111 protein-coding genes and 1 pseudogene (1 of these 112 running past the window's edge) are annotated in these 112,349 nt (G+C 61.4%); 47 read left to right on the top strand and 65 right to left on the bottom strand.

Annotation, left to right across the window (positions count from 1 at the left end; translation table 11 throughout):
- From ACM6IP_RS03650 to ACM6IP_RS03620, 7 genes are all read right to left on the bottom strand, one after another.
- Positions 1-300 carry the 5' end (the start) of a TonB-dependent siderophore receptor gene (locus tag ACM6IP_RS03650; RefSeq protein ID WP_414860956.1) on the bottom strand. Its footprint begins 2,130 nt before the window's first position, so the window shows 300 of its 2,430 coding nt (coding positions 1-300); its start codon is at positions 298-300; its stop codon lies off the left edge, out of view.
- Positions 301-449: 149 nt separating this feature from the next.
- On the bottom strand, positions 450-1,436 hold the full coding sequence (locus ACM6IP_RS03645; RefSeq protein ID WP_414860955.1) for a FecR family protein: 987 nt from the start codon (positions 1,434-1,436) through the stop codon (positions 450-452).
- Positions 1,433-2,005, bottom strand: coding sequence for an RNA polymerase sigma factor (locus tag ACM6IP_RS03640; protein ID WP_095169415.1), 573 nt, complete (start codon positions 2,003-2,005; stop codon positions 1,433-1,435). The genes ACM6IP_RS03645 and ACM6IP_RS03640 overlap by 4 nt, the downstream gene beginning before the upstream one ends.
- Positions 2,006-2,019: 14 nt before the next feature.
- Complete coding sequence (locus ACM6IP_RS03635) at positions 2,020-2,346, bottom strand: DUF3325 domain-containing protein (protein WP_095169414.1); 327 nt, start codon at positions 2,344-2,346, stop codon at positions 2,020-2,022.
- Positions 2,347-3,933 (bottom strand): PepSY domain-containing protein, encoded by a 1,587-nt coding sequence (locus ACM6IP_RS03630; protein WP_414860954.1) that lies wholly within the window; start codon positions 3,931-3,933, stop codon positions 2,347-2,349.
- Positions 3,930-4,223, bottom strand: coding sequence for a DUF3649 domain-containing protein (locus tag ACM6IP_RS03625; RefSeq protein ID WP_095169412.1), 294 nt, complete (start codon positions 4,221-4,223; stop codon positions 3,930-3,932). Before ACM6IP_RS03625 ends, ACM6IP_RS03630 begins: the two co-directional genes overlap by 4 nt.
- Positions 4,224-4,367: 144 nt before the next feature.
- Entirely contained in the window at positions 4,368-5,240 is an 873-nt protein-coding gene (locus ACM6IP_RS03620; RefSeq protein ID WP_414860953.1) for a LysR family transcriptional regulator, read from the bottom strand.
- 106 nt (positions 5,241-5,346) lie between these two features.
- Between ACM6IP_RS03620 and ACM6IP_RS03615 the strand changes: the two genes are divergently transcribed.
- Positions 5,347-6,843, top strand: a complete 1,497-nt coding sequence (locus ACM6IP_RS03615) for an MFS transporter (RefSeq protein ID WP_414860952.1) — start codon at positions 5,347-5,349, stop codon at positions 6,841-6,843.
- 51 nt (positions 6,844-6,894) lie between these two features.
- Here the strand turns inward: ACM6IP_RS03615 and ACM6IP_RS03610 are convergent, their stop codons facing one another.
- Together ACM6IP_RS03610 and ACM6IP_RS03605 are read right to left on the bottom strand one after the other, a co-directional pair.
- Complete coding sequence (locus tag ACM6IP_RS03610) at positions 6,895-7,305, bottom strand: HPF/RaiA family ribosome-associated protein (protein ID WP_027618585.1); 411 nt, start codon at positions 7,303-7,305, stop codon at positions 6,895-6,897.
- A 211-nt stretch (positions 7,306-7,516) separates the two neighbouring features.
- Positions 7,517-8,464: a LysR substrate-binding domain-containing protein gene (locus tag ACM6IP_RS03605; RefSeq protein WP_095169407.1), complete on the bottom strand. Its 948-nt coding sequence runs from the start codon at positions 8,462-8,464 to the stop codon at positions 7,517-7,519.
- Between the two features lie 135 nt (positions 8,465-8,599).
- On the opposite strand from ACM6IP_RS03605, the gene ACM6IP_RS03600 reads away from it, so the two are divergent.
- From ACM6IP_RS03600 to ACM6IP_RS03590, 3 genes are all read left to right on the top strand, one after another.
- A complete protein-coding gene (locus tag ACM6IP_RS03600; protein WP_414860951.1) occupies positions 8,600-9,976 on the top strand; it encodes an L-serine ammonia-lyase in 1,377 nt (458 codons plus the stop codon).
- A 62-nt stretch (positions 9,977-10,038) separates the two neighbouring features.
- Complete coding sequence (locus tag ACM6IP_RS03595) at positions 10,039-11,340, top strand: serine/threonine transporter (protein WP_414860950.1); 1,302 nt, start codon at positions 10,039-10,041, stop codon at positions 11,338-11,340.
- A gap of 313 nt (positions 11,341-11,653) precedes the next feature.
- Entirely contained in the window at positions 11,654-11,971 is a 318-nt protein-coding gene (locus ACM6IP_RS03590) for a DUF3509 domain-containing protein (protein ID WP_401130554.1), read from the top strand.
- Here the strand turns inward: ACM6IP_RS03590 and ACM6IP_RS03585 are convergent.
- Complete coding sequence (locus ACM6IP_RS03585; protein ID WP_095169403.1) at positions 11,968-12,468, bottom strand: phosphate-starvation-inducible protein PsiE; 501 nt, start codon at positions 12,466-12,468, stop codon at positions 11,968-11,970. The two genes, ACM6IP_RS03590 and ACM6IP_RS03585, sit on opposite strands and share 4 nt — an antisense overlap.
- A 292-nt stretch (positions 12,469-12,760) precedes the next feature.
- Here ACM6IP_RS03585 and ACM6IP_RS03580 point away from each other — a divergent pair.
- Positions 12,761-13,024 (top strand): annotated as a pseudogene (locus tag ACM6IP_RS03580) (YebG family protein); the annotation flags it as partial.
- 159 nt (positions 13,025-13,183) lie between these two features.
- Here the strand turns inward: ACM6IP_RS03580 and ACM6IP_RS03575 are convergent.
- Both ACM6IP_RS03575 and ACM6IP_RS03570 read right to left on the bottom strand, forming a co-directional pair.
- The gene (locus ACM6IP_RS03575; protein ID WP_414860949.1) at positions 13,184-14,974 is read right to left on the bottom strand and encodes an acyl-CoA dehydrogenase C-terminal domain-containing protein; all 1,791 of its coding nucleotides are present in this window, start codon (positions 14,972-14,974) and stop codon (positions 13,184-13,186) included.
- Positions 14,975-15,146: 172 nt separating this feature from the next.
- The gene (locus tag ACM6IP_RS03570; protein ID WP_095169400.1) at positions 15,147-16,166 is read right to left on the bottom strand and encodes a Leu/Phe/Val dehydrogenase; all 1,020 of its coding nucleotides are present in this window, start codon (positions 16,164-16,166) and stop codon (positions 15,147-15,149) included.
- A 184-nt stretch (positions 16,167-16,350) separates the two neighbouring features.
- On the opposite strand from ACM6IP_RS03570, the gene ACM6IP_RS03565 reads away from it, so the two are divergent.
- Both ACM6IP_RS03565 and ACM6IP_RS03560 read left to right on the top strand, forming a co-directional pair.
- Positions 16,351-17,154: a SirB1 family protein gene (locus ACM6IP_RS03565; RefSeq protein ID WP_095169399.1), complete on the top strand. Its 804-nt coding sequence runs from the start codon at positions 16,351-16,353 to the stop codon at positions 17,152-17,154.
- A 58-nt stretch (positions 17,155-17,212) separates the two neighbouring features.
- On the top strand, positions 17,213-18,043 hold the full coding sequence (locus ACM6IP_RS03560; RefSeq protein WP_320333677.1) for a class I SAM-dependent methyltransferase: 831 nt from the start codon (positions 17,213-17,215) through the stop codon (positions 18,041-18,043).
- 16 nt (positions 18,044-18,059) lie between these two features.
- Here ACM6IP_RS03560 and maiA read toward each other — a convergent pair whose 3' ends face one another.
- From maiA to hmgA, 3 genes are read right to left on the bottom strand one after another with little or no spacing between them, the layout of a single operon-like run.
- The gene (gene maiA, locus ACM6IP_RS03555) at positions 18,060-18,695 is read right to left on the bottom strand and encodes a maleylacetoacetate isomerase (RefSeq protein WP_414860948.1); all 636 of its coding nucleotides are present in this window, start codon (positions 18,693-18,695) and stop codon (positions 18,060-18,062) included.
- A 12-nt stretch (positions 18,696-18,707) separates the two neighbouring features.
- Positions 18,708-20,012: a fumarylacetoacetase gene (fahA, locus tag ACM6IP_RS03550; RefSeq protein ID WP_095169397.1), complete on the bottom strand. Its 1,305-nt coding sequence runs from the start codon at positions 20,010-20,012 to the stop codon at positions 18,708-18,710.
- A 3-nt stretch (positions 20,013-20,015) separates the two neighbouring features.
- Entirely contained in the window at positions 20,016-21,320 is a 1,305-nt protein-coding gene (gene hmgA, locus ACM6IP_RS03545; RefSeq protein WP_414860947.1) for a homogentisate 1,2-dioxygenase, read from the bottom strand.
- Positions 21,321-21,482: 162 nt separating this feature from the next.
- Between hmgA and ACM6IP_RS03540 the strand changes: the two genes are divergently transcribed.
- Positions 21,483-22,289 carry an IclR family transcriptional regulator gene (locus ACM6IP_RS03540; protein ID WP_095169395.1) on the top strand — a complete coding sequence of 269 codons (807 nt, stop codon included), beginning with the start codon at positions 21,483-21,485 and terminating at the stop codon, positions 22,287-22,289.
- Between the two features lie 2 nt (positions 22,290-22,291).
- On the opposite strand, the gene ACM6IP_RS03535 is transcribed toward ACM6IP_RS03540, so the two are convergent.
- The 3 genes from ACM6IP_RS03535 to ACM6IP_RS03525 all read right to left on the bottom strand — a co-directional run bounded on the left by ACM6IP_RS03535 (position 22,292) and on the right by ACM6IP_RS03525 (position 28,233).
- Entirely contained in the window at positions 22,292-24,847 is a 2,556-nt protein-coding gene (locus ACM6IP_RS03535; RefSeq protein ID WP_414860946.1) for a LuxR C-terminal-related transcriptional regulator, read from the bottom strand.
- A 202-nt stretch (positions 24,848-25,049) separates the two neighbouring features.
- The gene (locus ACM6IP_RS03530) at positions 25,050-26,417 is read right to left on the bottom strand and encodes a DUF1329 domain-containing protein (RefSeq protein WP_095169393.1); all 1,368 of its coding nucleotides are present in this window, start codon (positions 26,415-26,417) and stop codon (positions 25,050-25,052) included.
- Positions 26,418-26,439: 22 nt separating this feature from the next.
- On the bottom strand, positions 26,440-28,233 hold the full coding sequence (locus ACM6IP_RS03525) for a DUF1302 domain-containing protein (protein ID WP_401130567.1): 1,794 nt from the start codon (positions 28,231-28,233) through the stop codon (positions 26,440-26,442).
- An 80-nt stretch (positions 28,234-28,313) separates the two neighbouring features.
- Here ACM6IP_RS03525 and ACM6IP_RS03520 point away from each other — a divergent pair, with 80 nt between their 5' ends.
- On the top strand, positions 28,314-28,487 hold the full coding sequence (locus tag ACM6IP_RS03520; RefSeq protein WP_159993816.1) for a hypothetical protein: 174 nt from the start codon (positions 28,314-28,316) through the stop codon (positions 28,485-28,487).
- A 324-nt stretch (positions 28,488-28,811) separates the two neighbouring features.
- Positions 28,812-29,573 (top strand): N-acetylmuramoyl-L-alanine amidase, encoded by a 762-nt coding sequence (locus tag ACM6IP_RS03515; RefSeq protein WP_414860945.1) that lies wholly within the window; start codon positions 28,812-28,814, stop codon positions 29,571-29,573.
- A gap of 55 nt (positions 29,574-29,628) precedes the next feature.
- Here the strand turns inward: ACM6IP_RS03515 and ACM6IP_RS03510 are convergent, their stop codons facing one another.
- The 5 genes from ACM6IP_RS03510 to ACM6IP_RS03490 form a co-directional block, all read right to left on the bottom strand.
- Positions 29,629-30,540, bottom strand: coding sequence for an SDR family oxidoreductase (locus ACM6IP_RS03510; protein WP_095169390.1), 912 nt, complete (start codon positions 30,538-30,540; stop codon positions 29,629-29,631).
- Positions 30,541-30,702: 162 nt separating this feature from the next.
- On the bottom strand, positions 30,703-31,605 hold the full coding sequence (locus tag ACM6IP_RS03505; protein WP_159993812.1) for an alpha/beta fold hydrolase: 903 nt from the start codon (positions 31,603-31,605) through the stop codon (positions 30,703-30,705).
- On the bottom strand, positions 31,605-32,387 hold the full coding sequence (locus ACM6IP_RS03500; protein WP_095169388.1) for a class II aldolase/adducin family protein: 783 nt from the start codon (positions 32,385-32,387) through the stop codon (positions 31,605-31,607). Before ACM6IP_RS03500 ends, ACM6IP_RS03505 begins: the two co-directional genes overlap by 1 nt.
- Before the next feature lie 141 nt (positions 32,388-32,528).
- A complete protein-coding gene (locus ACM6IP_RS03495; RefSeq protein ID WP_095169387.1) occupies positions 32,529-33,215 on the bottom strand; it encodes an LrgB family protein in 687 nt (228 codons plus the stop codon).
- The gene (locus tag ACM6IP_RS03490) at positions 33,205-33,591 is read right to left on the bottom strand and encodes a CidA/LrgA family protein (protein WP_095169386.1); all 387 of its coding nucleotides are present in this window, start codon (positions 33,589-33,591) and stop codon (positions 33,205-33,207) included. Before ACM6IP_RS03490 ends, ACM6IP_RS03495 begins: the two co-directional genes overlap by 11 nt.
- A 95-nt stretch (positions 33,592-33,686) precedes the next feature.
- Between ACM6IP_RS03490 and ACM6IP_RS03485 the strand changes: the two genes are divergently transcribed.
- A complete protein-coding gene (locus ACM6IP_RS03485; RefSeq protein ID WP_095169385.1) occupies positions 33,687-34,583 on the top strand; it encodes a LysR family transcriptional regulator in 897 nt (298 codons plus the stop codon).
- On the opposite strand, the gene ACM6IP_RS03480 is transcribed toward ACM6IP_RS03485, so the two are convergent.
- Positions 34,564-35,019 (bottom strand): flavodoxin, encoded by a 456-nt coding sequence (locus ACM6IP_RS03480; RefSeq protein ID WP_095169384.1) that lies wholly within the window; start codon positions 35,017-35,019, stop codon positions 34,564-34,566. The two genes, ACM6IP_RS03485 and ACM6IP_RS03480, sit on opposite strands and share 20 nt — an antisense overlap.
- 153 nt (positions 35,020-35,172) lie before the next feature.
- Here ACM6IP_RS03480 and ACM6IP_RS03475 point away from each other — a divergent pair, with 153 nt between their 5' ends.
- Together ACM6IP_RS03475 and ACM6IP_RS03470 are read left to right on the top strand one after the other, a co-directional pair.
- The gene (locus ACM6IP_RS03475) at positions 35,173-35,637 is read left to right on the top strand and encodes a PAS domain-containing protein (RefSeq protein WP_320333669.1); all 465 of its coding nucleotides are present in this window, start codon (positions 35,173-35,175) and stop codon (positions 35,635-35,637) included.
- Positions 35,638-35,700: 63 nt separating this feature from the next.
- Positions 35,701-36,306, top strand: coding sequence for a hypothetical protein (locus ACM6IP_RS03470; protein ID WP_095169382.1), 606 nt, complete (start codon positions 35,701-35,703; stop codon positions 36,304-36,306).
- Between the two features lie 3 nt (positions 36,307-36,309).
- Here the strand turns inward: ACM6IP_RS03470 and ACM6IP_RS03465 are convergent, their stop codons facing one another.
- A complete protein-coding gene (locus ACM6IP_RS03465) occupies positions 36,310-37,269 on the bottom strand; it encodes a MerR family transcriptional regulator (protein ID WP_095169427.1) in 960 nt (319 codons plus the stop codon).
- Between the two features lie 206 nt (positions 37,270-37,475).
- Between ACM6IP_RS03465 and ACM6IP_RS03460 the strand changes: the two genes are divergently transcribed.
- From ACM6IP_RS03460 to ACM6IP_RS03435, 6 genes are all read left to right on the top strand, one after another.
- Positions 37,476-38,045, top strand: coding sequence for an antibiotic biosynthesis monooxygenase (locus ACM6IP_RS03460; RefSeq protein WP_159993804.1), 570 nt, complete (start codon positions 37,476-37,478; stop codon positions 38,043-38,045).
- A 61-nt stretch (positions 38,046-38,106) separates the two neighbouring features.
- Positions 38,107-38,817: a dihydromonapterin reductase gene (folM, locus tag ACM6IP_RS03455; RefSeq protein WP_414860944.1), complete on the top strand. Its 711-nt coding sequence runs from the start codon at positions 38,107-38,109 to the stop codon at positions 38,815-38,817.
- A 22-nt stretch (positions 38,818-38,839) separates the two neighbouring features.
- Positions 38,840-39,400: a GTP cyclohydrolase I FolE gene (folE, locus tag ACM6IP_RS03450; RefSeq protein WP_159993800.1), complete on the top strand. Its 561-nt coding sequence runs from the start codon at positions 38,840-38,842 to the stop codon at positions 39,398-39,400.
- A gap of 2 nt (positions 39,401-39,402) precedes the next feature.
- Positions 39,403-39,774: a dihydroneopterin triphosphate 2'-epimerase gene (folX, locus tag ACM6IP_RS03445; RefSeq protein ID WP_027618555.1), complete on the top strand. Its 372-nt coding sequence runs from the start codon at positions 39,403-39,405 to the stop codon at positions 39,772-39,774.
- Between the two features lie 96 nt (positions 39,775-39,870).
- On the top strand, positions 39,871-40,167 hold the full coding sequence (locus ACM6IP_RS03440) for a DUF1244 domain-containing protein (RefSeq protein WP_095169378.1): 297 nt from the start codon (positions 39,871-39,873) through the stop codon (positions 40,165-40,167).
- A complete protein-coding gene (locus ACM6IP_RS03435) occupies positions 40,160-40,498 on the top strand; it encodes a HopJ type III effector protein (RefSeq protein WP_095169377.1) in 339 nt (112 codons plus the stop codon). Before ACM6IP_RS03440 ends, ACM6IP_RS03435 begins: the two co-directional genes overlap by 8 nt.
- Positions 40,499-40,567: 69 nt before the next feature.
- On the opposite strand, the gene trxB is transcribed toward ACM6IP_RS03435, so the two are convergent.
- Complete coding sequence (gene trxB, locus ACM6IP_RS03430; RefSeq protein ID WP_095169376.1) at positions 40,568-41,524, bottom strand: thioredoxin-disulfide reductase; 957 nt, start codon at positions 41,522-41,524, stop codon at positions 40,568-40,570.
- Between the two features lie 312 nt (positions 41,525-41,836).
- Here trxB and cysZ point away from each other — a divergent pair, with 312 nt between their 5' ends.
- Together cysZ and ACM6IP_RS03420 are read left to right on the top strand one after the other, a co-directional pair.
- Entirely contained in the window at positions 41,837-42,592 is a 756-nt protein-coding gene (gene cysZ / locus ACM6IP_RS03425) for a sulfate transporter CysZ (RefSeq protein ID WP_095169375.1), read from the top strand.
- Between the two features lie 40 nt (positions 42,593-42,632).
- Entirely contained in the window at positions 42,633-43,856 is a 1,224-nt protein-coding gene (locus ACM6IP_RS03420) for a glycosyltransferase family 4 protein (RefSeq protein WP_414860943.1), read from the top strand.
- On the opposite strand, the gene ACM6IP_RS03415 is transcribed toward ACM6IP_RS03420, so the two are convergent.
- The 3 genes from ACM6IP_RS03415 to ACM6IP_RS03405 form a co-directional block, all read right to left on the bottom strand.
- Positions 43,825-44,928 (bottom strand): NADH:flavin oxidoreductase, encoded by a 1,104-nt coding sequence (locus tag ACM6IP_RS03415; protein WP_159993796.1) that lies wholly within the window; start codon positions 44,926-44,928, stop codon positions 43,825-43,827. The two genes, ACM6IP_RS03420 and ACM6IP_RS03415, sit on opposite strands and share 32 nt — an antisense overlap.
- A gap of 157 nt (positions 44,929-45,085) precedes the next feature.
- Entirely contained in the window at positions 45,086-45,568 is a 483-nt protein-coding gene (locus tag ACM6IP_RS03410; RefSeq protein ID WP_095169372.1) for a glutathione peroxidase, read from the bottom strand.
- 132 nt (positions 45,569-45,700) lie between these two features.
- Positions 45,701-46,186, bottom strand: coding sequence for an FKBP-type peptidyl-prolyl cis-trans isomerase (locus ACM6IP_RS03405; protein ID WP_095169371.1), 486 nt, complete (start codon positions 46,184-46,186; stop codon positions 45,701-45,703).
- On the opposite strand from ACM6IP_RS03405, the gene ACM6IP_RS03400 reads away from it, so the two are divergent.
- Genes ACM6IP_RS03400 through ACM6IP_RS03390 form a run of 3 tightly spaced genes read left to right on the top strand, consistent with a single transcriptional unit; the run spans position 46,155 to position 49,559 of the window.
- On the top strand, positions 46,155-46,493 hold the full coding sequence (locus tag ACM6IP_RS03400; protein ID WP_095169370.1) for a DUF3565 domain-containing protein: 339 nt from the start codon (positions 46,155-46,157) through the stop codon (positions 46,491-46,493). The genes ACM6IP_RS03405 and ACM6IP_RS03400 overlap by 32 nt on opposite strands.
- Positions 46,494-46,553: 60 nt before the next feature.
- A complete protein-coding gene (pta, locus tag ACM6IP_RS03395) occupies positions 46,554-48,653 on the top strand; it encodes a phosphate acetyltransferase (RefSeq protein WP_159993794.1) in 2,100 nt (699 codons plus the stop codon).
- Positions 48,654-49,559: an acyltransferase gene (locus tag ACM6IP_RS03390; protein WP_414860942.1), complete on the top strand. Its 906-nt coding sequence runs from the start codon at positions 48,654-48,656 to the stop codon at positions 49,557-49,559.
- 202 nt (positions 49,560-49,761) lie between these two features.
- Here the strand turns inward: ACM6IP_RS03390 and cysN are convergent, their stop codons facing one another.
- From cysN to ACM6IP_RS03375, 3 genes are all read right to left on the bottom strand, one after another.
- Positions 49,762-51,660 carry a sulfate adenylyltransferase subunit CysN gene (gene cysN, locus ACM6IP_RS03385; RefSeq protein ID WP_414860941.1) on the bottom strand — a complete coding sequence of 633 codons (1,899 nt, stop codon included), beginning with the start codon at positions 51,658-51,660 and terminating at the stop codon, positions 49,762-49,764.
- 9 nt (positions 51,661-51,669) lie between these two features.
- Positions 51,670-52,587, bottom strand: a complete 918-nt coding sequence (gene cysD, locus ACM6IP_RS03380) for a sulfate adenylyltransferase subunit CysD (RefSeq protein WP_060542996.1) — start codon at positions 52,585-52,587, stop codon at positions 51,670-51,672.
- Between the two features lie 161 nt (positions 52,588-52,748).
- Complete coding sequence (locus ACM6IP_RS03375) at positions 52,749-53,507, bottom strand: Nif3-like dinuclear metal center hexameric protein (protein ID WP_095169366.1); 759 nt, start codon at positions 53,505-53,507, stop codon at positions 52,749-52,751.
- 102 nt (positions 53,508-53,609) lie between these two features.
- On the opposite strand from ACM6IP_RS03375, the gene algW reads away from it, so the two are divergent.
- Positions 53,610-54,767, top strand: coding sequence for a Do family serine endopeptidase AlgW (gene algW, locus ACM6IP_RS03370; RefSeq protein ID WP_095169365.1), 1,158 nt, complete (start codon positions 53,610-53,612; stop codon positions 54,765-54,767).
- Positions 54,768-54,836: 69 nt separating this feature from the next.
- Here the strand turns inward: algW and hisC are convergent, their stop codons facing one another.
- From hisC to ACM6IP_RS03320, 10 genes are all read right to left on the bottom strand, one after another.
- Positions 54,837-55,889, bottom strand: coding sequence for a histidinol-phosphate transaminase (gene hisC / locus ACM6IP_RS03365; RefSeq protein ID WP_095169364.1), 1,053 nt, complete (start codon positions 55,887-55,889; stop codon positions 54,837-54,839).
- 2 nt (positions 55,890-55,891) lie between these two features.
- Positions 55,892-57,217 (bottom strand): histidinol dehydrogenase, encoded by a 1,326-nt coding sequence (hisD, locus tag ACM6IP_RS03360; protein ID WP_159993786.1) that lies wholly within the window; start codon positions 57,215-57,217, stop codon positions 55,892-55,894.
- A gap of 125 nt (positions 57,218-57,342) precedes the next feature.
- Positions 57,343-57,978 carry an ATP phosphoribosyltransferase gene (gene hisG / locus ACM6IP_RS03355; RefSeq protein ID WP_095169362.1) on the bottom strand — a complete coding sequence of 212 codons (636 nt, stop codon included), beginning with the start codon at positions 57,976-57,978 and terminating at the stop codon, positions 57,343-57,345.
- Positions 57,979-58,103: 125 nt separating this feature from the next.
- Positions 58,104-59,369: a UDP-N-acetylglucosamine 1-carboxyvinyltransferase gene (gene murA, locus ACM6IP_RS03350; protein ID WP_095169361.1), complete on the bottom strand. Its 1,266-nt coding sequence runs from the start codon at positions 59,367-59,369 to the stop codon at positions 58,104-58,106.
- A gap of 22 nt (positions 59,370-59,391) precedes the next feature.
- Positions 59,392-59,631, bottom strand: coding sequence for a BolA family protein (locus ACM6IP_RS03345; RefSeq protein ID WP_003439919.1), 240 nt, complete (start codon positions 59,629-59,631; stop codon positions 59,392-59,394).
- Between the two features lie 114 nt (positions 59,632-59,745).
- The gene (locus ACM6IP_RS03340) at positions 59,746-60,051 is read right to left on the bottom strand and encodes a lipid asymmetry maintenance protein MlaB (RefSeq protein ID WP_095169360.1); all 306 of its coding nucleotides are present in this window, start codon (positions 60,049-60,051) and stop codon (positions 59,746-59,748) included.
- Complete coding sequence (locus ACM6IP_RS03335) at positions 60,048-60,689, bottom strand: phospholipid-binding protein MlaC (protein ID WP_095169359.1); 642 nt, start codon at positions 60,687-60,689, stop codon at positions 60,048-60,050. The genes ACM6IP_RS03340 and ACM6IP_RS03335 overlap by 4 nt, the downstream gene beginning before the upstream one ends.
- Positions 60,690-60,700: 11 nt before the next feature.
- Positions 60,701-61,168, bottom strand: a complete 468-nt coding sequence (gene mlaD, locus ACM6IP_RS03330; protein ID WP_027618532.1) for an outer membrane lipid asymmetry maintenance protein MlaD — start codon at positions 61,166-61,168, stop codon at positions 60,701-60,703.
- Positions 61,168-61,965 carry a lipid asymmetry maintenance ABC transporter permease subunit MlaE gene (mlaE, locus tag ACM6IP_RS03325; RefSeq protein ID WP_095169358.1) on the bottom strand — a complete coding sequence of 266 codons (798 nt, stop codon included), beginning with the start codon at positions 61,963-61,965 and terminating at the stop codon, positions 61,168-61,170. Before mlaE ends, mlaD begins: the two co-directional genes overlap by 1 nt.
- Positions 61,965-62,774, bottom strand: a complete 810-nt coding sequence (locus ACM6IP_RS03320) for an ATP-binding cassette domain-containing protein (RefSeq protein ID WP_095169357.1) — start codon at positions 62,772-62,774, stop codon at positions 61,965-61,967. Before ACM6IP_RS03320 ends, mlaE begins: the two co-directional genes overlap by 1 nt.
- Positions 62,775-63,051: 277 nt before the next feature.
- Between ACM6IP_RS03320 and ACM6IP_RS03315 the strand changes: the two genes are divergently transcribed.
- The 10 genes from ACM6IP_RS03315 to ACM6IP_RS03270 all read left to right on the top strand — a co-directional run bounded on the left by ACM6IP_RS03315 (position 63,052) and on the right by ACM6IP_RS03270 (position 70,108).
- On the top strand, positions 63,052-64,026 hold the full coding sequence (locus ACM6IP_RS03315; protein WP_159993780.1) for a KpsF/GutQ family sugar-phosphate isomerase: 975 nt from the start codon (positions 63,052-63,054) through the stop codon (positions 64,024-64,026).
- On the top strand, positions 64,026-64,550 hold the full coding sequence (locus ACM6IP_RS03310) for a KdsC family phosphatase (RefSeq protein ID WP_401129287.1): 525 nt from the start codon (positions 64,026-64,028) through the stop codon (positions 64,548-64,550). Before ACM6IP_RS03315 ends, ACM6IP_RS03310 begins: the two co-directional genes overlap by 1 nt.
- A 7-nt stretch (positions 64,551-64,557) precedes the next feature.
- Positions 64,558-65,130, top strand: coding sequence for an LPS export ABC transporter periplasmic protein LptC (gene lptC / locus ACM6IP_RS03305; RefSeq protein ID WP_095169354.1), 573 nt, complete (start codon positions 64,558-64,560; stop codon positions 65,128-65,130).
- On the top strand, positions 65,117-65,665 hold the full coding sequence (gene lptA, locus ACM6IP_RS03300; protein WP_095169353.1) for a lipopolysaccharide transport periplasmic protein LptA: 549 nt from the start codon (positions 65,117-65,119) through the stop codon (positions 65,663-65,665). The genes lptC and lptA overlap by 14 nt, the downstream gene beginning before the upstream one ends.
- Positions 65,665-66,390 (top strand): LPS export ABC transporter ATP-binding protein, encoded by a 726-nt coding sequence (gene lptB, locus ACM6IP_RS03295; protein WP_095169352.1) that lies wholly within the window; start codon positions 65,665-65,667, stop codon positions 66,388-66,390. Before lptA ends, lptB begins: the two co-directional genes overlap by 1 nt.
- A gap of 182 nt (positions 66,391-66,572) precedes the next feature.
- Positions 66,573-68,066 carry an RNA polymerase factor sigma-54 gene (locus ACM6IP_RS03290; protein ID WP_095169351.1) on the top strand — a complete coding sequence of 498 codons (1,494 nt, stop codon included), beginning with the start codon at positions 66,573-66,575 and terminating at the stop codon, positions 68,064-68,066.
- A gap of 108 nt (positions 68,067-68,174) precedes the next feature.
- On the top strand, positions 68,175-68,483 hold the full coding sequence (gene hpf, locus ACM6IP_RS03285) for a ribosome hibernation-promoting factor, HPF/YfiA family (protein WP_003178005.1): 309 nt from the start codon (positions 68,175-68,177) through the stop codon (positions 68,481-68,483).
- A gap of 12 nt (positions 68,484-68,495) precedes the next feature.
- Positions 68,496-68,960 (top strand): PTS IIA-like nitrogen regulatory protein PtsN, encoded by a 465-nt coding sequence (ptsN, locus tag ACM6IP_RS03280; RefSeq protein ID WP_095169350.1) that lies wholly within the window; start codon positions 68,496-68,498, stop codon positions 68,958-68,960.
- Between the two features lie 2 nt (positions 68,961-68,962).
- Positions 68,963-69,820 carry an RNase adapter RapZ gene (rapZ, locus tag ACM6IP_RS03275; RefSeq protein WP_320333656.1) on the top strand — a complete coding sequence of 286 codons (858 nt, stop codon included), beginning with the start codon at positions 68,963-68,965 and terminating at the stop codon, positions 69,818-69,820.
- Positions 69,821-69,835: 15 nt separating this feature from the next.
- A complete protein-coding gene (locus ACM6IP_RS03270; RefSeq protein ID WP_095169348.1) occupies positions 69,836-70,108 on the top strand; it encodes an HPr family phosphocarrier protein in 273 nt (90 codons plus the stop codon).
- 58 nt (positions 70,109-70,166) lie between these two features.
- Here the strand turns inward: ACM6IP_RS03270 and ACM6IP_RS03265 are convergent, their stop codons facing one another.
- The 6 genes from ACM6IP_RS03265 to pmbA form a co-directional block, all read right to left on the bottom strand.
- The gene (locus ACM6IP_RS03265) at positions 70,167-71,060 is read right to left on the bottom strand and encodes a ZIP family metal transporter (RefSeq protein WP_095169347.1); all 894 of its coding nucleotides are present in this window, start codon (positions 71,058-71,060) and stop codon (positions 70,167-70,169) included.
- A 31-nt stretch (positions 71,061-71,091) separates the two neighbouring features.
- Positions 71,092-71,703 carry a superoxide dismutase gene (locus ACM6IP_RS03260; protein WP_159993772.1) on the bottom strand — a complete coding sequence of 204 codons (612 nt, stop codon included), beginning with the start codon at positions 71,701-71,703 and terminating at the stop codon, positions 71,092-71,094.
- Position 71,704: 1 nt separating this feature from the next.
- Positions 71,705-72,142, bottom strand: coding sequence for a hypothetical protein (locus tag ACM6IP_RS03255; protein ID WP_095169345.1), 438 nt, complete (start codon positions 72,140-72,142; stop codon positions 71,705-71,707).
- Positions 72,143-72,169: 27 nt separating this feature from the next.
- Positions 72,170-73,546: a class II fumarate hydratase gene (locus ACM6IP_RS03250; RefSeq protein ID WP_095169344.1), complete on the bottom strand. Its 1,377-nt coding sequence runs from the start codon at positions 73,544-73,546 to the stop codon at positions 72,170-72,172.
- Entirely contained in the window at positions 73,539-73,934 is a 396-nt protein-coding gene (locus tag ACM6IP_RS03245; RefSeq protein ID WP_095169343.1) for a FagA protein, read from the bottom strand. Before ACM6IP_RS03245 ends, ACM6IP_RS03250 begins: the two co-directional genes overlap by 8 nt.
- 160 nt (positions 73,935-74,094) lie before the next feature.
- A complete protein-coding gene (gene pmbA, locus ACM6IP_RS03240; protein ID WP_095169342.1) occupies positions 74,095-75,441 on the bottom strand; it encodes a metalloprotease PmbA in 1,347 nt (448 codons plus the stop codon).
- A gap of 108 nt (positions 75,442-75,549) precedes the next feature.
- Between pmbA and yjgA the strand changes: the two genes are divergently transcribed.
- Complete coding sequence (gene yjgA, locus ACM6IP_RS03235; protein WP_095169341.1) at positions 75,550-76,074, top strand: ribosome biogenesis factor YjgA; 525 nt, start codon at positions 75,550-75,552, stop codon at positions 76,072-76,074.
- Between the two features lie 48 nt (positions 76,075-76,122).
- Here yjgA and tldD read toward each other — a convergent pair whose 3' ends face one another.
- The 8 genes from tldD to mreB all read right to left on the bottom strand — a co-directional run bounded on the left by tldD (position 76,123) and on the right by mreB (position 87,288).
- Positions 76,123-77,565 carry a metalloprotease TldD gene (gene tldD, locus ACM6IP_RS03230; RefSeq protein ID WP_095169340.1) on the bottom strand — a complete coding sequence of 481 codons (1,443 nt, stop codon included), beginning with the start codon at positions 77,563-77,565 and terminating at the stop codon, positions 76,123-76,125.
- A 16-nt stretch (positions 77,566-77,581) separates the two neighbouring features.
- The gene (locus ACM6IP_RS03225) at positions 77,582-78,430 is read right to left on the bottom strand and encodes a carbon-nitrogen hydrolase family protein (RefSeq protein WP_414860940.1); all 849 of its coding nucleotides are present in this window, start codon (positions 78,428-78,430) and stop codon (positions 77,582-77,584) included.
- A gap of 70 nt (positions 78,431-78,500) precedes the next feature.
- Positions 78,501-82,304 carry a YhdP family protein gene (locus ACM6IP_RS03220; RefSeq protein ID WP_414860939.1) on the bottom strand — a complete coding sequence of 1,268 codons (3,804 nt, stop codon included), beginning with the start codon at positions 82,302-82,304 and terminating at the stop codon, positions 78,501-78,503.
- Between the two features lie 69 nt (positions 82,305-82,373).
- Positions 82,374-83,831 carry a ribonuclease G gene (gene rng, locus ACM6IP_RS03215; protein ID WP_095169337.1) on the bottom strand — a complete coding sequence of 486 codons (1,458 nt, stop codon included), beginning with the start codon at positions 83,829-83,831 and terminating at the stop codon, positions 82,374-82,376.
- Positions 83,832-83,876: 45 nt separating this feature from the next.
- A complete protein-coding gene (locus ACM6IP_RS03210) occupies positions 83,877-84,494 on the bottom strand; it encodes a Maf family protein (RefSeq protein WP_414860938.1) in 618 nt (205 codons plus the stop codon).
- 43 nt (positions 84,495-84,537) lie between these two features.
- Positions 84,538-85,020, bottom strand: a complete 483-nt coding sequence (gene mreD / locus ACM6IP_RS03205; RefSeq protein ID WP_095169335.1) for a rod shape-determining protein MreD — start codon at positions 85,018-85,020, stop codon at positions 84,538-84,540.
- A complete protein-coding gene (mreC, locus tag ACM6IP_RS03200; RefSeq protein WP_095169334.1) occupies positions 85,020-86,108 on the bottom strand; it encodes a rod shape-determining protein MreC in 1,089 nt (362 codons plus the stop codon). The genes mreD and mreC overlap by 1 nt, the downstream gene beginning before the upstream one ends.
- 142 nt (positions 86,109-86,250) lie before the next feature.
- A complete protein-coding gene (gene mreB / locus ACM6IP_RS03195) occupies positions 86,251-87,288 on the bottom strand; it encodes a rod shape-determining protein MreB (RefSeq protein ID WP_002555108.1) in 1,038 nt (345 codons plus the stop codon).
- A gap of 210 nt (positions 87,289-87,498) precedes the next feature.
- On the opposite strand from mreB, the gene gatC reads away from it, so the two are divergent.
- From gatC to ACM6IP_RS03165, 6 genes are all read left to right on the top strand, one after another.
- Positions 87,499-87,786: an Asp-tRNA(Asn)/Glu-tRNA(Gln) amidotransferase subunit GatC gene (gene gatC, locus ACM6IP_RS03190; RefSeq protein ID WP_020297123.1), complete on the top strand. Its 288-nt coding sequence runs from the start codon at positions 87,499-87,501 to the stop codon at positions 87,784-87,786.
- Between the two features lie 16 nt (positions 87,787-87,802).
- Complete coding sequence (gene gatA / locus ACM6IP_RS03185; protein WP_414860937.1) at positions 87,803-89,254, top strand: Asp-tRNA(Asn)/Glu-tRNA(Gln) amidotransferase subunit GatA; 1,452 nt, start codon at positions 87,803-87,805, stop codon at positions 89,252-89,254.
- Between the two features lie 10 nt (positions 89,255-89,264).
- Entirely contained in the window at positions 89,265-90,710 is a 1,446-nt protein-coding gene (gatB, locus tag ACM6IP_RS03180) for an Asp-tRNA(Asn)/Glu-tRNA(Gln) amidotransferase subunit GatB (protein WP_414860936.1), read from the top strand.
- Between the two features lie 149 nt (positions 90,711-90,859).
- Positions 90,860-91,231: a septal ring lytic transglycosylase RlpA family protein gene (locus ACM6IP_RS03175; protein WP_095169330.1), complete on the top strand. Its 372-nt coding sequence runs from the start codon at positions 90,860-90,862 to the stop codon at positions 91,229-91,231.
- A gap of 48 nt (positions 91,232-91,279) precedes the next feature.
- Positions 91,280-92,341, top strand: a complete 1,062-nt coding sequence (locus ACM6IP_RS03170; protein ID WP_414860935.1) for a calcium/sodium antiporter — start codon at positions 91,280-91,282, stop codon at positions 92,339-92,341.
- Positions 92,338-92,730 (top strand): carboxymuconolactone decarboxylase family protein, encoded by a 393-nt coding sequence (locus tag ACM6IP_RS03165; protein ID WP_414860934.1) that lies wholly within the window; start codon positions 92,338-92,340, stop codon positions 92,728-92,730. Before ACM6IP_RS03170 ends, ACM6IP_RS03165 begins: the two co-directional genes overlap by 4 nt.
- A gap of 28 nt (positions 92,731-92,758) precedes the next feature.
- On the opposite strand, the gene ACM6IP_RS03160 is transcribed toward ACM6IP_RS03165, so the two are convergent.
- The 9 genes from ACM6IP_RS03160 to ACM6IP_RS03120 form a co-directional block, all read right to left on the bottom strand.
- A complete protein-coding gene (locus tag ACM6IP_RS03160; RefSeq protein WP_095169327.1) occupies positions 92,759-93,700 on the bottom strand; it encodes an AEC family transporter in 942 nt (313 codons plus the stop codon).
- A gap of 195 nt (positions 93,701-93,895) precedes the next feature.
- A complete protein-coding gene (gene garD, locus ACM6IP_RS03155; protein ID WP_095169326.1) occupies positions 93,896-95,449 on the bottom strand; it encodes a galactarate dehydratase in 1,554 nt (517 codons plus the stop codon).
- Positions 95,450-95,460: 11 nt separating this feature from the next.
- Positions 95,461-96,828, bottom strand: a complete 1,368-nt coding sequence (locus ACM6IP_RS03150) for an MFS transporter (RefSeq protein ID WP_095169325.1) — start codon at positions 96,826-96,828, stop codon at positions 95,461-95,463.
- An 87-nt stretch (positions 96,829-96,915) separates the two neighbouring features.
- Complete coding sequence (locus tag ACM6IP_RS03145) at positions 96,916-98,361, bottom strand: aldehyde dehydrogenase family protein (protein ID WP_414860933.1); 1,446 nt, start codon at positions 98,359-98,361, stop codon at positions 96,916-96,918.
- Between the two features lie 58 nt (positions 98,362-98,419).
- A complete protein-coding gene (gene kdgD, locus ACM6IP_RS03140; protein ID WP_095169323.1) occupies positions 98,420-99,331 on the bottom strand; it encodes a 5-dehydro-4-deoxyglucarate dehydratase in 912 nt (303 codons plus the stop codon).
- A gap of 321 nt (positions 99,332-99,652) precedes the next feature.
- On the bottom strand, positions 99,653-100,402 hold the full coding sequence (locus ACM6IP_RS03135) for a FadR/GntR family transcriptional regulator (protein WP_095169322.1): 750 nt from the start codon (positions 100,400-100,402) through the stop codon (positions 99,653-99,655).
- 89 nt (positions 100,403-100,491) lie between these two features.
- Positions 100,492-102,219: an ABC transporter ATP-binding protein/permease gene (locus tag ACM6IP_RS03130; protein WP_159993750.1), complete on the bottom strand. Its 1,728-nt coding sequence runs from the start codon at positions 102,217-102,219 to the stop codon at positions 100,492-100,494.
- Between the two features lie 96 nt (positions 102,220-102,315).
- A complete protein-coding gene (locus ACM6IP_RS03125; RefSeq protein ID WP_095169320.1) occupies positions 102,316-102,876 on the bottom strand; it encodes a response regulator transcription factor in 561 nt (186 codons plus the stop codon).
- Positions 102,869-104,131, bottom strand: coding sequence for an ATP-binding protein (locus tag ACM6IP_RS03120; protein WP_095169319.1), 1,263 nt, complete (start codon positions 104,129-104,131; stop codon positions 102,869-102,871). Before ACM6IP_RS03120 ends, ACM6IP_RS03125 begins: the two co-directional genes overlap by 8 nt.
- Before the next feature lie 227 nt (positions 104,132-104,358).
- On the opposite strand from ACM6IP_RS03120, the gene ACM6IP_RS03115 reads away from it, so the two are divergent.
- From ACM6IP_RS03115 to ACM6IP_RS03095, 5 genes are all read left to right on the top strand, one after another.
- Positions 104,359-105,075: an SIMPL domain-containing protein gene (locus ACM6IP_RS03115; RefSeq protein ID WP_401129318.1), complete on the top strand. Its 717-nt coding sequence runs from the start codon at positions 104,359-104,361 to the stop codon at positions 105,073-105,075.
- 412 nt (positions 105,076-105,487) lie between these two features.
- The gene (locus ACM6IP_RS03110; protein WP_414860932.1) at positions 105,488-107,119 is read left to right on the top strand and encodes an ABC transporter substrate-binding protein; all 1,632 of its coding nucleotides are present in this window, start codon (positions 105,488-105,490) and stop codon (positions 107,117-107,119) included.
- Positions 107,120-107,412: 293 nt separating this feature from the next.
- Positions 107,413-109,014 (top strand): ABC transporter substrate-binding protein, encoded by a 1,602-nt coding sequence (locus ACM6IP_RS03105; RefSeq protein WP_159993748.1) that lies wholly within the window; start codon positions 107,413-107,415, stop codon positions 109,012-109,014.
- A 170-nt stretch (positions 109,015-109,184) separates the two neighbouring features.
- Positions 109,185-110,600: an OprD family porin gene (locus tag ACM6IP_RS03100; RefSeq protein WP_414860931.1), complete on the top strand. Its 1,416-nt coding sequence runs from the start codon at positions 109,185-109,187 to the stop codon at positions 110,598-110,600.
- A gap of 76 nt (positions 110,601-110,676) precedes the next feature.
- Positions 110,677-112,272, top strand: a complete 1,596-nt coding sequence (locus ACM6IP_RS03095) for an ABC transporter substrate-binding protein (RefSeq protein ID WP_095169314.1) — start codon at positions 110,677-110,679, stop codon at positions 112,270-112,272.
- The last annotated feature ends 77 nt before the right edge of the window (positions 112,273-112,349 follow it).

Genomic DNA, 112,349 nt, shown 5'->3' with positions numbered 1-112,349 from the left:
CCCGCTCAACAGCCGCTGCATGGCTTGCTCGGCGCTCATCTGCCCACTGATAGCTGGCGCTGTCACGCCATACGGGGCTTCATCGGTGTAGACCACGCTGATCCCGGTCACCCGACTGAAATCGCTCAGGGCCTGGGGCAAGGGTTTGGCGGCGATATCGAAGCGAAATTGGGCGCTGTGCTGCTCACTGGGCTGCGCGGCCTGGGCCATGTTCAGCGCTGACAACGCCACCACCAGGACCGAGCCCCCGAACCATTGTTTGACCGAACCGCCTGCCACCGAACTTGCCCTGGACTTCATTGCTTGGACCCATGTGTAGTAACGCAACCGATGCGAACAATTCGCACTTTCACCACTACACGGATGGCGCTCGGTTTTACCTCATCTGATCCGCAAAAATAATTGCACACCCGCGATCTGTAGCTGCTACGCGGGTATTGCTGGGGCCTTTAGCGCAGGATGATCAGGCTGCCCAGGTGGTTCTGCTCGAAGCCCAGCAGCCCTTGCAACGATGCCAGGACTGCTTGCGGGTCGTGGCTGGGGAAGCTGCCGCTGATACGGCGCGTGCCCAGTTCATCGTTGAGCAGGACAATTCGCCCCGGGTAATAACGCTGCAGGTCCTGCACCACGTCGGCCAGGGGTGCCTTGTAGTAATTCAGCCAGCCCTGGCGCCAGGCCAGTTGCGCCTGCGCATCGATAGCTTGCAGGGCACGGGCCTGGCCGGCGCTGTAGGCCACTTGCTGGTCAGCGCCCAGCACCTGCTGCTCGGCACCTTTGCCCGGGGTGACGCCGACCCGTCCCGAGAGCACGCTGACCTGCGCGCCCATGGGTTGCAGGCGCACCTCGAACTGGGTGCCGAGGACTCGCGCCTCGCCTTGGTTGGCATCGACCACAAAGGGTTCACCCGTGTGGCTGACGCTGAAAAACGCAGCCCCCCGTCGCACCTCGACGTGCCGTTCACCGCGGCTGAAATCCACGGCGATGGCGCTGTCGGCATCCAGGGTGATCACTGACCGATCGGCCAGGGTCACGCTGCGCACCTGCCCCGGCGCCGAGACATAGTCGGCGCCCAGGTCATCGAACCAGCGCGACGGCTGCCAGCCCGCCCCCATCGACACCATCAGCAGCAGGCTGGCGGCCAACGCCAGCCCGCCCGACCAGCGCCGCACACTGGAACGCCCCGAGCGGTTCATCGCATTCAAGTAGCCCTGCAAGGCCAAGGCATCTTCATCGGCCAGGGTCCGGGCGGGCACTTCGCTGAGCTCCCAGATCACCTGGGCCTGGGCATAGGCCTCGGCGTGGGCAGGATCGGCCTGCAGCCAATGACTGAAGGTCGCTTGATCGCCACTGCTCGGCTGATCGTGCAACAGGCTCAGCCAGGCCAGTGCGGCCTGTTCCTGCGCGGGCGTCGGCAGGACGCGAGTGTCGTGGTTCACGGGGCTTTCCCTGGCGTACGTGATTCGGGGTCCCGCAGACTGGCCTTGCAGGCTTCGAGCGCGCGCATCATATGTTTTTCCACGGCACTCTGGGACACGCCCATGACCTTGGCAATCTGCGCGTACTTGCGGCCGTGGATGCGGTTGAGCAAAAAAATCTGTCGGGTGCGCTCGGGCAAACTGCGCAGCGCAGCTTCAACATGGCGCAAGTCATTGCCGGCTTCGAGGGCCGCTTGCGGCTCCACCCCAAGATTGTCCTGCTGCTCCGGCAGCCAGCCTTCGCTCAGCCGGCCCCGGGCGCCTTCGCTGCGCAGGTGATCGATGGCGATGTTGCCGGCGCAACGCAGCAAATACGTGCTGAGTTCCTCGACTTGCACCAACGGCCGCCGCCAGAACCGCAGGAACAGGTCTTGCACCAGGTCGGCCGCCGTCGCCCGACACCCCACCCGCCGACTGACCAAGGCTTCCATCTGCGAGCGCTGGGACAAAAACACCTGGAGAAAATGCGCACGGCCGCTCGGGCTGTCGCTGCCGTCGGCCTTCTGCGGTTCAGGGGGCATACTGATCATTCGACTCGCCTCGCCTACCCCAGCGCCAGCGCGACCAGTGGGCTGAATAGCAGCCCGAGGGCCGCCATGAGCATCACCAGGCGCGGCCGATATGGCAGCAACCACACCAGCAGCATGGCGCTGGCCATCAGGGCCGCGCACCACTCGACCAGGCCCAGGCTCCAGCCGGTGGCCAGAACGGCCGCCGCCAAAGACAGGCCCAGCAGCGACCAACCACACAACTGCAGCAGCCGCCGCACACGCGTCGTCGGCGTACGGGCGAGCAGGTCGCGATGATGGCGGTCCATCGACAGGCACAGCGCGGTAAATCCGCTGTAGCTCAGCAACACGGGCAGCAGCATTCAGTTCACCTCGACTTTGGATCTGACACTCGGCGCACGCACCGCACGCGCCGGGGCTTTGCCGCCGAGCTGCGCGGCACGCCTCATCTTCCATGCCGCCCAGGCGAGAAACACACCACTGCCCAGGCACGTCAGGTCAAAGCCCAGACGGGCCCAGTCGCCTTGCGCCAGCAACATGCGTAACGACTGCTCGCTGCTCAAGGCGTCCAACAGCGGCACCGCACAGAACAACCCGGCGGCCAGTGCCAGTTGCTCAACCCAGGCCACGCGACCACGACGCACCAAGGCATGCAGCAGGCTCAAGCCCCAGGCGATGAAAAAGCTGTTGACCTCCCACTCGCCACGCTCGGCCAGGTTCACCGGCAACAGGCGGTTGGCGCAGAAGAACACCGCCACTGCGATCAGCAGCCCCGACATGCTGGCGATATTGAGCACCTCCACCAGCCGCAACTCGAACGGCATCACCGCGCTCTTGGCATGTTTCAACTGGCGCTTGCCGAGCCAGATCACCAGCCCGGTGCCGATCATCGCGGTGCCGGCCAAGCCACAGATAAAGTACAGCCAGCGCAGGGTCGGACCGGCAAAATGCCCCAGGTGCAAACCGTAGAAACTGCCCGCAATGGCCATGGGCGCCGGACGTGCCGGATCAGCCGTGAGAAACGCGCCGCTGACCCCGTCGAACGCCACGGCACTGCCGAACTCATACATCACCCGGTCGGCGCTGCTGCGCATGACATTCACCGTGGCCTTGACGTCGCCTGGATGGCTCACCGTCACCAGGCGCACCTGGCCGCCGCCCCACTGTTCACGCGCCCGCTCGACAAAGGGTGCCAGCGCCAGCAACTGCCCGGGCTGACCCTCGGCCTTGGGTGACTCGGACGCCGGGAACAGCTCACTGAAGAAGCTGTCGGTATCGCCCTGGTAAGCCACCAGGATGCTCGCCGGCATCACCATGTACATGAAGATCACCAGGCTGCTGTAGGTGATCATCAGGTGAAACGGCAGCACCAGCACCCCCACCGCGTTGTGCCCGTCGAGCCAGGAGCGCTGGCCCTTGCGCGGGCGGAAGGTGAAGAAGTCCTTGAAGATTTTCTTGTGGGTGATGATCCCGGTGATCAACGCCACCAGCATCAGCATTGCCGCGCTGGTGGATAACCAGCGGCCCCACGGGTGGGGCATCTGCAACTGGTAGTGGAAGCGATAGAAGAAGTCGCCGCCGCGGGTATCGCGCACCTGCAGCACCTCACCACTGAGTGGGTCGAGTTGGCGTTGCTCACGAGGGCCGCGTCGCCCCTCATTGCCCGGCATCTGCCAGGACACCGACAGGCCCGGGTCGCGCGCACTCGGCAGGCTGATCACCCAACGCCCGGCACCGCCGGCGTGCTGCTGCAGGTAGTGCTGCGCCAGCGTCAGGCTGGCTTCGCTGCTGACCTGGCGCACCGGGATTTCCGGCTGCATCCAGTGGCTGATCTCGTCGTTGAAGTACGACAAGGTACCGGTGAGGAAGATCGCGAACAGAATCCAGCCGAAGATCAATCCGGTCCAGGTGTGCAACCAGGCCATGGCCTGACGGAAGCCCTCTTTCATGATTGCCCCAACCAGTAACCCAGGCCACCGAACGCTGCCAGCACCACGCCGGGCAGCAACAGACCGAACCACGCCTGCCAGGCGCTGCGACTGGCAAAACACCAGAGCACGGCCACCAGGTACACCAGGAAGGACGTCATCATGCCGCTGACCACGGCTTCAGCGCGGGCCATGGGCAGCCACAGGCTCATGCAGATACTGGCCAGTGCCGCGAGGAGGTAACCGCCAAACAGCGCGGCCAGCACCCGCGAGGTGACGGCCAGGCGATAGGAAACGGGGAGGCTTTTCATGTTTCGACCTTGAAACGAAAGGAAATCTGCGCGCGGTCCATGCCAGCGCAGGGTCAACGGAGGCCAATAGTAATGATAAATATTCTCATGTGCAAAAGACTCCGATGAAAAAGCCTGGCTCCGCTGGTCAGCGCTGCGTTCTGATCAACTGCCCGCCAGGCACGACGGCGTGCCGGCCACCAACGCGTCGATGGCACAGCGCGTCTTGGCCGGCATATGAACCGCCGTGGGCCAGATCACATGGATCGGTGAAGGCTGCTCACGGTAGCTGGGCAACACGGCTTCCAGTTGTCCACGCAGCACATAGTGCGCCACCAGCCAACTCGGCAACCAGGCCAGGCCCACACCCGCGATAGCGGCGTCGGCCACGGCCTGGAGGTCGTCCATCAGCAGCGGCGAAACCACCCGGGAACGGTGTGGGGTATTGCAGCGATAGGCGATGCCGCGGTGGCCGGCGAGGTCGTCGATCGATTCAATTGGCCCCACACGCTGCAAATACGCCGGTGCCGCCGCCAGGCACACGGACTGTTCACCCAGGCGGCGCGCGCTGAGGCGGTCGGTGTCGGGCAGCGGGCCGATTCGCACGGCCACGTCGAAGCCTTCCTGGGCCAGATCCACCAACCGGTCGGCGAAGCAAATCTCGATTTCCAGCTCTGGATAACGCGCCATCAAGCCCCACAGTGCGGGCGCCGCGTAGTGATGTCCGAACGCCAGCGGCAAACTCACCCTCAAGCGTCCGCGAGGCTGTTGGCGGCCACTTTCCAACACCGATTCGGCGGCCTCCAGTTCCGCCAGTGCGCGCAGGCAATGTTCGTAGTAGGCCTGGCCGTCTTCGGTGAGCCGTTGGCGACGGGTCGAACGCTGCAACAGGCACGTGCCAAGCCGCGCCTCCAGCCGCGCCAAACCCTTGCCCACCGCCGAGCGCGTGAGATTGAGCCGTTCGGCGGCCTCGGTCAGGTTGCCGCTTTCGACGATCTGCAGAAAGAGTTCAACGCCATCAAAACGTGGTGTGGCCATGGTGCAATTGTCGCCCTTGAGTCCCCTATCAAAAGAAAATTTATCACGAATAAAGAACCAGGTTCCCGCGAGAATGACTCCAATCGTTTATCCACAGGAGAATCCCATGCCACCCGCCGCCAGCTTATCGGCCGCCAATACAACCAGCACCGCCAGAAACAACCTGGCCCTCACCGCCGTGTGCCTGGTGGCACTGATGTTCGGCCTGGAAATTTCCAGCGTGCCGATCATCCTGCCCACCTTGGAACAGCAACTGGGCACCGGTTTCCAGGACGCCCAATGGATCATGAACGCCTACACCCTGGCCTGCACCAGCGTGCTGATGGCGGCAGGCACATTGGCTGACCGCTTTGGCCGTCGACGCATGCTGGTGCTGTGCCTGTGGGTATTTGCCGTGGCTTCGCTGGTGTGTGGGCTGGCCGGCAGCGCCTCCACACTGATTGTCGCGCGGTTTGTCCAGGGCATTGGCGGTGGGGCGATGATGATTTGTCAGTTCGCCATCCTCTCGCACCTGTTCCGCGACCCGGCAGCGCGGGCGCGGGCATTTGCCATATGGGGCGTGATTGCCGGCGTGGGCCTCGGCTTCGGGCCGATGGTCGGCGCATTGATCCTGGCCGTGGCGGATTGGCGCTGGGTGTTCCTGGTGCATGTGCCACTGACATTGTTCACCTTGGTACTGCTGCGCGTCAGCGTGGAAGAATCCCGCGACCCGAGCGCTCATCGCCTCGATATCGCCGGCATGCTGACGTTGACGCTGTCGGTGTTTGCCCTGGTCTACTTCATCACCCAAGGCAGCGAAAATGGCTTTGTACCGGGCTGGGCGGGCCTGGCGCTGGCTGCGTTGCTGTTGTTTATCGTGATTGAGCGCCGCAGCGCGCACCCGATGTTCGACTTCGCGGTATTTCGCATCCACCGTTTCAACGGTGCGCTGATGGGCTCAATCGGCATGAACTTCAGCTTCTGGCCTTTCATGATCTACCTGCCGTTGTACTTCCAGGCCGGCCTGGGTTACGACACCCTGACCACTGGTGCGGCCCTGCTCGCCTACACCTTGCCGACCCTGCTGGTTCCGCCGCTGGCCGAGCGCCTCGCCCTGCGCTACGGCGCCGAAGGCGTCATCCCCTTGGGCCTGGGACTGATGGCTATAGGGTTTCTGGCCATGGCCGCCATCAACATGGCCGAACACCCGGATATCGGGCTGATACTGGCTAGCTGCGTGCTGACGGGCGTGGGCCTGGCGCTGACCAACTCGCCCACTACCAACACCACCACGGGCTCGGTGTCCGCCGACCGCGCGGGCATGGCGTCGGGCATCGACCTGAGCGCACGATTAATTACCTTGGCAATCAACATCGCGCTGATGGGCCTGGTGCTGTTGCTGGGCATCAGCCATCAACTGGCTGAGGTGTTGCCTGCGAGCACTGCACTGGACTGGCCGGCCATCAGCCAAAACATTGCAGCGGGTAAGTTGGATTCGCCGGGGCTGGCACTCAACGATGCCCAGACAGCACTGCGCCATGGCGCCGGTTGGGCCATGTTGTTTGCAGGGTTGGGGGCGTGTGGGCTGGCGCTGCTGAGTCGGTATTTTTTCCGACGCAGCTAAATGAAATCGGGCCTGCAAATGCAGGCCCGCTTGTAGAGGATGAAGAACCGGTCAGCCGTTGATCACAGCATTTTCGTTTTCCAGGAATTCCTGTTCCAGTGCGTCTTCATTCACTTTGTTGATTGGCTGGTTTTTCCCGGCAGCGCGTGGCTTGCCTTGCAGTCGACCAAACAGATGTTCCAGCGCGTGTTCCAGTTTGGTGGCTGCGCTGTCGATCGCCTGTTCCAGGGTATCGCCCTTGGCGGACACCGACAGTGGTTGATGGCCTTTTGGCCGTGCTTCCAGGCGGCAACTTAAATCGTGGGGACCGGGCTTGTCGCCGTTCTCATCCCGCAGGTAGACCTCAACACGGGTCAGGTCTTCTTCATAACGTTCGAGCGTGCTCTCAATGGTAGTACGTACCCACTCCTCCAGTCGGATGCTGCTTTCAATATGGTTATCGCTGTTGACTTGGATTTGCATAGTTCATCCCTTATTTCAGCTAGCTCGCGAGAGGTCCGGTGTAGCGTTGAATCTTCAGTGACCGTGACCTCTTACTTACAGAGTTGGGCAGACGGTGAAACAATTCAACCCCTAAAAAAAGATAAATTTTCATTGCTGAAAAAGTCGGACAACGGACAAAAGCGCTGTTAAGGTCGGGAGTTGGGTCGCCTGGTAACACTGCAACAATTACTCACATCTGCCCCTCACCCAAAGGGTGCATTCCGCGAAAGATCTGCGCCTCTTCCACCAGCCAGTCGTGCACCGCGCGTACGCCCGGATGGCTCAGCGCACCCGGTGCATACAGCAGCACGTAACGTTTGTAGTTGGGCACCGCAACACCAAAGGGCACGATCAGGGTGCCGCGCTCCAGTTCATCATTGAGCAGCGTGCGCCGGGCAATGGCCACGCCCATGCCAGCAATCGCCGCCTCGATGGTCAGGTGGTTGCGATTGAACGTATGCCCACGCCGTACATCTGCACCGTCGAAGCCGATGGCGTTGAGATAGAACTCCCATTCCGCGTATTCGTAGCTGCCCCGCCAGGCGGTGATGTCGTGCAACAACGGAAAATGCACCAGGTCCGCCGGGCCGTGCAGCGGGGGGCGCCCGCGCAGCAGGCTGGGGGCGCAGACCGGAAAAATCTGTTCATCGAGCAAGGCTGTGGATAACAGCCCCGGGTAGCTGCCATCGTTCAGGTCGATCGCCAGGTCGAAGTCGCCCTCGTGCAGGGCCACGCTGCTGTCCTCGGCCACCAGGCGCAACTGGATGTCCGGGTAGCGCTGTTGCAAGCGCGGCAGGCGCGGGGTCAGCCATTTGCCGAGGAAGGATGGGATCGAACGCAGGCGCAGGATGCCGCTGATCATGCCGGCGTCCAGTCGGCGCAACTCTGCGTCGATACTGCCATAGGCTTCGCCGACGGTGATCGCCAGGCGCTGGCCTTCGGCACTCAATTCGACGCCACGGGCGCGCCGATGGAACAGGCGGAAACCCAGGCGCTCTTCCAGCTGGCGGATCTGCTGGCTGACCGCCCCGGGGGTGATGTGCAGCTCTTCGGCACAACGGGTGAACGACAGGTGCCGCGCCGCACAGGAAAACACATGCAGCCAGACGTAGGTCTGGGCGTGAAATTGACGACTCATCGTTTAGTCCTGCTAAAGCCTGTCTTAGGAAGTTTCGTTGGTCACCGTGGACCGAGGTAGGCAGTATCGCCGACATTGCGCTCGTCCTACAAAAAATGGCAGCGATTCCTACTCCATTGCTTGTAAGGCTTTAGCATGGCTATCAGTGTTTTTGATCTCTTCAAGGTCGGCATCGGCCCGTCCAGTTCCCACACCGTCGGCCCGATGCGCGCCGCCGCCACCTTCGCCCAGGCGCTGTTCGACCAAGGCCTGCTGGCCCAGGTCTGGCGCGTCGAAGTCCGCCTGTATGGCTCGCTGTCTGCCACCGGCGTCGGCCACGCCACCGACCGCGCCTGCGTCATGGGCCTGATGGGCGAATGGCCGGACAGCATCGACCCCAACAGCATCGGCCCACGTATCCAACAGCTACGCGACAGTGGCGAATTGCTGCTTGGCGGCCGCCTGAACATTGCCTTCGACTGGCAACGCGACCTGCTGCTGCTCGATGAGAGCCTGCCCTACCATCCCAACGCCATGGCGCTGAGCGCCTTTAGCGAAAATGGCCTGCTGTTCGAGCAGACCTACTACTCGGTGGGCGGTGGTTTTATCGTCGAGGCGGCCGAGGTCGAGTCCGGCACAGCAGCAGGCGATGACGTGCAGTTGCCGTACGACTTTTCCAGTGCCGCCGAACTGCTGTCGCTGTGCAACCAGCATGGCCTGCGGGTTTCCGAATTGATGATGGCCAATGAACGGGCCTGGCGCAGCGACGCGGAAATCCGCCAGGGCCTGCTGCATATCTGGTCGGTGATGCGTGAGTGTGTCGAGCAGGGTTTGCGCCACGAAGGCATCTTGCCCGGTGGCCTGGATGTGCCACGACGCGCGGCGAAATTGCACCGCAGCCTGTTGGAAATCGGCAAGCCGAACGTCATCAGTTCGACCCTTTCGGCGATGGAATGGGTGAACCTGTTTGCCCTCGCCGTCAACGAAGAGAACGCCGCCGGCGGGCGCATGGTCACGGCACCGACCAACGGCGCGGCCGGGATCATTCCGGCGGTGCTGCATTACTACATGAAGTTCAACCCCGAGGCGTCGGATGACGATGTGGTGGCGTTTTTCCTCGCCGCCGCGTCCGTAGGCATCCTGTGCAAGAAGAACGCCTCGATCTCCGGCGCCGAAGTCGGCTGCCAGGGTGAAGTTGGCTCTGCCTGCGCCATGGCCGCTGCCGGCCTGGCCGATGTGCTGGGCGCCACGCCCGAGCAACTGGAAAACGCCGCCGAGATCGGCCTGGAACACAACCTGGGCCTGACCTGCGACCCAGTCGGCGGCCTGGTCCAGGTACCGTGCATCGAGCGCAACGCCATTGCTGCGGTGAAGGCGATCAACGCCACCCAGATGGCCCTGCGCGGCGACGGCAAGCATTTCATCTCCCTCGACCGGGTGATCCGCACCATGCGCGATACCGGCGCCGACATGCATGACAAATACAAAGAGACTTCACGGGGCGGCCTGGCTGTCAGCTGGGTGGAATGCTGAGGAGCATTCCCTGCCGCCCGTAACACGTGAGCCCGAGCAAAAATAATAACGAGGCCAAAACGATGACCGATGTACGTACACCTGCTGCCGAAAACCCCGCTGTAGATCTGACCCACGCTACGCAAACAGCCCACAAGGGCTGGAGCAAACACGACAGCACCTGGATGCTCGGCCTTTACGGCACGGCCATCGGTGCGGGCACCCTGTTCCTGCCGATCAATGCCGGCGTCGGCGGCTTCTGGCCGTTGCTGGTACTGGCAGTGCTGGCCTTCCCGATGACCTTCTTCGCCCACCGCGGCCTGACCCGTTTTGTCTTGTCGGGGCGCTCCGGCGATATCACCGAGGTGGTGGAAGAACACTTCGGCGTCGGTGCCGGCAAGCTGATCACCTTGCTGTACTTCTTCGCTATCTTCCCGATCCTGCTGGTCTACAGCGTGGCGTTGACCAACACCCTGGGCAGCTTCATGGAACACCAGCTGCACATCACACCGCCGCCGCGGGCGGTGCTGTCGCTGGTGCTGATCCTCGGCCTGATGGCGATCGTACGTTGCGGCCAGGGCGTGATCGTCAAGGCCATGAGCGTGCTGGTGTACCCATTTGTCGCGGCCTTGCTGTTGCTGGCCCTGAGCCTGATCCCGAACTGGAACGGCGCGTTCTTCGCTTCCGCCAGTGAGGGCATGCCGCTGCCGGTGTTCTTCAAGACCCTGTGGCTGGCGATCCCGGTGATGGTGTTCTCGTTCAACCACTCGCCAATCATCTCGGCTTTCGCCGTCGACCAGAAGCACCGCTACGGTGCCCAGGCCGAAGCGAAAAGCAGCGGCATCCTCGCCGTCGCCCACAGCATGATGGTGCTGACGGTGATGTTCTTCTGCTTCAGTTGCGTGCTGGCCCTGTCCCCCGCTGACCTGGCGGCTGCCAAGGCGCAGAACATCTCGATCCTGTCGTACCTGGCCAACCACTTCCAGACCCCGGTCATCGCCTACGCCGCACCGTTGATTGCGCTGGTGGCGATCACCAAATCCTTCCTGGGCCACTACATCGGCGCCAGTGAAGGTTTCCAGGGCCTGATCGTCAAGAGCCTGCGCGGCCGTGGCCGGGTGATGTCGGCCAACTGGCTGAACCGTGCCACCGCACTGTTCATGATTCTCAGCTGCTGGGCCGTGGCGACTTTCAACCCAAGCATCCTGGGCATGATCGAAACCCTCGGTGGGCCGGTCATCGCGTGCTTGCTGTTTCTGATGCCGATGTATGCGATTCGTCGCGTGCCATCTCTGCGCCAGTATTCGGGCCAGGTGTCGAACGTGTTCGTGGTTGTGATCGGCCTGATTGCACTGTCTGCGATCATCTACTCCGTTCTGCCCTGAAACGGACCGTTGGAGGCTGAGCGGCTGATGCCGCTCATCTGCTCCATGTGGGAGCTGGTGCCCGCTTGCGGCGCCCGCTTGCGGCTTGCCAGCGATAGCGCAGTGTCAGGCGCCGCCGATGCTGGTGGTGCCGGCCCTATCGCGGGCGAGCCCGCTCCCACAGGATGGGGTCAGGCTCGCTGATCTTCAGGTGATCACCCCCGCGGGCATGCCCCTTGCTACGTCACTGCTATCTGCCGACGGTCCGGAACTGCGAACAATTGCGGGCGCAGTCGGTCAATGACTGCACGATCCAATCAAGCGGTGACGCATTATGGACAACCCCTTCCAACTGATTACCGACACCTTTGCCGCCGATTATCAGATCAACCTGAGCATTCAGGGGCTGGACGGCGGCATCATGCTGACCCTGTCCAACGCCGGGCGCATCGTCGCCAAGCGGATGATCAGCGTCGCCCAGCGCAACGATCCGCAGCGTTTGAAACGGCTGGTGCAAAGCATTCAGTTCGGCATCGCCATCGAGCAAGGGCATAGCGCCATGGCTATTCTCGAAGCCATGACCGACAGCGACAACCTCAAGTTGCCGCCGCCGATGGCCAAGGCCGCCCTGCCCCTGTCAGCCCGCCCTTAAAGCTCGCCCTTCTCGACTTCCGGGTGCTCACTGGAGCCGGCACCCACCTTGCGTTGCGGGTGCTCGATCTTCACCGAGGGGAACTGCGAAGAGGCATAACGCACCACCAGGATGGCAAACGCCAACAGCAGAATCCCGCCGCACAGGTAGATGATGCCCACGTCCGGCGGGTTGTGGTGCGACACGTTGGAGATCAGCAGGCGGGTCAAGGCGGTGATCGCCACGTAGATCAGAAACCGCACGGGCATGTGGTTGGTCTTGAAATAAATCCCGACCATCGCCCCCAGTTCCAGGTAGATGAACAACAGCAAGATGTCGTCGATCTTGATGTGTCCCTCTTCGATCATGCCAAGAAATTCCATGACCGCCGCCCAGGCCGTGACCGCGCCAATGGCGAACAGGGCCAGGTAATGGAAGGTTTCGACGAACAGGTTGCCCAGGGTTTCCGCCAGCTCATGCACGTTCTGGCGAATTCGCTCCGCCCAATGGATTTTCACGGTAATTGTTCCTTAGGTCGGTTCGACCGGATGATGCGGGTTCGATATGACTGTTGTTCTGCATGCAGAAAAAAGGCCAGCGGCTGTGATGTGAGATGACGGTGGACCGGGATTGGACACTTTGTGTGTCTGAGCACTGCGCGGAGCATGGCATAGCGCCACCTGACAAACCGTGAAACCGGTCTAGATTAAAAAGCGACTACCCAAAGGACCGGGATTGGCTTATCCTTTCACTGTATATAAATACAGTAGTCGCAATAGACAACTAATGTGAAGGCATGTGAGGTGGTAAATGGCCGTCGAAGTGGTATACCGCAGCAGCCGAGATCTGGAGCGCTTGTTCATGGATAAAGCCGAAGCTGACCGTCATGACAAAATGCTCGAACTCGCCGAGTTTCTGGCACAAGTGCTGCAAAAAGCCGTTCCGTCCCTGACCGAACAGCAAGTGGAAGAAGCCGGTATCTACATGGCGAAGAATCGCGATGTGTTCGCCAAGGCATTCAAGAGCCAGCCGGACGCCCTGACCGAACTGCTCAGCAGCCCTGCCCCGGCTGAAGCAGCGGTCGAGCCTGCTGAACCCGCCGCAGACGTCGAGCCAGGCGAACCCGCCAAGGCTGCCAAACCGGCCAAGGCGGTCAAAGCCGCGAAGTAATTACCGGCAGAATTGAACAGGCCCTGAATCACTGATCCAGGGCCTTTTTCATGCCTGTAGCGATTAGAAGGCGAAACTGGTTTCGGGCATCGCCATCAGCGACTCCGCTCCCGCCAGGACTGCCTCGCGATGGGCACTGGCCCGAGGCAAAATCCGGTCGCTGTAGAACCGCGCACTGTTCAACTTGGCCCGGTAGAACTCGACTTCCTCGGTGCCGGCGGCCATGGCCGCTTCGGCACAGGCTGCCGCCTGCAACCAGAAGCCGGCCAACAGCACATAGGCCGAGTACTGCAGGAAGTCCACGGAGCAGGCACCAATCTCCTGCACATTGACCGCACTGATGGCGATCACGTGAGTCGTCAGCGTTCGCCATTCCAGCACCCGCGTCTCAAGCGCCAGGACCAGCGTGCTCAACTCGCTCGACAAGGCGTGACGGGCGCACCATTGATCCAGTTCGTCCTGCAGCGCAGTGAGCTGTTGGCCGCCATCGGCGAGCAGTTTTCGACGGATGAAATCCAGCGCCTGGATGCCGTTGGTACCTTCGTAGATCTGGGTGATGCGACTGTCGCGCATCAACTGCTCCATGCCCCACTCGCGGATAAAACCGTGGCCACCGTAAATCTGCACTCCGAGGCTGGCGACTTCCTGGCCCATGTCGGTGAAAAACGCTTTGACGATCGGGATTAGCAACGCCGCGCGCTGGCTCGCTTGCTTGCGCGCCTGGGCATCCGGGTGGGCATGTTCCAGGTCCAGTTGCTGCGCGGTGTAGGCCGCCACCATGCGGCAGCCTTCGAGCAGGGTTTTCTGGGTCAGCAACATCCGCCGCACATCGGGGTGGACGATGATCGGGTCGGCGGCTTTGTCCGGCGCGGCAGAGCCTTCCAGCGCTCGCGACTGCAAGCGTTCGCGGGCGTAGCTCAAGGATCCCTGGAACGCCCGCTCGGCAATGCCCAGGCCTTGCAGGCCAACCTGGAAACGCGCGTCGTTCATCATGGTGAACATGCAGGCCAGTCCCTGGTTGGCCGCGCCGATAATCCAGCCGCTGGCACCGTCAAAGTTCATCACGCAGGTCGAGGTGCCCTTGATCCCCATCTTGTGCTCGATGGCCCCACAACTCAGGTTGTTGCGCCGCCCCAGGCCGCCGTCGGCACCGGCGATGAACTTGGGCACCAGCAGCAGGCTGATACCCTTGACCCCCGCCGGGGCGTCCGGCAATCGGGCCAGCACCAGGTGCACGATGTTCTCGGAAAGATCCTGCTCGCCACCACTGATGAAGATCTTGCTGCCGCTCACCGCATAACTGCCGTCCGCCTGGGGTACGGCGCGGGTGCGTAGCAGTGACAGGTCGGTCCCGGCCTGGGGTTCGGTCAGGCACATGGTGCCGGTCCAGGTGCCGCTGACCATTTTTTCCAGGTAGAGGTTTTTCAGCGCCTGGTCACCGTGTTTGTACAGGGCCAGCACCGCGCCTTCGGTCAACCCGGAATACACCCGAAACGACAGGCTGGCGGCCATCAGCATTTCATGAAAACTCGCCGCCACCATCTGTGGAAAACCCTGTCCGCCGTATTCGCTCGGCCCGGTCATGCTGGCCCAGCCGTTGTCGACGTACTGTCGATAGGCCTGGGGGAAACCGTCGGGGGTGCTGACCTCACCGTTGGTCAGGATGGCGCCTTGTTCGTCGCTGTTGCGGTTGAGCGGCGCCACCACCTGCGCGGTGTAACGCGCTGCTTCGTCCAACACGCCATCGATCAGTTGCCGATCAAGGCCGTTACCCAGCAACTCACAATGGGCACTGACATCGAATAGTTCATGCAGGACAAAGCGCATGTCCCGCAAAGGTGCTTGAAAGCTCATCTACGACCCTCCCGTCCATCGGCAAAATTTAGCCAGCCTCTACCTTGCCGAAAAAACCGCGGACGGTCGCAAGCTCGGCGTGACAAAAAATGCTCACCGAGCGGCTCTTGCTGAAAATAGCGCGAACAATACTGGCCCGCCTTGAACACGGGCAGGCATGGGGAATGGGAGCTCAGCGATAAAGCAGGCGTTCCGCCAGTTCGTCCGCCACCCGCGCTGGCGAGCGTTTTTCCGCCTGGGCATGGGCGAAGACTTCAGTCAGGCGCGATCTGATTTGCGACAGATGCCCGGTGATGCTCGACAACTCATCGCCGCGGTGCTTGAGCACCACGTAGATCAGCCCACCGGAGTTGATCACATAGTCCGGCGCATAGAGGATGCCACGCCCCTCCAGTTGGTCGGCGACGCTGAGGTTGGTCAACTGGTTGTTGGCCGAACCGGCCACCGCCGCACAGCGTAACTGCGCCACGCTGTGGCTGTTGAGTACCCCGCCCAGGCCGCAGGGCGCAAGGATGTCGCAGGGGGTGCTGAGCAGTGCCTCGTTGGCAATCGGATGGGCGCCCAACTGCTCCATCGCCAGCTGCACCTTGCCCGGGTCGATATCGCTGACCAGCAACTCGGCCCCCGCGGCATGCAGTTGCTCAGCCAGGGCAAAACCGACATTGCCCAGGCCCTGGATCGCAACGCGCAAGCCTTCCAGGTTATCGCTGCCCAGGCGCGCCATGGCGGTCGCTCGAATACCGGTGAACACGCCCATCGCTGCATGTGGCGATGGGTCGCCTGAGGCGGTGGTGCTGGTGACATGCTGGGTTTGCTGGGCGATGCAGTCCATGTCAGCCACCGAGGTGCCGCTGTCGATGGCGGTGATGTAGCGGCCATCGAGTTGCTCGACACAGCGCCCGAAAGCCTCGAACAGCGCCGCGCGGTTTTCCACATGCGGCGGGCGGATGATCACCGCCACTCCGCCACCCTGAGGCAAGCCCGCCAGGGCCGCTTTATAGCTCATGCCCTGGGCCAGGCGCACAGCATCCGTCACGGCGCTTTCATCGTCGGGGTAGGCAAGGTAACGGCACCCACCCAGGGCAGGTCCCAGGCGGCTGCAATGAATGGCAATCACGGCCTTCAACCCGGTGGCTGGGTCGACGCTCAGGTGTAGAGATTCAAGGCGAGTGCTTTGCATGAGAGCGAACATCGTGGGGCTCCCGAATCACTTCCAGTAGTCGCCAGTATAGGCGCGCGGGCAAAAATTGCTGGAGCGCACCGGAATAAGCAAAGCCCCGCGCCAAGGCTTTCCGGCATAACTTGCACGCCCTCGCGCGCGGCACTGGACGAATGCTTGCGACGGGGCTAAAACGGGGCATTCGCCGGAGATTTCAATGAACCCGCGCCACGCTTTTTTCGCCTGCCTGCAACGCTCGCCCCCGGCGCTTTTTGAAGCAGCGCTGTGGATCGCGGCCGAGCACGATGCGCAGGTGCAACCGCCGGTATTGCTGGAACAGTTCAAGGATCTGGTGCAGCGGGTCAGCAGTGGCCTGCCGATGTTGCCGGTCAGCGAATTGGCGCAACCGCTGCTGCGCCTGCTCAACGACCTGGGTTACCAGCAGGACGAAGCCACCCCGTTGCGTCCACAGGCGGCCTTGCTCAACAAGGTCCTGGAGCGGCGCCGCGGGCAGCCGCTGGCGCTGGGCCTGATCGCCCTGGAACTGGCTCGCCGCCTGGAGATCCCCATGGTCGGGGTCAACTTCCCCGGACACTTCCTGCTACGGGTACCCGGCGCCGATCATCTGCTCGACCCCTGCGGCGGTCGACGCTTGTATCCCAACGATTGCCGGGAGCTGCTGCAACGCCAATATGGCCCGAACATGCCCCTCAACGCCGAGCACCTGCTGACCAGCGAGCCGCTGCAGATGCTCCAGCGCCTGTCACGCAACCTGCGCCAACTGTACCTGGCCAACGACGACTGCATCGGCGCGCTGATCGATGCCGAGCGGGTGCTGGAACTGGGCAATGCCAACGCCAGCGACTACCTGGCCCGCGCCAGCCTCTACCAGCGCCTGGACTGCCCCAACGCCGAACGTTTCGACCTGGAGCACGCCCTGCTGCTCAGCGACGACCCGATCCAGCGCCTGCGCCTGACTGAACGCCTGGGGCATCTGCCACCCAACTCGATTGTGCATTGAAGCGATGGATGGTCCACTGGCGCCCTGGATTTTTTGCGCCACCACGGACGAGGCTGTCATGCACTTACCTTCACCTGCGGAACGTTTCCTGGAAGATTTCCACCAGCGCCGACCTGGCACCACCAGCGTCGCGTTTGCCCACTTGTGCAGCGAACAGCATGCATCGTCCTACGCCGCGCTGGCAGCCACCCTACCGAGCTCGTCCGCCAGCCTGAGCGTACTGGACCTGGCGTGCGGCAACGGCTATCTGCTGGAACTGCTCGAGCAACTTTATCCGCAACGACTGCAGTTGACCGGCGTCGACCTCAGCCAGGCTGAATTGGACGAAGCCCGCGCGCGTTTGCCCGCCAGTGTCAGCCTGATCAAGGAGCGGGCACAGGCGCTGTCGCTCGGCACGGCGAGTGTCGACGTGGTGGTGTCGCATCTGGCACTGATGTTGATGGACGACATTGAGCAAGTGCTCAGCGAAATACGCCGCGTGCTGCGCAAGGATGGCAAGGTTGCGACGATCGTTGGCCGGGGGTTTCTGTTGGGTGCGGTGGGCGAGGCGTATCTGCAGGTATTTCGCCAGGTGGCGCAGCAGGACGCCTTGGCGCATTTACCGATGGGTGATCCGCGCATGCGTACCGAGGAGGGTTGGCGAGCGCTGTTCAGCGCCGACTTCGAGCAGGTGACGGTGCAAGACATCGATGTGGCTTGGCAGCCCGACTTCGCCGAGCTCTGGCAATCACTCAGCGCCACCTACGACGTCGACCGGCTGACACCCGCCGCCCGCGTGCAATTGCAGGAACGATTCAAAACCGCAATCGATCACCTGCCACACACCGACGGCACCTTCGCGACCGGCTGGGGATTGCGCCTGATCCAGGCACACCCCCGCCAGTGTTGAATGCTTGGAGCCGCCGTTACGGAGTATCCGGCTGATTGGCCGGATGGGCCTGGATGAACGCCGGGTGTAGGGCTGCCAGCGCGGCAACCCGGCGAATCCGTGGATAGGCTTCAAGGCTTAAGTTGAAACGCTCGGCTGCATACAGCTGAGGGATCAGGTACACATCCGCCAGCCCCGGTGCGCTGCCAAAGCAGTAGCCCGCGTCGCCGATCAACTGCTCGACGGCCGCCAGCCCCTGGCTGATCCAGTGGCCGATCCACTCCACCACCTGTGGCTCGTCGTGGCCCAGCTGACGCAGCTTGTTGAGCACGCTGACGTTGTGCAGTGGATGAATGTCGCAGCCAATCAACGCCGCCACCGCACGCTCGTGCGCGCGCAGAGCGAGGTTGCCGGATAGCAACGGCACCTGTGGATAAGCTTCTTCCAGATACTCAATGATCGCCGGTGACTGGATCAGCAGCTCGCCTTGATCGGTGCGCAAGGCCGGCACCCGGCCTTGCGGGTTGATCTGCAAGTAGGCCGGCTGACGGTGTTCACCACCTTGTGGGCCGATCAGGTTGACCGCCAGCGCCTGGTAATCCAGACCCTTGAGGGCCAGGGCAATGCGCACCCGGAACGACGAGGTCGAGCGGTAGTAGGTAAAGAGCTCCATTGGCCGATCCTCTCAGCGCGCTGGCAGGATCTTGCCCCGGCATTCGCCGAAGCCGATGGACGCAAAACCGTCACGGCTGCAACGCGCGCGCAGGATGATTTCGTCGCCGTCCTCGAGGAACTTGCGCACTTCGCCGGATGCCAGCTCGATCGGCTTTTTACCGCCCTCGGTGATTTCCAGCAGGCTGCCGAACTGACCGCTCTCAGGCCCCGACAAGGTGCCCGAACCGAACAGGTCGCCGGCCTGCAACTGGCAGCCGTTGACGCTGTGGTGCGCGACCATCTGCGCCACGGTCCAGTACATGTGCTGGGTGTTGCTCAGGGTCAGGCGGTGCGCCGGCAGATTCTGCTCGCGCATGGCTTCGGTCAGCAACAACACTTCCAGTTCGATATCAAAGGCCCCCGCGGCCTGGTCGCGGTTGTCGAGCAGATACGGCAGCGGTTGCGGATCGCCCTGCGGACGCGCCGGCTGGGCAAGACGGAAAGGCTCCAGGGCCTCGGCGGTGACGACCCAGGGCGAGATGCTGGTGATGAAGCTTTTCGACAGGAACGGCCCCAGTGGCTGGTATTCCCAGGCCTGGATATCGCGTGCCGACCAGTCGTTGAGCAGGCAGAAACCGGCGATGTGCTCAGCGGCGTCGCCGATGGCAATCGAGTCGCCCATGGCATTGCCCTGGCCGATCCAGATCCCCAGTTCCAGCTCATAGTCCAGGCGCGCGCACGGACCGAAAGTCGGCTCGCTCTGGCCGGCTGGCAGGGTTTGGCCTTTCGGGCGACGGACCTCGGTGCCGGACGGGCGAATGGTCGACGCGCGGCCGTGGTAGCCAATAGGCACGTACTTGTAGTTCGGCAGCAGCGGGTTATCTGGACGGAACAGTTTGCCGACGTTCTGCGCGTGCTCGATGCCCACGTAGAAGTCGGTGTAGTCGTTGATTCGGGCCGGCAGGTGCATCTGGCAGTCGGCGGCCAGGTGCAGCAGCTTGGCGCCCTGGGCTTCGATCTTGCCGCGCAGGGTGCTGCCTTCGGCCAACAGTTCGAGCAAGCGCTCGCGCAGGGCAACACGGGGGCCCCGACCGAGCTCGAAGAAGGCGTTCAACTGACCGCCACGGGTGGCTTGCACCGCCGTGCGGGCCGCGCCGTCAAACAGGCCGGCGTCGAGCGCTGCCTCGAGGTCGAAAATCTGCTCGCCGATCGCCACACCGCTGCGCGGCGCCGAACCCTGGGTGCTGAACACGCCCAGCGGCAGGTTCTGCAATGGGAAATCCGCGTGGCCGTTGGCACAGGCAACCCAGCTACGAGTGGGGGTGGTCTGGGTCATGGGTTATCTCCGGTTCGGGTTGAAAGTGGCGGGCAGCGAGGCCCAGCAAGCATCGTAAGTGTTTTGCAGTTGCGGGCAATCGAGGGCGAAGCGGCTTGGGCGCAGCACCTGGCTGGTCTCGAACATAAAGGCCATGGTGTTGTCGATCTTGCTCGGCGCCAGCTCGGCGTTGATCGCCTTGGTACAGGTTTCGCCGTCCGGGCCATGGGCGCTCATGCAGCTGTGCAAGGACGCACCGCCGGGCAGGAAGCCTTCGGCCTTGGCGTCGTATTCGCCCTGGATCAGGCCCATGAACTCGTTCATCAGGTTGCGGTGGAACCAAGGTGGACGGAAGGTGTTCTCGGCCACCATCCAGCGTGGTGGGAAGATCACGAAGTCGAGGTTGGCCAGGCCGTGGACGCTGGTCGGCGAGGTCAACACGGTGAAGATCGACGGGTCCGGGTGATCGAAGCTCACCGTACCGATGGTGTTGAACCGTCGCAGGTCGTATTTGTACGGCACGTTATTGCCGTGCCAGGCCACCACGTTCAATGGCGAATGATCGAGCTCGCAGGCCCACAACTCACCGAGGAATTTCTGCACCAGGGTGGTCGGTTGCTGGAGGTCTTCGTAGTGCGCGACCGGGCTCAGGAAGTCCCGCGGGTTGGCCAGGCCATTGCTGCCAATCGGCCCCAGGTCCGGCAGGCGCAGAGGCGCGCCATGGTTCTCCGCCAGGTAGCCACGAGCCTGCGGATCGAGCAGCTCGATACGAAATTTCAGGCCACGTGGCAGCACGGCGATTTCCAGCGGCGCAAGCTCCAGCACACCGAGCTCGGTGGCGATGCGCAAACGCCCCGCCTGCGGTACCAGCAACCACTCGCCATCGGCGTTGAAGAACACCCGCTCCATCGAGCGATTGGCGCCGTAGTGATAGATGCTGATGCCGGCCGGTTTCTCCGACCCCGAGTTGGCCGCCATGCTCACCAGGCCGTCAATGAAGTCGGTCGGCTCGGCAGGAATGGCCAAGGGGTTCCAACGCAGGCGGTTGGGCGTGACCTCGCCCAGCGGGCCACCGGCCAACTGCCGCTCCAGCTTGACGAATGCCGGGTGATTGGCCGAGGGCTGGATGCGGTACATCCAGGTCCGCCGCGCTTCGCTGCGCACCATGGTGAACGCGGTGCCGGAGAACAGTTCGGTGTAGAGGCCGTACGGGGCTTTTTGTGGCGAGTTCTGGCCGACGGGCAAGGCGCCGGGCAGGGCCTCGCTGGAAAATTCGTTGCCAAAGCCTGACTGGTAAGCCAGCGCTGGCGCCGTTGAATCGAGGTTCATGGAGCCTCCTGAACAGGGAGTAGGCCGTGGCCATGGCTCCGCTTCAGAGTTTTGGCACGTCCAGGTTATTTTTATCGTAATTCGATTACGCATAACGTAATTTGATTGGTATTGACCGTCAAGCTATAAAGACGCCCATTCATCTATAGATACGACCCCACCATGGAAAAGCCGCGCGCCACCAGCGACAGCAACGGTAAACAGAAAGTCCGCTCGGCTGAGGTGGGCACCGACATCCTCAAGGCCCTCGCCGAGCTTTCGCCCTCGACCTCGTTGTCGCGCCTGGCCGAACATGTGCAGATGCCGGCGAGCAAGGTGCACCGCTACCTGCAGGCGCTGATTGCCAGCGGTTTCGCCGAGCAGAACGCCGCCACCAATCACTACGGCCTGGGACGCGAGGCCCTGCGTGTCGGCCTGGCCGCACTGAACAGTATGGACGTGCTGAAAGTCGCCGCCCTGCCCCTGTCGGAGCTGCGCGACGAACTGAACGAGACCTGCTTCCTCGCGGTCTGGGGCAACCAGGGCGCGACCGTGGTGCATATCGAGCCGGCGGTGCGGGCAGTCACGGTGGTGACCCAACTCGGCTCGGTCCTGCCGCTGTTGAGTTCGTCCACAGGACTGGTATTCAGCGCCTACCTGCCCCACCGCGAAACCGCCGAGTTGCGTGAGCAGGAAGTCGGCGCAGCCCAGTCCCATCCACTGGCCAGTGAACTGGCCTACGCCAGTTTGTGCGAACAGATTCGCGGACGCGGCCTGCACCATGTGCACGGTTTGCTGATGCCGGGGGTGGATGCGCTTTCGGCACCGGTGTTCAACGCAGTCGGGCAGGTCGCCGCAGTGCTGACCATCGTCGGGCCGACCTCATTGTTCCATGCCGACGAAAACGGCCCGGCCGCCCAGCGCCTGCTGGCCGCGACTCGGGCCGTAAGCTGGCGCATGGGGCATGACGGCGGCACCCACCCGGCCTGAGCTCAGGCGAAAAAGCCCAGCGCCTTGGCCTTTGCCACGGCCTGGGTGCGCCGCTCGACCGCCAACTTGCCGTTGATCCGCCGGGCGTGGGTCTTGACCGTGTGCAGGGAAATGAACAACTGCTCGGCGATTTGCAGGTTGGAGTTGCCTTGGGCGATCAGGCTCAGCACTTCTATTTCGCGCTGACTCAGGGGATTGTCGCGAACGCACGCCGGCGCCGGCTCCGGTGTTGTCGCCTGGGCCTGCGGCGCAACAAACAAGCACGGCAGGCTGCGTTGCAACTCTGCCAGTGCCTGATGCAGGTTGCAGCGTTCGACCAGCACCTGCGCAGCCTGCAGCGCCGCCCTGGCCTCGACGGGCTGGCCCGACAGCCACGCCACCTGCGCCACGCTCAGTTGCAGCACGGTTTCCAGCCCCAGCATCCCGCATTGACGCGCCTGCAGCAGTTGGGCATTGAGCTGCGCCAACGGCTGTGAGGCCTGGTGCAGATACACCTGGGCGACGACCAACAGGTATTCCAGGCGCGGAATCAGTTCCAGGCTCGCCGGCGGGGCCTGTCGGGCCTGCGGTCCGTGGTAATGGCGCAGCACCCGGGTCAGGGCTTCGTGAGCCAGTTCCGGGCGCCCCTGTTGCAGCCAGAAGTGGCTGCTGACTTGCAGCAGTACCCCGCGATACACCGTGTCGGGAATATGCCGGCGCTGCATCATGCGTTCGGCGTCGCGCAAATGGATAAAAGCCTGGGCGAAATCCCCCTGGTTGGCGGCCACCTGCGCCAGGCCCAGGTACCCATACAGCACGCGTTTGTCGTGATTGCGCAAACAGGCCTCGAGCCCGCTTTCGAAAAACTCGATGGCCCGAGCCTCCTGCCCCTGGCACAACGCCAACCGACCGCGCCGCAGGGCAATTCGCCCCAGCAACGGGGTGGCGGACCTGGCGTGCTGGCACAGCAACTGGTGAATGCCGCTCAACAGGCTTTCCGCGCGATGGGGCGCACCGCGCTGCTCGAGCAACTGCGCGTGATCGAGCTCCAGCAGGCCCTCGAACAGCAACGCGCCCTGGGCTCGCGCCAGGCACAGCGCCTCGCGATTGAGCGCCTGCGCGACATCCAGCTCGCCACGCAGCAAGGCCTGTTGGGTCAGGCCGGATAAACACAGCAAGCGAGCGGGCCAGGCGCTGACCGGCAGGTCCTCCAGGGCTTCGAGAAAATGCCCGCGGGCCGGCGCCATCCGCCCCTGCAGGTGCAGCAGCCAACCCTGTTGCGCCTGCCACCGCGCCACCAGTTCGCGCTGCTGTGCGGCGGACGGTTGCGGCGCAAAACGCGCCATGTGCTCGATGCACAGGCCGGCCTCTTCAAAGCGCCCGGCAAACAGCAAGGCAGCCGTGATCAACCCGACCAGTTGCGCACTGCACAGCAGCAAGTCGGCGCCTTGCTGCTCATACAGGCGCAGCAACAACACCACGTTGTGCTGCTGGAACAAGTGTTCGAAGCCAAAGTGCTGCAACAGGCTGACAGCCATTTCGTATTCGTCGGCCAACAACGCCTGTTCGAACGCCGCCTGCCAGTCTTGCCCAGCGACGAACCACTGGCAGGCCCGTCGATGCCATGAGCGACCGGCCTCCCAGGCCTCATCGCGCACCAGTTGCGCCACCGGTGCAAAGACCTGCAGCCACTCGGCGGAGTCTTCCCAGGGTTCGATGAAACACCCCAACTCCTGCAGGGTTCGCATCAAGTGCCCACCCTCGCCCGCGCCGAACAAATGCTCGCACAACCCCAGGTTAAATCGCGGCAGATGGGCCAGCACTCGCCAGGCTTCGACCCACTCCGGTGCCAAGCCGCTGAACAGCTCATGCTGCAGGTAATCAAGCATGATCGCCGAGCGCCCCTCCTTGAGCTCGCTGGCACTGCGGCCGTTACCATCTTGCAAAGCCACGCGCACGCTGGCACACCAGCCACCGCTGCGCTGGAAGATCCGTTCGCTGGCATTGGCGCACAACGAATGGGGAAGCTGGACGATCAATTGCTGGATTTCGCCACGACTGAACGCCAGCTCGGGGCCGGCGCCCTCGTACAGGTCATCGTTGAGCAATAAGCGTGGCCAGTTGCAGTGCGGCCGCCTACGCCCACCCAGCCACCAGGTCAGGGCCGGGCTGCTATGGGTCAACAGGCGATCGAGCAGGGCATCGAGCTGCGGGGCGGGCACACGGCAGTAGTCATCCAGAAACAACCAGGTGGGTGTCTGCCAACGAGCCAGGCAGGCCAGCAACTGCGCCTCGTTGTCGACCACCAACCCGAGTGCCTGGGCCACCGCCCGAGAAAACTCCTCAGGACTCGAGGCGACCCCATTCAACGCCAGCCAGTGCACCGTACACGTCGCCGGGGCCTGCAACAGGCACTCGGCGAACAACGCGCTCTTGCCGCTGCCTGCCGGCGCGCAGAGCAACCTCACCCGGGCGGGCGAGGTCAGCAACGGCTGCGCCAGACGCTCGCGGCGTACGTGCAGGGAAGACAGGCGGGGCAGGAATCCCGGGCGGTCCAGACAGTGCGTCATGGCGGTCATTGCAGCGGACCTTTTTATATTTGTGAACCCACCCTAGCCCTCTCTCGCGGCCTTGTTGAGAAACATTCAGAAGGCTGATTGCTAGCCATAAAAAAACGACCCAGAGGTTAACGCCGATCAATCAGGGCGACAGCTCGCACCAGGTGCCTAGCTCGCTTGAATGACTGGCATCAACCCGTGGGTCGTCCTCGCCACAGTGGCCTTAACGCACGCCTTCAGCGCGCAATGCCGCTGGTGTGTAGTCCGCCGCCTTGGCATCGAAGCCGAAGACGAAGCTGTGCTTCTCTTCGTTTTTCATGCCCAGGGCGATGTAGCGGCCGGCGATGATGTCGTACAGCGCTTCCAGGGTGTACGCCTGGGCCTGGTGATCGTAGTAGTACTGGGAATGTCCTTCCGCCACACGCCACAGTTGGCCGCGACCGTCGTAGTGGTCGACCAGCGCCACCTGCCAGCTGTCTTCATCGATGTACATGTGGCGCTTGGCGTAGATATGCCGTTCGTTGGGTTTGACCGTACCGACCACTTCCCAGACCCGGTGCAGTTCATAACGCGTCAGGTCCTGATTGATGTGCCCGGCCTTGATCACGTCGTCGTATTTCAGGCTCGGCGAATCGAGCTTGTAGCTGTTGTAGGGGATATAGACTTCTTTCTTGCCGATCAGCTTCCAGTCATAACGATCCGGCGCACCGGAGAACATGTCGAAGTTGTCCGAGGTACGCAGGCCATCAGCGGCCGTGCCCGGTCCGTCGTAGGCCACTTGTGGCGCACGACGCACGCGACGCTGGCCGGCGTTGTAGATCCAGGCCAGGCGCGGTTCCTTGACCTGGTCGAGGGTCTCATGGACCAGCAGCACGTTCCCCGCCAGGCGCGCCGGCGCGGTCACCGACTGCTTGAAGAAGGTCAACACGTTGGCGGCTTTTTCCGGGTCCAGGTCCTTCATCAACTGGGGTACGGCGATTTCTTCTTCAAAGCGAATCGGCGTGTAGGCACCGTTGGTCTGCGGTGTCACCTGGGTGATGATGCGCTTGAGGTTGCCACCGTGGTAGCGGGTGATGTGGTTCCACAGCACCTCGACCCCGTTCTTCGGAATCGGGAAGGCGTAGTAGCGATTACCGGTGAAGTTGGCCAGGCCATTGCCGTCGTTGATGCTGTTCACGTTCAACGCGCTGCGCTTGGCCGACTCGTAGATCTCGGGCGGCACGGCCACGGTACGGTGGGTCGGGTAGACGGGAATCCGGTAGGTCTCGGGGTAGCGCTTGAACATTGCCACCTGGCCGTCGGAGAGCTTGGCCTTGTATTTGTCGACGTTGGCCGCGGTGATGGTGAACAGCGGTTTTTCACTGGCGAACGGGTCGGCCAGGAAACCCTTGCTGTCGACCGCACCGGCATTTTTGGGAATGCCGCCGGTCCAGGCCGGGATCGAGCCGTCGGCATTGCCGGCCTTCTCCGCGCCCAGCGGGGTCAGGGTGGTGCCGAGTTTGTTGGCTTCTTCCGGCGACACTGCCGCCATCACGTTGGCCGCCAGCAGGCTCAGGGCCAGGGCACCGCATTGCAGAATCATCTTGCGCATAAGGTCATCCTTTTCAGCCAGATCAGAAGTTCACGCCGAAGCTCAGGGCCAGGAAGTCGCGGTCTTCGAGGGTGTTGTAGTCGCCCCCGAAAAAGTCGGTGTAGCTCAGGCTCGCGGTGTAGGTGTTGCGATAGTCGGCATCGACCCCGACGCTGATCGCCTTGGCGCCCTCGTTGAACAATCCGTTGGGGCCATAACCGGCAACGTCGTGGGACCAGGACAGGTTGGGCTTGAGGTTGATCCCGCCGATGACGTTGGCGTAATCGAGGATGGCCCGTGTGCGGTATCCCCAGGAGGTGGAGGTGACAAAACCTCCGGTATCGCCGCCAAACCCGTACTGGCCGTAGACCGAGTCCCGGCCATAACGCAAGGTGCTGCGCGACTCCAGGCCGCCGACCCGCACGACTGCCGCCTCACCGACCAGGGTCAGGCGTTGGGCGCCGAGGACCTGGTCAAAGAAGTGGGTCAGGGTGCTTTGCACCTGGGTCACTTCCTTGCGCCGATAGCCTTTGTTGTCGGCCCCCGGGGTGGTGCTGATCGGCGACGCAGCGCCGCCGGCAATCGGGTTGAGCAAGGCCAGGGTCAGGTCATTGGTACTGACCTGGACCGGTGCGTTGGGCCGATAGCTGATTTCCCCGGTCCAGGCCGTGCCGGTGGGCAAGGTGGTGGAGAAGCTGGCGCCGTACAGGCGAATGTCTTCCGGATAGTCGAGATAGTACTGGCCGCGGCCGAGCATCACGCTTTGCGCCAATCCCGAACCGGTGCCGGGCGCGATGGCATTGGCGGTGCCGACGATGCCCGGTAATGCCGACAGGGTCGAAAGGCCCGCCGTGACAGTGCCGACCGTGGGCGTGCGGCTGTGGTAGTTCATGAAATACAGGCCGTACTCGGTGTCGTCGCCGAGCCAGCGCAATGCGGTGCCCCATTGCCCGGAATCACGCGCATCACGGTCGCCACCCCGTGGCACCACCACCCCTTCGCGAGTCACTTCGAAGCCTTGGCCAAATGCCGCAGCAACCGGTTGCAACGGAGCGATCGCCGGGTTGGCCACCGTGTAGTTGTTCACGCAACCATCGGCTACCACATCGTTGCCGAAGAAGGTCCCGCAGTTATCCACAACCGTCTGGTCCCATTCCAGTTGATAAAAACCTTCGACGGTCAACTGGTCGGTCAGGCCCTGGGTGGCAAACAGCATGTTGACCGGGATCAGGCCCTCCTTGATTTCGGCACCCGGGCGCCGGAATGCCGAGACGTCGACCGGGTTGATGCTGTTGATCGAGTTGCCAATGAAGGTGCTTTCGCCCCAACTGACCACCTGTTTACCGGCGCGCACGGTGCCTGGCAGATCGGCGATGGAATAGTTGTGGTAGACGAACGCATCGAGGATCTGCCCACCGGAGGATTTGGCGCCTTCCTTGCGATTGGTGTCGCTGATGTCCTTGAACGGCCGGCTTTCGTCCTTGAGCTCGAAGTCGTACCAGTATTTTCCGCGGACAAATACCCCGGTGTCGCCATACTTCAGTTCCAGGTCGTGGATGCCCTTGAAGATCTTCGAAAAGGTCTCACCCTTGCTGAAGTTCAAGCGACCATCGTCACCGGTGGAGGACTGTCCGGAGCCTCCGTTGACCGTACCCACCAACGCATCATCGGCATCGCGCATGCCCCAGCTCGCACCAATCGACAGCGACGAATCGAATGTCCCCTCGATTTCGCCAATGTTGAATTCAACTGCCTGCGCCTGGGCACAGCAGCCCAAGGCAACCGCGACGGCCAGCGTCTGCGGCGTGAAGATGGCGCGCATTGTTGTTTTTGTCATGCGTCTTCCCCGGTGAGTGACTTGAAGGCCCCACCCTACTGCTGCCCGCCGGGAGCGATAAGCGCACCAAGGAGGTATTCGTGGTGTCGCTCCAAAGGATGAATGCCCGCACGGGGCAAGGCTTTGCGCCGGGCATGGGCCGGCTGGATGAGGGGTTATCAATCAAACCGATGATCCGGGCAACTGTTGCCGATGGCGTAACAGTGCATGTCTTGAAACGCTATTTTTCCTTTGCCAAGAAGGACTTATTCTAATCGGGCTTCCACGGCAACAAGCCTCGAAGCCCCGCCAGCCGAGTGTGAATTGCCCACTTGAGCGGCGAACTGTTCAGATGCACCGAATGCCCATCATTCAGTTCATCACCCTGGGTTCACTGACGTTGATTTGTAGCTCCTTGATCTAACGTCTTACTTTGGCCGCTGCGTTTGCAGCGGCCTTTTTTATTGGAATTTTTTTACATGGCAGGTAGCGAAGGCTTCCTACAAAACAACAAGAAAGCCACTACAAAACTCGCTTACAGGCGCTGCTACCTTGCTCTGAATGGACGATTACGATTCACACAACAAGGTAGTTAAATCATGTTCCCAACCAACAACAACTATCGCGCAAAGGCTTATAACAGCCGCATTCGCTTCTTGGTCCTGCATTACACCGCCGCCAACTTTGCCAGTTCGATTGGCGCACTGACCGGGCCCAATGTCAGTGCCCACTACCTCGTTCCGGATATCAGCGACATTACCTATATCAAGGCCGGCTTCAGCGACCAGCAGATCTTCGGCCTGGTCGATGAAAACCAACGGGCCTGGCATGCCGGGGTCAGCCAGTGGGCTGATCGCAGTAACCTGAACGACACCGCCATCGGCATCGAAGTGGTCAACCAGGCCACCGACAACCAGGGCAAGTTCACCTTCCCGCCGTATCACCCCCAGCAAATAGCCGCCATTGAGCAACTGGCAAAAGACATCCTCAAGCGCTACCCGGACATCACTCCGCGTAACGTCGTGGGCCACTCCGACATTTCCATCGGCCGCAAAAGCGACCCCGGCGCGGCATTCCCCTGGCATGCGTTGTACTTGAAAGGTGTGGGGGCCTGGTTCGATGAGCGACAGCGCGACGCCTTCCTGCGCCAATACAAGGATTCAGGAGTGCCGAACCGTGCGACGTTGCTGGACCAGTTCAAGAAGTATGGCTACAACACTTCGCAAGCCACTAACGAGTCGGGCTTCCAGCAACTGGTGCGGGCGTTTCAGTTGCACTTTCGTGCCGAGAAGTATGACGGCGTGATGGATGCACAGACCGCAGCGAATCTGGCGGCACTGGTGCGTAAATACATGCCTTGAGTAATCCTTTCAGTCCGAGCGCAAGCCGCCAGCCTTGCGCTCGAGTCCTGCCCGATTACAACGAATACTTCTGCAAATTGCCCATCATTTCCTTCAGAGCCTCAATGTTGTCCTTGGGGTGCGCCGCCCCTTCGAAATCGCAAATCTGCTGCCAATGCGCCGCCACATCCTCAGGCGAGAAACCCTCCCGCGGATCAAACCCCGCCCCCAGGCTGCGCTCCCATCGCACTTTGCCCATCCAGCCGCCGCCGACTTCAAACAGCCCCGAGGTTTCCTGGCAGTTTTCGCTGGCCAGGTACACCACCAGCGGGCTGACCAACTCCGGCTTAAGTTGCTCGAACACTTGCGGCGGGATCAGGCCTTCGGTCATGCGCGTGCCGCCGGTAGGGGCGATGGCGTTGACCAGGATATTGTTCTTGCGCCCTTCGATGGCCAGGGTCCGGGTCAGGCCATAGAGCCCGAGCTTGGCCATGCCGTAGTTGGACTGGCCGAAGTTGCCGTAGATACCCGAGGTGGATGCGGTGAAGATCACCCGCCCGTAGTTTTGCTCGCGCATGTGCGGCCAGGCGGCGCGGGTGACTTTGTAGGCACCCTCGACATGCACCCGGTACACCAGGTCCCAGTCGCTGTCGTCCATTTTATGGAAGGTCTTGTCCCGCAGGATTCCGGCGTTGTTGACCACCACATCGATCCGGCCAAAGGCATCAAGGGCGTGCTGGACGATTTTTTCGCCATCGGTCACCGAGTCATGGTTGGCCACGGCAGTGCCGCCGGCCTCACGAATCTCTGCCACCACGCGGTCGGCGGCCGAGGCGTTGGCGCCTTCACCCTGCGCGGAACCACCCAGGTCGTTGACTACCACCCGGGCACCCTGCCTGGCGAACAACAGTGCATGGGCCCGTCCCAGGCCGCCGCCCGCACCAGTGACGATCACGACTTTATCTTCGAAGCGCACAGACTCATTCATTACCCAACTCCAGCAGGCCAAGGACAGTGAGGCCGAGTGTCAGGCACGAGGCCTGGGCTCACAATCAACTGGGCTGGGGCTGAATGGTGCGCGATAAGGCACGGGGATGATTGCACGGCAGGCGCTCATCGATCCGCAAGGCCTGGTTAGCTGGAAGTCACCTCAGGAACAGGCAATTTTCAACGCCGGGGAGTCCTGCTGATCACGAAACGCCAAGTAGTGCTTGAGCACCTGCACCGGGGCTTCGATCTGTGGGTAATGACCAATCCCGGGCAAGAGCACGGTATCGGCATCTGCGATCAATTGCCGATAACGCTCGACCATGTGGGCACCGGAAACCGGGTCGACTTCGCCGTCGATCACCCGCAACGGTACTTCGCCCGATTGCATGGCTTTGAGCCAGCGATCGCGCTGTACGCGGCGCTGGGGCACGTACTGGATCAGCTTGTGCATGATCCGCGTCCCGCGGTTGTTGTCGATCAGGCTCCAGAAATCGTCCAGCTCGCTTTCGCTGGGCCGAGTCTGCGGGCCGAAGATCTGCCGGAAGCTCTTGACCAGGGCATCGCGGGTAAAGGCACGACCGATCATCCAGCCCAAGGGGCTGAGCAACAGCTTCTGCATCAGTACCGGACGGTGCGTCTCGGGAAACAGGCCGCCATTGAGGAACACACAGCTGGCGATGTTGCTGCGCGCCTCAGGGTGCCTGGCGAGCAACTCCTGGGCGACGCTGTCGCCATAGTCATGGGCCAGCAGGTGCACCGGTTGATCGATGCCCAGGTGTGCCAGCAACGCCTGCTGCAAGTCGGCCTGCTCCAGCAGGCAGTATTCATGGCCCACGGGTTTGGCCGAATCGCCGAAGCCCAGCATGTCGCAGGCAATCACCCGATAACGCTGGGCCAGGGGCTGCCACAGGTAGTGCCAATCCCAACTGGCGGTAGGAAAACCGTGGATAAGCAGTAAGGGCTCACCCTGTCCGGCCACCCAGTAACGAATGGTCTGACCCCGGAATACAAAGCTCTGGCCGCGTTTGCGCCAGACGCACAGTGGAATCTCGGCGAGTGGCATTAGAGTTTATAACCCGGGTCTTGTTTATCGAGTTTACGCAGCAGCGCCGGCCAGGCCAACGCGCCTCCCATTCCTTGTGCACTTTTGGTCACGCCGGCAATCATCGCCTTGGCCCCCGCGAGGATCTGCGGCTCGATGCTGATCAGCTCGGCGCCACCGTTCTGCGCCAGCACCTGGATATCGCAGGCCCGCTGGAAGGTAAACATCATCAGAAACGTATCGGCGATGGTGCCGCCACAGGTCAACAACCCATGGTTGTGCAGCATCAGGAAATTCTTGTCACCGAGGTCGGCCTGCAACCGCGCCTTTTCCTCGTGATTGAGCGCCACCCCTTCGTAGGCGTGATAACCCAGGCTGGAAAGGACAAACAAGGATTGCTGGCTGATCGGCAGCACGCCTTGTTTTTGCGCCGAAACGGCCACGCCAGCTGCGGTGTGGGTATGCAGGACACAGACCACATCGTGACGCACTTCGTGCACGGCGCTGTGAATGGTGTAGCCGGCGGGGTTGATCTCGTAGGGACTGTCCATCAGCTTGTTGCCGGCCTGGTCAACCTTGACCAGGCTCGAGGCGGTGATTTCGTGAAACATCATGCCAAACGGATTGATCAGGAAATCTTCGGTGCCTGGGACCTTGGCCGAGATATGCGTGAAGATCAAATCATCCCAGCCATGTGCGGCTACCAGGCGATAACAGGCGGCCAGGTCCACTCGGGCCTGCCACTCGGTGGCACTGACCTGGTCTTTCACGCTCTGGCTTGACTGCACGGGGGCTACGCTCACGGCAAGGACCTCTGGTTTTTATTCTTTTGGGGGTGTCAAAGCAGTCTAGTCAGCTGCCGGGATTCGGGTAGTTGCATTGGCAGCCAGCTTACTGACCCAACGAGTCAGTTGGCTTTCAAGCAAAATCCACTGTGCAGTGAGTCACAGTATGTGCGTCAGCAATGGCGCCGCGAACAGGTTCATCAAGCCCGTCAGGACCATCACCAACCCCGCCACCGAACCTTCTTCGCCGCCCACCTCATGGGCGCGACTGACGCCGGCGCCATGGGCCCCGACCCCGAACAACGCGCCACGGGCCAAGGCGCTGCGCAGTGGCAACCACTTGAGCAGGATCCCGCCGAGCATGGCGCCAAACACTCCGGTGAACATGACGAACACCGCCGTCAGCTCCGGTACGCCCCCCAGGTCGTGGGCCAGCGGCATGGCGAATGGCGTGGTGATCGAACGAGGCAGCAGCGACAGGGTCACCGAACTGTCCAGCGCCAGGAGCCGAGCCAGGCCAAACGAGCTACCCATCGACGCGGCGCTCCCGGCCAGCATCCCCACCAGCAACGCCGACCAATGCCGCGCCAGCAACTGACGCTGCTGCCAGATCGGCACCGCGAACGCCACGGTGACCGGCCCCAGCAACGCCATCAACCAATGGGTATTTTGCGCATACTCGCTATAGGCCGTGTGCAGCGGTACCGCCACCAGCAGCAACAGCACGGGCACCAGGATCAGCGGCGACACCAGGTAACGTCCGCTGCGTCGATACAGCCAGCGACTCAATACATAAGCGGCCAGGGTAAAGACCAACCAGAACAGCGGCATCCACTCACTTCTCATGAGCCAGCCTCCAGCGGCAGACCCATTCGACCGTGAATGCCGTCACCAGCATGACCAGCAGGGTACTGAGCGCAATCACCACGAGGATCCGCCAACCTTCATCGCGCAATAGGCCGCCATAGTCGAGCAAACTCATCAAGGCTGGAATGAAGAACAGCAGCATCTCGGCCATCAACAGCCCGGCCCCCATTTGCAACGCCGCCGGCTTGACCCACCCCAGGGCAAATACCAGCAGCAACAATGCCAGGCCCATCACCCCGCCCGGGATCGGCCAGGCCAACCATATGGCCAACTGGCATCCGAGCAGATAAATAGCCGACAACACCAGCAGTTCAGCGAGCAGGCGGGCGAGTTTTTTAACGCGTGTTACGTTCATCGGTTGGCTCCTCACAGGAAGCCATTTTAAAGAGCGGGCTGTCATCACCGAAGCGAATTGTTAGACTCAAGACTATTCCAAAATGGAATCAGATCATGGAATTCAAACAACTGCGCAGCTTCATTGAAGTCGTTCATCAGGGCGGCTTCACCCAGGCCGCCAAGACCTTGCACATCAGCCAATCGGCGGTCAGCAAACAAGTGGCACAGCTGGAGCACAGCCTGGGCACGCTACTGCTTGAGCGACTGGGGTCACAGGTGCGGTTGACGGCGGCCGGCACGGTGGTCCTGCAACGCGCCGAGGGTATGCTGCGCTTGCGCAATGAACTGCTCAGCGAACTCGACGACCTGAGCGACCTGCGCCGTGGCGAACTGCGCCTGGGCCTGCCGCTGCTGGGCAGCGATGCGCTGTTCGCTGGTTTGTTCGCCGAGTACCGGCGGCGTTATCCGAACATCAGCGTGCAGTTGCTGGAAGGCGGCAGCCTGAACATTGAGCAGGCAGTGCTCAGCGGTGAACTGGAACTGGGCGGCAGCCTGCTGCCCCAGGACCCGCAGTTCGCCTGGCAACCGTTCTGCGACGAACCCCTGGATGCGCTGCTGGCGGCGGACCATCCATTGGCCGGCAAGACCAGCCTGCGCCTGGAAGAACTGGCCGACACTCCGTTCCTGCTGTACCAGCGCAGCTTTGTACTCAATGAACGCTTGCTGCAGGCGTGCCAGCAAGTGGGCTTTACCCCCAAGGAGGGCGGGCGTAGCGGGCAGGCGGATTTTCTCGTGGCCCTGGTGGCCGCGGGACAAGGCGTGGTGCTATTGCCACGGGTGGTCGCCCGCGGGCTGGTCCGCCCGGGCGTGGTGCGCCTGGGATTGCAGGCGCCCCGTGAACTGCGCTGGGATATCGCGTTTATCTGGCGTCAGGGCGCCTATCTGTCGAAAGCCGCCCAGGCTTGGCTCGCGTTGTTGCGCGAGTTTCCGGTCAGCCGCGCAGAGCCGTGATCAACTGCTCCAGCCAAGGCTCGGCATCACTTTCCGGGGTCACGCTTTCACTGGCGTCCAGGCGCAGCATTGGCAGCACTTCGCGCACACCCAGTTCGCCGAACAATTCACGCAGTTGTTCACCGCCGCCACAAAAAGTATCGCCGTAGCTGGCATCGCCCAAGCCGATCACCGCCCCGGGCAAGCCACGCCAGGCGCCTGGCAGTTGATCACGAATCATCGAATACAGCGGTTGCAGGTTATCCGGCAACTCGCCCATGCCAGTGGTGGAGGTCACCGCCAGAAAGGCTTCGGGGGCAAATGCCTGAAGTTCGTCGAGGGTGGCACGCGGGTTATACAAGGTCTGAAAACCTGCCGCGTCGAGAAGTTTCGACGCGTGCCGGGCAACTTCTTCTGCCGTGCCGTACACCGAGCCGGAAATGATGGCGACTTTCATCAAACTGATCCTGCACCTGAGTCAAAGACCGAGATCTTAACAGCAGACGACAAAAAACCGCGATTGACTCTCATCGACACCGAGGGCAAGTGGACAGCCGAGCAGCCTGTCTTAGAATGCAACGCATTACACAACACAGAAAGGACTCGCCCGATGATCAATGCGCAATTGCTGCAACTGGTGATCAACGCTTCAAACGACGGCATCGTGATCGCAGAAAAGGAAGGCGAAGATAACATCCTGATTTACGTGAACCCGGCCTTCGAAAAGCTCACCGGCTACAGCGCTGACGAAATCCTCTATCAGGACTGTCGTTTTCTCCAGTCTGGCGATCGAGACCAGGCCGGCTTGGCACCGATTCGCGAAGCCCTTCAAAGTGGCGGATCCTGTCGAGAGATCCTGCGAAACTATCGTAAGGATGGCACTCCATTCTGGAATGAGCTGTCACTTTCAACGGTCTACAATGAGAATGACAAGCAGACCTATTTTGTCGGTGTACAAAAAGATGTCACCACCCAGGTCAAGGCGTTGCAGCGCGTGGCGCAACTGGAGGCTCAGTTGGCAGCCGCTCAGGCTGAGTTGCAGGCAATGAAAACGACCAACGGTCAGAACCTGTAAGCGAATTAGCGGTCACTAACTACAATCACCAGTGACTTTGTAACTATATCTTTCGAGCTAGCCATGCAGCACGATGCCCTCCTCACCCAGGATGAGCTGGATTTTATCCAGACCATGCAACATAACCCGCAGCTCAACGTGCGTGATGCGACGTCGAGCCTGCTGGTTAATGGGGGTTCGCAAATCCGTGACCTGCTGACACGCCTGGCGGCCAACGAACAGGTGACTATCCAGGCACAGTTCGAAAACCAGCAGATGACCTTCCCGCTGCACCTGGTGGAAGATGAGTTCCATGCGCTGCATCTGCGCCTGGGCGTACCGAGCATTTATGAAAGCGGGCCGAAGGTGCGACCTTGGCGCCTGCCCCTGGAAGAGCCGGTTGCCCTGGAAAACGCCAAAGGCCAGGCGGGTACACTGTGGGTCCACGAAGTGTCGTTCAAGGGCATCTTGCTCGAGGTGCGCAACCGGACCAAACCGCCGAAGAGTTTCGCACTGTGGTTCAGCCCTTCTGGTTATGAGCGCATTGCCTTGCGCGGCACTTTCGAGCGGCAGACCGAGCAGGGTTATTACGCCTACCAACTCAACCAAGGCAACTCGGTCGAAACCGAGCGCCTACGCCAGTACATCCTTCAGCAACATCGCCTGACCCACCCCGCCATGCACGTCTGAATTTCAGGTATCCAGCGTTCCGCCAAGAAAATGCTGCAGGCGCTGGCGCATCAGGCCACCTTCATTGCCCAGGCAACCGATAGACGAACCGGCCAGGCTGTCCTGCGCCAGCTCCGACGCATCGCCGCACAACAACAGACGACACTGCAGGCTCATCGCCAGCCGATTCAGACGCCGGGCAAAGTCAGCGGCCGGCGCCCGATTGGAAACCAGCACCAGCACCTCGGGCCGGATTTTCTCACAGACCAGGGACAGCTCCTCGAAAGGCTTGCCCAGCGCCAGTACCCGGACGCCCACCGCGCCACCGCTCAGGAACAATGCCGCCAGCAGCAGCTCCAGTTCATGGCAATGGCCTTCGATTGCCGCCACCGCAGCCCGAACCGGCTGTGAGCCGCGCAACATAATCAGTCGTTGCAACACCCGTGACCGCAGGAAGGCGTCGAGCATCACCCATTCACTGGTTTGCCCGAAGGTCTCTTTTTGTTGCAGCGCCTGAGTCCACAGCGGCATAAAAATGTCCTGGAACACCACATCCAATGAATAAGTGGAGAACACTTGGCCGTAGATCCGCGCCAGTTCCAGATCATCATAATTGCTCAATGCCGTGCGAATCTGGACCTGCCACTGGACATAGTCAGCCTGGACCAACGGGTCCGGAACAATGCTCGACAGCGCCTGCGCGGCCTGGCTCCTGGCCAGAAGCCGGCCGATCTTGCTGACCGCCACCCCCCGAGCGATCCAGCTCAGAATGCTGCGAATCTGCTCGATATCGGTCAGGGAATACAGTCGATGCCCGCTTTCGGTGCGCACTGGCTGGATCAAACCGTAGCGTCGCTCCCAGGCACGCAACGTCACTGGGTTCACGCCGGTCAGGCGTGCCACTTCACGAATGGGGAACATTTGCGCTTGGCTGGTGGCATCAACAGCCTGCAACGGCTCGGAAGACTCAGTGATGACGGGCATCGGTGCGTAGACATCCATTTCAAGTTGGATCCATTTTATCGCGCAAGCATGGACGATGTTCAAGTATTGCCTGATCGACGAAGGTCACTGGCGTATTTCGCAAAATCAGGAATAATCCTTGCTTGTTGTAACCCAGCCCTCCACCCCGGGCTGAGTTTGGCGTGCCTCCTACCCGGAATCGCGCCCCCGTTTTATGGAGATACATAATGTCTACCTCACCTGTCACCTTGATGGTGGCGCGCCGCGTTGCCAGCGGACGCTATCAGGAACTGATCGCCTGGTTGCGCGAAGGCGAACAACTGGCCACTGACTTTCCCGGCTACCTGGGCTCCGGCGTACTCGCTCCGCCGCCTGGTGATGACGAATTCCAGATCATTTTCCGTTTCGCCGACGAACCGACCCTGCACGCCTGGGAGCACTCCGCCTCGCGCACGGCCTGGCTAGGGCGTGGCAGCGAACTGTTTGCCCATCCTTCGGAACATCGAGTCAGCGGCATCGATGGCTGGTTCGGCGCCGCCGGCCAGCGTCCACCGCGCTGGAAACAGGCCGTCGCCATCTGGCTGGCATTCTTTCCGGTCTCGCTGCTGTTCAACTTTGTCCTGGGCCCATTGCTCAGCGACCTCGACATGCTGCCCCGGGTGTTCATCAGCACCCTGGCCCTGACCCCCTTGATGGTCTATTTCTTCATCCCGCTGTCGACTCGCCTGCTGGCCAGTTGGCTGAGCAGCACGCCCGCACCGTCGTTGCCGGCCGAGGCGACTGCGCAAAACCGCTAAAAGGGGCATGGCTCGTGCAGTCGCTGGTATAGTTTTGCCATACCCGCGATGCGAGCCATTCATGACCTCCTCCCCCGCCCCGATCCTCATCACCGGCGCCAGCCAGCGCGTCGGCCTGCATTGCGCGCTGCGGTTGCTGGAGGCCGGGCAGCCGGTGATCATCAGCTACCGCAGCGAACGCCCGGGCGTGCAGACCCTGCGCGACCTGGGGGCAACCGCGCTGTTTGGCGACTTTTCCACGCAAGCCGGAATCCTCGCCTTCATCGCCGAGCTCAAGACTCACACCCAAAAACTACGGGCCATCGTGCACAACGCCTCGGCATGGACTGCGGAGACTGCCGATAACGAAGTCGCTGCCTTCACCCAGATGGTCAATGTGCACATGCTTGCGCCTTATCTGATCAACCTGCAGTGTGCCGAGATGCTGCGGCGCTCGAGCCCCGCCGATATCGTGCACATCAGCGACGACGTCACGCGCAAGGGCAGCAGCCAGCACATCGCCTATTGCGCCAGCAAAGCCGGGCTCGATAGCCTGACCCTGTCGTTCGCCGCCAAGTACGCGCCGCACATCAAGGTCAACGGCATCGCTCCCGCCCTGCTACTGTTCAACCCCGACGACGACGCGGCGTACCGCGCCAAGGCCTTGGCCAAGTCGGCGCTGGGCATCGAACCCGGCAGCGAAGTGGTCTACCAGAGCCTGCGCTATTTGCTGGACAACCCCTATGTCACCGGCACGACCCTGACCGTCAACGGCGGACGGCACGTCAAATAGGCCGCCCCCGCGAGGATGTTCCATGCCATTGTCCCTGCCCCAGAATTACCGCGAGATCCTCATCGGTCTTGGCGAAGACCCAGACCGCGAAGGCCTGCTCGATACCCCGGCCCGCGCGGCCAAGGCCATGCAGTATCTGTGTCATGGTTACGCGCAAAGCGTCGATGAGATCGTCAACGGTGCCTTGTTTGCCTCTGACAACGATGAAATGGTGATCGTCGACAACATCGAGTTGTACTCACTCTGCGAACATCACTTGCTGCCCTTCATCGGCAAGGCCCATGTGGCTTATATTCCTACCGGCAAGGTACTGGGCCTGTCGAAGATCGCCAGGATCGTCGACATGTTTGCCCGGCGCCTGCAGATCCAGGAGAACCTCACCCGGCAGATTGCCGACGCCGTGCAGCGCGTGACGGGGGCCGCCGGCGTTGCGGTGGTGATCGAGGCCCGGCACATGTGCATGATGATGCGCGGCGTGGAAAAACAGAATTCGACCATGAACACCTCGGTGATGCTCGGCGCCTTTCGCGACTCGAGCAACACTCGCCAGGAGTTCCTGCAATTGATTGGACGGAGCAAGTAGCAATGCCACAACTTCAACCAGGAATGGCCCGCATTCGGGTCAAGGACCTGTGCCTGCGGACCTTCATCGGCATCAATGAAGACGAGATCCTCAACAAGCAGGACGTGCTGATCAACCTGACGATCCTCTATGCGGCACAGGAAGCGGTGCGCGATAACGACATCGACCACGCGCTCAACTATCGCACCATTACCAAGGCGATCATCGCGCACGTGGAAGGCAATCGTTTTGCCCTGCTCGAACGCATGACCCAGGAATTGCTGGACCTGGTGATGGCCAACCAAAGCGTGCTGTACGCCGAGGTCGAAGTCGACAAACCCCACGCCCTGCGTTTCGCCGAGTCGGTGTCGATTACCCTCGCAGCAAGCCGCTAGCTTCAAGCGGCAAGCTGCAAGCGCTAAACTTGCCGCCACCGCCATCCAACTTGCAGCTTGAAGCTTGCCGCTTGAAGCTGTCTCGCAGAGACCGCCATGACCGAACAACAACGCCTGGAACTCGAAGCCGCCGCCTTTCGCCGGCTGGTTGCCCACCTGGACAGCCGCAAGGACGTGCAGAACATCGACCTGATGAACCTCTCGGGTTTCTGCCGCAACTGCCTGTCCAAGTGGTACAAGGCTGCGGCCGACGATCGCCAGATCGACGTCAGCCTCGATGACGCCCGCGAAGTGGTCTACGGCATGCCGTACGCCGAGTGGAAAGCCCAATACCAGCAAGAAGCCAGCGCCGAGCAGCAAGCCGCGTTCGCCAAAGGAAAGACCCATGACTGACCTGAACACCCTGCGCGCCAGCCTCAAGACCGGTGAACATGCATTTGCCCAGACCCTGGCCTTCATCGGCGCGAACTACGACTACCAGCCGCAAGCCTTCAATAACGGTGGCGTGGAAAACGCCGCCGGACAGAACGAAGGTTCGTGCAAGACCCTCGGCCTGGCTGTGCTGGAAGGCTTGAGCGATGAAGAAACCCTGCTGGCATTCGGTGAGCACTACCGTGCTGTGCTGGCCACCCCAGAGGGCAGTGACCACGGCAATATCCGTGCGCTGATGATCCATGGGTTGGCGGGGGTCAAGCTCTCGGCACAACCGCTGGCACGGCGCTGACTGCACCGCTGGAGCTTTTTCAGCGCTACAAAAAAACCGGCCGAAGCCGGTTTTTTCATGCCCAAAGAATCAAGCGTTCTTCAGGTTATCCAGGTAACGCTCTGCGTCCAGTGCGGCCATGCAGCCAGCACCGGCGGAGGTGATGGCCTGGCGGTAGACGTGGTCAGCCACGTCGCCGGCGGCAAAGATACCTTCGATGCTGGTGGCAGTGGCGTTGCCGTCACGGCCGCCCTGCACAACCATGTAGCCGTCCTTGAGGGTCAACTGGCCTTCGAACAGCGAGGTGTTCGGGGTGTGGCCGATGGCGATGAACACGCCGTCGACTTTCAACTCGTCGAAGCTGCCGTCGTTGTTCTTCAGGCGCGCACCGGTCACGCCCATGTTGTCACCCAGCACTTCGTCCAGGTTGGAGTTGAGCTTGAGGATGATCTTGCCTTCGGCCACACGGGCGTTCAGCTTGTCGATCAGGATCTTCTCGGCGCGGAAGGTCTCGCGGCGGTGCACCAGGGTCACGGTGCTGGCGATGTTGGCCAGGTACAGGGCTTCTTCCACGGCGGTGTTACCGCCACCAACCACAGCGACCGGCTTGTTGCGATAGAAGAAACCATCGCAGGTAGCGCAGGCCGAAACGCCCTTGCCCATGAACGCTTCTTCCGACGGCAGGCCCAGGTAACGTGCGCTGGCGCCGGTGGCGATGATCAGCGCGTCACAGGTGTAAGTGCCGCTGTCGCCAGTCAGGGTGTAAGGCTTGGCTGCGAAGTCGACGGCATTGATGTGGTCGAACACGATTTCGGTCTCGAAGCGCTCGGCGTGCTCTTTCATCCGCTCCATCAGCGCCGGGCCGGTCAGGCCATGGACGTCGCCAGGCCAGTTGTCGACTTCGGTGGTGGTGGTCAGTTGACCGCCAGCCTGCATGCCGGTGATCAGCAGCGGCTTGAGGTTGGCACGGGCGGCATAGACCGCGGCGCTGTAACCGGCAGGGCCGGAACCGAGAATAATCACTCGCGAATGACGTACATCAGACATGACTCACTCCTATCGACCGGCCGGTATTACCTGGCGCGGGTGCCGGATTGCCGGCTGGAATAAAAAAGGACCGTGACAGCACTTGGGGAAGTGCATCGCGCGACAGTCCTGAAAAATAATGGGTGCAGCGTATCGAGGAGGCGAAGATTAAGGAAATACCGTTTAACAATCCAGCTCATAGGCGGTCTCTATCTCCAAGCGGCCGATTTAACGGCGCCTTTGTTACAGTTAATGTCGATCCGCTTGCCATGCTTTCGCCTGTGGGGCAAAGCCGGTAAGGTCGGCGCGTTTTCCCCTTGCTCGGAGCACCTTATGCCCGCCCCCGTTCTGTCCGGCCCGCAATACCTGCGCGAAGGCCTCAAGCTGGTCTTGAGTCCCGGCCTGCGCTTGTTCGTGCTGCTGCCGCTGGCCATCAACCTGGTGCTGTTCGTCGGCTTGATCTACCTGGCCGGCCACCAGTTCAGCCTGTGGGTCGACACCCTGATGCCGTCGCTGCCCGACTGGCTGAGCTTCCTCAGTTATGTTCTCTGGCCAATGTTCGTGGTGTTGGTGGCGCTGATGGTGTTTTTCACCTTCACCCTGCTGGCCAACGTGATCGCTGCGCCCTTCAACGGCTTTCTTGCCGAGAAAGTCGAAGTGGTGGTCCGCGGCACCGATGACTTCCCGGCCTTCAGCTGGGGCGAACTGATGGCCATGGTCCCACGCACCCTGGCCCGGGAAATGCGCAAACTGGGGTACTTCCTGCCCCGGGCGTTGGCGCTGTTCATCTTGTCGTTCATTCCGGTGGTCAACCTGATCGCCGCACCGCTGTGGTTGATCTTCGGGGTGTGGATGATGGCGATCCAGTACATCGACTACCCGGCAGACAACCACAAGCTGGGCTGGAACGAGATGCTCGCCTGGCTGCGGGAAAAACGCTGGCAGAGCATGAGCTTTGGCGGGATCGTCTATCTAGTGCTGCTGATTCCGGTGGTGAACATTCTGATGATGCCGGCCGCAGTGGCGGGGGCGACCCTGTTCTGGGTGCGTGAGCGCGGTGCGGAAAACCTGGTAACCAGCCAGGGCTGAGCCGGTCATCAATTCATCATCACCCTGACACAATGACGACATGACCCCAACTGACACTGGGGTCATGACGACAACTCTGCATATCACCCTGATCACCGAAACCTTCCCTCCGGAAATCAACGGCGTGGCCAATACCCTGGGCCGCTTGTGTGATGGCCTGCGCGCCCGTGGGCACCAGGTCGAACTGGTGCGCCCGCGCCAGGACGGCGATCCGGCCCTGGCCAGCGACGACGCCCTGCTGCTCTGCCGTGGCTGGCCGCTGCCGGGATATCCGGGGTTGCAGTGGGGTCAGTCGTCGATGCACAAACTGCTCAGGCGCTGGAAACGCCAGCGCCCGGACGTGCTGTACATCGCCACCGAAGGCCCGCTGGGCCTGTCGGCCCTGCGGGCAGCGCGGCGCCTGGGGATCTCGGTGGTGAGCGGTTTCCACACCAATTTCCAGCAATACACCAGTCAGTACGGTCTCGGTTTGCTGACCCGGATGCTGACGCATTACTTGCGCTGGTTTCATAACCGTTCGACGCTGACACTGGTGCCGAGCGTCAGCCAGCGACTGGAACTGGAACGCCGGCATTTCGAGCGCCTGGCGCTGTTGTCCCGGGGCGTCGACAGCCAGTTGTTTCATCCGACCAAACGGCTGAACGCCTTGCGTGAGCAATGGGGCCTGGCTGAGGGAGACATCGCGGTCATGCACGTCGGTCGGCTCGCCCCCGAAAAAAACCTTGGCCTGCTCAAACGTTGTTTCGAAAAGCTGTGCAGTACTTATCCACAGCGCAATCTGAAATTGATCGTGGTCGGCGACGGGCCGCAACGCGTGGCACTGGAAAAGGAGCTGCCGCAGGCGATCTTCTGTGGCTCACAGCGCGGTGAGGCCTTGGCGGCGCACTATGCGTGCGGGGATGTGTTTGTGTTTCCGAGCTTGACCGAAACCTTCGGTAATGTGGTGCTGGAGGCGCTGGCCTCCGGGCTGGGCGTGGTGGCTTATGATCAGGCCGCGGCGGCGCAGCATATTCGCCATGGCTATAACGGCGTGTTGGCGATGCCGGGCGATGAAGAGGCGTTCTGCGATGCGGCAGCGTGGTTGCTGGAGGAGGATGAAACCCTGCGCTGCGTGCGCCTGAATGCGCGACAGCACGCGAGCCGCCAGGGTTGGGCGGCGATCATCGAGCAGTTCGAAGACCAATTGCGCGGGGCCTGTCAGGTCCCCGCGCCAGAGAAGGTTGCGGTGGCGCTTAAACCAGCGTCATCAACGCTTCGCGACTGAACGGCAGAATCTCGCCTTCACGGCCATCGCGGACTTTCTGCGCCCAGTCCGGGTCAACCAGCAGCGCCCGCCCTACCGCCACCAGATCGAACTCATCGTTGTTCAGGCGCTCCAGCAGGTTTTCCAGGCTGGCCGGCTGCGCCACCTTGTCAGTGTTGACCATGAACTGCAGGAATTCGCCGTCCAGGCCCACGCTGCCCACGGTGATGGTCGGCTTGCCGGTCAGCACGCGAGTCCAGCCGGCCAGGTTGAGGTCGGAACCGTCAAACTCCGGCTCCCAGAAACGCCGTGTCGAGCAATGGAAAATGTCCACACCAGCGTCGGACAACGGCTTGAGGAACTCACCCAGCGCCTCGGGCGTCTGCACCAGGCGCGCGGTGTAGTCCTGCTGCTTCCACTGGGAGAAACGGAAAATGATCGGGAATCCTTCGCCGACCGCTGCCCGCACCGCCTGGATCAATTCGATGGCAAAGCGCGAGCGGTTGGCCAGGCTACCGCCGTACTGATCGGTACGCTGGTTACTGGTCTCCCAGAAGAACTGGTCCAGCAGGTAGCCGTGGGCGCCGTGGATTTCCACGCCGTCCATGCCGATGCTCTGCGCATCCTTGGCGGCCTGGGCGAAGGCAGCGATTACTTCCTGGATATCCTGTTCGGTCATGCCGTGCACCACGACCTGGCCGTCCTTGAGCTTTTCCGACGGACCATAGCCCGGAACACTGGCGTCCGGCTCGGTGCCGATGCGCCGCACGCTACCGACGTGCCAGAGTTGCGGAACGATCTTGCCACCTTCGGCATGCACCGCGTCCACGACCTTTTTCCAGCCGGCCAAGGCCGCTTCACCATAGAACTGCGGAACGTTCGGGTAACCGTTGGCCGCCTTGTGGCCGACCGTGGTGCCCTCGGTGATGACCAGGCCCACGCCAGCCGCCGCGCGACGACGGTAGTACTCGATGACTTTCGAGTTCGGCACGCCGCCCGGGGAAAACGAACGGGTCATGGGTGCCATGACCACACGGGTCGGCAATTGCAGGGTACCCAGGGAAAACGGCTTAAACAGGGCTTGTACAGGCATGCGGCACTCCACAGGGATCCAAGGTTTATGACGGGGATAATATGGAGTGAGCGCGCGCTTGAATAGCACTATTGATTGCAGTGATTAAGGACCAAAAGATAGGAAATATTGTAGGAGCGAGTGCCCGCTTGCGGCTCGCTCCTACAGGGGGGAGATATCAGCTCAGCGCTTTTTCAATAGCCTGGACGACCGCAGGATCATCCGGTGCCGTACGCGGCGAAAAACGCGCCAGCACCCGGCCGTCCTTGCCCAGCAGGAACTTTTCGAAATTCCAGGTGATGTCGCCAGGAAACTCCGCACCCTCGCCCGCCAGCAGACGGTACAACTGATGGCGCTCATGGCCGTTGACTTCCAGCTTGCTGGACAACGGAAAGCTCACGCCGTAGTTGAGGCTGCAGAAATCCTTGATCTCGTCTTCAGTGCCCGGCTCCTGGCCGGCGAACTGGTTGCAAGGCAAGCCCAGCACGCTGAAGCCTTGGCCTTTGTACTGCTGGTAGAGGCTTTCCAGGGCGGCATATTGTGGGGTCAAACCACACTTGGAGGCCACGTTGACCACCAATACGACATGCCCTTTGAAGGGCGCCAGCGGTAACGCCTGGCCGTCCAACGCTTTTAAAGTAAGGTCGTGAAAAGCACTCATGATGAACTCCAGATATCCCGTGTTTTTCTCGAAACGCCCTTCAACCGCACTCTCGCCCGGCGCCCTTTAACCGGCGCCGACTAAAAAGGCGCCCAAAGGCGCCTCTCCAGATACCTGAGCTTAGCGCAGAAATCAGTGGTGATGACCACCTTCGCCATGGACGTGACCATGGGCGACTTCTTCTTCGCTGGCGTCACGGATGTCGATGATCTTCACTTGGAAGTTCAGGCGCTGGCCGGCCAACGGGTGGTTGCCGTCAACGGTCACGTCGTCGCCGTCCAGGTCACGGATGGTGACGATCTGCATTTGGCCGTCTGGCGCGGAAGCGTGGAACTGCATGCCCACTTCCAGTTCGTCGACGCCTTCGAACATGCTGCGGCTCAGGGTGCTGACCAGCTCGGCGGCGTATTCGCCGTAAGCGTCTTCAGGTTCAACAGCTACGGTCAGTTCGTCGCCGACAGCTTTACCTTCCAGGGCTTTTTCCAGGCCTGGAATGATGTTACCTGCGCCTTGCAGGTAGACCAGCGGCGCGCCGCCGGCGGAGCTGTCGATGACCTCACCAGCGTCGTTGGTCAGGGTATAGTCGATGGAGACAGCCTTATTGGCGGCGATCAGCATGGGGCGAGACCTTTTGCAGAAGAATAAAGAATGGACAAGTTTAGCGAAGCAAACGCCCGAAAGCGAACGGAACCCTGACCAACGGCCCGCTTCGAAAGCTTCAATCATCACCGGTTTCCATCTGGACGAGGATGGGCACTGGGTGGCCGAGCTGTCCTGTGGTCATACCCAGCACCTGCGCCACCAGCCTCCCTGGCAATCCCGGGCCTGGGTCCTGGACCCGTTGCAGCGCCAGGAAAAAATAGGCCAGGCCTTTGATTGCGGTTGGTGCGCTCAAGGCCCGGTTAGCGATAACCTTGGCGTCTGAAATTTCGGTAGGAGGCCAGTCATAGGCCTTCACCTTGCCATGCACCTCTAGAGAATCCGCATGCAAACTTTTTTTATCGCACCCACCGATTTTGGTGTGGGCCTGACTTCCATCAGCCTCGGGCTGGTGCGTACCCTGGAACGTGCTGGGTTGAAAGTCGGCTTCTTCAAACCGATTGCCCAGCCGCACCCCGGCGACACCGGGCCTGAACGCTCCACCGAACTGGTGGCCCGTACCCATGGCCTGAAGCCGCCTCAACCGTTGGGCCTGGCGCATGTCGAGCGGATGCTCGGCGACGGCCAACTGGACGAACTGCTGGAAGAAATCATCACCCTGTACCAGCAAGCCGCCGTCGGCAAAGACGTGCTGATCGTCGAAGGCATGGTGCCGACCCGCAGCGCCAGCTATGCCGCCCGGGTCAACCTGCACCTGGCCAAAAGCCTGGATGCCGAGGTGATCCTGGTCTCGGCGCCGGAAAACGAAGTGCTCACCGAACTGTCCGGGCGCGTCGAGTTGCAGGCGCAACTGTTCGGCGGCCCGAAAGACCCGAAAGTCCTCGGCGTGATCCTCAACAAGGTCAAGACCGAGGAAAGCATGGAGGCCTTCGCCGCGCGCCTGAAAGAACACTCGCCGTTGCTGCGCAGCGGTGACTTCCGGCTGCTCGGCTGTATCCCGTTCCAGCCGGAGCTCAACGCCCCGCGTACCCGCGATGTGGCCGACCTGATGGGTGCGCAAGTGCTCAATGCCGGCGACTTCGAAACCCGGCGCATGACCAAGATCATCATTTGTGCGCGGACCATGCGCAACACCGTGGAGCTGCTCAAGCCCGGCGTGCTGGTGGTGACCCCGGGAGATCGCGACGACATCATCCTGGCAGTCAGCCTGGCGGCGATGAACGGCGTGCCGCTGGCCGGCCTGCTGCTGACCAGTGACACCCTGCCCGACCCGCGCATCATGGACCTGTGCCGCGGTGCATTGCAGGCCGGCTTGCCGGTGCTGTCGGTGAGCAGCGGCTCCTACGACACCGCCAACCAGTTGAACGGCCTGAACAAGGAAATCCCGATCGATGACCGCGAGCGCGCGGAAATCATCACTGACTTCGTCGCCAGTCACCTCGACGCCAACTGGCTGCACCAGCGCTGTGGTACGCCGCGAGAAATGCGCCTGTCGCCCGCGGTGTTCCGCTATCAGTTGATCCAGCGCGCCCAGGCAGCCAACAAGCGCATCGTCCTGCCCGAGGGCAGCGAGCCCTTGACCGTGCAGGCGGCAGCCATCTGTCAGGCTCGCGGCATTGCCCGATGCGTGTTGCTGGCCAAACCGGCGGACGTCGAGGCTGTGGCGCGCGCCCAGGGCATCGAGCTGCCGCCTGGCCTGGAGATTCTCGACCCGGACCTGATCCGCGACCGTTATGTCGAACCAATGGTTGCCCTGCGCAAGACCAAGAGCCTCAACGCGCCGATGGCCGAGCAGCAACTGGAAGACACCGTGGTGATCGGCACCATGATGCTGGCGCTGGACGAGGTCGACGGGCTGGTGTCCGGGGTCATTCACTCCACCGCCAATACCATCCGCCCTGCCCTGCAACTGATTAAAACCGCACCGGGCTGCACCTTGGTGTCCTCGGTGTTCTTCATGCTGTTTCCAGAGGAAGTGCTGGTCTACGGCGACTGCATCATGAACCCGCACCCCAGCGCCAACGAGCTGGCGGAAATCGCCCTGCAAAGCGCCGACTCCGCCGCCGCCTTCGGCATCACGCCACGGGTGGCGATGCTCAGCTACTCCAGTGGCGACTCGGCCAGCGGCGAAGAAGTGGAGAAAGTACGCGAGGCCACGCTATTGGCCCACGAAGCGCAAAATTCGCTGCTGATCGACGGGCCGCTGCAGTACGACGCCGCCGCCAACGCAGACGTCGCGCGACAACTGGCCCCCAACAGCCAGGTAGCCGGGCGCGCCACGGTGTTCATTTTCCCCGACCTCAACAGTGGCAACACCACCCACAAGGCCGTGCAGCGCAGTGCCGATTGCGTCAGCCTCGGACCGATGCTGCAAGGCCTGCGCAAACCAGTGAACGACTTGCCGCGCGGCGCGCAGGTCGACGACATCGTCTACACCATCGCCCTGACCGCGATTCAGGCCGCCAACCGACCTATGGATCTCTAAATGCTGGATTTTCTCCCTGGCGCCCTGCGTGGCGTGATCGCTGCGCTGCTACTGGCACTCAACACCCTGCTGTTGTGTTCGTTCCTGTTCTGCGTGGCGATCTTCAAGGTCCTGCCGTTCGCCCTCACCCAGCGCTTCACCGCCTGGCTGATGAACCACACCCATGAGGCCTGGATCAGTAACAACAAGGCTTGGATGCGGCTGGTCTGCCGCACCCGCTGGCACCTCAGCGGCCTTGAAGGCCTGGACTACCAGCACTCGTACCTGATCACCAGCAACCACCAGAGCTGGGTCGACATCATGGTGCTGCAGTACCTGTTGAACCGGAAAATCCGCCCGCTGAAATTTTTCCTCAAGCAGGAGTTGATCTGGGTCCCGGTAATTGGCCTGGCCTGGTGGGCCCTGGGCTTTCCGTTCATGAAGCGCTACTCCAAGGCCTACCTGGAAAAACACCCGGAGAAGAAAGGCAAGGACCTGGAAACCACCCGCAAGACCTGTGCGAAATTTCGCAACAATCCGGTGGGCATGTTCAACTTCGCCGAGGGCACGCGCTTCACCGAGGCCAAGCACAAACAGCAGCAATCACCGTTCCGCTACCTGCTCAAGCCCAAGGCCGGCGGGATTGCCTTTGTGCTGGACGCCATGGGCGAGCAGCTTGAATCAGTGGTCAATGTGACCATTCACTACCCCGCCGGGCGCCCGGGTTTCTGGGACCTGCTGTGTGGCAACGTGAAGGAGGTGGTGGTGCATTTCCAGGAGCTGTCGATCCCGGCGCAGTTCATTGGCAAGAACTACGAGCAGGATGGCGCCTACCGCCTGCAGTTCCAGGGCTGGATCAACCAGTTGTGGGAAGACAAGGATGCGCTGCTGGAGCAGATGCATCGCGAGTATCCCGCGAAGTCTTGAGGTGCCTGTACCGGCCTCTTCGCGGGCAAGCCCGCTCCCACAGGGACCGTGTCGTTCACAAATTTTGCGAACACCCTCAAAACTGTGAGAGCGGGCTTGCCCGCGAAAGCGTCGGAACAGACACAAAAAAGCCCCCAGACAATCACTTGTCTGGGGGCTTTTCCTTGCAGCTTGAAGCTAGAAACTTGCCGCTGCTCCTGCCTTAGATCGCGCCGCGGCTACGCAGCAGATCCAGCACCTGTTTGACGCTGTCTTCCAGCGACAGCGCCTGGGTGTCGACCACCAGGTCGGCGTCCAACGGCACGTCGTACGGGAAGGACTCGCCCGGGATGTTATCCCCGGCCGCCGCATACAGGCCCTGTGGATCACGTTCGGCGCAGACCGCCGGCGAAGCCTGGACGTAGACCGTCAGCAGACGGTCCTTGCCGATCAGGTCCTTGGCCTGCTCACGACCTTCGGAACTCGGCGCCACGAAGGCCGCCAGGGTCAGCAGGCCGGCTTCGTTGAGCTGCCGGGCAACATGCGCCGCACGACGCCAGTTCTCGGTGCGCCCGGCGCGATCCTGCGGCAGGCCTTTGTTCAGGTCGTGACGCAGGTTCTGGCCATCGAGCACGAACACTGCGCGGCCCATGTCGAACAGCTTGCGCTCGACCGCATAGGCCAGGGTGCTCTTGCCCGCGCCCGACAGGCCGCTGAACAGCACGGTGGCCGGCTGCTGGCCGAAGCGCTGGGCACGTTCTTCTGTGGCCACGTGCGCCAGTTTGCCGTGGTGGGTAGCACTGCCGTGAGCCACCGGCTGGGCGACGATCATGCCGGCGCCCACGGTGCCGTTGGTCAAGCGGTCGATGATGATGAACGCGCCGGTGGTGCGGTTGCTTTCGTAACCGTCGAGGGCGATCGGCGCATCGAGCGCGATCCTGACCTTGCCGATTTCGTTCAGTTGCAACGCACTGGCCGGGCCTTCTTCCAGGGTGTTGACGTCGACCTTGTTGACGATGCTGGCAATGGAGCCTGGCACGTAGCTGGTGGCGCGCTTGATGTCGTACTTCTTGCCCGGCAGCATCGGCTCTTCAGCCATCCACACCAGCATGGCTTCGAAGCTGTCGGTCACCGGCGGCACGTTGTCGGCATGTACCAGCAGGTCGCCACGGGAGATGTCGATCTCGTCTTCCATGGTCAGGGTGACCGCCTGGCCAGGACCGGCGTGCTCCAGCTCACCTTCGAAGGTGACGATGGATTTGACGCGGCTGCTCTTGCCCGAAGGCAGGACCACGATTTCGTCGCCTTTCTTGACGATACCGCTGGCCAGGGTGCCGGCGAAACCGCGGAAGTTCAGGTTGGGACGGTTGACGTACTGCACCGGGAAACGCAGGTCGGTGAAGTTACGGTCGCCCGCCACTTCGACGGTCTCGAGAATTTCCATCAGCGACTGGCCGGTGTACCACGGCGACCGCTCGGACTTGTTCACCACGTTGTCGCCCTTGAGGGCTGACATCGGCACAAAGTGCATGCTGGTGGGCTTGAGCTTCAAGCCTTCGGCGAACTGCAGGTAGTCGGCCTTGATCGACTCGAACACGCCCTGGTCGAAGTCCTTGAGGTCCATCTTGTTGATGGCCACGACGATGTGCTTGATGCCCAGCAGGGATGCGATGAAGCTGTGGCGACGGGTCTGGGTCTGCACGCCGTAGCGGGCGTCCACCAGGATGATCGCCAGGTCACAGGTCGACGCACCGGTGGCCATGTTGCGGGTGTACTGCTCATGGCCCGGGGTATCGGCAATGATGAATTTGCGTTTGGCGGTGGAGAAGTAGCGGTACGCGACATCGATGGTGATGCCTTGCTCGCGCTCAGCCTGCAGGCCGTCGACCAGCAATGCCAGGTCGATATCGTCACCGGTGGTGCCGACTTTCTTCGAGTCGCGGGTAATGGCTTCCAGATGGTCTTCGTAGATCATCTTGGAGTCGTGCAGCAGGCGCCCGATCAGGGTGCTCTTGCCGTCATCGACGTTACCGCAGGTCAGGAAACGCAGCAGTTCTTTACGTTCGTGCTGGCCCAGGTAGGCGAGGATGTCCTCGCTGATCAAATCAGATTGATGCGACATGACAGCCCCTTAGAAATAACCTTGACGTTTTTTGTCTTCCATCGAGCCGGCGCCATCGTGGTCGATGACACGGCCCTGGCGCTCGGAAGTTCGCGTCAGGAGCATTTCCTGAATGATGTCCGTGAGGCTTTCAGCCTCGGACTCCACCGCGCCCGTCAACGGGTAGCAACCAAGGGTACGGAAACGCACTTTCTTTTTGACGATGCGGGCTTTGTCTTCATCGCTCAGGTGTTCGAGGATGCGCTCGTCGTCGATCATGATCAGCGTGCCATTTTTCTCGATGACCTCGCGTTCAGCGGCGAAGTACAGCGGCACGATCGGGATGCCTTCCAGGTAGATGTACTGCCAGATATCCAGCTCGGTCCAGTTCGACAGTGGGAAGACGCGGATCGACTCGCCCTTGTTGACCTTGCCGTTGTACACGTTCCACAGCTCGGGGCGCTGGTTTTTCGGGTCCCAGCGGTGCTTGCTGTCGCGGAACGAGTACACGCGCTCCTTGGCGCGGGATTTCTCTTCATCGCGGCGCGCACCACCGAAGGCGGCGTCGAAACCATGCTTGTCCAAAGCCTGTTTCAGGCCTTCGGTCTTCATGATGTCGGTGTGTTTGGCACTGCCGTGGGTGAATGGGTTGATGCCCTGCGCAACACCGTCCGGGTTGACGTGGGTGATCAGGTCCAGGCCCAGCTCGGCGACCATTTTGTCGCGGAAGCTGTACATCTCCTGGAATTTCCACTGGGTGTCGACGTGCATCACCGGAAACGGCAGCTTGCCCGGGAAGAACGCCTTGCGTGCCAGGTGCAGCATCACGGCGGAGTCTTTACCGATGGAGTACAGCATCACCGGGTTATCGAACTCGGCGGCCACCTCGCGGATGATGTGGATGCTTTCCGCCTCCAGCTGTTTCAGATGCGTCAGTTTGTCGACCATGGCTACTCACGAAAACTTTCTTATGAACGGCCACCGGGCCGTGTTCGAGCGGGGAATCCTAGCACAGCGACCCCTTCTAATCAGGACGCCAACTAGATCGAAAGGGTATATCAATATACCGTCGCGTTCGGGTGATCCGAGCCCCCTGTAGGAGCGATTCGTCAGATGGGATTCGGGCAGTCGATGAAGATGTGCTCCAGGGCAAATCGACGCGCCAGGTACTCTCCCAGCGCCTGCACGCCGTAGCGTTCGGTGGCGTGGTGACCGGCGGCGATGAAGCTGATGCCGTTTTCCCGGGCGCTGTGGAAAGTCTGCTCCGACGCTTCACCGCTCAGGTACAGGTCGACGCCGGCCTGCACTGCCTGGTCGATATAGCCCTGCCCGCCGCCGGTGCACCAGCCGACTCGCCGGATCATCTGCTCGCCTTCGATCAACAGCGGCTCGCGGCCCATGACCTGCTGCACGTGGCGGGCAAAGTCGCGGGCGGTCATCGGTTCGGCAAGGGAGCCGACCAGCCCGACCACCTTGGCATTGTCTGGGTCCAGCGGGCCTTCCACAGTAATCTCCAGTTGCCGGGCCAGTTGCACGTTGTTGCCCACTTCCGGATGCAGGTCCAGCGGCAGGTGATAGGCCAGCAGGCTGATGTCGTGTTTGAGCAGGGTCTTGAGCCGGCGCTGCTTCATGCCGGTGATGCACGGGCTTTCACCCTTCCAGAAGTAGCCATGGTGGACCAGGATCAGGTCGGCGCTGGCTTCGACGGCGGCATCGAGCAAGGCCTGGCTGGCCGTGACGCCGCTGACGATACGCATGACTTGCGGCCGCCCCTCGACCTGCAGGCCATTGGGGCAATAATCGGCAATCCGCGAACTGCCAAGGTAACGATCCGCTTCTGCTACCAGGGTGCTCAGGGCAACGGCCATAAAAGACTCCTAAATATCCCGTTCAGAGGCACGCGCGGCCTCGTATAATGCGCGACATTATGGGCCGTCGTTGGCCCCTCGTAACCTCCCAGGATTTGTTCAATGCTCAAGGGTCTGCGTTTTTTTGGCTGGCCGCTATTGGCCGGCGTGCTGATTGCGTTGCTGATTATCCAGCGTTACCCACAGTGGGTCGGGCTTCCGAACCTGGATGTGAACCTGCAGCAGGCCCCGCAAACCACTCTGACGCAGCAGGGCCCGGTGTCCTACGCGGACGCGGTAGTCATCGCCGCACCCGCGGTGGTCAACCTCTACACCACCAAAGTGGTCAACAAGACCAGCCACCCGCTGTTCGAAGACCCGCAGTTCCGACGTTTCTTCGGCGATAACGCGCCCAAGCAGAAGCGCATGGAATCGAGCCTCGGCTCGGGCGTGATCATGAGTTCGCAAGGCTATTTGCTGACCAACAACCACGTCACCTCCGGCGCCGACCAGATCGTGGTCGCGCTCAAGGACGGTCGCGAAACCCTGGCCCGGGTTATTGGCAGTGACCCGGAAACCGACCTGGCGGTACTCAAGATCGACTTGAAGAACCTGCCGTCGATTACCGTCGGCCGCTCGGAAAGCATTCGTGTGGGTGATGTGGCACTGGCCATCGGCAACCCGTTCGGCGTCGGCCAGACCGTGACCATGGGCATCATCAGTGCCACCGGACGCAACCAGTTGGGCCTGAACAACTACGAAGACTTCATCCAGACCGATGCGGCAATCAACCCCGGCAACTCCGGTGGCGCGCTGGTGGACGCCAACGGCAACCTGACTGGCATCAACACGGCGATCTTCTCCAAGTCCGGCGGCTCCCAGGGCATCGGCTTCGCGATTCCGATCAAGCTGGCCATGGAAGTGATGAAGTCGATCATCGAGCACGGCCAGGTGATTCGTGGCTGGCTGGGCATTGAAGTGCAACCCTTGAGCCAGGAACTGGCAGAGTCGTTTGGCCTGTCCGGGCGTCCGGGCATTGTAGTGGCGGGGATTTTCCGTGACGGCCCGGCGCAGAAAGCCGGCCTGCAACTGGGGGATGTGATCCTGAGCATCGACGGTGAGCCGGCTGGCGACGGTCGGCGCTCGATGAACCAGGTGGCGCGCATCAAGCCCACCGACAAGGTCAGCATCCAGGTGATCCGCAATGGCAAGGAGCTCAAGCTGACCGCAGAAATCGGCCTGCGCCCACCTCCTGCACCCATGGTCAAGGAACAAGAGTAACGCCTGATGTAAACCCCTGTAGGAGCGAGCGCCCGTTGGCGGCTTGCTCCTACAGGGGACAGCGGTGCTTTAGAGGTCGCCCAAGCCGTCGATCAACGCCTGGTTCTGCTCCGGTGTGCCGATGGAGATACGCAGGAACTGGGCAATCCGCTCCTGCTTGAAGTGCCGGACAATCACCCCTTGCTCACGCAACTTCGCCGCCAGTGCAGCCGCATCGTGCTGCGGGTGACGGGCGAAGATGAAGTTGGCTGCCGACGGCAGGACCTCAAAGCCTTTTTCCTGCAACTGCGCGACCACTTGCTCACGACTGTCGATGACCAACTGGCAGGTCTTGGTGAAATACTCGCGATCCTCGAACGCCGCTGCCGCCCCGACAATCGCCAGGCGATCCAACGGGTAGGAGTTGAAGCTGTTCTTGATCCGCTCCAACGCCTCGATCAGGTCCGGATGACCGACGGCCAGGCCAACCCGCAAGCCGGCCAACGAGCGCGACTTGGACAGGGTCTGGGTTACCAGCAGGTTCGGATAACGGTCCACCAGGCTGATCGCCGTCTCACCGCCAAAGTCGATGTAGGCCTCATCCACCACCACCACGGAATCCGGGCTGGCCTTGAGGATCTGCTCGACGGCGTCCAGGGCCAACAGGCAGCCGGTCGGCGCGTTCGGGTTGGGGAAGATGATCCCGCCGTTCGGCCGCGCGTAGTGCGCCGGGTCGATCTGGAACTGCTCGTCCAGAGGCACCGCGTCAAAGGTGATGCCGTACAGCCCGCAGTACACCGGATAGAAGCTGTAGCTGATATCCGGGAACAGCAGCGGCTTGTCGTGCTGCAGCAGGCCGTGAAAGATGTGGGCGAGGACTTCGTCGGAACCGTTACCGAGGAACACCTGGTTACCCTGCACGCCGTAGTAGCTGGCCACGGCTTGCTTGAGCAGGTCGCTGTTGGGGTCCGGGTACAGGCGCAGGTTGTCGTTCAGCTCGACCTGCATGGCGGCCAGCGCCTTGGGCGATGGACCGTAGGGGTTTTCGTTGGTGTTGAGCTTGACCAGCTTGGTCAGCTTCGGCTGCTCGCCCGGGACGTAGGGCACCAGGTCCTTGACGAACGCACTCCAGAATTTACTCATGTTCAGTTCCCTTCCTGATCGGCAACGATGCGGTATTCGGCGCTACGGGCGTGGGCAGTCAACGACTCGCCTCGAGCCAGCACCGAGGCGGTCTTACCCAGCTCGGAGGCACCCGCTTCGGAGCAGAAGATGATCGACGAGCGCTTCTGGAAGTCGTAGACCCCCAGCGGCGAGGAAAATCGCGCGGTGCCGGAGGTCGGCAGCACGTGGTTGGGGCCGGCGCAATAATCGCCCAGGGCCTCAGAGGTGTGGCGCCCCATGAAGATCGCGCCAGCGTGACGAATCTGCGGCAGCCAGGCTTGCGGGTCGGCCACCGACAACTCCAGGTGCTCCGGGGCGATGCGGTTGGCTACGTCGATGGCTTGTTGCATGTCACGCACCTGGATCAGTGCACCACGACCGTTGATCGACGTCTGGATGATCTCGGCACGTTCCATGGTCGGCAGCAGCTTGCTGATGCTCGCCGCCACCCGGTCGAGGAATTCGGCGTCGGGACTGACCAGGATGGCCTGGGCGTCTTCGTCGTGCTCGGCCTGGGAAAACAGGTCCATGGCAATCCAGTCCGGATCGGTCTGGCCGTCGCACACCACGAGGATCTCCGAAGGCCCGGCAATCATGTCGATACCGACCTGGCCAAACACGTGGCGCTTGGCAGTGGCAACGTAGATGTTGCCCGGGCCGACCACCTTGTCGACCCGCGGCACGCTTTCGGTGCCGTAAGCCAATGCGGCAACGGCTTGAGCGCCACCGATGGTGAACACGCGGTCGACGCCGGCGATGCAGGCCGCGGCCAGCACCAGCTCATTGATTTCGCCCCGTGGCGTCGGCACCACCATGACCACCTCGGGCACACCCGCGACCTTGGCTGGAATCGCGTTCATCAGCACCGAAGACGGGTAGGAAGCCTTGCCGCCTGGCACGTACAGGCCCGCGCGATCCAGCGGCGTGACTTTCTGGCCCAGCACCGTGCCATCGGCCTCGGTGTAGCTCCAGGAGTCCTGCTTCTGCTTTTCGTGGTAGCTGCGCACACGGGCGGCGGCGACTTCCAGCGCTTCGCGCTGAGGCACGGAGATGCGGGTGAGCGCCAGCTCCAGACGCTCGCGCGGCAGGATCAGGTCGGCCATGGACTTCACGTCCAGGCCGTCGAACTGGCGGGTAAAGTCCACCAGTGCCGCATCGCCACGCTCACGCACGGCCTTGATGATGTCCAGCACCCGCTGATTGACCGAGTCGTCAGACACACTTTCCCAGCTCAGCAGATGATCCAGATGATGCGCGAAATCCGGGTCAGCAGCGTTGAGTCGGCGAATTGCAGTCGGTGCGGTCATAGCGAGAGCCTCATAGGAATGGCAAAAACTCAGGCGCCCTAAACTAGCAGTCGTTCCGCTTGGGCACCTGAGAATTCTGGCTATGAGGCGGATAGACGGGCGCGACTTAACGTCGCGCAAGTGAATCAGCCGCGGTGTCGCGACTCCACTGCCTGGCGCAGGGTGTCGATCAACGCCTGGATCCTGGCGTGTTGCATTTTCATCGAAGCCTTGTTGACGATCAGCCGGGAGCTGATCGCCGCAATGAACTCCTGTGGCTCCAGGCCGTTGGCCCGCAGCGTGTTGCCGGTATCGACCACGTCGATGATCTTGTCCGCCAGGCCGATCAGCGGTGCCAGTTCCATCGAGCCATACAGCTTGATGATGTCGACCTGGCGGCCTTGCTCGGCGTAGTAGCGCTTGGCAACGTTGACGAACTTGGTGGCGATCCGCAGGCGGCCCTTGGGCTCGATGGCACCGACTTTACCGGCAGTCATCAGCTTGCATTGGGCGATCTGCAGGTCCAGCGGCTCGTAGAGGCCCTGGCCGCCGTATTCCATCAACACATCTTTACCGGCGACGCCCAGGTCAGCGGCACCATGCTCGACGTAGGTCGGCACATCAGTGGCGCGCACGATGAGCAAGCGCACATCGGCCTGGGTCGTGGGGATGATCAGCTTGCGGCTCTTGTCCGGATTCTCGGTTGGCACGATGCCCGCTTCAGCCAGAAGCGGCAGGGTGTCGTCGAGGATGCGGCCCTTGGACAGTGCGATGGTCAACATGGGAAACGTCAGTCCTTATCAGGCAACGATGCCCGGTCGCAAACGGCGCCGGACACAGATCGAGCCCGTAACAGGCTCGACTTCAACAAATCTGTGGGCACCTCCCTGTGCCCTTGACGCAACGACTAGCCCGGTACGCGGCGGATCTTCGCGCCGAGCATCTGCAGCTTCTCTTCGATGCACTCGTAACCACGGTCTATGTGGTAGATGCGATCGATCAGCGTATCGCCTTCGGCTACCAGCGCCGAAATCACCAGGCTGGCCGAAGCACGCAGGTCGGTGGCCATGACTGGCGCGCCCTTGAGCTTGTCGATGCCGGTAACGATGGCAGTGTTGCCTTCGACCTGGATATGAGCGCCCATGCGGTGCAGCTCGTAGACGTGCATGAAACGGTTTTCGAAGATCGTCTCGATCACAGCGCCCGTGCCTTCGGCAATAGCGTTGAGGGAGATGAACTGCGCCTGCATGTCGGTCGGAAACGCCGGGTACGGAGCAGTACGCACGTTGACCGCTTTCGGTCGCTTGCCGTGCATGTTCAGCTCGATCCAGTCTTCGCCCGTGGTGATTTCAGCACCGGCTTCGCGAAGTTTTTCCAGCACCGCTTCGAGGATGGTCGGATCGGTGTCCTTGACCTTCACCCGGCCGCCGGTCACGGCTGCCGCGACCAGGTAGGTACCGGTTTCGATACGGTCCGGCATCACGCGGTAGGTGGCAGTGCCCAGGCGCTTCACGCCTTCGATGGTGATGGTGTCGGTGCCAGCGCCCTGGACGTTGGCGCCCATGGCGTTGAGGAAGTTCGCCAGGTCGACGACTTCCGGCTCACGAGCGGCGTTCTGCAGCACGCTGCGGCCGTTGGCCAGGGCTGCGGCCATCATGATGTTCTCGGTACCGGTCACACTGACGGTATCGAAGAAGAAGTTGGCCCCGCGCAAGCCGCCTTCTGGCGCCTTGGCCTTGATGTAGCCGCCTTCCACGTCGATGGTCGCGCCCATGGCTTCAAGGCCACGGATGTGCAGGTCGACCGGACGCGAACCGATGGCGCAACCGCCAGGCAGTGCCACTTCGGCCTCGCCAAAACGGGCAACCATCGGCCCCAGCACCAGGATCGAGGCACGCATGGTTTTCACCAGTTCGTACGGCGCGATCAGGGTCTTGATGGTACGTGGGTCGATTTCGACGCTGAGTTTTTCGTCGATCACAGGCTCAATGCCCATGCGACCGAACAGCTCGATCATGGTGGTGATGTCGTGCAAGTGCGGCAGGTTGGCAACCGTCACCGGGCCATCGCACAGCAGCGTTGCCGCCAGGATCGGCAGGGCAGAGTTCTTTGCCCCGGAGATACGGATTTCGCCATCAAGACGAACGCCGCCGGTAATAATCAATTTATCCATAAGAATCTCGACGCCCTTGGGCTCAGGTGCGCTCGGCCCAGGCCGCGCTGCTGAAAAATTTCATAGTGACCGCGTGGATGCTGCCATCGGCGATCCATGGGTTCAAATGGGCATAGATGCTCTGCTGACGCTTGACCGGGCTCAAAGCCACCAGTTCATCGCTAATCACGTTCAGCTGAAAGTTGCAGCCTTCGCCTTCAACTTCTACCTGAGTTCCGGGAAGCTTTCCCTCAAGGAAGCTCTTCACTTCTACGGCCTGCATGCTAAACCTCAATCGGCGCCCTGTGCGCGCGGGTCGGACATCATACAAAAAAGCCCCGCGCCTGCGAACCCCGCATAGCAGGACTCTGACGGGGGGCTTCTTTATAGATGGTAGTTAAGGGTGCGCCAAAAGCTCGGTCAAACCCGAGACCTGAGCAATTTCACGCATATCGTCAGGCAGGGCACGGATGCTCACCGCCTTGCCGGCCGCTGCCGCATCACGAATGAACGCCAGCAGCAAGGACAAGCCAACGCTGCTGGATTTCTCCACACCGGCGCAATCGAGCACCACGGCAGGTGCCGTGCTCGATTTGATCAAGGCCTGGCCCTGCTTGCGCAGGACTGGCCCGGAGCGGTAATCGAGGACTCCGCTGAGCAGCAGCTCACCGGCCTCCCCCAAACGCACGGCCGAGTCACTCATTGGCTTTGCTTCTCGGTGTTTTCCTTGGCCTTGGCCACTTCACCGGCCCAACCATTGATGGTCTTGTCCAGGTCGTTGCCGTTGCGTTGCATGGCGTCGGCGAACTGGTCACGGAACAGCTTGCCAATGTTGATGCCATTAATGATCACGTTGCGCAGTTTCCACTCGCCATTGATCTTTTCCAGGGTGTAGGACACTGGATAGATCGCGCCGTTGCTGCCCTTGACGGTCATGCCGACGCTGGTGCGGTTGCCCGACTCGTCCTTGGCCGGGTCCACGGTGATGCCCTGGTTGTTGTACTCAAGCAGCGCATTGCCATAGAACTGGAACAGGCCAGTCTTGAAGTTCTCTTCGAAGGTCTTCATCTGCGCCGGCGTGGCTTTGCGCGAATACTTGACGGTCATGATGCTCTTGGAGATGCCTTCGGCATCCACCACGGGCCCGACAATGCTGTTCAGCGCGGCGTAGAAGTCTTTCGGGTCCTGCTTGTACTTTTCCTTGTTGGCCGCCAGATCGGCGAGCAACCGGCTGGTCGTATCCTGCACCAGATCATGCGCAGAGGGCGCAGCCACGGCGTTAGCCACCAGCGGCAAGGCCGCGAGCAGTACCAACAGGCCACGTCGCAAGGTAGAGATCATGGAAAAACTCCTCATTTAGCTTCTTTACTAACAGTATTGAGCAGGAATTTACCGATCAGGTCTTCGAGCACCAGCGAGGACTGCGTGTCATGGATGGTCCCGCCATCCTTGAGCAAGGATTCTTCGCCGCCCACGCTGATACCGATGTATTTCTCGCCCAACAGGCCAGCGGTGAGGATAGATGCAGTGGAGTCGGACGGCAGGTTATCTACCCGTTTTTCCAGCTGCAGCGTCACACGTCCGGTGAAACTGTCGCGATCCAGATCGATTGCCGTGACCTTGCCGATGGTCACACCGGCCATGGTCACTTTCGATCTGACAGTCAAACCGGCGATATTGTCGAAATACGCATAAAGTTTATAGCTGTCGGTGCTCGACACCGGGGACAGTCCACTGACCCGCAGGGCAAGCAACAGTAAAGCCAGGATGCCAGCCAGCAAGAAAAGGCCGACACCGATTTCCAGGGTGCGGTTTTGCATCAGAAATCTCCAAACATCAAGGCGGTCAGAATAAAGTCCAGGCCGAGAATGGCCAATGAGGCATACACCACGGTCTTGGTGGTGGCACGACTGATCCCCTCTGAAGTGGGCTCACAGTCATAGCCTTGGAATACGGCGATCCAGGTCACGACAAAGGCAAAGACCATGCTTTTAATGACACCATTGAGCACGTCGCCATTGAACGTCACGCTGTTTTGCATGTTCGACCAGTAAGAGCCTTCATACACGCCCAGCCAGTCGACAGCCACCCAGGAACCACCCCAGATACCGACCACGCTGAAAATCATCGCCAGCAGCGGCAGGGAAATGAAGCCGGCCCATAGTCTTGGGGCAATGATGTACTTGAGCGGGTCGACGCCAATCATTTCCAGGCTGGACAACTGCTCGGTGGACTTCATGTTGCCGATTTCCGCGGTCAGCGCCGAACCGGCGCGCCCGGCAAACAGCAGCGCAGTCACCACCGGCCCCAGCTCGCGCAACAGGGTCAGCGCCACCATCTGCCCAACCGCCTGCTCCGAACCGTAGCTGGAGAGGATGTTGAAGCCTTGCAGCGCCAGCACCATGCCGATGAAGATCCCCGAGACCACAATGATCACCAGGGACATCACGCCAACCGAGTGCAGCTGCTTGATCAGCAGGCTGAACCCGCCGCCGACGCTGCCGCGCCCGAGCAAGGCGTGAAACAGGAACAATGACGAACGGCCAAGCACCGCGACGCTGTCGATGGCGGCCTGGCCGAATCGACGCACTCTCTCTATCAGTGAAGTCTTGCGCATCAGCGCTTCCCCAGAAGATCTGCGCGGTAATCCGTCGCGGGAAAATGGAAGGGTACCGGCCCGTCCGGATCACCTTTCATGAATTGGCGGATCCGCGGATTATCGGAATCCATCAGTTCGGCGGGCGTGCCCTGCCCCAATACCTGGCCATCACCGACCACATACAGGTAATCAGCGATGCTCGCGGTTTCGGCCAGGTCATGGGAAACCACGATGCTGGTGATCCCCAGAGCATCGTTGAGCAGGCGGATCAGGCGTACCAGCACCCCCATGGCGATGGGGTCCTGGCCGACGAAGGGCTCGTCGTACATGAGGATGCCCGGGTCCAGGGCAATCGCCCGGGCCAGCGCGACACGACGCTTCATGCCGCCGGACAGTTCGTCAGGCATCAACTCGGTAGCCCCGCGCAAGCCCACCGCCTGCAGTTTCATCAGGACGATGTCGCGGATCATTTCTTCGGGCAGCTGGGTATGCACGCGCAGCGGAAACGCGACGTTCTCGAATACATCGAGGTCGGTGAACAGCGCTCCGCTCTGGAACAGCACGCCCATATGCTTGCGCGCATCGAACAGATCGCTGCGCGACAGCTTGGGCAAATTCTGGCCGTTGACCCATACTTCGCCACTGGAAGGACGCAACTGCGCGCCCATCAGGCGTAGCAGCGTGGTTTTCCCGCAACCGGAAGGCCCCATGATGCCGGTGACCTTACCGCGTGGTATGCGAATATCGACATTGTTGAAAATGCTGCGCGCGCCGCGCTTGAAGGACACTCCCTTAAGCTCGACCGCGTAGGCGTTATCGGCACTCATCTAAACTCCTTGCGATGCAAGCCTCTCACTCGGACGCCGCACCCTCCGACGAGAGCACATATCATCCTTGGCAGGCCGGACAGGCGACGAACTATATCACTGCCCAGCCACGGCGCCCAAGGCCGAAGACCGCCGCATTCAGCTTCAATTAAGGTTAAAGCCGGTTAATCGCAGGGTTCCCGTGACGCAGCCCGCACAAAGCGTGACGAACTAACGTGAGGGAATTGATCATTACCGTTATAATCGCCACCTTTTCCCAGGCTATTCGACTTCAGACATGAGCCAGTCCAGCGACCCGATCAAATCGGCACAACGTACGATCCGCCTCGAGCTGGAAGCCGTCAAAGGCTTGCTGGCCCATATCGACGCAGACTTCGTACGCGCTTGCGAGTTGATTCTGTCCAGCAAAGGCCGAGTGGTGGTAGTCGGCATGGGCAAGTCCGGGCACATCGGCAACAAGATTGCCGCGACCCTGGCCAGCACCGGCACCACGGCCTTTTTCGTGCACCCCGCCGAAGCCAGCCACGGCGACATGGGCATGATTACCCGCGATGACATCATCCTGGCCCTGTCCAATTCCGGCTCGACCCACGAAATCATCACCCTGCTGCCGCTGATCAAGCGCATGGGGATCCAGTTGATCAGCCTGACCGGCAATCCTGACTCAGCGCTGGCCAAGGCCGCCGATGTCAATCTCAATGTGCATGTCGAGCATGAAGCCTGCCCGCTGAACCTGGCACCCACCTCATCGACCACCGCCGCGCTGGTGATGGGCGACGCCCTGGCAGTGGCCCTGCTGGAAGCCCGGGGCTTTACCGCCGAAGACTTCGCCTTTTCCCACCCGGGTGGCGCGCTGGGTCGCCGCCTGCTGCTGAAGGTCGAAGACGTCATGCACATCGGTGCCGACTTGCCGCAGGTGGCGCGCGGCACGCCGCTCAAGGACGCCTTGCTGGAAATGACCCGCAAGGGCCTGGGCATGACCGTGGTCCTGGAAGCCGATGGCACCCTGGCCGGGATTTTCACCGACGGCGACCTGCGCCGCTCCCTGGACCGCGCGATCGACTTCCAGCAGGCCAAAATCGAGCACGTGATGACCCTTCACGGCAAGACCGCCCGGGCCGACATGCTCGCCGCACAAGCCCTGAAGATCATGGAAGACAACAAGATCAACGCCCTGGTGGTGGTCGACGACAACGACCGCCCGGTAGGTGCCCTGAACATGCACGACTTGTTGCGCGCAGGGGTGATGTAATGGCTGACGACCTGCTCGAACGCGCCAGGCCCGTCAAGCTGGCGGTCTTCGACGTCGACGGCGTACTCACGGACGGACGCCTGCATTTCCTCGAGGATGGCAGCGAGTTCAAGAGTTTCAGCACCCTCGACGGCCAGGGCATGAAAATGTTGCGAGCCAGCGGTGTGACAATGGCCATTATCAGTGGTCGAACTAGCCCGGCAGTCCAGCATCGCGCCAAAAACCTGGGGATTACCCACCTTTATCAAGGCCGCGAGGACAAACTTGCGGTGCTCGACGAGCTTCTCGCGCAACTGGGCCTAAGCTATGAACAGGTCGCCTATCTGGGCGACGATCTGCCCGACCTGCCGGTGATTGTGCGGGTCGGCCTGGGCATGGCCGTTGCCAACGCCGCGAGTTTTGTCCGCGAACACGCCCACGGCATCACCGAGGCCCGTGGTGGTGAAGGTGCTGCTCGAGAATTCTGTGAATTGATATTACGCGCCCAAGGCAATCTGCAAGACGCCAACGCCGCGTACCTGTGAGTCATTTATGCTGAGTAAAAAGTTTCGCAACATCGTGTTCTTCGCAGCCATCGCCGCGCTGTTTGCGGCTGTCGGCTACTGGAACATCAGCCCCGAGCGCTTTCTCGACAAGCCGGTAGCCGCAGTCAACGAGAGCGAGATCGACTACTACGCCATCAACGCCCACAGCGTGCAGTTCCTGCCAGATGGCAAGTTGCAGTACGACATGACGTCCGACAAGGTCGAGCACGTCAAGGCCAGCGAAGTGACCTTGCTGACCAAACCGGACCTGCAGATGTATCGCGGCAGCGAATTCCCCTGGCACGTGCAGAGCGAACGTGGCGAGGTCAATCCTGACGGCACCGAGGTCGAGCTGATCGACTCGGTGCGCATTGCACGCACCGATGCCAAGAATCGCCCAATGGTCATCACCACCACACGCATGACGGTATTCCCCAAGCAACAATATGCGCAGACCCAGCAAGCCGTTAGAATCGACGGCGCTGGCGGTGTATCGACTGGTACCGGAATGAAGGCGTATTTGAAAGACAGCAGGATACACCTGCTATCGAACGTAAGAGGACAGTATGAGGCTCGTTAAAACCCTCCCTATTTTGCTCAGTCTGGGCGCAGCACTGGGAAGCGTGAGCGCCTGGGCCCTGCCGACCGATAGAGATCAACCTATCCGCATCCAGGCCGACGACGCCCAACTGGACGACAAGAACGGTATCGCCACCTACAAGGGCGACGTGATCATCACCCAGGGCTCGATGAAAGTCACCGGCAACACCGTGACCATCACCCGCACCGCGGCTGGTGATATCGACGTCGTGACCTCGGTCGGCAACCTGGCCTACTTCGAGCAGATGCAGACTGCGGGCGACTCCAAGCCCGTGCAGGGCTACGGGGTGACCATCCAGTACCACGCCTCGCAAGACCGCGTCGTGCTGATCGATCGGGCCAAAGTCGTCGACAAGGACGGCAACATTACCCAGGGCGAGAAAATCGTCTACGACACCAACAAAAAGCTCGCCAGCGCCGGTCGCGCCACGGGCAGCAAGGTCACTGAGCAACGTCCGCGGATCGACATGGTCATCCAGCCGAAAAAGAAAACTGACGAGCAAAAGGCCCAGTAATGGCAACTCTCAAAGCCCAGCACTTGGCCAAGAGCTACAAGAGCCGTCAGGTCGTGCGTGACGTCAGCCTGTCCATCGACAGCGGCCAGATCGTCGGCCTGCTTGGCCCTAACGGTGCCGGCAAGACCACCTGCTTCTACATGATCGTAGGCCTGGTGCAGGCCGATCAGGGTCGCGTACTGATCGACGACCTGGACGTCAGCCACCAGCCCATGCACGGTCGCGCGCGGGCAGGTATCGGCTATCTTCCACAGGAAGCGTCGATCTTCCGCAAACTGTCGGTTGCCGACAACATCATGGCCATTCTCGAAACCCGCAAGGAACTCGACAAGGCCGGTCGGCGCAAGGAACTCGAAAGCCTGTTGCAGGAGTTCCACATCAACCACATCCGCGACAACCTGGGCATGAGCCTTTCCGGTGGCGAACGACGCCGCGTGGAAATTGCCCGCGCCCTCGCCACCGCGCCGAAATTCATCCTGCTCGACGAACCTTTCGCCGGCGTGGACCCGATTTCGGTCGGCGACATCAAGCAGATCATCCATCACCTCAAGGCCAAGGGCATTGGCGTGCTGATCACGGACCACAACGTGCGTGAAACCCTGGACATCTGCGAAACCGCCTACATCGTCAACGATGGTCAACTGATCGCAGAAGGTGACGCTGAAACCATCCTGGCCAACGAACTGGTCAAGGAAGTGTACCTGGGCCATGAGTTCCGCCTTTAAGCTGCGAGGCGTCTGGTCTGCTGGCAGAGCGGATTGTCAATGAAAGCCTTAATATTTTTATTGTCATGACGCTCTAGGCAAACACTTCAGTTTCAGGCATATAATTTGCTTAAGTTTGGCGCTCCGGCGCCCTGTAGTGGATGGCGCACGTGCGCCGGCGAATAAGGTGTTAAGCCCCAGCCATGAAACCATCGCTAGTCTTGAGAATGGGCCAGCAGCTGACGATGACACCGCAGCTGCAACAGGCCATCCGCCTGCTCCAATTGTCGACCCTGGACCTGCAACAGGAAATCCAGGAAGCCTTGGAGTCAAATCCAATGCTCGAACGCCAGGAAGAAGGCGACGACTTCGATAACGCCGACCCGATGGCGGACAACATCGAGCACAAACCCAACACCGACGTCCAGGAACCCTCCTACCAGGAAACCGCCCCCACGGTGGATAACCTCGAGGAAGGAGAATGGAACGAGCGCATTCCCAATGAACTACCGGTCGACACCGCCTGGGAAGACGTCTACCAGACCAGTGCCAGCAGCTTGCCCAGCAACGATGACGACGAGTGGGACTTCACCACCCGCACCTCCGCCGGGGAAAGCCTGCAGAGCCACTTGCTCTGGCAATTGAACCTGTCCCCGATGTCCGACACCGATCGCCTGATCGGCGTGACCCTGATCGACTGCATCAACAACCAGGGTTACCTGGACGAAACCCTTGAGGAGATTCTCGAGGCATTCGACCCGGAACTGGACATCGAGCTGGACGAAATCGAAGCCGTCCTGCACCGCATCCAGCAATTCGAACCCGCCGGCATCGGCGCCCGCAACCTGGGCGAGTGCCTGTTGCTGCAATTGCGCCAGCTGGCCGCCAAGACCCCTTGGCTGGCAGAAGCCAAGCGCCTGGTCAGCGATTACATCGACCTGCTCGGCAGCCGCGACTACAGCCAACTGATGCGGCGCATGAAGCTCAAGGAAGACGAACTGCGCCAGGTCATCGAACTGGTCCAGAGCCTCAACCCGCGACCTGGCTCGCAGATCGAGTCCAGCGAAGCCGAGTACGTGGTGCCGGATGTGATCGTGCGCAAGGACAACGAGCGCTGGCTGGTGGAACTGAACCAGGAGTCGGTACCGCGCTTGCGGGTCAACCCCCAGTACGCCGGATTCGTCCGTCGCGCTGACACCAGCGCCGACAACACCTTCATGCGCAATCAGTTGCAGGAGGCGCGCTGGTTCATCAAGAGCCTGCAAAGCCGCAACGAAACCCTGATGAAAGTGGCCACCCAGATCGTCGAGCACCAGCGCGGCTTTCTCGAATATGGCGACGAGGCGATGAAGCCGTTGGTCCTGCATGACATTGCCGAAGCGGTAGGCATGCACGAGTCGACGATTTCCCGGGTCACCACGCAAAAATTCATGCATACCCCGCGCGGTATCTATGAGCTGAAATACTTTTTCTCAAGCCACGTCAGCACCTCCGAAGGCGGCGAATGCTCGTCCACGGCGATCCGCGCGATCATCAAAAAACTGGTTGCCGCGGAAAATCAGAAAAAGCCGTTGAGTGACAGCAAGATCGCTGGTTTACTGGAGGCACAAGGTATTCAGGTAGCCCGTCGTACCGTCGCCAAGTACCGCGAATCCCTCGGGATCGCGCCTTCGAGTGAACGCAAGCGATTGATGTAACGGGCCACGCCACAGCGTTCCAGGGTGTTTTCGAAATCTTTCGCAGACACCCTAGTGGCAGGCAACTCGGCCTGCCGCCTTATGCACTGGCAACGAAGGAGAAGCTGTATGCAAGTCAACATCAGTGGACACCAACTGGAAGTTACCGAACCTCTGCGCACCTACATCGGCGAAAAACTCGACCGGCTGGAGAGGCATTTCGACAAGATCACCAACGTGCAAGTCACGATGAACGTCGAGAAGCTGTTGCAGAAAATCGAAGCCACGCTGCATATCCCCGGCGGAGAAGTAGTCGCCAATGCCGAGCATACGGACATGTATGCCGCCATTGACCTGCTGACCGACAAGCTGGACCGTCAACTTAAAAAGCATAAGGAAAAGACCCAGAGCCTCCTCCAGGGCGCAACCGGTCGCTAACACCCCCATCCCATGATCCGACTTGAAAGCATCCTGACCCCCGGCCGTTCTTTGGTGAACGTGCCGGGCGGCAGTAAAAAACGCGCCCTCGAACAAATTGCCAACCTGATCGCCCGGGAAGTCCCGGATCTGGAGATGCAAGATGTCTTCGAGAGCCTGATCGCCCGTGAAAAACTCGGCTCGACCGGTTTTGGCAACGGCATCGCCATTCCTCACTGCCGTCTCAAAGGCTGCGAGGCGCCCATCAGCGCCCTGATGCACCTGGACGCACCTATTGATTTCGATGCCATCGATGGCGCTCCGGTCGACCTGCTGTTTGTTCTGCTGGTCCCGCAAGCCGCCACCGATGCCCACCTGGAGCTCTTGCGCCAGATCGCCAGCATGCTGGACCGCAAAGAAGTGCGCGATCGCCTGCGCAGCGCCAGCACCAGTGAAGCCCTGTACCAGGTTGTCCTGGACGAGCAAAACGGTCATTAATCATGCGTTTGATCATCGTCAGCGGCCGCTCCGGCTCCGGTAAAAGCACGGCCCTCAATGTACTGGAGGACAACGGCTACTACTGCATCGACAACTTGCCCGCCGGGTTGCTCCCTGAATTGGCCGAACGGGCGTTGATTCACAACGACATGGCCCAGCCACTGGTCGCCGTATCGATCGATGCGCGCAACCTGCCGAGCCATCTGTCACGCTTCCCTGATTTGCTCGAAGAAGTGCGTAACCGGCATATCCAATGTGATGTGCTGTACCTCGACGCCGATGAAGAAACCCTGCTCAAGCGCTTCTCGGAAACCCGTCGGCGCCACCCACTGAGCAACTCGCAGCGCTCGCTCGCCGAGGCTATCAAGGACGAGACCACCTTGCTGGGGCCGATCTCCGACCTCGCCGACCTCAAGCTCAACACCACCAACCTGAACCTCTACCAACTGCGTGACACCATCAAGTTGCGCCTGCTCAATCAACCCGAGCCGGGCACGGCCTTTCTGGTCGAGTCGTTCGGGTTCAAGCGCGGCATGCCGGTGGATGCAGACCTGGTGTTCGACGTACGCTGCCTGCCCAACCCCTACTGGAAACCGGAACTGCGCGCGCAATCCGGGCTGGACCAGCCGGTTGCCGAATACCTGGCCGCTCAGCCGGATGTCGAAGAAATGTTTGAAGACATCTCCAGCTACCTGCTCAAATGGTTGCCGCGCTTTGCCGCCAGCAATCGGGCCTACGTGACCATAGCCATTGGCTGCACAGGCGGGCATCACCGCTCCGTCTACCTGACCGAACGCCTGGGCCAGGTCCTGCAAAAAACCCTGAAGAACGTCCAGGTTCGCCACCGCGACCTTAGCTAAAGGATTCACACCGCGATGCCTGCTCTGGAAATTGAAATCATCAACAAACTGGGCCTGCACGCCCGCGCTTCAGCCAAGTTCGTCGGCGTTGCAGGCCAGTACCCGTGCCAGATCCGTGCAGGACGCACTCCAGAGTCGATGGTCGACGGCAAGAGCATCATGGCTATGATGATGCTGGCCGCAGGCAAAGGCACCCGCATCCACCTGAGCACCGAAGGCGAGCAGGAACAAGAAGCGCTGGATGCGCTGGTAGCACTGATCAACAACTACTTCGACGAAGGCGAATAAAGCCGTAATAGCCCGTAGCAGCTGCTACAGCGAGACAGCGACAACACGCCACAGCCCCCTACCCCAGCGCCGTATCCATCACCATCATCAGGCAAAACCCGATCAGCAAGCCGAGACTGGCAAGTTTCTCGTGGCCATTGCGGCGCGATTCGGGGATCACCTCATGAGTCACCACCAGCAGCATCGCACCCGCAGCAAGGGCCAGGCCCAACGGCAGGATCACCTCGGCCAGGCTTACCAGCCAGGCACACAGCAATGCAAACACCGGCTCGACCAACCCTGATGCGGCGCCGATCAGGAAGGCCTTGACCCGCGACATCCCGGCTCCCGCCAGTACCAGCGCGATTACCAGCCCTTCCGGCACATCCTGCAAGGCAATGCCCATGGCCAGGCTATCTGCGTCCGCCATGCCACCACCGGCCGAAACCCCCACTGCCATGCCTTCAGGAATGTTGTGGGCAATGATGGCGAACACGAACAGCCAGATGCGTGGCGGGATGACCGGGCGCTCCTGGGTGCCCACCAGCATCTCGGGGGTCGCACCGGACATCTGCCGATCCACCACAAACAGCCCGAACGCCCCCAGCATGATGCCGCAGCACATCAGGCCGCTGGCAGCCCAGGATGACAGCCCCAGACTTTCAGCAGCGGCGATTCCCGGCACAATCAGCGAAAAGGCCGTCGCCGCCAGCATTACCCCGGCGCCAAAACCCAGCAAGGTATCGCTGAGCGCCACTGGCATCCGCCGGATCACCAGCACCGGCACCGCCCCCAGGGCTGTGCCCAGCGCGCAGATCGCCCCGCCCTGCAGGGCCCGCATCAACTTTGGCTCAAGGTCGAGCCACGCCAGGCCATGGGCAACCAGCAAGGTGGTACCTGCCAGCAGCAGGAGCGAACCCAGCGCATAACGAAACATTCGCCCACTGCTGATCGTCAGTGTTTCAGTGCCCATAAGTGGCCTTAGGTCTTTTTATAGTGAAGGCTCAAGCCAGCGCAGCTTGATAGCGCTGCGCAACTTGCGGCCAATGGATCACGTTGTAAAACGCATTGATGTATTCCGGGCGACGGTTCTGGTAGCGCAGGTAATAGGCGTGCTCCCAGACATCCAGACCGAGGATTGGCGTATTGCCATTCATCAACGGGCTATCCTGGTTGCCACTGCTTTCCACCACCAGGGTCTTTTCCGGGGTAACGCTCAACCACGCCCAGCCACTGCCGAAACGGCTCAACGCGGCCTTGGTGAAGGCCTCCTTGAAGCTGTCGAAACCACCCAATTGAGCATCGATCGCCTTGGCCAACTCGCCTGCTGGCAGACCACCACCGTTGGGCACCATGACCGCCCAGAACAACGAATGGTTGGCATGCCCGCCACCCTGGTTGATCACCGCTGCGCGCAGCTTTTCCGGCAATTGCTGGACACTGGCCACCAAGCGCTCCACTGGCCACTCGGCAAACTCGGTGCCCTCCACTGCAGCATTGAGGTTGTTGATGTAAGTCTGGTGGTGCTTGGTGTAGTGGATCTCCATGGTCTGCGCATCGATATGCGGTTCCAAGGCATCGTAGGCGTAAGGCAGGGCCGGCAGGGTAAAAGCCATTTTAATGAGCTCCATAAAAAGCGCGCGCAGCATTAGGCTGCGCTGCGGTATCGATGTGCAGCAGACGGTGGGTACGCGGGTACTCGCCGTACTCGCTGATGAAAGTGAGCAGCTCGACATAAGTCTTGCTGCTTTGACGCAGTGCCGCCTCGCGCAAGGCCGGTGCCTGGCGCGGGTCCTGCAGGGTCTGCAACAGCAATTGATGGATGGCGCACAGGTATTCGGCGCTCTCCTCCGGCTGGTTCAGGCGCAGATGCAGGTCGGCGAGGTTGTGATGGGAGATCACACAGGCGGCGACCGCCTCGTCCGCGTCCGCCCAGCGAGCGAACAGCACCTGCGCCAGTGCCAGGGCCTGCAGGTAGGCCTCGCGAGCATCGACCAACTCGCCCAGCATGAAGCAGCGGTTGGCCCTTTCGATCGTGCGTTTCCAGTGCTCCATGGTGAGCCTCCTATGCGGTGACAGTGATTACACGCCGCCTGCGGTGAGCTTTTCCGGATTAAGCAGCTCTTCCAGTTGGCTTCGCGACAGGTCGGTGTATTCGAGGGCCACGTCGATCACCGGGCGACCTTGCTGATAGGCGGTCTTGGCGATTTCGGCGGCCTTCTGGTAACCAATGATCGGGTTGAGCGCAGTGACCAGGATCGGATTGCGCGACAGTGCTTCCTTGAGCTTGGCCTCATTGACCTTGAAGCTGGCAATGGCCTTGTCCGCCAGCAGGCGACTGGAGTTGGCCAGCAACTCGATGCTGCTCAGCAGATTCTGGGCAATGATCGGCAGCATCACGTTCAGCTCGAAGTTGCCCGACTGCCCGGCGACGGTGATCACGCTGTCATTGCCGATCACTTGCGCGGCCACCATCGCGGTCGCTTCTGGAATCACCGGGTTGACTTTGCCCGGCATGATCGATGAGCCAGGCTGCAGCCCTTCGAGCTCGATTTCACCGAGGCCGGCCAAGGGGCCCGAGTTCATCCAACGCAGGTCGTTGGCGATCTTCATCAGCGATACGGCAGTCGCCTTGAGCTGCCCGGACACCGCCACGGCGGTATCCTGGGAGCCGATCAAGGCAAACAGATCCTTGCCCGGGGTGAATGGCACCTTGGTCAGGCTGCTCAGTTGCTGGCTGAAACGTGCCGCGAACTGCGGGTGCGCATTGATCCCGGTGCCCACCGCCGTGCCGCCCTGGGCCAGGGATTGCAGGGCCGGCAACAGGTTGTGCAAATGGCCGATGTTGGCCTTGAGCTGCTGCGCCCAACCGTTGAGTACCTGGCTCATGCGCACGGGCATGGCGTCCATCAGATGGGTACGCCCGGTCTTGATGAACGGGTGAACCTGCTCGGCCTTGCGCTCGATCACCTGCACCAGGTGCTCGAGCGCCGGCAGCAGTTGTTCGTGCAGCGCCAGCGCGGCGCTGACGTGGATGGTGGTGGGAATGATGTCGTTGCTGCTCTGGCCGCAATTGACGTGGTCGTTGGGATTGATCGGCTCGCCCAACAGGCGACTGGCCAGGGTGGCCAACACTTCGTTGGCGTTCATGTTGGAACTGGTGCCGGAGCCGGTCTGGAAAATATCCACCGGGAAGTGCGGCATGAAATCCCCTTCAAGCAGACCCTGGGCCGCATCGACAATGGCCTTGCCCTGGGCTTCGCTCAGTTGCTGGAGCTCCACGTTGGCCTTGGCTGCCGCCGCCTTGGCGAGGATCAGCGCGCGAATGAACTGCGCAGGCATGCGCTGGCCACTGATGGGGAAGTTGTCCACGGCACGCTGGGTCTGTGCGCCGTACAAGGCGTCTACCGGGACTTGCAACTCACCCATGCTGTCACGTTCGATACGGGTATTACTCATCGGGAAATCCTTGCACCAGTTCAATGAGGGGAATGGAGGGCAGCAACTCGCAGGTCGCCAGTTGCCAGGTGTAGCTTTGCCAGCGCTTGAGTCGGCATTTGCACAAAGACAGGCGCTCCAGGTCGCGCAGCGGTCGCCAGGCCTGGTCCAGGCAGAGGCTGCGCCAATGCCAGGGCAAGGCGACATCGGCAGCGGTGTCCAGAAGCAATCGAAATGAGGTTTCAGCGACGGTCCAGGCCGAAGTGGCCGTACAACAGGACAGATACCGGCCTTCGGCCAGGTAATGTTCGATCAGGCGCGGTTCGTCAGGATCCAGCGCACAGCGGATCTGACGACTCATCCAGCGCCAGCTTTCGAGGTAAGGCTGCTCGTGCAAGGCAGAACTCATGACCCAGGCTCATTCGATAATGAGATTTATTATTAGATGATAATGAGAACCAAAACAACCCCGCCATCAATATTGAACTCATTGTGCGAGCCCGAGCAAGGCCCATAAAAAAAGGCGCGCCATCCGATGGGATGGCGCGCCTTTTTGGCAACGGTATGGTTTAGCTACCCGCCACCGTCATCCGCTCGATCAGTACCGAGCCGGTGCGAATGTTGCTGCGCAGTTCCAGGTCATTACCGACGGCCACGATCTGCTTGAACATGTCGCGCATGTTGCCGGCAATCGTCACCTCCTGGACCGCGAACTGGATTTCGCCGTTCTCGACCCAGAACCCCGCCGCACCCCGGGAGTAGTCGCCGGTCACCATGTTCAGCCCATGGCCCATCAACTCGGTCACCAGCAGGCCGCGACCCATGCGCCGCAACAGCGCTGCCTGGTCTTCATCACCATGGGTGACGAACAGGTTGTGCACGCCGCCTGAGTTGGCGGTGCTCGGCATACCGAGCTTGCGGCCGGAATAGGTACCCAGCACGTACGATACCAACTCGCCGTTTTCGACGAACGGCTTGGCGTAGGTGGCCAGGCCATCACCGTCGAACGCCGAACTGCCCATGGCGCGCATCAAGTGCGGGCGCTCATCGATGGTCAGCCACTCAGGAAACAGTTTCTGGCCCAGTGCACCCTCGAGAAACGACGACTTGCGGTACAGATTGCCGCCGGAGATCGCCCCCAGAAAACTGCCAAACAGGCCACCCGCCAGTTCGGCGGAAAACAGCACTGGCACTTCACAGGTCGGTACCGGCCGTGCGCCCAGGCGGCTGGCGGCACGCTGCGCGGCGCGTTGGCCAATGCTCAACGGATCGGCCAGCAAGTTGCCCTGGCGATTGACGTCATACCAGTAGTCGCGCTGCATCTGGCCATCCGCCTCGGCGATCATCACGCAACTGAGGCTGTGGCGGGTAGACGCATAACCACCGATGAAACCATGACTGTTGCCATACACCCGGCAGCCCTGATGGGTGCTGAGGGTGGTGCCATCGGCATTCTTGATCCGGCTGTCGGCGGCAAAGGCGGCGGCTTCGCAAGCCAGGGCCTTTTCGATCGCCTGCTCAGGCGTGATGTCCCAGGCGTGGAACAGGTCGAAGTCCGTCAGGTCCCTGGCCATCAGCGCGGCATCGGCCAGGCCCGAGTGTTCGTCTTCGGAGGTGTGCTTGGCGATCGCCAGTGCCGCGGCAACGGTTTCACGAATTGCCTCGGCGCCACTGGCCGAGGTGCTGGCCGAGCCTTTGCGCTGGCCAACATACAAGGTGATGCCAAAGCCCTGGTCGCGGTTGAACTCAACCGTTTCGACTTCCCGCTGGCGTACCGATGTCGACAGGCCCTGCTCCAGAGACACAGCCACTTCGCAGGCACTGGCACCCTGGCGCTTGGCTTCGGCGATGATCTGCTCGACTTGCTCTTGCAGTGCCGGCAACGCTTGTGGGCCGACGCTTTCAACTGCACTCATGCTGTTCTCCACTCAAATTCTGCTTTCGGTTAAGGCCATCGAGCGACCGGGCCGGACAAGCGGCCCCCGACTGGTTATCATGGCGGCGTTTCTTTGCGGACGGCCACCATGGTTGATTCTTACGACGACTCCCTCGATACGGGAGAAAAAAGCAAATCCCAGGTCAAACGTGAGCTGCATGCTCTGGTTGACCTTGGCGAGCGCCTTACAACACTCAAGCCTGACTTGCTGGCAAAACTGCCTTTGACCGACGCCTTGCGCCGGGCACTGGCCGATGCGCCCAAGCACACCGCGAATATCGCGCGTAAACGGCACCTGCAGTTCATTGGCAAGCTGATGCGCGATCAGGACACCAGTGCCATTCTGGTACTGCTGGACCAACTCGACGCCTCCACTCGCCAATACAACGAACGTTTCCACGGTCTGGAACGCTGGCGTGATCGCTTGATCGCCGGCGACGACGCTGTCCTGGAAAAATTCGTCATCGAGTACCCGGACGCGGACCGCCAGCAATTGCGCTCCTTGATCCGTCAGGCTCAGCACGAGGTTGCGCAAAACAAACCTCCTGCTTCCAGCCGTAAAATCTTCAAGTACATCCGCGAGCTGGACGAGACACAACGCGGCCTGCGTTGAACCTCGTCGCGGATGGGTTGCCTGGCAACCCATCCGCAGCTCCATCCCTTACGCGCCCGTGCCACCCACGGTGATCGCGTCGATTTTCAAGGTTGGCTGGCCGACACCCACCGGCACCGACTGCCCATCCTTGCCACATGTCCCTACCCCACTGTCCAGCGACAGGTCGTTACCGACCATCGACACCCGACTCATGGCTTCCGGCCCGTTGCCGATCAGGGTTGCGCCCTTGACCGGTGCGGTAATCTTGCCGTCTTCGATCAGGTACGCTTCGCTGGTGGAAAACACGAACTTGCCACTGGTGATGTCAACCTGGCCACCACCGAGGTTGGCGCAATAGATGCCCTTCTTCACCGAGGCGATGATTTCTGCCGGATCGCTTTCGCCACCGAGCATGTAGGTATTGGTCATGCGGGGCATCGGCAGGTGCGCATAGGATTCGCGACGACCGTTACCGGTGCGTGCCACGCCCATCAGGCGCGCGTTGAGCTTGTCCTGCATGTAGCCCTTGAGCACGCCGTTTTCGATCAGCGTGGTGCACTCGGTCGGTGTGCCTTCGTCATCGACGCTCAACGAGCCACGGCGACCGGCCAGGGTACCGTCGTCGACAATGGTGCACAGCTTCGAGGCGACCATCTCGCCCATGCGGCCGCTGTAGGCCGAACTGCCCTTGCGGTTGAAGTCGCCTTCCAGGCCGTGGCCCACCGCTTCGTGCAGCAACACCCCGGACCAGCCCGAGCCCAGCACGACGGGCAAGGTGCCGGCCGGCGCCGGAATCGCTTCCAGGTTCACCAGCGCCTGGCGCAGGGCCTCGCGGGCGTAACCCATGGCACGGTCTTCGGCCAGGAAGTAGCGGTAGTCGGTACGCCCGCCACCACCGTGACCACCGCGTTCACGACGGCCGTTCTGCTCGACGATTACGCTGACGTTGAAGCGCACCAGGGGCCGCACATCCGCCGCCAGGCCACCGTCGGTGGAGGCCACCAGAATCCGTTCCCAGACCCCGGCCATGCTCACGGTGACTTGCTGGATGCGTGGATCGAGCGCGCGCGTGGCCACGTCGATGCGCTTGAGCAGCTCGACTTTTTCCGCACGGCTCAACACTTCCAGCGGGTTATCCGGCGCGTACAGCTGGGCGACGTCCTGGGTGGTAAAGGCCTGCACCGTGCCGTTCTGTCCGGCGCGGGAGATCGAACGGGCCGCACGAGCGGCCAGGCCCAGGGCTTCCAGGGTGATGGCATTGCTGTAGGCAAACCCGGTCTTCTCACCCGATTGCGCCCGCACACCCACACCCTGGTCCAGATTGAAGCTGCCTTCCTTGACGATGCCGTCTTCCAGCGCCCAGGACTCGGAGATCTGGCCCTGGAAATACAGGTCGGCGGCATCGATGCCCGGCCCCGCCAGGTCACCCAGCACGCTTTGCAGGTTCTCGATGGTCACGCCGCCTGGCGCTAGCAGATGTTCACTGACTGAGGACAACAACTCGCTCATAGGTTTACGCCTTAATTCAACGTTCTGAGGCAGGTCGCTGTGCGCCCTGCGAGAAAAAGCGCCGGTGACTGGACACCGGCATCCGCGCCCTGATGGACGCCTGTTCGCTGCTATCACGTGTGGCCAGCAGCACGGCCTCGCCTTGGTCCTGCTGGGCCAGCACGCGCCCCCAGGGGTCGACAATCGCGGCGTGACCAAAGGTCTCGCGCGGCCCCGGGTGCGTGCCGCCCTGTGCGGCCGCCAGCACATAACACTGGGTCTCGATGGCGCGTGCCCGGATCAGCACCTCCCAATGGGCCGCACCGGTCACCGCGGTAAACGCCGCAGGGGCGGTAATCAGCTCAGCCCCGGCGGCGCGCAATTCGCTGTACAACTCGGGGAAGCGCAAGTCGTAGCACACCGTCAGGCCAACCCGGCCTACCGGTGTCTGGGCAACCACCACCGCACTGCCATGAGCATAGTCATCGGATTCACGGTAGCGCCCCCGATTGTCCGCCACATCGACATCAAACAGATGCAGCTTGTCGTATCGCGCTACGGTTTCGCCATGCTCGTCGACCAGCAACGAGCAGGCATTGGCCTTCGCCTGGGGTTGATCCCGCGGCGGCAACGGCAGGGTGCCCGCGACTATCCATAACTTGAGGTCGCGGGCGGTCTGTTTCAACCACGGCAGGATCGGACCATCGCCCAACGCCTCGGCGCGGCCAAGGTCAGCGACGTCGCGCCGCCCCATGGCGGCGAAGTTTTCCGGCAGCACGGCCAGGCGCGCACCACCCTCGGCGGCCTGCTCGAGCAACTTGCGGGCCTGGGCAAGATTGGCCAGCACATCGCTCTGGCTGACCATTTGAATCACCGCAAGAGACATGGCGCACTCCGTTTCAGGTATGCGGCCATGCTACTCCATAGGCCCTTTGCGTGCGGGGGGAAAAAGCGCCTCAAAAAGGTTTTTCAAAGGTGATCTTCGGCTCTTTCACCGGACCTTTGACGGTGTATTTGACGCTGGCAAATCGCGCCACACGATCACCGATCAGTTTGTCGATCAGGAACAACGCACCACCCACCGCCGGCGCGCCGACGATCAGCGCGGCGATTGGCAGGTTATTGGTCAGCGGCAGGGTCACCAGCACCTTGGCATCGATACGGTCAGCGACCATGTCCAGGGTGCCGTTGAGCTCCAGGTTGCTCGACGGCCCGGTCAAGGTAATCGGCTCGCGGGTGACAAACACCCCGTTGCTGGCGACCAGCAGGCCCTTGACCCGGTCGTAGCTCAAGCCCTTGTCGAACAGGTCGGAGAAGTCCAGGCGCAAGCGTCGGCCAATCGAGTTGAAGTTGAGCAGGCCGAACACCCGCAGCGCCTGGGCACCGCCTTCGACTTCGACCATCTGCCCCTTGTTCAGCGTGGCATCCAGGCTGCCGGAGTAACGTTTCAGTCCGACCCAGGCCGGCGAACCGGGCCACCGCCCGTCGATATCCAGGTGGAAGTTGTCACTGGTCACCGTCGGCGCGAACCCCCAGCCCTTGAGCACATCCGCGAGGTTCTTGCCCTCAAGTCGGCCTTTGTACCAACTGCTGGTGGTGCCCGGTACGCCTTCCCAGCCGCCCGCACCCTGCAACTGCATGCCCTTGAGCCCCAGGTTCATGCTGTTGAACGCCAGCCCCTTGGCAGTCGGCCGCACTTTCAAGGACCAGGCGCCTACCAGGTCCTTGCCCTGGAACAGCTGAGCGATGTTGATATCCAGCGCCGGCACCTTCGTCGGGTCGACCGAAGCCAGCGGATCCGGGGCGTTTTCGTCGGCCTGCACCGCGGGGTCCGGCGCCGGCAGGCGCACGTACTGCAGGTTCACGGCAATCGGTGCGCCCTTGGCATCCGGTAGCCCGACCGTGCCCTTGACCTGCTGGCTATCGAGTTGCAGTCCCCAGGCCGCTGGCTTGCGATCCAGTTGTACCCGCGCCTGGTCCAGGGTGGTGCCGAATCCCGTGAGCTTGCCGACCCGGAAGTCAGCACCGCTGAGCAACTGCTTGGCGCTGCCCCCCGGATCCTGCCCGGCATAACGATCGACCAGGGCCTTCCAGGGTTCCACATCCAATTCCGAGAGCACACCACGAATACGCAGGCCCTTGGCGCCCGGCAGTACCGCGTTGCCGCTGCCGAGGAACAACTCACCGCGACCCTCGGCAAAATTGCTCGCCGGCGCGGCGAAGGTGAAGTCCGCAAGGTCGCCGTAGTCGAGCCAATAGCGCCGCTCGGCGCCCTGCAGGGTCATGCGAAACACCGTGTCGCGGCCTTGTGCCGCCGGCATGCCAAAGGGTGCTGGTAAATCAACCGCGACGCCCTTGAGGCTGGAGCTGACCATCAACTGGCTGTCGGCGCCGTCGAGGTTGAGCTGCAACTGATAGGGAATGTCGCCGGAAACCGGCAGCGACTGGCTGACTTTGAGCCAATCAGTGAGCTTTTTCACCGTGACCTGGCCGGACGCGACGACCCGGGTATTGATCTTGCCACCCTTGCCATCGGCGAAGATCTGCGCGCTCACCGGCCGGTCGAAAGCCCGCGCGGTAATGCCCTGGCCACTCAGGCCCTTGCTGCTGTCAAAGCGGAAGTCGCCCTTGAGCTGAGTCAATTCCAGTTCCGGCTCGCTGAGCTTGAGGCGTGCCTTGGCAGTCTTGAAGTCCACCAGGATCTTCGGCTCCTCACCCTTTTCCAGGGGGATATCGAGCTTCAGCTTGCCTTGCAGGTCACCCTCGCCCTGCCAACCGGCAAAGGTCGGACCGGTGCCGATCGGCGCCTCCTGCAGAATCTTCACGCCATCGCCCAGACCACCGGCAAAGGCGCCGTCGATGTACATGTGGCTGTTCTTGCCCGCTGGCACATGGGGAATGTTGACGAAGACATCGCGCACCTGGGTATCGAGCAGTTGCCCTTGGCTTGCCAGGATGCGCACGCCACTGTCCTCGACGAACACATCGCCGCTGATCTTGCTCAGGTGCGGCCAGCCCGGCTGGAATGCCAGCTGCGCGTCGTGCACCTTGAAGAATAAGCTGATGCTGCGTGCGGCCTCGACCGCATCATGATTCAGCGAGCCCTGGTACTGGAAGAAGCCCTCATCGACCGCGCCCTTGAGAATGGCGGTACGCAGCCATTCGTCCAAACCGGGACTGAGGACCGTGGGCAAGTACTTGGCGGTGTAGCGCCCATCACCCTCCAGCAGGCCGACCCGCAGGTCCATGTAGTCTTCCTGGGTGGGATCGAAGTGCAGGCGAATCAGGAAGTCACCAGCAATCTTGCCCTCCTCCCCCAGCACTTTCAGGTACGGTGCGATCAGCGTGAAGGCTTGCTTGTCGAGCTTCCAGGTCAACCGCGCATTGGCCTGGATGTACTGCCATGGCTTGGCGAAGATCGGGTCCAGGTGCAGGGAGAAGTCCTTGCTGTCCATGCGCAGCTCGCCCTGCCCGAGGTCGCCGCTGATGCTCCCGGACACGTTACGAGCCGCGGGCGCACCGTGATAGGCATCAAAACCGACCTGCTGCAGATTGGCGGCGAAGCTGAACTTGCTGTCGTCGGTGGCTTCGGGGCGGATATCGAGCAACACGTTGCGCAAGGTACCGGTAACCTTGAGTCGCTCCACCACCGTGGCAAAGCCTTCGGGCAATGGCCCCAAGGCATTGAGGATCGGGGTGATGGGGGTCAGGTCGAGGCGATCGGCCTGTAGGTGCCAGAGCTCCTGGTTTTTTTCCGTGGTGGCCGTCTGCTGCAATTGCAGGCGGGTTTCCCAGCGAGTCTCACCGAGGTTCAGGGCCAGCGAATCCAGGCTCAACTTGAAGCCTTCGGCGCTGCGCTGGAAATAACCGTTGAGCGCCAGATTGTTGATCTGCACCGGCTTGCGCTCGGCGTAGGCGCCCTTGAATTGCGGGGCATTGAGGCGAATCGCGGCGCTCTGCAAGACGCCCTTGCCCCAACTCGCCCACAACTCGCCACCGGCCCTGATCTGGGAAAACTGCCATTGCTGGGTGATTCTCGCCGGCAACCAGCGCGCCCAGTCACTTTGCGGCAGGCTCAGATAGGCGTCGACCTCGGCGTCTTGCCACTGACTGGCGCGAATCCGGCTGCGCAGGCTCATGGCCAGCGGTTGGCCGTCGGGCAGGGTCAACCGCGCGTCGAGGCGCTGCCGGCTACTGCCAGTCTTGAGGCTCAGGCCCACGTAAGTCAGGGTCAGCGGCGGCTGATCCAAAGGTTGCAGGGTGATCTGGCTGTCGAGCACCGACAGCTGGGAGACCATCTGCATCTGGTTCAGCAGTTGCTCGGGGTCCAACGGCTTGTCCTGCTGCACCGGCAGGCCTTCGAGCGACCATTGACCGTCGGCACCTTCCTTGAGGCTGATCTTCAGGCCATTGAGCTCAAGGTGCTGGACGCGAACCGCGCGCGACAGCAGACTGTCCCAGACATTGGGCACCACCCGCACCTGATCCAGCTGCAAGGCATTGACGCCCTCCCCGACCGTTACGTCGTGGGCCAACAGGACCGGCGACATACCGCTCCAGCGCCCTTCCAGGCTGCCGATTTGCAGGGGCATGCCGAGCGCTTCACGGGCTTTGGCCTCGACCTCGGTCCGATACTCGGCCACCAGCGGAAACAACTCCCGCCCCAGGTTGACGTAAAGCGCGACCAGCACCAGCAGCAACGCGCAAAGCCCCAGCCCCCAGCGGGTCAGCGTGCCCAGAATGCGGATCAGACGTTCCATGTCAGTGGGTCCCCATGGAAAACAGGTTTCGCGAGTACAGGCCCGCCATCAGTCGCACAACGCAGCGATTCAGAGCAACACCACGTCGTATTGTTCCTGGGAGTACATGGTCTCCACCTGGAACCGGATGGTACGGCCAATAAAACCTTCCAGCTCGGCGACGTTGCCCGACTCTTCGTCGAGCAGCCGGTCGACCACTTTCTGGTTGGCCAGCACCCGATAACCTTCGGCCTGATAGGCCCGCGCTTCCCGCAGGATCTCGCGGAAAATTTCATAGCACACGGTTTCCGGCGTCTTCAGCTTGCCCCGGCCCTGGCAACTGCTGCAAGGCTCGCACAGGACCTGCTCGAGGCTTTCACGGGTGCGCTTGCGCGTCATCTGCACCAGGCCCAACTCGGTGATCCCGATGATGTTGGTCTTGGCGTGATCACGCTCCAGTTGTTTCTCCAGCGTGCGCAACACCTGGCGCTGGTGTTCCTCATCTTCCATGTCAATGAAGTCGATGATGATGATCCCGCCCAGGTTGCGCAGGCGCAGTTGCCGGGCAATCGCAGTCGCCGCTTCCAGGTTAGTCTTGAAGATAGTCTCTTCGAGGTTGCGGTGCCCGACGAATGCACCGGTGTTGACGTCGATGGTGCTCATGGCCTCTGCCGGGTCGACCACCAGATAGCCGCCGGACTTGAGCGGCACCTTGCGCTCCAGGGCTTTCTGGATTTCGTCTTCGACGCCATACAGGTCGAAGATCGGCCGCTCGCCGGGGTAGTGCTCCAGGCGGTCGGCAATTTCCGGCATCAATTCGGCGACGAACTGTGTGGTTTTCTGGAAGGTCTCCCGCGAGTCGATGCGGATCTTCTCGATCTTCGGGCTGACCAGGTCGCGCAGAGTACGCAGGGCCAGGCCGAGGTCTTCGTAAATTACGTTGGGTGCACCGACGGTCTTGATCTGCGCGCCGATCTGGTCCCACAGGCGCCGCAGGTAGCGGATGTCCATCAGGATCTCATCGCCCCCCGCGCCTTCGGCGGCGGTACGCAGGATGAAGCCGCCCGCTTCCTTGATACCTTCCTTGGCCACGCAATCGGTGACCACCTGTTTGAGGCGCTCGCGCTCGGCTTCGTCCTCGATCTTCAGCGAAATACCGACATGGGCGGTGCGCGGCATGTACACCAGGTAGCGCGAAGGAATCGACAGCTGGGTGGTCAGGCGTGCACCTTTGGAGCCGATCGGGTCCTTGGTGACCTGCACCACCAGGCTCTGGCCTTCATGCACCAGGGCGCTGATGCTCTCGACCGCCGGCCCCTCGCGCAGGGAGATTTCCGAGGCGTGGATGAACGCCGCGCGATCCAGGCCGATATCGACGAACGCTGCCTGCATCCCCGGCAACACTCTGACCACCTTGCCTTTGTAGATGTTGCCGACGATGCCGCGCTTCTGGGTACGCTCGACATGCACCTCTTGCAGGACACCGTTTTCGACCACCGCCACGCGTGATTCCATCGGCGTGATGTTGATCAGAATCTCTTCACTCATGGCAGGATCTCGTTCAGGCATGTTCACGATTATGGCCGCATCAAGTCAGTACGGCGCAGAGCGCGCGATAAGGGTTTGCCAACAGGGTATGCCGAAATGGCCGAGCAGCTCGCAGGTTTCGCACAGGGGCAGGCCAACCACGGCCGAGTAGCTGCCATTGAGCCCGCTGACGAATACCGCCCCGAGCCCTTGAATACCATAGCCGCCAGCCTTGTCATGGGGCTCGCCGCTGGCCCAGTAGGCGCTGGCCTCGGCCTGGTCGATGGAGCGAAAACGTACCAGGCTGCGCACCACGCGCGACTCGCAACGCTGACCATCAAGCACGGCAACCGCAGTTAACACTTCATGTTCGCGCCCGGCCAGGCCCAGCAACATCGTCTGCGCCTCGGCTTGATCCCGCGGTTTGCCGAGAATCCGCCCGTCGAGCACCACGGCGGTGTCGGCGCCCAGCACGCACGCCGGGGCGGCGGATTGTTCGCTGCTCAGCGCGGCGTAACCCGCCTGGGCCTTGCCGCGCGCCAGGCGCTCGACATAGGCCGCAGGGGATTCGTCTGTCAGAGGGGTTTCATCGATGTCCGCGCTGATGGCGGTGAATGGCACGCCGATCTGCGTCAGCAGCTCACGCCGGCGTGGCGAACCTGAGGCGAGGTAGAGCGCAATCATCAAGACATCTCCCTGTCGAGGTGCGGGCAAATGCCTGACCGAATTAGTTGATTTTGTAGCGGCGGCTCAACCCACGCAATCCGAAGCTGACCCAGGGCCAGAGCAACGCGCTGATCAGCGCAGGCAAAAGCACAGCCAGGGTCTGGCGGTTTCCGGTCAAGGCGCTGAGCCACAGCTGCAGCAACTGCGCGAGCCCCAGGATCACCATGATCACCAGGCTTTGCTGCCACATCGGGAACATCCGCACCCGCTGTTGCAGGGTCAGGATCAGAAAGGTGATCAGGGTCAGGATCAACGCGTTGTGTCCCAGCAACGTGCCAAACAGCACGTCCTGGGCAATCCCCAGGCAGAAGGCCGTGAGCATCCCGACTTTCTGCGGCATCTCCAGCGCCCAGTAGGCCAGCGGCAAGGCGAGGAACATCGGGCGCAAGATCTCGACATGGGGAAAGGGCACGACGCTGAGCAGCAAGCCAATGGCGAATGTCAGCCAGATCATCCAGCCATTACGGGAACGGGTACTGGCCATTATTCTCTACCCTGGGTCGTGGCTGCGGGTGTCGTCGCGGGCGGCTTGGGGACTACTGGCTTGACTGGCGCTGCCTGGACCGGCGGTTTTGCTGGCTTGGCCGGCGTCACCGGCTTGGGCGCAGTTGCGGGCGCCGCTACCGGTGCTGCAGGCGCTGCCGCCGGGGCAGCAGCAGGTGCTGGCGCCGGCACGACGACAGCGCTGCCGAGGTGCTGATCCTGCACGTCCTGAGCTTGGGCGGCTTCGTTGGCGCGCTCTTCCGGGGTACGGCTATCGCTGAAGACCAGCAGCATGTAGCGGCTGCGGTTGAGCGCCGCCGTCGGCACCGCCCGCACAATGGCGAACGGCTGGCCCGAGTCGTGGATCACTTCCTTGACCGTGGCCACCGGATACCCTGCCGGGAAACGCTGGCCCAGGCCGGAGCTGACCAACAGGTCGCCTTCCTTGATGTCGGCGGTGTCCGCCACATGGCGCAACTCCAGGCGCTCCGGATTGCCGGTGCCGCTGGCGATGGCGCGCAAGCCGTTACGGTTGACCTGCACCGGAATGCTGTGGGTGGTGTCGGTCAGCAGCAACACTCGCGAGGTGTAGGGCATCAGCTCGACCACCTGGCCCATCAGGCCCCGGGCATCGAGCACCGGCTGTCCCAGCACCACGCCGTCGCGCTCACCCTTGTTGATGATGATGCGATGGGTGAACGGGTTGGGATCGACGCCGATCAACTCGGCCACTTCGACCTTTTCATTGACCAGTGCGGAGGAGTTGAGCAACTCGCGCAGCCGAACGTTCTGCTCGGTCAAGGCCGCCAGCTTCTGCATGCGTCCCTGCAACAGCAGGTTTTCGGTCTTGAGTTTTTCGTTTTCGGCGACCAGCTCGGTGCGGCTGCCAAACTGGCTGCTCACGCCTTGCCACAAACGCTCAGGCAGATCGGTGACCCAATAGGCGTCCATCAAGACCAGCGACATCTGACTGCGCGCAGGCTTGAGAACGTCAAAACGGGCATCGACCACCATCAATGCGACCGATAGCACAGCCAGCACCAGAAAGCGCACGCCCAATGAGGGGCCCTTGGTGAAAAGCGGTTTAATAAGCCGCTCCTCCCAGGCAAATGTTCTGTTTATTCATACGGCATCAAACCGGCCTGGATGCAGACTGACAGAAGATAAACGCCAACAGGCAGCACTGCAAAGTGCTGCCTGTGCGTGAACAGCATAGAGGCGTCCGGCGAACTTACTCGCTGGAGAGCAGATCCATGGTGTGCTTATCCATCATTTCCAATGCACGGCCACCGCCGCGAGCAACACACGTCAGCGGATCTTCGGCGACGATCACCGGCAGCCCGGTTTCCTGGGCCAGCAGCTTGTCGAGGTCACGCAGCAAGGCGCCACCACCGGTCAGTACCAGGCCACGCTCGGCGATATCGGACGCCAGTTCCGGCGGCGATTGCTCCAGCGCGCTTTTTACCGCCTGGACGATAGTCGCCAGCGACTCTTGCAGGGCTTCGAGCACTTCATTGGAGTTCAGGGTAAAGGCACGTGGAACGCCTTCCGCCAGGTTACGGCCGCGAACATCGACTTCGCGTACTTCACCGCCTGGATAGGCAGTACCGATTTCCTGCTTGATGCGCTCGGCGGTGGACTCACCGATCAGGCTGCCGTAGTTGCGGCGCACGTAGGTGATGATCGCTTCGTCGAAACGGTCGCCGCCAACCCGTACGGATTCGGCGTAGACCACACCATTGAGGGAGATCAGCGCGATTTCAGTGGTACCGCCACCGATATCGACCACCATCGAACCGCGAGCTTCTTCAACCGGCAGGCCGGCACCGATGGCCGCGGCCATTGGCTCTTCGATCAGGAATACTTCACGGGCACCAGCCCCCAGGGCCGACTCACGGATGGCGCGGCGCTCAACCTGGGTGGATTTGCAAGGAACGCAGATCAACACGCGAGGGCTAGGCTGCAGGAAGCTGTTTTCGTGAACCTTGTTGATGAAATACTGAAGCATCTTTTCGCAAACGCTGAAGTCGGCGATCACGCCGTCCTTCATCGGACGAATGGCAGCAATGTTGCCCGGTGTACGGCCCAGCATGCGCTTGGCTTCCGTGCCGACAGCAACAACACTTTTCTGGTTACCGTGCGTCCGAATGGCCACAACCGATGGCTCATTCAGGACGATACCGCGCTCACGCACGTAAATAAGGGTGTTGGCAGTGCCCAGGTCAATGGAAAGATCGCTGGAAAACATGCCACGCAGTTTCTTGAACATGGGAAAGGGACCCTAGGCAACGCGTGGGTAAAAAAGTGCGGCAAACTCTAACAACGACAGGGATTTTGGGCAAGGCGCCAATATGTTAAATTGGCAGCTTTTCCGTGCACCAACCCCCACAATCGCGGCCTTATGACCGTAGAAATGCGGTAGTGTTCCGACAATCTAACACACGGACGACCTCCGTTTTGTTTTCCACTGGAGAATCCCATGGCGCTTGAACGCTCCGACGTGGAAAAAATCGCTCATTTGGCCTGCCTTGGCCTCAATGAAGCCGATCTTCCACATATCACTTCGGCCCTGAACAGCATTCTCGGGCTGGTCGACGAAATGCAGGCGGTCGATACCGACGGTATCGAACCGCTGGCCCACCCCCTGGAAGCCAGCCAGCGCCTGCGTGCAGACGTTGTGACCGAGTCCAATCACCGCGAGGCCTATCAGTCCATCGCACCAGCGGTCGAAAACGGCCTGTACCTGGTTCCGAAAGTCATCGACTAAAGGGAAAGAGCCTGCAATGCATCAATTGACTCTGGCCGAGATCGCCCGCGGACTCGCCGACAAGAAGTTTTCCTCCGAAGAGCTGACCAAGGTTCTGCTGGCGCGTATCGCCCAGCTGGACCCGCAGCTCAACAGCTTCATCAGCCTCACCGAAGAGCTGGCGCTGCAGCAGGCGCAAGCCGCCGACGCACGCCGCGCCAAGGGTGAGACCGGGGCCTTGCTGGGCGCGCCGATCGCCCACAAGGACCTGTTCTGCACCCAGGGGATCCGCACCAGCTGCGGCTCGAAGATGCTCGACAACTTCAAGGCCCCGTACGACGCCACCGTGGTCGCCAAGCTGGCCGCCGCCGGCGCCGTGACCCTGGGCAAGACCAACATGGACGAATTCGCCATGGGCTCGGCCAACGAGTCGAGCTACTACGGCGCCGTGAAGAACCCGTGGAACCTGGAGCACGTGCCAGGCGGCTCGTCCGGTGGTTCGGCCGCCGCCGTTGCCGCGCGCCTGCTGCCAGCGGCCACCGCCACCGACACCGGTGGATCTATCCGACAGCCGGCAGCCTTCACCAACCTCACCGGTCTGAAACCGACGTACGGTCGTGTTTCGCGCTGGGGCATGATCGCCTACGCGTCCAGCCTCGATCAGGGTGGCCCGTTGGCCCGCACCGCCGAAGACTGCGCAATTTTGTTGCAAGGAATGGCTGGCTTCGATGCGAACGACTCCACCAGCATCGACGAACCCGTGCCGGACTACAGCGCCAGCCTCAACGGCTCACTGCAGGGCCTGCGCATCGGCGTGCCGAAAGAGTACTTCAGCGAAGGTCTCGACCCGCGCATCGCCGAACTGATCCATAACAGCGTCAAGGAGCTGCAGAAGCTCGGTGCCGTGGTCAAGGAAATCAGCCTGCCGAACATGCAGCACGCGATCCCTGCGTACTACGTGATCGCGCCCGCCGAAGCCTCTTCCAACCTGTCGCGGTTCGACGGCGTGCGCTTTGGCTATCGTTGTGAAGACCCGAAAGACCTGACCGACCTGTACAAGCGTTCGCGCGGTGAAGGTTTTGGTGCCGAAGTCCAGCGCCGGATCATGGTCGGTGCCTACGCCCTGTCGGCCGGTTACTACGACGCCTACTACCTGAAGGCGCAAAAGATCCGTCGCCTGGTCAAGAACGACTTCATGGCTGCGTTCAATGAGGTCGACATCATCCTCGGCCCAACCACGCCGAACCCGGCCTGGAAACTCGGCGCCAAGAACAGCGACCCGGTCGCTGCGTACCTGGAAGACGTCTACACCATCACCGCCAACCTCGCGGGCCTGCCAGGCCTGTCGATGCCAGCCGGTTTTGTCGATGGCTTGCCGGTCGGCGTGCAACTGCTCGCCCCGTACTTCCAGGAAGGCCGCTTGCTCAACGTTGCGCACCAGTATCAGTTGCACACTGACTGGCACACCCGCACCCCGACAGGCTTCTGAGGAGAAACACATGCAATGGGAAGTTGTGATCGGGCTGGAGATTCATACCCAGCTCGCCACCCAATCGAAGATTTTCTCCGGCAGCGCCACCACCTTCGGTTCCGAACCGAACACCCAGGCCAGCCTGGTAGACCTGGGCATGCCTGGTGTACTGCCGGTGCTGAACCAGGAAGCGGTGCGCATGGCGGTGATGTTCGGCCTGGCGATTGACGCCGAGATCGGCCAGCACAACGTGTTCGCCCGCAAGAACTACTTCTACCCGGACCTGCCCAAGGGCTACCAGATCAGCCAGATGGAACTGCCGATCGTCGGCAAGGGCTACCTGGATATCCCCCTGGAAGACGGCACCATCAAACGTGTCGGCGTGACCCGCGCGCACCTGGAAGAAGATGCTGGCAAGAGCCTGCATGAAGAGTTCAACGGCGCCACCGGCATCGACCTGAACCGTGCCGGCACCCCGCTGCTGGAGATCGTTTCCGAGCCGGACATGCGCAGCGCCAAGGAAGCCGTGGCCTACGTCAAGACGATCCATGCACTGGTACGTTACCTGGGCATCTGCGATGGCAACATGGCCGAAGGCTCGTTGCGTTGCGACTGCAACGTCTCGGTGCGGCCAAAAGGCCAGGTCGAGTACGGCACCCGCTGCGAGATCAAGAACGTCAACTCGTTCCGCTTCATCGAGAAGGCGATCAACACCGAAGTACGTCGCCAGATCGAACTGATCGAAGACGGCGGCAAGGTGATCCAGCAGACGCGCCTGTACGATCCGAACAAAGACGAAACCCGCGCCATGCGCAGCAAAGAGGAAGCCAACGACTACCGTTACTTCCCCGATCCGGACTTGTTGCCAGTGGTGCTTGAGGACTCGTTCCTCAACGACATCCGCGCCACCTTGCCAGAACTGCCGCCGCAAAAACGCGAGCGCTTCCAGGACCAGTTCGGCCTGTCGGTCTACGATGCCAGCGTCCTGGCTTCGAGCCGCGAGCAAGCCGACTACTTCGAAAAAGTAGTGAGCATTGCCGGCGACGCCAAGCTGGCGGCCAACTGGGTCATGGTTGAACTGGGCAGCCTGTTGAACAAGCAGGGCTTGGAAATCGACGCAGCCCCGGTAACTGCCGAGCAACTGGGCGGCATGCTGTTGCGGATCAAGGACAACACCATCTCCGGCAAGATCGCCAAGACCGTGTTCGAAGCCATGGCCAACGGCGAAGGCAGCAGCGACGAGATCATCGACAAGCGTGGCCTCAAGCAAGTCACCGACAGCGGCGCGATCTCGGCGGTGCTCGATGAAATGCTCGCGGCCAATGCCGAGCAGGTTGAACAGTACCGCGCGGCAGACGAAGCCAAACGCGGCAAGATGTTCGGCTTCTTCGTCGGCCAGGCCATGAAAGCCTCCAAAGGCAAGGCCAACCCGCAACAGGTCAACGAACTGCTGAAAAGCAAGCTCGAAGGCTGATAACAATGGAGCCAGCAGTCAACACTGGCTCCACTCCCCGTGGGAGCGAGCCGGCTCGCGATAGCGGTTCGGCATTCAACTTTGCGTTGACTGCCGAACCGCTATCGCGAGCAGACGAAGCTCCCACGCTTGTTGCAGAGTCCCTTTTGATGAAACGTCTGCTTAGCGCCTGCGCCCTGCTCTCCCTGCTGGCCGGCTGTGCCAGCCACGACGTCGACCCCCGGGGCTACGACGAAACCGGAACCGCCTCCTATTACGGCGCCAAACACCATGGCAAACGCACCGCCAGCGGCGAGCCGTTTGACCAGTACGCCATGACCGCCGCCCACCGCCAACTGCCCTTCGGCACACGGGTGAAGGTCACCAACCTGAAAAACGACAAGAGTGTGGTGGTCCGCATCAACGACCGCGGCCCGCATACCCGTGGCCGCCTGATCGACTTGTCACGCGGGGCCGCCGACAAGTTGGGCATGCTGCGCAGTGGCACCGCGCGGGTTCGCGTACAAGCCCTGAACAACTGACCGGGAGCCACGACCATTTCCGGATTAGCCCAATTACCCCTGCCCAACGTGCTGCAACTGCTCTGCGCCCTGCTCCTGCTGGTCGCCGGCGCCGAGTTGCTGGTGCGTGCCGCCGTGCGCCTGGCCGCTCACCTCAGGGTCCGGCCGCTGGTCATCGGCCTGAGCATGGTCGCCTTCGGCAGCAGCGCGCCACAAATGGCCGTGAGCCTGCAAGCCGCCCTCGGGCAGAGCAGCGACATCGCCGTCGGCAGCGTGATCGGCAGCAACATCTTCAACATCCTGGTAACCCTCGGCCTATCGGCACTGATCATCCCCTTGCGGGTTGCCCGGCAACTGGTGCGCCTCGACATCCCGCTGCTGATCGGCGCCAGCCTGCTGGTGTTCGCCCTGGCCTGGAACGAACAACTGAGCGCCCTCGATGGTGGTGTGCTGCTGGCTGCGTTGGCGCTGTACCTGGGCCTGCTGTGGCGCCAGTCGCGGCCCACCACCCGCCCATCTCGGCCGACAGCCGACGCGCCGCGCACGCCCTGGTTGAGCAGCGTCCTGCTGATGCTTGCCGGGCTGGGCTTGCTGGTGTTCGCCGGGCACTTGCTGCTCGATGCGACGGTAGCACTGGCCAGCAAGCTGGGCCTGTCCGAGCGCATCATCGGCCTGACCGTCGTCGCCGTCAGCACCTCCCTGCCCCAGCTCGCCACCTCGCTGATTGCCGCGCTGCGCGGCCAGCGTGACATCGCCGTGGGCAACGTGATCGGCGGCAACCTGTTCAACCTGCTGGGCGTCCTGGGGATCACCGCCCTGCTGGCACCGGTGCCGCTGTCGGTCTCCCCCAATGCCCTGGATTTCGATCTGCCGGTGATGCTCGGTGTCACCTTGCTGTGCTTGCCCGTGTTCTATTCCGGCTACCGCATCACCCGCGCCGAAGGCCTGCTGTTCCTCGCCCTGTACCTGGCATACGGGCTGCATGTGGTGTCGTTCACCACCGGCATGCCGCTGGCCGGCAAGCTGGAACAACTGATGCTGCTGTGCGTCTTGCCGGCCCTGCTGGCATTTTTACTGTTCACCTCAGTGCGCGCCTGGCGCCGCCAACACAACAAAAGAGAATCGCCATGACCGACTCCGCAAGCTCCAGCAAACCCACCGGTATCGAAGTCCGCCGCCAGGTCATGGGCGACGCCTTTGTCGACCGCTCCATGGGCAATGCCACCGACCTGACCCGACCGTTCCAGGAGTTCGTCAACGAACACGCCTGGGGAGCGGTATGGAATCGTGGTGGCCTGGAACTGAAGACCCGCAGCCTGATCACCCTCGCCGCCCTTACTTCGCTCAAGTGCCCCCAGGAACTCAAGGGGCACGTGCGCGGGGCGCTGAACAACGGCTGCACGGTGGACGAGATTCGCGAAACCCTGATGCATTGCGCGGTCTACGCCGGGGTTCCGGCGGTGATGGAGGCGTTCCGCGCAGCGCAGGAAGTGATCGACAGCTACCAGAATCCGGAGTGACCCTGTTGCGTTGAAGTGGACAGGCCCTTCAGATCCAGCCGCCCCACTGCAGCAGGAAGATCCCGACGTTAGTCGTCACCGCCGCCATCAAGGTGGTGATGACAATGATCGCCGCCGCCAGCTCATGATTGCCATTGGCCGCCCGGGCCATGACAAAACTTGCAGCGGCGGTCGGGCTGCCGAAGTACAGGAACAGAATCCCCAGCTCCGCCCCACGAAAGCCCCATAGCCAGGCACCCAGCGTGGCCAGTATCGGCAAGCCGATCATCTTCACCAGGCTCGAGCTCAAGGCCATGTTGCCGCTTTTGCGCAGTGCCGCCATGGAGAGCGTGCCGCCGATACAGATCAGCGCCAGCGGCAAGGTGGTTTGCGCCAGGTACTGCCCGGAAGTTTCCAGCCATCCCGGCAAGCCGATCTTGAAATAGGCGAACGGTGCGGCCGCAATCACGCTGATGATCAGCGGGTTGCTGAATACGCTTTTGCAGATGCTCCACGGATCGGACTTGATCACTGGGCTGTACACCGCCAGCACGATGGTCGACAGGGTGTTGTAGAACAGGATCACCAGCGCCGCGAGAATCGCCCCCAGGGAAATTCCGTAGTCGCCATACATGCTCGCCGCCAGCGCCAGGCCGATGACCCCGTTGTTGCCACGAAACGCTCCCTGGGTGTAGATCCCGCGGTCTTCGCGCGGGCACTTGAAAATCGCCCAGCCCCAGGCAATGGCAAAGCACACCAGGGTCGCGAGGGAGAAGTAGATCAGCAGCGCCGGTTGCAACGCCGCATGCAGGTCGGCATGCAGGATGCCCAGAAACAGCAACGCCGGCATGGTGACGTTGAACACCAGTGCCGACGCCGTGTGGATGAAGTTGTCGTTGATCCAGTCGATGCGCTTGAGCAGTACACCCAGAAACAGCATGGCAAAGACGGGCGCGGTGATGTTCAGGGTTTCAAGAAAGATGGCCAGCATGCCGGGTGAACCTTGAGGGCGTCGTTAGGGGGCTAATGATAAGCCACCAAGGACATCGGCGTCTGCGAGCTCGCCATCGCGAGCAAGCTCGCTCCCACAGGATCCTCGGTGTTCACGCGTTTTATGCAACGCAAAAAATCACTGTGGGAGCTGGCGCCCGCTTGCGGCTTGCCAGCGATGAACGATAACGCGGTCTTAGGTTATGGGCGCCGGATTGAACAAGGTGATGTCATTATGCAGCTTGTGCTTTTCAGCCCACGTCTGCTGTTTGCCGCTGGCCACGTCCAGGTAGTAGTGGAACAGCTCCCAGCCCAGTTCCTCGATGGACGCCCGCCCGGTGGCGATGCGCCCGGCATCGATGTCGATCAGGTCTGGCCAGCGTTGCGCCAGTTCGGTGCGGGTCGAAACCTTCACCACCGGTGCCATGGCCAGCCCATAGGGCGTACCCCGGCCGGTGGTGAATACATGCAGGTTCATCCCCGCCGCCAGTTGCAGCGTCCCACAGACAAAGTCGCTGGCCGGGGTCGCACAGAAAATCAGCCCTTTGCGCTTGAACCGCTCGCCCGGACCGAGCACGCCATTGATCGCACTGCTACCGGACTTGACGATCGACCCCAGGGACTTCTCGACAATGTTCGATAACCCGCCCTTCTTGTTGCCCGGCGTGGTGTTGGCACTACGATCCGCCTCGCCCTTGGCCAGGTAACGGTCGTACCAGTCCATTTCCCGCACCAGTTCCTGGGCCACGTCCTGGTTTTCCGCGCGCGAGGTCAGCAGGTAAATGGCATCGCGCACTTCGGTGACTTCGGAAAACATCACCGTGGCACCGGCCCGCAGCAGCAGGTCCGAGGCATATCCGAGCGCCGGGTTGGCGGTGATCCCGGAAAACGCATCGCTGCCGCCACACTGCATGCCGAGGATCAACTCCGACGCCGGCACGGTTTCCCGACGCCTGCGATCGAGCTTCTTCAAGCGCGTCTCGGCCAACTCCATGATCTGCTCGATCATTTCGGTGAAGCCGTGACTGGAATCCTGCAAGCGGTAGAGCCATGGCTCGCTCAAATCCACCGAACTGTCGTCCTCGTGCATCACCTGCCCGGCCTGCAATTTCTCGCAGCCGAGACTGATCACCAGCGCTTCGCCACCGAGGTTCGGGTTGCGCGCCAGATTGCGCACCGTGCGAATCGGAATGTATGCGTCGGTGGCAGTGATGGCCACGCCGCAGCCGTAGCTGTGGGTCAACGCCACCACGTCATCGACATGCGGGTACTTGGGCAGCAACTCGTCCTTGATCCGCTTGACCGCGTGATCGAGTACCCCGGTGACGCATTGCACGGTGGTAGTGATCCCGAGAATGTTGCGGGTGCCGACGGTACCGTCGGCGTTGCGATAACCCTCGAAGGTGTAGCCTTCCAGTGGTGCCTGGGCTGCCGGCACCTCAGTGGACAGCGGCAGGCTGTCCAGCGGCGGCGCGGTCGGCATGCGCAGTTGATCTTCCTTGACCCAGCTACCTCGGGGAATCGGCTGCAAGGCGTAGCCAATAGTCTGGCCGTAACGAATCACCTGGCCACCTTCTGGAATGTCCTCCAGGGTGACCTTGTGGCTCTGTGGCACGAAGTCCACGGTGACCAGGCCGTCCGCAAATTCGGTACCGGCCGGTACGCCCTGATCGTTGACCACGATCACTACGTTATCCCGCTCGTGCAGGCGGATGTAGCGCGGCGAGTCGGAATGTTCAATCAACTGCATGACGCCGCTCCTCAGGAATGCGCTTGGGATAATTTGCCGGAGGCTTCAGGCCCGTTGACCGGCGGCTCCTTGAGCACTACGCGCTTGATCGGACCAACGATCACCAGGTAGCTGAACACCGCGACCAGCGCGTTGCAGCCGACAAACACCAGCGCCCACTTGAACGAACCGGTGGAACTGATGATGTAGCCGATGACAATCGGTGTGGTGATCGAGGCAATGTTGCCAAAGGTGTTGAACAGACCGCCACTGAGACCGGCAATCTGTTTCGGCGAAGTGTCGGATACCACCGCCCAACCCAGGGCGCCAACGCCTTTGCCGAAGAAGGCCAGGGCCATGAAGCCCACCACCATCCATTCCACGTCCACATAGTTGCAGGCCACGATACTGCTGGAGACCAGCAGGCCGGCAATGATCGGCGCCTTGCGGGCGAAGGTCAGGGAATGGCCTTTGCGCAGCAGGTAGTCGGAAATCACCCCGCCGAGTACACCACCGATGAAGCCGCAGATGGCCGGCAACGAGGCAATGAAACCGGCCTTGAGAATGGTCATGCCACGTTCTTGGACCAGGTACACCGGGAACCAGGTCAGGAAGAAGTAAGTGATGCCGTTGATGCAGTACTGGCCCAGGTAGACGCCGAGCATCATGCGGTTGGTCAACAACTGGCGAATGTAGTCCCACTTCGGTCCGTCGGCTTTCTTGCCCTGGCCCTTGTCGTGGTCCATGTCGACCATGCCGCCGTTGTCGGCAATGTGCTTGAACTCGGCCTCATTGATCATCGGATGCTGGCGTGGGCTGTAGATCACCTTGAGCCAGATACCGGAGAAGATGATGCCGATTACGCCCATGACGATGAACACGTGCTGCCAGCCGAAGCTGTAGACGATCCAGCCCATCAGCGGTGCAAACAGCACCGTGGCGAAGTATTGCGCGGAGTTGAAGATCGCCGAGGCCGTGCCACGTTCCGCAGTCGGGAACCAGGCCGCAACGATGCGGGCGTTACCCGGGAAGGATGGCGCTTCGGCCAGGCCCACCAGAAAGCGCAGCATGAACAACGCGACGACCGCGGTCGACATGCCAAATTCACCGACATAGCCTTGCAGCACGGTGAACAGCGACCAGGTGAAGATGCTCAGGGCGTAGATTTTTTTCGAACCGAATCGGTCCAGCAGCCAGCCACCGGGAATTTGCCCGGCCACGTAGGCCCAACCGAATGCGGAAAAGATGTAACCGAGGGTGACCGCGTCGATACCGAGGTCTTTCTGCAGGCTGGAACCTGCGATGGCGATAGTGGCACGGTCGGCGTAGTTGATCGTGGTCACCAGAAACAGCATGAGCAGGATCAAATAGCGGACGTGGGTCGGCTTGGTCGCTTGCATGTACGTGTACTCCCACTGATTATTTTTATGCGCGGGTGAATCTGTCAGTGCGGTATCCGGTGGACCCGGATACCGCGGTGCAGCGGGTTACGATCCGATGTAAGAAGTTTTTACGACCGTGTAAAACTCTTGTGCATAGCGACCTTGCTCACGAGATCCATAGGATGAACCTTTTCGCCCACCAAACGGAACGTGGTAATCCACACCGGCGGTCGGCAGGTTGACCATCACCATCCCAGCCTGGGAGTGGCGCTTGAAGTGGTTGGCGTGTTTCAGCGAGGTAGTGCAGATACCTGCCGACAAGCCGAACTCGGTGTCATTGGCCATGGCCAGCGCCGCCTCGTAGTCGGCGACCCTGACGATATTGGCCACCGGACCGAAGATTTCTTCACGGCTGATGCGCATGCCTGCTTCGCTGTCGGCAAACAACGTCGGGGCAAGGAAATAGCCTTCGGTGTCGCAAGTCACCAGCGACCCGCCACTGACCAGGCGCGCACCTTCGGACTGGCCGATGTCGATGTATTTCAGGTCCTGTTCAAGCTGGGCCTGGGACACCACCGGACCAATGTCGGTGCCGGACTGCAGCGCATGGCCGACCTTGATCGACTTCATTCTTTGGGCCATGGCCGCGACGAACCGGTCGTGAATCCCGGCGGTGACAATCAACCGGCTCGAGGCCGTGCAACGCTGGCCAGTGGAGTAGAATGCGCTCTGTACCGACAACTCGACCGCCTGCTGCAGGTCGGCGTCGTCGAGAATGATCTGCGGGTTCTTGCCACCCATTTCCAGCTGCACCTTGGCTTGGCGCGAAACACAGTTGACCGCAATCTGCCGACCCACACCCACCGAGCCGGTAAAGCTGATGCCATCGACTTTCGGGCTGTTGACCAGCGCCTCGCCGACCACACGACCGCTGCCCATCACCAGGTTGAACACCCCAGCCGGGAAACCGGCACGGGAGATGATTTCCGCCAGCGCCCAGGCGCAACCCGGTACCAGGTCAGCCGGCTTGAGCACCACACAGTTGCCATAAGCCAGGGCCGGGGCGATTTTCCACGCGGGGATCGCGATCGGGAAGTTCCACGGAGTAATCAGGCCAACCACGCCGAGGGCTTCACGGGTGACTTCAACGTTGACCCCCGGGCGCACGGACGGCAGGTAGTCGCCGGACAGACGCAGGCATTCACCGGCGAAAAACTTGAAGATGTTGCCCGCGCGGGACACCTCGCCAATGGCTTCGGGCAGAGTCTTGCCCTCTTCGCGCGCCAGCAGGGTGCCCAGTTCTTCGCGACGCGCGAGGATTTCGCTACCGACTTTGTCCAGCGCATCGCTGCGGGCCTGGATACCTGAAGTCGACCAGGCCGGGAATGCAGCGCGTGCAGCATCGATGGCGGCGTTCACCTGGGCCAGGTCGGCCTTGGCGTATTCGCCCACCACATCGGACAGGTCCGAGGGGTTGATGTTGGCCGAATAGTCCGCACCGGCAACCCATTGGCCAGCGATGTAGTTGTCGAATCTTTTTACGTCTGCCACGGCAATCTCCTTACGCAAAAGGCCGCTGATTACTCAGCGGCCTTGTTTAATCGGTTTGTTACTGCGCACCTTGCTTGTCGATCAAGGCGGCCAGTGCTTCGTATTCTTCAGGCAGCAGATCGGTCAGCGGGGCACGTACAGGACCTGCGTCGTAACCGGAGATTTTCGCGCCAGCCTTGACGATGCTCACTGCGTAACCGGCCTTGCGGTTGCGGATATCCAGGTACGGCAGGAAGAAGTCATCGATGATCTTGCCGACGGTGGCGTGGTCTTCACGGGCAATGGCACGGTAGAAGTCCATCGCGGTTTTCGGGATGAAGTTGAACACCGCCGACGAATAAACCGGTACACCCAGGGCCTTGTAGGCCGCGGCGTAGACTTCTGCGGTTGGCAGGCCGCCGAGGTAGCTGAAGCGATCACCGAGGCGGCGACGGATCGACACCATCAACTCGATATCGCCCAGGCCGTCCTTGTAGCCGATCAGGTTCGGGCAGCGTTCGGCCAGGCGCTCGAGCAGCGGCGCGGTCAGGCGGCAAACGTTACGGTTGTAGACCACCACACCGATCTTCACCGATTTGCACACGGCTTCAACGTGGGCGGCAACGCCATCCTGGCTGGCTTCAGTCAGGTAGTGCGGCAGCAGCAACAGGCCCTTGGCGCCCAGACGCTCGGCCTCTTGTGCATATTCGATGGCCTGGCGGGTGGAACCACCCACGCCGGCCAGGATCGGCACGCTGGTTTCACAGGTGTCGACGGCGGTCTTGATGATTTCCGAGTATTCGCTGGCGGCCAGGGAGAAAAACTCGCCGGTGCCACCGGCGGCGAACAGTGCCGAGGCACCATACGGGGCCAGCCATTCCAGGCGCTTGATGTAGCCAGCGCGGTTGAAGTCGCCCTGGGCATTAAAGTCAGTCACCGGGAAAGACAGCAGGCCGGAAGAGAGGATGGACTTCAGTTCTTGTGGATTCATTATTCGAACACCCTAAGTAGCACGTTGTGATGAAAGCCGCTCAGCGTCATGCTGATGTTGTATGTCATCGTACAACTTAAAATACAACCGTCAACTGCATTTCATCATCCACAGGCCAAGCCAGCCCTTCTCGAGACCTGGATTTATGTCTAAGTAATTGATTTAAATCTGTTAAATACGAAAACAAAAAAACATCCCTGAAGCAGCTGATCAGCGCTTCTGCTTTTTCTGTTATGGGATGTCCTACGGCAAACACCGGCAATTGCGATGCGAACCTCACAACAGTGGGCATTGCGCCCACTGTGGGTTGCGACGAGCTGTTTAGCCGCGCTGGGCCTGGGCCTCTTCGTGGGCATGGCGCAGGCGCTCACGGCTGTTGGTCAGGTGCAGGCGCATGGCGGCGCGGGCTGCATCCGAATCCTGGCGCGCGATGGCGTCGTAGATTTCATCGTGCTCACGGGCCAGCCGGCTCATGTAGTGCTGGTGGTCATCATGGGCCAGGCGTGCCGAGTTGAGGCGGGTACGCGGGATGATGCTGGTACCCAGGTGGGTCATGATGTCGGTGAAGTAGCGGTTGCCGGTGGCCAGGGCAATCTGCAGGTGGAACTGGAAGTCCGAAGCCACCGCGTCCCCGGCATGCGCAGCGCTTTCATTCAGCGCATCCAGCGCCGCCCGCATCAAGGCCAGTTGCTCGGGGCTGCGGCGTTGCGCGGCCAGCCCGGCAGATTCGACTTCCAGGCTGATGCGCAACTCCAGTACTGCCAGCACGTCACGCAGGGTGACCACGGTGGCCGGATCGATGCGAAATCCGCTAGGGCTTGGGGTGTCGAGCACAAAGGTGCCGATCCCGTGGCGGGTTTCCACCTGCCCCGCAGCCTGCAAGCGCGAGATCGCTTCACGGACCACCGTACGGCTGACGCCGTGGGCCTCCATGATCGCCGACTCAGTGGGTAACTTGTCGCCACGCTTGAGCAAGCCGTCGCGAATCTGCTCGGACAGCACCGTCACCAGTTCCTGCGCGAGGCTACGGCGCTTGCGGGGCAGACGAGGGACGTCGATCGGGTTTTCCATGGTCAAGATCAATCTCAGGCAAGCAGTGATACGCACATCATAGCGCAGGGCGGTTGTACGATCACTGTTGACCTATATTTGCAGTGGGATCAGGCCGTCACGGTCTGCTCCTGCAGATGGCCGTTGTCGATCCGCACATGGCGCGGATGGAACCGTTTCAGGCTGCTGCGGTGGCCGACGCTGACGATGCTCAAGCCCGGCAGTTGATCGATCAGCGCCTGGTACAGCGTGGCCTCGTCTTCCTCGTCCATCGCCGAAGTGGCTTCGTCCATGTACAGCCATTGCGGTGCATAAAGCAGCGCACGGGCGAATGCCAGGCGTTGCTGTTCACCCGGCGACAGCATGCGCTGCCAGTGGTTGGCTTCATCCAGGCGCGGCACCAGATGGGGCAGGCGACAGGTCTCCAGCACCTGCACGTAGCGCTCATGCGGATAGGTATCGCCGGACTGTGGATAACTCAAGGCTTCACGCAGCGTGCCAATCGGCAGGTAGGGTTTCTGCGGCAGGAACAGGTAGCGCGCACTGGGCAGGCGAATGGCCCCATGCCCGGCCGGCCATAAACCGCCCATGGCCCGCAACAGGGTACTTTTGCCGCTACCCGAGCGACCGCTGAGCATCAGCCTGTCGCCCTGCTCCACAGTCATGTCGGCGCTGGTCAGCAGATGACGACCATCCGCCAGGTCCAGGCCCACCTGCTGCACTTGCAGCTCAGCGCCCTCCTGGCGTACATCGATGGCCGGCGCCCGCTCTTCGTTTTCGCTCATGGCCTGGCGAAAACTCAACAACCGGTCACAGGTGGCACGCCAGGCTGCCAGGTCGGCGTAGGCGCTGATGAACCAGCTGAAGTTCTCCTGCACGTTGCCAAAAGCCGAGTTGATCTGCATCAGTTCCCCCAGCTCGATCTTGCCGGAGAAATACCGTGGCGCCGCGACGATGAACGGGAAGATGATCGCGATCTGACCGTAACCCGCGGTGAAGAAAGTCAGGCGCTTGGACACTTTCATGATGTCCCAGAAGTTGTGCCAGACCATGCCGAACCGCGTACTCAAGCGCTGGTTTTCATTCGCCTCGCCGTTGTAAAGCGCAATGCTCTCGGCATTCTCGCGGACCCGCACCATGGAGAACCGCAGGTCGGCTTCAAAGCGTTGTTGCTGGTTGTTCAGGCCGATCAGGCGGCGACCGATCAGGTGGGTGATCCAACTGCCCACCAGCGCGTAGACCAGGGCGCACCAGAACATATAGCCAGGAATGGTGTAGCCAAATACTTCGATACTGCCGGAAACGCCCCACAGGATGATCGAGAACGACACCAGGCTGACCACGGTGCGAATCAGCCCCAGGCCCAGGCTCAGGGTGTTGCTGGTGAAACTGTTGAGGTCTTCGGAGATTCGCTGGTCCGGGTTGTCGGTGTAACCGCCCTGCTCCAGCTGGTAGTAGTTCTTGTGCCCGAGCCAGCGGGCGAAGTGTTTCTCGGTGAGCCAGGCACGCCAGCGGATGGTCAGCATCTGGGTCAGGTACAAACGGTAGACCGCCCCCAGGATCGCCACCGCGGCAATCCCGCAGAAATACAGGATCAGGCTCCAGAACGCGGCATCGTCCTTCTTTTGCAGGGCGTTGTAGAAGTCCTTGTACCAACTGTTGATCCACACGGAGATCGCCACGCTGAACAGCGACAGGCCGATCACCGCAATCAACAGCAACCAGGCCTTGCCCTTCTCTTCACTGCGCCAATAAGGCGTGATCATCTGCCAGACACGGCGGAAAAACTGACCGCGCACCGCATCGTTGACCGCGCAATATTCAGCGTTCTGATTCATGGTTCAGGCTCGGTAGGAAACACAGGGAGTACGAACCGATCATAGATGATCGGTTCATTTTGTCCGGGTGGCTGGCGATTTTCGTTCAGCGACGGTTCAGCGGCGAACCGGACGCTTCTGCAGTTTGCGCTGCAGGGTGCGCCGATGCATGCCCAGGGCGCGGGCGGTGGCGGAGATGTTGCCTTCGTGCTCGGTGAGGACGCGCTGGATGTGTTCCCACTGCAGGCGGTCCACCGACATCGGGTTTTCCGGCACCAGGGTATCGAGGTCGGCATGCTCGGACAGCAAGGCGGCCAGCACATCATCGGCATCGGCCGGTTTGCACAGGTAATTGCAGGCGCCGCGCTTGATCGCCTCGACGGCTGTGGCAATGCTCGAGTAACCGGTGAGGATTACCACGCGCATTTCCGGGTCGAGCTCCAGCAGCTTGGGCAGCAGCACCAATCCCGAATCGCCATCCATTTTCAGGTCCAGTGCGGCGTAGTCCGGCAGGTCCTGCTGTGCGATGACCAGGCCTTCCTCGGCGGAACCGGCGGTGCTGACGCGAAAACCGCGGCGGCTCATGGCGCGAGCCATGACGCGGGTGAAAGTAGCGTCGTCGTCTACCAGCAATAAATGCGGCAGGTCTTCGCCTTCGACTTGGATCTCGTCACTCATGGTCGTCTCCTCGTGCGGCACGGGGCAGGCGCAGCTCGGTGAGCGTACCGCCTTCCTCATGACTATAGAGTTTCACTGAGCCGCCGGCGCGTGTCACGCTGGCCTTGCTCAAAAACAGGCCCAGGCCGAAACCTTTGCCCTTGGTGGTAAAAAATGGCTTGCCGATCTGCTCGGCAATGGCCAGCGGCACACCGGCACCGTGGTCGCGAATACTGATGGTCAGCTCCACGGCGTCCCAGTCCAGCGTCACTTCCAGTCCTTCCGGGCAGGCGTCGGCGGCATTGTTCAGCAGGTTGAGCAAGGCCTGGGTCAGGTCCGGCGGCGGTGCCAGGCGCGGTTCGCTGCCTTCCCCCTTCCGCTGCAGGCGGTAAGTGGCTTCCGGACGCATCAGGTGCCAGCGGTCGAGCGCTTCGTTGAGCCAGACGCTGACGTCCTGCATGTCCACTGCCAGGCGGCGATTGTTCTCGGCGGCGCGCACCAGTTGCTGCAAGGTCTGCTTGCAGAGCTTCACCTGGTCCTGCAGCACGCTCAAGTCCTCGCGCAGCAGCGGGTCATGATGATCTTGCAGCATCTCGTTGATCAACACGCTCATGGTCGCCAGCGGGGTGCCCAATTCATGGGCGGCGCCAGCAGCCTGGGTGGCCACGGCCAGCAACTGTTGATCGCGCAGCCCCTCTTCCCGGCGGATCGCCCGCAGCTCTTCCTGGCGGCGCAGCTCTTCGGCCATGCGCGCGGCAAAGAAGGTGATGACCGCCGCCGCCAGGGCGAAACTCAGCCACATCCCATAGATCTGCATCTTTTCCCGGTACATCGGGAAGGTTTCCAGGGGGTAGAACTGCGCCAGCAGCAAGGTGTACATGGTCAGCGCAATGCCCGACAGAATCACCGAATAGCGCCACGGCAAGGTCACGGCAGCGATGGTCAGCGGCACCAGGTAATAAGAGACGAACGGGTTGGTCGAACCGCCCGAGAAATACAGCAGCGCACTGTGGATAAACAGGTCGCAGGCCAGTTGCACGGCGTACTCGAGCTCAGTCACCGGCCACGAGGTGCGCAGCCGGATGGCGGTAAAGGCGCACAGCAGCATCGAGCAACCGAGGGTCGCGGCCAGCTCCAGCCAGGGCAGCGGCAGCAGGTCGAACCAATAGGCGAGCCCCACCGAACCGGCCTGGGCGGCCAGCACCAGGGTGCGGATGAACGTCAGTCGCCAGAGGTTTTGGCGAGTCGCGGAAAGTAGTTGTACGGGGGCGAGCATGAGCTCTCCTGATGAGCGCTCCAGGCGGATCGCGTCGAGTATAACCAAGCAGGGGGCCTGACAGGCAAAACTGCGGCAAAGCGACACAGGGCAATTGACCGCGCTGCGACCACCTGGCGCTAACTGTATAGAAGTTGTAACCGGCTGAACCGGACAATAGCAGCTAGAGTCTGATGGTTTTACGCAGGCTCGCAACCTTACCCCTGCGCACCACCCAAGGAGCTTTGATGAACACATTTCGCCGCAGTGCCGCCCTTCTCGCCCTCAGTGCCGGCGCCCTGGCCAGCCTCCCGGCCCTGGCCGCGGACGAGCTGCACTACAACCAGATTTCCCTGCGCGCCGAAGTCAGCCAGGAAGTGGCCCGCGACCTGATGATAGTGACCCTCTACACCGAAGAGCAGAATGCCGACCCGGCCAAGCTGGCGGCCGTGGTGAGCACCGCGATGAACAAGGCACTGGGCCAAGCGCGGCAGGTCAAGGATGTGACCCTGCGCCAGGGCAGCCGCAACAGCTACCCGATCTACGACGACAAGGGCCAGAAGATCACCGGCTGGCGTGAGCGCGCCGAACTGCGCCTGGAAAGCTCGGACTTCGCCGCCCTGTCCAAACTCACCGGTGAACTGCTCGGCGACCTGAAGATGGCCGGCATGGACTTCGCCATCGCCACCCCGACCCGCAAGGCCAGCGAGGATGCGCTGCTCAAGGAAGCGGTCAACGCCTTCAAGGCCCGCGCCCAACTGACCACCGAAGCCCTGGGTGGCAAGGGTTACAAAATCGTCAACCTGAACCTCAACAGCAACGGTTATCCACAGCCTTACCTGCGCGCGCCGATGATGATGAAAGCGGCCGCAATGGATTCCGCCCCGGTGACCCCGCAAGTGGAAGCCGGCACCAGCCAGGTCAGCATGTCGGCCGACGGTTCTATTGAAGTGTTGATGCCGTAACGCTTGTGGAAGCTGGTCGGGCGGCGTTGATGCAGTTTACGTGAGACCGCATCAACGCCGTTCGCAGGCAAGCCTTGGTCATACAGATCTACCCTGCGCCAATCCCCCCTCGTCATCGCGAAAAACCCGTCTAGGCTGTACGTATGGCTGGGTAACATCGCGCCTCGGCAAGGTGCGCCAACTGTGCTATCAGCACACATTTGGTGCGCCTATCGCACCGAAATACCCCCGCGCAAACGATCAAATGCGTCAAAGTTTATAGGAATGCGACATTAAGGTACGTTCGTACCACTGTTTAAGACTTGTAGCCGCTCTGGATCTTGCATTGGGTATAGGCCCTGCATAAGTATCCGCAGGTCGACTCACGAGGTCGTCCTCTAATTCCAAAAATGACAACAATCATGAGGCCACCATGCTCAAACACGCGGTCATTCCGTTTTTAGTCGGCGCCAGCTTGCTTGCTAGCGCACCCTTCGCCTCCGCGGCGACTAACCTGGTGTTTTGCTCCGAAGGGAGCCCGGCCGGTTTTGATCCTGGCCAGTACACCACCGGAACCGACTTCGACGCCTCGGCAGAGACCATGTTCAACCGCCTGAGCCAGTTCGAACGTGGCGGCACCGCTGTTGTTCCAGGCCTGGCCACCAGCTGGGACGTGTCCCCGGATGGCCTGACCTACACCTTCCACCTGCGCGAAGGGGTCAAGTTCCACACCACGCCCTACTTCAAGCCGACCCGTGAATTCAACGCCGACGACGTGCTGTTTACCTTCAACCGCATGATCGACAAAGACATGCCGTTCCGCAAAGCCTACCCCACCGAGTTCCCGTACTTCACGGACATGGGGATGGACACCAACATCAAGAACATCGAAAAAATCGACGACAAGACCGTCAAGTTCACCTTGGGCACGGTCGACGCCGCGTTCATCCAGAACCTGGCCATGAGCTTTGCCTCGATCCAGTCTGCCGAGTACGCCGACAAACTGTTGAAGGAAGGCAAGCCGGGCGACATCAACCAGAAGCCGATCGGCACTGGCCCGTTCGTGTTCAAGAGCTACCAGAAAGACTCCAACATCCGTTACACCGGCAACAAGGACTACTGGAAGCCTGAAGACGTCAAGATCGACAACCTGATCTTCGCCATCACCACCGACCCGTCGGTGCGTATCCAGAAGCTGAAGAAAAACGAATGCCAGGTCACCCTGTTCCCACGTCCGGCCGACCTCAAGGCCCTGGGTGAAGACAAGGACCTGAAACTGCCGCATCAGGCGGGTTTCAACCTCGGCTACATTGCCTACAACGTGATGCCGGTCCTCAAGGGCCGTACCGACGCCAACCCACTGGCCAAGCTGGAAGTGCGCCAGGCGCTGGACATGGCGGTGAACAAGCAGCAGATCATCGACTCGGTCTACCAGGGCGCTGGCCAACTGGCCGTCAATGCCATGCCGCCAACCCAGTGGTCCTATGACGACACCATCAAGGACGCCAAGTACGACCCTGAAAAGGCCAAGGAACTGCTGAAAAAGGCTGACATCAAGCCGGGCACCGAAATCACCCTGTGGGCCATGCCGGTCCAGCGTCCGTACAACCCGAACGCCAAGCTGATGGCAGAAATGCTGCAGTCGGATTGGGCGAAAATCGGCCTCAAGGTCAACATCGTCAGCTACGAATGGGGCGAGTACATCAAGCGCTCCAAAGGTGGCGAGAACCAGGCCATGATCATTGGCTGGAGCGGTGACAATGGTGACCCGGACAACTGGTTGAACGTACTGTTTGGCTGCGACTCCCTGAGCGGCAACAACTTCTCGAAATGGTGCGACAAGCCGTACGACACCATCATCAAGGAAGCCAAGGCCACCACCGACGTTGCCAAACGCACCGAGCTGTACAAGCAGGCGCAACACCTCCTCAAAGATGCAGTCCCGATGACACCTATCGCGCACTCGACGGTGTATCAGCCCATGCGCAACACCGTGCAGGACTTCAAGATCAGCCCGTTTGGCTTGAACTCCTTCTACGGCGTCAGCGTCAGCGTCAGCAAATAAGGTATTGCCGCGGCGACCTTGCTGAGGTCGTCGCGGCGCTATCTGCCAAGACAGCGGAATTGACCTACATCCCAAATCACTGCGGCCTACTGCCACGGGTTTAGGACGTATCGCCTTTTCTTACCTGTATTTAAGGCCTTTCGCATTTACCGCCCGACACTCGACTCACTAACGTCGAGGGTCCGACCGTACTGCGCCTGGAATGGCAATCGCTGAAACCCGTGGTTCTGTGCCCGCACGTCCCCGGACGGGACGAGGGCTCATGGTTTATTTCCAATAAGAGAGGGAGTGTCATGCGCCATACCTTGGTTTTATCCGCCCTACTGGGCAGCGGCCTGTTGGCCGCCACCTCCATCAGCCAGGCCGCCAGCAACAGCCTGGTTTTCTGCTCCGAAGGCAGCCCGGCGGGCTTCGACACTGCGCAATACACCACCGCCACCGACAACGATGCCGCCGAGCCACTGTACAACCGGCTGGCCGAGTTCGAGAAAGGCGCCACCAGCGTCGTTCCGGGCCTGGCGACCCGCTGGGATATTTCCGCAGACGGCCTGACCTACACCTTCCACCTGCGCGAAGGGGTGAAATTCCACACCACCAAGTACTTCACCCCGAGCCGGGATTTCAACGCCGACGACGTGCTGTTCACCTTCAACCGCATGCTTCACACCGACCACCCTTTCCGTAAGGCCTACCCCACTGAGTTCCCGTACTTCAACGGGATGAGCCTGAACAAGAACATCGCCAAGGTCGAAAAAACCGCGCCCCTGACCGTGGTCATGACCCTGAACTCAGTCGACGCTGCGTTCATCCAGAACCTCGCCATGAGTTTCGCCTCGATTCTCTCGGCCGAGTACGCCGACCAGTTGCTGGCCTCGGGCAAACCCAGCGACATCAACCAGAAGCCGGTGGGCACCGGGCCTTTCGTGTTCCAGCGTTACCAGAAGGACTCGCAGATTCGCTATGCGGGCAACAAACAGTACTGGGACCCGAGCCGAGTCAAACTCGACCAACTGATTTTTGCGATCAACACCGATGCCTCGGTACGGGTGCAGAAACTCAAGGCGGGCGAGTGCCAGGTCACGCTGCATCCGCGCCCGGCCGATGTCGAGGCGCTGAAAAAAGACCCGAAGCTGCAACTGATCGAAAAACCCGGGTTCAACCTCGGCTACATCGCCTACAACGTCCAGCACAAACCCTTCGACCAGCTCCAAGTGCGCCAGGCGCTGGACATGGCGGTGAACAAGCAAGGCATCCTCAACGCCGTGTACCAGGGCGCCGGGCAACTGGCGGTGAACGCCATGCCACCGACCCAGTGGTCCTACGACGACAGCATCAAGGATGCCGCCTATGACCCGGAAAAAGCCAAGGCACTGCTCAAGGCTGCCGGCGTCAAGGAAGGCACCGAAATCACCCTGTGGGCCATGCCGGTGCAGCGCCCGTACAACCCGAACGCCAAGCTGATGGCAGAAATGCTGCAGTCGGACTGGGCGAAAATCGGCTTGAAAGTGAAGATCGTCAGCTACGAATGGGGCGAGTACATCAAGCGCACCAAGAACGGCGAACACGACGTCAGCCTGATCGGCTGGACCGGGGACAATGGCGACCCGGACAACTGGCTCGGCACCCTGTACAGCTGCGACGCGATTGGCGGCAACAACTACTCCATGTGGTGCGACCCGCAATACGACAAGCTGATCAAACAGGCCAAGATCGTTACCGACCGCGAACAGCGCACGGTGCTCTACAAACAGGCCCAGCAGTTGCTCAAGCAGCAAGTGCCGATCACTCCTGTCGCCCACTCCACGGTCAACCAGCCATTGAGCGCCAAAGTCGAAGGATTCAAGGTCAGCCCCTTCGGGCGTAACGTGTTCTCGGGTGTCGGTATCGAGCAATAACTGATTAGCAGAACCTTGGGGGCGATTTTCGCCCTCACAGCAGACTGTTGCCTGAATTCGGCGATTTCGCCCCATGCAAACGTTTGCGATGCCTTGTATGAGTTCCACCCTCAATAGCCGGCTCAGTACAGGAGACCGGCAATAACAAGAGAAAAAAAGGAGCTTCACTGATGAAACTGAGCAACTCCGCCCTGTTGGCCCTGGCCATCAGCAGCATCACCGCAACCGCGTATGCCGAACCCCAGAGCCAGGCGTTCAACCCGGTGACGGTCAATACCAGCAATGCTCAATCCGAGGCCACCGGCTTCATCGAAGGCCAGACGATTAGCGGCAGTACCCGTAACTGGTACTCCAACGAACAACTCAAGCGTGGCGGCAAGTTCGCCTACAAGAAAAATGGTGTATCGACCCCCACCGATCGCCGGATCAACTGGGTCCAGGGCACCATCCTCAAGTACAACTCCGGCTTCACCGAGGGCACCGTCGGTTTCAGCACCGAGCTGGCGGCCTACAACGCAGTCGCGCTGGAACGTGATCGGGAAAACCTGGCCTCCAACAACGGCGGCGCTCCCGGCACTCGTCCTGGCGCCGGCAACAACCGGACCCTGACCAAAGAAGGCGGCGACGCCCAGGGGCAATGGAGCAAACTGGGCCTGGCCAACGTCAAGGCCCGCATCTCCAACACCACCCTGACTGCCGGGCGCATGAACTTCAGCAGCCCGCAAGTCGACGTCATCAGCAACCGTGCCCTGCCTTCGAGCTTCCAGGGCGTGGCCTTGCACAGTGAAGAGCTGAGCAACCTGGCCTTCGACGTGGCCACCTTCGATCGCAACTCGCCGCGTACCGAAGAAAGCCTGAGCAAATTCCGCTCCGAGTACGGCGCCATCGATGCCGAAGCCGATCACGTCAACACCGCAGGCATCAGCTACTCGCCGTTCGCCAGCCTGACCACCAGCCTCTGGGCCACCCAGGCCGAAGACATCTGGAACCAGTACTACTTCGGCGCCACCCACGTGCTGGGCGACAGCTCGGTGCTGAGCCTGACTACCGGCCTGAACTACTACAAGACCCAGGAAGAAGGCAAAGCCAAGCTGGGCGACATCGACAACGACACCTACTCCCTGTCGTTCGGCCTGACCCACCAGGCTCACACCCTGACCTTCTCCTACCAGGAAGTGAACGGTAACGAGTACTTCGACTACCTGCACGAAACCAACGGCATCTACCTGGCCAACTCCCTGCTGTCGGACTTCAACGGCCCGAACGAGAAATCCTTCCAGGTTTCCTATGGCCTGAACATGGCCGAGTACGGCGTACCGGGTCTCAAGTTCAACATCTACCAGGCACGCGGTTGGGGCATCGACGGCACCCACTACACCGGCACCGGCTATGACGGCATCCAGTCGCAAGACGGCGAACACCACTATGAATATGGGATTGGCAGCACTTACGCCATTCAAAGCGGTCCGCTGAAAGCCACCACCGTTCGCGCCACCTACACCGCACACCGGGCGAGCGAAAACCAGGCTGACGGCAGCATCAACGAATTCCGCCTGGTTACCACCATTCCGTTCAACGTCCTCTAAGGCGTGACAACCGCGGGGCCGATTCGACGAATCGGCCCCAACGACTAATCTGGCTCATGGAATACGGAGGGTTTATATGAAGATGCTTCCCTTGCGTGCGGTGGTCGCAGCCACCGTGCTGATGACCGCCATCGGTGCTTCGGCCAAACCCTTGGTGGTCTGCACCGAAGCCAGCCCGGAAGGTTTCGACCCGGTGCTCTACACCACCGCCGTAACGTCCGACGCAGCGGCGGAAACCCTGTTCAATCGGCTGGTGGATTTCAAGCCCGGCACCGCGCAGATCCAGCCGGCCCTGGCCGAAAGCTGGGAGATCAGCCCGGACGGCCTGCAATATACTTTCCACCTGCGCCCCGGCGTCGCGTTCCACACGACCGACTATTTCAAACCGACGCGCACACTCAATGCCGACGACGTGGTCTGGAGCTTCCAGCGTCAACTGGACCCCAACCACCCTTGGCACAAGCAATCTGCCGTCGGCTTTCCATACTTTGAAAGCATGGATTTCCAGAACCTGCTCAAGGCTGTCGAAAGAGTCGACGAGATGACTGTCAGGTTCACCCTGAACCGCCCTGAAGCTCCGTTCCTGCTGGACCTGGGCATGGCGTTCACCTCTATTCACTCGGCCGAGTACGCGGCGTTATTGCAAAAGGCCGACAAAATGGCCGACCTCAACAGCAAGCCGATCGGCACCGGTCCGTTCATCTTCCAGCGCTACGCCAAGGATGCCCAGGTCCGCTACAAGGCCAACCCGCAGTACTTCCGTGGCAAGCCGCCGGCTGATCCGTTGATTTTTGCCATCACCCCGGACAACAACACCCGCCTGCAAAAACTCAAGGCCAATGAGTGCCAGGTAGCGCTCTACCCTAAACCCGACGATGTCCCGAGCATCCAGGCCGACCCGGCCCTGCAAATCGCCACCATCGCGGCGATGTCCACCGGCTATACCGCGATCAACACCAGTCACAAATACCTGAGCGATGTGCGGGTGCGCCGTGCCATCGAGTTGGCCCTGGACAAACAGACCTATGTCGACACCCTGTACGGCAAGGGCAACGCGATTGCCGCGGTCAACCCCTACCCGCCCGCGCTGCTGGGCTATAACACCACGCTGAAGAACCCGCCCCAGGACCTCGACCAGGCGCGTGCGCTGCTCAAGGAAGCCGGTGTTCCGCCAGGCACGGTGTTCACCCTGTACACCCGCAACGCCGGTGGCCCGACCAACCCGAACCCGCAACTGGGCGCCCAGTTGATCCAGGCAGACCTGGCCAAGGTCGGTATCACCATCGACATCCGTGTCATGGAGTGGGCGGAGATGCTCAAGCGTGCGAAGAAAGGCGAACACGACATGGTGTCTGCCGGCTGGAGCGGCGACAACGGTGACCCGGATAACTTCCTCGGTCCGCTGCTGAGTTGCGAAGCCGCCAAAAACGGCGAAAACTACAGCCGCTGGTGCAACCCGCAATTCCAGGCGCTGATCACCCAGGCTCGGGCCACGATCGATACTGCCGAACGCGCCGCTCTCTATGAAAAAGCCCTGGTTATCCTGCACGACGAAGTGGTGTGGGTCGATCAGGCTCATCCCAAGATGTTTACCGCCCTGCGCAAGAACGTCGACGGTTACTACATGAACCCGCTGACCACCAATAACTTCGCCACCACCCAGGTGAAGTAGAAAAAACGCCGGCCACAGCCCGATCCTGGGCTGACCGGTACGCCTAACCGGCTGATGAGGTACACCAGAAGATGTTT

Source organism: Pseudomonas sp. IT-P176 (genome assembly GCF_949767245.1).
In the GTDB taxonomy this organism is placed as follows: Bacteria; Pseudomonadota; Gammaproteobacteria; order Pseudomonadales; family Pseudomonadaceae; genus Aquipseudomonas.
This window is presented reverse-complemented; position numbering and strand designations above follow the sequence as displayed.

Bases quoted from the DNA above. Each gene is read 5' to 3' on its own strand.
- ACM6IP_RS03640 (WP_095169415.1), bottom strand. From the start codon at position 2,005: ATGATCAGTATGCCCCCTGAACCGCAGAAGGCCGACGGCAGCGACAGC.
- ACM6IP_RS03635 (WP_095169414.1), bottom strand. From the start codon at position 2,346: ATGCTGCTGCCCGTGTTGCTGAGCTACAGCGGATTTACCGCGCTGTGC.
- ACM6IP_RS03630 (WP_414860954.1), bottom strand. From the start codon at position 3,933: ATGAAAGAGGGCTTCCGTCAGGCCATGGCCTGGTTGCACACCTGGACC.
- ACM6IP_RS03625 (WP_095169412.1), bottom strand. From the start codon at position 4,223: ATGAAAAGCCTCCCCGTTTCCTATCGCCTGGCCGTCACCTCGCGGGTG.
- ACM6IP_RS03620 (WP_414860953.1), bottom strand. From the start codon at position 5,240: ATGGCCACACCACGTTTTGATGGCGTTGAACTCTTTCTGCAGATCGTC.
- ACM6IP_RS03615 (WP_414860952.1), top strand. From the start codon at position 5,347: ATGCCACCCGCCGCCAGCTTATCGGCCGCCAATACAACCAGCACCGCC.
- ACM6IP_RS03610 (WP_027618585.1), bottom strand. From the start codon at position 7,305: ATGCAAATCCAAGTCAACAGCGATAACCATATTGAAAGCAGCATCCGA.
- ACM6IP_RS03605 (WP_095169407.1), bottom strand. From the start codon at position 8,464: ATGAGTCGTCAATTTCACGCCCAGACCTACGTCTGGCTGCATGTGTTT.
- ACM6IP_RS03600 (WP_414860951.1), top strand. From the start codon at position 8,600: ATGGCTATCAGTGTTTTTGATCTCTTCAAGGTCGGCATCGGCCCGTCC.
- ACM6IP_RS03595 (WP_414860950.1), top strand. From the start codon at position 10,039: ATGACCGATGTACGTACACCTGCTGCCGAAAACCCCGCTGTAGATCTG.
- ACM6IP_RS03590 (WP_401130554.1), top strand. From the start codon at position 11,654: ATGGACAACCCCTTCCAACTGATTACCGACACCTTTGCCGCCGATTAT.
- ACM6IP_RS03575 (WP_414860949.1), bottom strand. From the start codon at position 14,974: ATGAGCTTTCAAGCACCTTTGCGGGACATGCGCTTTGTCCTGCATGAA.
- ACM6IP_RS03570 (WP_095169400.1), bottom strand. From the start codon at position 16,166: ATGTTCGCTCTCATGCAAAGCACTCGCCTTGAATCTCTACACCTGAGC.
- ACM6IP_RS03565 (WP_095169399.1), top strand. From the start codon at position 16,351: ATGAACCCGCGCCACGCTTTTTTCGCCTGCCTGCAACGCTCGCCCCCG.
- ACM6IP_RS03560 (WP_320333677.1), top strand. From the start codon at position 17,213: ATGCACTTACCTTCACCTGCGGAACGTTTCCTGGAAGATTTCCACCAG.
- maiA (WP_414860948.1), bottom strand. From the start codon at position 18,695: ATGGAGCTCTTTACCTACTACCGCTCGACCTCGTCGTTCCGGGTGCGC.
- fahA (WP_095169397.1), bottom strand. From the start codon at position 20,012: ATGACCCAGACCACCCCCACTCGTAGCTGGGTTGCCTGTGCCAACGGC.
- hmgA (WP_414860947.1), bottom strand. From the start codon at position 21,320: ATGAACCTCGATTCAACGGCGCCAGCGCTGGCTTACCAGTCAGGCTTT.
- ACM6IP_RS03540 (WP_095169395.1), top strand. From the start codon at position 21,483: ATGGAAAAGCCGCGCGCCACCAGCGACAGCAACGGTAAACAGAAAGTC.
- ACM6IP_RS03535 (WP_414860946.1), bottom strand. From the start codon at position 24,847: ATGACCGCCATGACGCACTGTCTGGACCGCCCGGGATTCCTGCCCCGC.
- ACM6IP_RS03530 (WP_095169393.1), bottom strand. From the start codon at position 26,417: ATGCGCAAGATGATTCTGCAATGCGGTGCCCTGGCCCTGAGCCTGCTG.
- ACM6IP_RS03525 (WP_401130567.1), bottom strand. From the start codon at position 28,233: ATGACAAAAACAACAATGCGCGCCATCTTCACGCCGCAGACGCTGGCC.
- ACM6IP_RS03515 (WP_414860945.1), top strand. From the start codon at position 28,812: ATGTTCCCAACCAACAACAACTATCGCGCAAAGGCTTATAACAGCCGC.
- ACM6IP_RS03510 (WP_095169390.1), bottom strand. From the start codon at position 30,540: ATGAATGAGTCTGTGCGCTTCGAAGATAAAGTCGTGATCGTCACTGGT.
- ACM6IP_RS03505 (WP_159993812.1), bottom strand. From the start codon at position 31,605: ATGCCACTCGCCGAGATTCCACTGTGCGTCTGGCGCAAACGCGGCCAG.
- ACM6IP_RS03495 (WP_095169387.1), bottom strand. From the start codon at position 33,215: ATGAGAAGTGAGTGGATGCCGCTGTTCTGGTTGGTCTTTACCCTGGCC.
- ACM6IP_RS03490 (WP_095169386.1), bottom strand. From the start codon at position 33,591: ATGAACGTAACACGCGTTAAAAAACTCGCCCGCCTGCTCGCTGAACTG.
- ACM6IP_RS03485 (WP_095169385.1), top strand. From the start codon at position 33,687: ATGGAATTCAAACAACTGCGCAGCTTCATTGAAGTCGTTCATCAGGGC.
- ACM6IP_RS03480 (WP_095169384.1), bottom strand. From the start codon at position 35,019: ATGAAAGTCGCCATCATTTCCGGCTCGGTGTACGGCACGGCAGAAGAA.
- ACM6IP_RS03475 (WP_320333669.1), top strand. From the start codon at position 35,173: ATGATCAATGCGCAATTGCTGCAACTGGTGATCAACGCTTCAAACGAC.
- ACM6IP_RS03470 (WP_095169382.1), top strand. From the start codon at position 35,701: ATGCAGCACGATGCCCTCCTCACCCAGGATGAGCTGGATTTTATCCAG.
- ACM6IP_RS03465 (WP_095169427.1), bottom strand. From the start codon at position 37,269: ATGCCCGTCATCACTGAGTCTTCCGAGCCGTTGCAGGCTGTTGATGCC.
- ACM6IP_RS03460 (WP_159993804.1), top strand. From the start codon at position 37,476: ATGTCTACCTCACCTGTCACCTTGATGGTGGCGCGCCGCGTTGCCAGC.
- folM (WP_414860944.1), top strand. From the start codon at position 38,107: ATGACCTCCTCCCCCGCCCCGATCCTCATCACCGGCGCCAGCCAGCGC.
- folE (WP_159993800.1), top strand. From the start codon at position 38,840: ATGCCATTGTCCCTGCCCCAGAATTACCGCGAGATCCTCATCGGTCTT.
- folX (WP_027618555.1), top strand. From the start codon at position 39,403: ATGCCACAACTTCAACCAGGAATGGCCCGCATTCGGGTCAAGGACCTG.
- ACM6IP_RS03440 (WP_095169378.1), top strand. From the start codon at position 39,871: ATGACCGAACAACAACGCCTGGAACTCGAAGCCGCCGCCTTTCGCCGG.
- ACM6IP_RS03435 (WP_095169377.1), top strand. From the start codon at position 40,160: ATGACTGACCTGAACACCCTGCGCGCCAGCCTCAAGACCGGTGAACAT.
- trxB (WP_095169376.1), bottom strand. From the start codon at position 41,524: ATGTCTGATGTACGTCATTCGCGAGTGATTATTCTCGGTTCCGGCCCT.
- cysZ (WP_095169375.1), top strand. From the start codon at position 41,837: ATGCCCGCCCCCGTTCTGTCCGGCCCGCAATACCTGCGCGAAGGCCTC.
- ACM6IP_RS03420 (WP_414860943.1), top strand. From the start codon at position 42,633: ATGACCCCAACTGACACTGGGGTCATGACGACAACTCTGCATATCACC.
- ACM6IP_RS03415 (WP_159993796.1), bottom strand. From the start codon at position 44,928: ATGCCTGTACAAGCCCTGTTTAAGCCGTTTTCCCTGGGTACCCTGCAA.
- ACM6IP_RS03410 (WP_095169372.1), bottom strand. From the start codon at position 45,568: ATGAGTGCTTTTCACGACCTTACTTTAAAAGCGTTGGACGGCCAGGCG.
- ACM6IP_RS03400 (WP_095169370.1), top strand. From the start codon at position 46,155: ATGGAGACAGCCTTATTGGCGGCGATCAGCATGGGGCGAGACCTTTTG.
- ACM6IP_RS03405 (WP_095169371.1), bottom strand. From the start codon at position 46,186: ATGCTGATCGCCGCCAATAAGGCTGTCTCCATCGACTATACCCTGACC.
- pta (WP_159993794.1), top strand. From the start codon at position 46,554: ATGCAAACTTTTTTTATCGCACCCACCGATTTTGGTGTGGGCCTGACT.
- ACM6IP_RS03390 (WP_414860942.1), top strand. From the start codon at position 48,654: ATGCTGGATTTTCTCCCTGGCGCCCTGCGTGGCGTGATCGCTGCGCTG.
- cysN (WP_414860941.1), bottom strand. From the start codon at position 51,660: ATGTCGCATCAATCTGATTTGATCAGCGAGGACATCCTCGCCTACCTG.
- cysD (WP_060542996.1), bottom strand. From the start codon at position 52,587: ATGGTCGACAAACTGACGCATCTGAAACAGCTGGAGGCGGAAAGCATC.
- ACM6IP_RS03375 (WP_095169366.1), bottom strand. From the start codon at position 53,507: ATGGCCGTTGCCCTGAGCACCCTGGTAGCAGAAGCGGATCGTTACCTT.
- algW (WP_095169365.1), top strand. From the start codon at position 53,610: ATGCTCAAGGGTCTGCGTTTTTTTGGCTGGCCGCTATTGGCCGGCGTG.
- hisC (WP_095169364.1), bottom strand. From the start codon at position 55,889: ATGAGTAAATTCTGGAGTGCGTTCGTCAAGGACCTGGTGCCCTACGTC.
- hisD (WP_159993786.1), bottom strand. From the start codon at position 57,217: ATGACCGCACCGACTGCAATTCGCCGACTCAACGCTGCTGACCCGGAT.
- hisG (WP_095169362.1), bottom strand. From the start codon at position 57,978: ATGTTGACCATCGCACTGTCCAAGGGCCGCATCCTCGACGACACCCTG.
- murA (WP_095169361.1), bottom strand. From the start codon at position 59,369: ATGGATAAATTGATTATTACCGGCGGCGTTCGTCTTGATGGCGAAATC.
- ACM6IP_RS03345 (WP_003439919.1), bottom strand. From the start codon at position 59,631: ATGCAGGCCGTAGAAGTGAAGAGCTTCCTTGAGGGAAAGCTTCCCGGA.
- ACM6IP_RS03340 (WP_095169360.1), bottom strand. From the start codon at position 60,051: ATGAGTGACTCGGCCGTGCGTTTGGGGGAGGCCGGTGAGCTGCTGCTC.
- ACM6IP_RS03335 (WP_095169359.1), bottom strand. From the start codon at position 60,689: ATGATCTCTACCTTGCGACGTGGCCTGTTGGTACTGCTCGCGGCCTTG.
- mlaD (WP_027618532.1), bottom strand. From the start codon at position 61,168: ATGCAAAACCGCACCCTGGAAATCGGTGTCGGCCTTTTCTTGCTGGCT.
- mlaE (WP_095169358.1), bottom strand. From the start codon at position 61,965: ATGCGCAAGACTTCACTGATAGAGAGAGTGCGTCGATTCGGCCAGGCC.
- ACM6IP_RS03320 (WP_095169357.1), bottom strand. From the start codon at position 62,774: ATGAGTGCCGATAACGCCTACGCGGTCGAGCTTAAGGGAGTGTCCTTC.
- ACM6IP_RS03315 (WP_159993780.1), top strand. From the start codon at position 63,052: ATGAGCCAGTCCAGCGACCCGATCAAATCGGCACAACGTACGATCCGC.
- ACM6IP_RS03310 (WP_401129287.1), top strand. From the start codon at position 64,026: ATGGCTGACGACCTGCTCGAACGCGCCAGGCCCGTCAAGCTGGCGGTC.
- lptC (WP_095169354.1), top strand. From the start codon at position 64,558: ATGCTGAGTAAAAAGTTTCGCAACATCGTGTTCTTCGCAGCCATCGCC.
- lptA (WP_095169353.1), top strand. From the start codon at position 65,117: ATGAGGCTCGTTAAAACCCTCCCTATTTTGCTCAGTCTGGGCGCAGCA.
- lptB (WP_095169352.1), top strand. From the start codon at position 65,665: ATGGCAACTCTCAAAGCCCAGCACTTGGCCAAGAGCTACAAGAGCCGT.
- ACM6IP_RS03290 (WP_095169351.1), top strand. From the start codon at position 66,573: ATGAAACCATCGCTAGTCTTGAGAATGGGCCAGCAGCTGACGATGACA.
- hpf (WP_003178005.1), top strand. From the start codon at position 68,175: ATGCAAGTCAACATCAGTGGACACCAACTGGAAGTTACCGAACCTCTG.
- ptsN (WP_095169350.1), top strand. From the start codon at position 68,496: ATGATCCGACTTGAAAGCATCCTGACCCCCGGCCGTTCTTTGGTGAAC.
- rapZ (WP_320333656.1), top strand. From the start codon at position 68,963: ATGCGTTTGATCATCGTCAGCGGCCGCTCCGGCTCCGGTAAAAGCACG.
- ACM6IP_RS03270 (WP_095169348.1), top strand. From the start codon at position 69,836: ATGCCTGCTCTGGAAATTGAAATCATCAACAAACTGGGCCTGCACGCC.
- ACM6IP_RS03265 (WP_095169347.1), bottom strand. From the start codon at position 71,060: ATGGGCACTGAAACACTGACGATCAGCAGTGGGCGAATGTTTCGTTAT.
- ACM6IP_RS03260 (WP_159993772.1), bottom strand. From the start codon at position 71,703: ATGGCTTTTACCCTGCCGGCCCTGCCTTACGCCTACGATGCCTTGGAA.
- ACM6IP_RS03255 (WP_095169345.1), bottom strand. From the start codon at position 72,142: ATGGAGCACTGGAAACGCACGATCGAAAGGGCCAACCGCTGCTTCATG.
- ACM6IP_RS03250 (WP_095169344.1), bottom strand. From the start codon at position 73,546: ATGAGTAATACCCGTATCGAACGTGACAGCATGGGTGAGTTGCAAGTC.
- ACM6IP_RS03245 (WP_095169343.1), bottom strand. From the start codon at position 73,934: ATGAGTTCTGCCTTGCACGAGCAGCCTTACCTCGAAAGCTGGCGCTGG.
- pmbA (WP_095169342.1), bottom strand. From the start codon at position 75,441: ATGAGTGCAGTTGAAAGCGTCGGCCCACAAGCGTTGCCGGCACTGCAA.
- yjgA (WP_095169341.1), top strand. From the start codon at position 75,550: ATGGTTGATTCTTACGACGACTCCCTCGATACGGGAGAAAAAAGCAAA.
- tldD (WP_095169340.1), bottom strand. From the start codon at position 77,565: ATGAGCGAGTTGTTGTCCTCAGTCAGTGAACATCTGCTAGCGCCAGGC.
- ACM6IP_RS03225 (WP_414860940.1), bottom strand. From the start codon at position 78,430: ATGTCTCTTGCGGTGATTCAAATGGTCAGCCAGAGCGATGTGCTGGCC.
- ACM6IP_RS03220 (WP_414860939.1), bottom strand. From the start codon at position 82,304: ATGGAACGTCTGATCCGCATTCTGGGCACGCTGACCCGCTGGGGGCTG.
- rng (WP_095169337.1), bottom strand. From the start codon at position 83,831: ATGAGTGAAGAGATTCTGATCAACATCACGCCGATGGAATCACGCGTG.
- ACM6IP_RS03210 (WP_414860938.1), bottom strand. From the start codon at position 84,494: ATGATTGCGCTCTACCTCGCCTCAGGTTCGCCACGCCGGCGTGAGCTG.
- mreD (WP_095169335.1), bottom strand. From the start codon at position 85,020: ATGGCCAGTACCCGTTCCCGTAATGGCTGGATGATCTGGCTGACATTC.
- mreB (WP_002555108.1), bottom strand. From the start codon at position 87,288: ATGTTCAAGAAACTGCGTGGCATGTTTTCCAGCGATCTTTCCATTGAC.
- gatC (WP_020297123.1), top strand. From the start codon at position 87,499: ATGGCGCTTGAACGCTCCGACGTGGAAAAAATCGCTCATTTGGCCTGC.
- gatA (WP_414860937.1), top strand. From the start codon at position 87,803: ATGCATCAATTGACTCTGGCCGAGATCGCCCGCGGACTCGCCGACAAG.
- gatB (WP_414860936.1), top strand. From the start codon at position 89,265: ATGCAATGGGAAGTTGTGATCGGGCTGGAGATTCATACCCAGCTCGCC.
- ACM6IP_RS03175 (WP_095169330.1), top strand. From the start codon at position 90,860: ATGAAACGTCTGCTTAGCGCCTGCGCCCTGCTCTCCCTGCTGGCCGGC.
- ACM6IP_RS03165 (WP_414860934.1), top strand. From the start codon at position 92,338: ATGACCGACTCCGCAAGCTCCAGCAAACCCACCGGTATCGAAGTCCGC.
- ACM6IP_RS03160 (WP_095169327.1), bottom strand. From the start codon at position 93,700: ATGCTGGCCATCTTTCTTGAAACCCTGAACATCACCGCGCCCGTCTTT.
- garD (WP_095169326.1), bottom strand. From the start codon at position 95,449: ATGCAGTTGATTGAACATTCCGACTCGCCGCGCTACATCCGCCTGCAC.
- ACM6IP_RS03150 (WP_095169325.1), bottom strand. From the start codon at position 96,828: ATGCAAGCGACCAAGCCGACCCACGTCCGCTATTTGATCCTGCTCATG.
- kdgD (WP_095169323.1), bottom strand. From the start codon at position 99,331: ATGAATCCACAAGAACTGAAGTCCATCCTCTCTTCCGGCCTGCTGTCT.
- ACM6IP_RS03135 (WP_095169322.1), bottom strand. From the start codon at position 100,402: ATGGAAAACCCGATCGACGTCCCTCGTCTGCCCCGCAAGCGCCGTAGC.
- ACM6IP_RS03130 (WP_159993750.1), bottom strand. From the start codon at position 102,219: ATGAATCAGAACGCTGAATATTGCGCGGTCAACGATGCGGTGCGCGGT.
- ACM6IP_RS03125 (WP_095169320.1), bottom strand. From the start codon at position 102,876: ATGAGTGACGAGATCCAAGTCGAAGGCGAAGACCTGCCGCATTTATTG.
- ACM6IP_RS03120 (WP_095169319.1), bottom strand. From the start codon at position 104,131: ATGCTCGCCCCCGTACAACTACTTTCCGCGACTCGCCAAAACCTCTGG.
- ACM6IP_RS03115 (WP_401129318.1), top strand. From the start codon at position 104,359: ATGAACACATTTCGCCGCAGTGCCGCCCTTCTCGCCCTCAGTGCCGGC.
- ACM6IP_RS03110 (WP_414860932.1), top strand. From the start codon at position 105,488: ATGCTCAAACACGCGGTCATTCCGTTTTTAGTCGGCGCCAGCTTGCTT.
- ACM6IP_RS03105 (WP_159993748.1), top strand. From the start codon at position 107,413: ATGCGCCATACCTTGGTTTTATCCGCCCTACTGGGCAGCGGCCTGTTG.
- ACM6IP_RS03100 (WP_414860931.1), top strand. From the start codon at position 109,185: ATGAAACTGAGCAACTCCGCCCTGTTGGCCCTGGCCATCAGCAGCATC.
- ACM6IP_RS03095 (WP_095169314.1), top strand. From the start codon at position 110,677: ATGAAGATGCTTCCCTTGCGTGCGGTGGTCGCAGCCACCGTGCTGATG.